General features: G+C 50.0%; 80 protein-coding genes and 1 tRNA gene (1 of these 81 running past the window's edge). 13 read left to right on the forward strand and 68 right to left on the reverse strand.

Annotated features, from left to right (window positions below; all coding sequences use genetic code 11):
• On the reverse strand, positions 1–1,089 hold the 5' portion of the coding sequence (locus tag GX364_08170; GenBank protein NLI70821.1) for a response regulator. 549 nt of this gene lie to the left of the window's left edge; the window shows 1,089 of its 1,638 coding nt (coding positions 1–1,089); it begins with the start codon at positions 1,087–1,089; the stop codon falls past the left edge of the window.
• A gap of 356 nt (positions 1,090–1,445) precedes the next feature.
• Here GX364_08170 and GX364_08175 point away from each other — a divergent pair, with 356 nt between their 5' ends.
• Together GX364_08175 and GX364_08180 are read left to right on the forward strand one after the other, a co-directional pair.
• Positions 1,446–2,060, forward strand: a complete 615-nt coding sequence (locus GX364_08175) for an accessory gene regulator B family protein (GenBank protein ID NLI70822.1) — start codon at positions 1,446–1,448, stop codon at positions 2,058–2,060.
• Complete coding sequence (locus GX364_08180; GenBank protein ID NLI70823.1) at positions 2,044–2,193, forward strand: cyclic lactone autoinducer peptide; 150 nt, start codon at positions 2,044–2,046, stop codon at positions 2,191–2,193. The genes GX364_08175 and GX364_08180 overlap by 17 nt, the downstream gene beginning before the upstream one ends.
• 71 nt (positions 2,194–2,264) lie before the next feature.
• Here GX364_08180 and GX364_08185 read toward each other — a convergent pair whose 3' ends face one another.
• The 30 genes from GX364_08185 to GX364_08330 all read right to left on the reverse strand — a co-directional run bounded on the left by GX364_08185 (position 2,265) and on the right by GX364_08330 (position 32,585).
• A complete protein-coding gene (locus GX364_08185) occupies positions 2,265–3,485 on the reverse strand; it encodes a GHKL domain-containing protein (GenBank protein ID NLI70824.1) in 1,221 nt (406 codons plus the stop codon).
• A gap of 76 nt (positions 3,486–3,561) precedes the next feature.
• Positions 3,562–4,287 carry a response regulator transcription factor gene (locus GX364_08190; GenBank protein ID NLI70825.1) on the reverse strand — a complete coding sequence of 242 codons (726 nt, stop codon included), beginning with the start codon at positions 4,285–4,287 and terminating at the stop codon, positions 3,562–3,564.
• A gap of 237 nt (positions 4,288–4,524) precedes the next feature.
• Positions 4,525–5,190, reverse strand: a complete 666-nt coding sequence (locus GX364_08195) for a glycosyltransferase family 2 protein (GenBank protein NLI70826.1) — start codon at positions 5,188–5,190, stop codon at positions 4,525–4,527.
• The gene (ispG, locus tag GX364_08200; GenBank protein NLI70827.1) at positions 5,141–6,259 is read right to left on the reverse strand and encodes a flavodoxin-dependent (E)-4-hydroxy-3-methylbut-2-enyl-diphosphate synthase; all 1,119 of its coding nucleotides are present in this window, start codon (positions 6,257–6,259) and stop codon (positions 5,141–5,143) included. The genes GX364_08195 and ispG overlap by 50 nt, the downstream gene beginning before the upstream one ends.
• Positions 6,260–6,276: 17 nt before the next feature.
• Complete coding sequence (gene rseP / locus GX364_08205; GenBank protein NLI70828.1) at positions 6,277–7,296, reverse strand: RIP metalloprotease RseP; 1,020 nt, start codon at positions 7,294–7,296, stop codon at positions 6,277–6,279.
• Position 7,297: 1 nt separating this feature from the next.
• Entirely contained in the window at positions 7,298–8,458 is a 1,161-nt protein-coding gene (locus GX364_08210; GenBank protein NLI70829.1) for a 1-deoxy-D-xylulose-5-phosphate reductoisomerase, read from the reverse strand.
• Between the two features lie 108 nt (positions 8,459–8,566).
• On the reverse strand, positions 8,567–9,376 hold the full coding sequence (locus GX364_08215) for a phosphatidate cytidylyltransferase (protein ID NLI70830.1): 810 nt from the start codon (positions 9,374–9,376) through the stop codon (positions 8,567–8,569).
• Positions 9,377–9,379: 3 nt separating this feature from the next.
• Positions 9,380–10,147, reverse strand: coding sequence for an isoprenyl transferase (locus GX364_08220; protein ID NLI70831.1), 768 nt, complete (start codon positions 10,145–10,147; stop codon positions 9,380–9,382).
• A gap of 92 nt (positions 10,148–10,239) precedes the next feature.
• Positions 10,240–10,413 carry a 4Fe-4S binding protein gene (locus tag GX364_08225; GenBank protein NLI70832.1) on the reverse strand — a complete coding sequence of 58 codons (174 nt, stop codon included), beginning with the start codon at positions 10,411–10,413 and terminating at the stop codon, positions 10,240–10,242.
• 5 nt (positions 10,414–10,418) lie between these two features.
• Positions 10,419–10,625 carry a hypothetical protein gene (locus tag GX364_08230; protein NLI70833.1) on the reverse strand — a complete coding sequence of 69 codons (207 nt, stop codon included), beginning with the start codon at positions 10,623–10,625 and terminating at the stop codon, positions 10,419–10,421.
• 13 nt (positions 10,626–10,638) lie between these two features.
• Positions 10,639–11,193, reverse strand: coding sequence for a ribosome recycling factor (frr, locus tag GX364_08235; protein ID NLI70834.1), 555 nt, complete (start codon positions 11,191–11,193; stop codon positions 10,639–10,641).
• A 27-nt stretch (positions 11,194–11,220) separates the two neighbouring features.
• Positions 11,221–11,931 carry a UMP kinase gene (locus tag GX364_08240; GenBank protein NLI70835.1) on the reverse strand — a complete coding sequence of 237 codons (711 nt, stop codon included), beginning with the start codon at positions 11,929–11,931 and terminating at the stop codon, positions 11,221–11,223.
• 74 nt (positions 11,932–12,005) lie between these two features.
• Complete coding sequence (gene tsf / locus GX364_08245) at positions 12,006–12,629, reverse strand: translation elongation factor Ts (protein ID NLI70836.1); 624 nt, start codon at positions 12,627–12,629, stop codon at positions 12,006–12,008.
• 100 nt (positions 12,630–12,729) lie between these two features.
• Positions 12,730–13,824: a 30S ribosomal protein S2 gene (gene rpsB / locus GX364_08250; protein NLI70837.1), complete on the reverse strand. Its 1,095-nt coding sequence runs from the start codon at positions 13,822–13,824 to the stop codon at positions 12,730–12,732.
• Between the two features lie 412 nt (positions 13,825–14,236).
• Entirely contained in the window at positions 14,237–15,034 is a 798-nt protein-coding gene (gene codY, locus GX364_08255; protein NLI70838.1) for a GTP-sensing pleiotropic transcriptional regulator CodY, read from the reverse strand.
• A 28-nt stretch (positions 15,035–15,062) separates the two neighbouring features.
• Positions 15,063–16,475 (reverse strand): ATP-dependent protease ATPase subunit HslU, encoded by a 1,413-nt coding sequence (gene hslU, locus GX364_08260; GenBank protein NLI70839.1) that lies wholly within the window; start codon positions 16,473–16,475, stop codon positions 15,063–15,065.
• Positions 16,476–16,518: 43 nt separating this feature from the next.
• The gene (gene hslV, locus GX364_08265) at positions 16,519–17,052 is read right to left on the reverse strand and encodes an ATP-dependent protease subunit HslV (GenBank protein NLI70840.1); all 534 of its coding nucleotides are present in this window, start codon (positions 17,050–17,052) and stop codon (positions 16,519–16,521) included.
• A gap of 28 nt (positions 17,053–17,080) precedes the next feature.
• Positions 17,081–17,992, reverse strand: coding sequence for a tyrosine recombinase XerC (locus GX364_08270; protein NLI70841.1), 912 nt, complete (start codon positions 17,990–17,992; stop codon positions 17,081–17,083).
• Between the two features lie 223 nt (positions 17,993–18,215).
• Positions 18,216–20,297, reverse strand: coding sequence for a type I DNA topoisomerase (topA, locus tag GX364_08275; protein ID NLI70842.1), 2,082 nt, complete (start codon positions 20,295–20,297; stop codon positions 18,216–18,218).
• Between the two features lie 77 nt (positions 20,298–20,374).
• Positions 20,375–21,460: a DNA-protecting protein DprA gene (dprA, locus tag GX364_08280; protein NLI70843.1), complete on the reverse strand. Its 1,086-nt coding sequence runs from the start codon at positions 21,458–21,460 to the stop codon at positions 20,375–20,377.
• Between the two features lie 265 nt (positions 21,461–21,725).
• Positions 21,726–22,112 (reverse strand): aspartate 1-decarboxylase, encoded by a 387-nt coding sequence (locus GX364_08285; protein ID NLI70844.1) that lies wholly within the window; start codon positions 22,110–22,112, stop codon positions 21,726–21,728.
• Positions 22,113–22,114: 2 nt separating this feature from the next.
• Entirely contained in the window at positions 22,115–22,960 is an 846-nt protein-coding gene (locus GX364_08290; protein NLI70845.1) for a pantoate--beta-alanine ligase, read from the reverse strand.
• A 27-nt stretch (positions 22,961–22,987) separates the two neighbouring features.
• Positions 22,988–23,845 (reverse strand): 3-methyl-2-oxobutanoate hydroxymethyltransferase, encoded by an 858-nt coding sequence (panB, locus tag GX364_08295; protein ID NLI70846.1) that lies wholly within the window; start codon positions 23,843–23,845, stop codon positions 22,988–22,990.
• Between the two features lie 38 nt (positions 23,846–23,883).
• On the reverse strand, positions 23,884–24,753 hold the full coding sequence (locus GX364_08300) for a DUF2520 domain-containing protein (protein NLI70847.1): 870 nt from the start codon (positions 24,751–24,753) through the stop codon (positions 23,884–23,886).
• Between the two features lie 284 nt (positions 24,754–25,037).
• Complete coding sequence (locus GX364_08305) at positions 25,038–26,033, reverse strand: M42 family metallopeptidase (protein NLI70848.1); 996 nt, start codon at positions 26,031–26,033, stop codon at positions 25,038–25,040.
• Between the two features lie 22 nt (positions 26,034–26,055).
• Positions 26,056–27,087 (reverse strand): M42 family metallopeptidase, encoded by a 1,032-nt coding sequence (locus GX364_08310; GenBank protein ID NLI70849.1) that lies wholly within the window; start codon positions 27,085–27,087, stop codon positions 26,056–26,058.
• A gap of 118 nt (positions 27,088–27,205) precedes the next feature.
• A complete protein-coding gene (locus GX364_08315) occupies positions 27,206–28,285 on the reverse strand; it encodes a M42 family metallopeptidase (protein NLI70850.1) in 1,080 nt (359 codons plus the stop codon).
• Positions 28,286–28,305: 20 nt separating this feature from the next.
• Positions 28,306–29,460, reverse strand: coding sequence for a hypothetical protein (locus tag GX364_08320; protein ID NLI70851.1), 1,155 nt, complete (start codon positions 29,458–29,460; stop codon positions 28,306–28,308).
• Between the two features lie 61 nt (positions 29,461–29,521).
• Complete coding sequence (locus GX364_08325; protein ID NLI70852.1) at positions 29,522–31,147, reverse strand: citramalate synthase; 1,626 nt, start codon at positions 31,145–31,147, stop codon at positions 29,522–29,524.
• Between the two features lie 172 nt (positions 31,148–31,319).
• On the reverse strand, positions 31,320–32,585 hold the full coding sequence (locus tag GX364_08330; protein NLI70853.1) for a DUF362 domain-containing protein: 1,266 nt from the start codon (positions 32,583–32,585) through the stop codon (positions 31,320–31,322).
• A gap of 458 nt (positions 32,586–33,043) precedes the next feature.
• Here GX364_08330 and GX364_08335 point away from each other — a divergent pair, with 458 nt between their 5' ends.
• The gene (locus tag GX364_08335) at positions 33,044–34,048 is read left to right on the forward strand and encodes a D-2-hydroxyacid dehydrogenase (protein NLI70854.1); all 1,005 of its coding nucleotides are present in this window, start codon (positions 33,044–33,046) and stop codon (positions 34,046–34,048) included.
• A gap of 48 nt (positions 34,049–34,096) precedes the next feature.
• Here GX364_08335 and GX364_08340 read toward each other — a convergent pair whose 3' ends face one another.
• From GX364_08340 to GX364_08350, 3 genes are all read right to left on the reverse strand, one after another.
• A complete protein-coding gene (locus GX364_08340) occupies positions 34,097–34,741 on the reverse strand; it encodes a LysM peptidoglycan-binding domain-containing protein (GenBank protein ID NLI70855.1) in 645 nt (214 codons plus the stop codon).
• Positions 34,742–35,088: 347 nt separating this feature from the next.
• Positions 35,089–38,406, reverse strand: coding sequence for an AAA family ATPase (locus GX364_08345; GenBank protein ID NLI70856.1), 3,318 nt, complete (start codon positions 38,404–38,406; stop codon positions 35,089–35,091).
• Positions 38,403–39,533 carry a DNA repair exonuclease gene (locus tag GX364_08350; GenBank protein NLI70857.1) on the reverse strand — a complete coding sequence of 377 codons (1,131 nt, stop codon included), beginning with the start codon at positions 39,531–39,533 and terminating at the stop codon, positions 38,403–38,405. Before GX364_08350 ends, GX364_08345 begins: the two co-directional genes overlap by 4 nt.
• Positions 39,534–39,851: 318 nt before the next feature.
• On the opposite strand from GX364_08350, the gene GX364_08355 reads away from it, so the two are divergent.
• On the forward strand, positions 39,852–40,475 hold the full coding sequence (locus GX364_08355; protein ID NLI70858.1) for a sugar O-acetyltransferase: 624 nt from the start codon (positions 39,852–39,854) through the stop codon (positions 40,473–40,475).
• A 188-nt stretch (positions 40,476–40,663) separates the two neighbouring features.
• Here the strand turns inward: GX364_08355 and GX364_08360 are convergent.
• The 4 genes from GX364_08360 to GX364_08375 form a co-directional block, all read right to left on the reverse strand.
• Positions 40,664–40,750: transfer RNA gene (locus tag GX364_08360), tRNA-Leu, on the reverse strand.
• Positions 40,751–40,939: 189 nt separating this feature from the next.
• Positions 40,940–41,914, reverse strand: a complete 975-nt coding sequence (locus tag GX364_08365) for a diacylglycerol kinase family lipid kinase (GenBank protein ID NLI70859.1) — start codon at positions 41,912–41,914, stop codon at positions 40,940–40,942.
• A gap of 99 nt (positions 41,915–42,013) precedes the next feature.
• Positions 42,014–42,793, reverse strand: a complete 780-nt coding sequence (locus tag GX364_08370) for a slipin family protein (GenBank protein NLI70860.1) — start codon at positions 42,791–42,793, stop codon at positions 42,014–42,016.
• Positions 42,793–44,136, reverse strand: a complete 1,344-nt coding sequence (locus GX364_08375; GenBank protein NLI70861.1) for a nodulation protein NfeD — start codon at positions 44,134–44,136, stop codon at positions 42,793–42,795. The genes GX364_08370 and GX364_08375 overlap by 1 nt, the downstream gene beginning before the upstream one ends.
• A 409-nt stretch (positions 44,137–44,545) precedes the next feature.
• Between GX364_08375 and GX364_08380 the strand changes: the two genes are divergently transcribed.
• Entirely contained in the window at positions 44,546–44,944 is a 399-nt protein-coding gene (locus GX364_08380; protein ID NLI70862.1) for an Rrf2 family transcriptional regulator, read from the forward strand.
• A gap of 379 nt (positions 44,945–45,323) precedes the next feature.
• Here GX364_08380 and GX364_08385 read toward each other — a convergent pair whose 3' ends face one another.
• From GX364_08385 to GX364_08415, 7 genes are all read right to left on the reverse strand, one after another.
• Positions 45,324–45,845: a hypothetical protein gene (locus tag GX364_08385; GenBank protein ID NLI70863.1), complete on the reverse strand. Its 522-nt coding sequence runs from the start codon at positions 45,843–45,845 to the stop codon at positions 45,324–45,326.
• A gap of 153 nt (positions 45,846–45,998) precedes the next feature.
• Positions 45,999–46,457, reverse strand: coding sequence for a nucleoside-diphosphate kinase (gene ndk, locus GX364_08390; protein NLI70864.1), 459 nt, complete (start codon positions 46,455–46,457; stop codon positions 45,999–46,001).
• Positions 46,458–46,540: 83 nt separating this feature from the next.
• Positions 46,541–47,398, reverse strand: a complete 858-nt coding sequence (gene speE / locus GX364_08395) for a polyamine aminopropyltransferase (GenBank protein NLI70865.1) — start codon at positions 47,396–47,398, stop codon at positions 46,541–46,543.
• A gap of 117 nt (positions 47,399–47,515) precedes the next feature.
• Positions 47,516–47,899, reverse strand: coding sequence for an S-adenosylmethionine decarboxylase proenzyme (locus tag GX364_08400; protein ID NLI70866.1), 384 nt, complete (start codon positions 47,897–47,899; stop codon positions 47,516–47,518).
• Positions 47,900–48,063: 164 nt separating this feature from the next.
• Positions 48,064–49,287: a hypothetical protein gene (locus tag GX364_08405; GenBank protein ID NLI70867.1), complete on the reverse strand. Its 1,224-nt coding sequence runs from the start codon at positions 49,285–49,287 to the stop codon at positions 48,064–48,066.
• 80 nt (positions 49,288–49,367) lie between these two features.
• A complete protein-coding gene (locus GX364_08410; protein ID NLI70868.1) occupies positions 49,368–50,126 on the reverse strand; it encodes a PAS domain S-box protein in 759 nt (252 codons plus the stop codon).
• A 161-nt stretch (positions 50,127–50,287) separates the two neighbouring features.
• A complete protein-coding gene (locus GX364_08415; protein ID NLI70869.1) occupies positions 50,288–51,370 on the reverse strand; it encodes an HD-GYP domain-containing protein in 1,083 nt (360 codons plus the stop codon).
• A 426-nt stretch (positions 51,371–51,796) separates the two neighbouring features.
• On the opposite strand from GX364_08415, the gene GX364_08420 reads away from it, so the two are divergent.
• Positions 51,797–53,830, forward strand: a complete 2,034-nt coding sequence (locus GX364_08420) for a hypothetical protein (GenBank protein ID NLI70870.1) — start codon at positions 51,797–51,799, stop codon at positions 53,828–53,830.
• Positions 53,831–53,913: 83 nt separating this feature from the next.
• On the opposite strand, the gene GX364_08425 is transcribed toward GX364_08420, so the two are convergent.
• From GX364_08425 to GX364_08455, 7 genes are all read right to left on the reverse strand, one after another.
• Positions 53,914–54,516 (reverse strand): hypothetical protein, encoded by a 603-nt coding sequence (locus GX364_08425; protein NLI70871.1) that lies wholly within the window; start codon positions 54,514–54,516, stop codon positions 53,914–53,916.
• A gap of 1,626 nt (positions 54,517–56,142) precedes the next feature.
• A complete protein-coding gene (locus tag GX364_08430) occupies positions 56,143–57,000 on the reverse strand; it encodes an NAD(P)-dependent oxidoreductase (protein NLI70872.1) in 858 nt (285 codons plus the stop codon).
• A gap of 166 nt (positions 57,001–57,166) precedes the next feature.
• Positions 57,167–57,928 (reverse strand): N-acetylmuramoyl-L-alanine amidase, encoded by a 762-nt coding sequence (locus tag GX364_08435; GenBank protein NLI70873.1) that lies wholly within the window; start codon positions 57,926–57,928, stop codon positions 57,167–57,169.
• 85 nt (positions 57,929–58,013) lie between these two features.
• Entirely contained in the window at positions 58,014–58,157 is a 144-nt protein-coding gene (locus GX364_08440) for a YvrJ family protein (GenBank protein ID NLI70874.1), read from the reverse strand.
• Positions 58,158–58,303: 146 nt separating this feature from the next.
• Positions 58,304–58,504 carry a DUF2922 domain-containing protein gene (locus GX364_08445; protein ID NLI70875.1) on the reverse strand — a complete coding sequence of 67 codons (201 nt, stop codon included), beginning with the start codon at positions 58,502–58,504 and terminating at the stop codon, positions 58,304–58,306.
• Between the two features lie 84 nt (positions 58,505–58,588).
• A complete protein-coding gene (locus GX364_08450) occupies positions 58,589–58,813 on the reverse strand; it encodes a DUF1659 domain-containing protein (GenBank protein NLI70876.1) in 225 nt (74 codons plus the stop codon).
• Between the two features lie 320 nt (positions 58,814–59,133).
• Positions 59,134–59,736: a hypothetical protein gene (locus GX364_08455; GenBank protein NLI70877.1), complete on the reverse strand. Its 603-nt coding sequence runs from the start codon at positions 59,734–59,736 to the stop codon at positions 59,134–59,136.
• Here GX364_08455 and GX364_08460 point away from each other — a divergent pair.
• Positions 59,651–60,064 (forward strand): hypothetical protein, encoded by a 414-nt coding sequence (locus GX364_08460; GenBank protein NLI70878.1) that lies wholly within the window; start codon positions 59,651–59,653, stop codon positions 60,062–60,064. The genes GX364_08455 and GX364_08460 overlap by 86 nt on opposite strands.
• A gap of 350 nt (positions 60,065–60,414) precedes the next feature.
• Here GX364_08460 and GX364_08465 read toward each other — a convergent pair whose 3' ends face one another.
• Complete coding sequence (locus GX364_08465; protein ID NLI70879.1) at positions 60,415–60,708, reverse strand: hypothetical protein; 294 nt, start codon at positions 60,706–60,708, stop codon at positions 60,415–60,417.
• Positions 60,709–60,999: 291 nt separating this feature from the next.
• Between GX364_08465 and GX364_08470 the strand changes: the two genes are divergently transcribed.
• On the forward strand, positions 61,000–62,058 hold the full coding sequence (locus GX364_08470; GenBank protein ID NLI70880.1) for a hypothetical protein: 1,059 nt from the start codon (positions 61,000–61,002) through the stop codon (positions 62,056–62,058).
• Between the two features lie 300 nt (positions 62,059–62,358).
• The gene (locus GX364_08475; GenBank protein NLI70881.1) at positions 62,359–62,829 is read left to right on the forward strand and encodes a spore coat protein; all 471 of its coding nucleotides are present in this window, start codon (positions 62,359–62,361) and stop codon (positions 62,827–62,829) included.
• A 190-nt stretch (positions 62,830–63,019) separates the two neighbouring features.
• Here GX364_08475 and GX364_08480 read toward each other — a convergent pair whose 3' ends face one another.
• From GX364_08480 to GX364_08495, 4 genes are all read right to left on the reverse strand, one after another.
• Complete coding sequence (locus GX364_08480; protein NLI70882.1) at positions 63,020–64,348, reverse strand: 4Fe-4S binding protein; 1,329 nt, start codon at positions 64,346–64,348, stop codon at positions 63,020–63,022.
• A 23-nt stretch (positions 64,349–64,371) separates the two neighbouring features.
• On the reverse strand, positions 64,372–65,568 hold the full coding sequence (locus GX364_08485; protein ID NLI70883.1) for a hypothetical protein: 1,197 nt from the start codon (positions 65,566–65,568) through the stop codon (positions 64,372–64,374).
• A gap of 452 nt (positions 65,569–66,020) precedes the next feature.
• Positions 66,021–66,491 (reverse strand): GtrA family protein, encoded by a 471-nt coding sequence (locus GX364_08490; GenBank protein NLI70884.1) that lies wholly within the window; start codon positions 66,489–66,491, stop codon positions 66,021–66,023.
• A 44-nt stretch (positions 66,492–66,535) separates the two neighbouring features.
• Positions 66,536–67,072: a nitroreductase gene (locus GX364_08495; GenBank protein ID NLI70885.1), complete on the reverse strand. Its 537-nt coding sequence runs from the start codon at positions 67,070–67,072 to the stop codon at positions 66,536–66,538.
• A gap of 774 nt (positions 67,073–67,846) precedes the next feature.
• On the opposite strand from GX364_08495, the gene GX364_08500 reads away from it, so the two are divergent.
• The gene (locus GX364_08500; protein ID NLI70886.1) at positions 67,847–71,554 is read left to right on the forward strand and encodes a S8 family serine peptidase; all 3,708 of its coding nucleotides are present in this window, start codon (positions 67,847–67,849) and stop codon (positions 71,552–71,554) included.
• A gap of 174 nt (positions 71,555–71,728) precedes the next feature.
• On the opposite strand, the gene GX364_08505 is transcribed toward GX364_08500, so the two are convergent.
• From GX364_08505 to GX364_08555, 11 genes are all read right to left on the reverse strand, one after another.
• Positions 71,729–73,207 (reverse strand): SH3 domain-containing protein, encoded by a 1,479-nt coding sequence (locus tag GX364_08505; protein ID NLI70887.1) that lies wholly within the window; start codon positions 73,205–73,207, stop codon positions 71,729–71,731.
• Positions 73,208–73,411: 204 nt separating this feature from the next.
• Positions 73,412–74,770: an LCP family protein gene (locus tag GX364_08510; protein NLI70888.1), complete on the reverse strand. Its 1,359-nt coding sequence runs from the start codon at positions 74,768–74,770 to the stop codon at positions 73,412–73,414.
• Positions 74,771–74,900: 130 nt separating this feature from the next.
• A complete protein-coding gene (locus tag GX364_08515) occupies positions 74,901–76,259 on the reverse strand; it encodes a UDP-glucose/GDP-mannose dehydrogenase family protein (GenBank protein NLI70889.1) in 1,359 nt (452 codons plus the stop codon).
• A gap of 73 nt (positions 76,260–76,332) precedes the next feature.
• The gene (locus GX364_08520; protein ID NLI70890.1) at positions 76,333–77,256 is read right to left on the reverse strand and encodes an NAD-dependent epimerase/dehydratase family protein; all 924 of its coding nucleotides are present in this window, start codon (positions 77,254–77,256) and stop codon (positions 76,333–76,335) included.
• A gap of 165 nt (positions 77,257–77,421) precedes the next feature.
• Positions 77,422–78,774 carry a sugar transferase gene (locus GX364_08525; GenBank protein NLI70891.1) on the reverse strand — a complete coding sequence of 451 codons (1,353 nt, stop codon included), beginning with the start codon at positions 78,772–78,774 and terminating at the stop codon, positions 77,422–77,424.
• Between the two features lie 276 nt (positions 78,775–79,050).
• Positions 79,051–80,181, reverse strand: coding sequence for a glycosyltransferase family 4 protein (locus GX364_08530; protein NLI70892.1), 1,131 nt, complete (start codon positions 80,179–80,181; stop codon positions 79,051–79,053).
• The gene (locus tag GX364_08535) at positions 80,178–81,368 is read right to left on the reverse strand and encodes a glycosyltransferase family 4 protein (GenBank protein NLI70893.1); all 1,191 of its coding nucleotides are present in this window, start codon (positions 81,366–81,368) and stop codon (positions 80,178–80,180) included. Before GX364_08535 ends, GX364_08530 begins: the two co-directional genes overlap by 4 nt.
• A gap of 5 nt (positions 81,369–81,373) precedes the next feature.
• Positions 81,374–82,834 carry an O-antigen ligase family protein gene (locus tag GX364_08540; protein NLI70894.1) on the reverse strand — a complete coding sequence of 487 codons (1,461 nt, stop codon included), beginning with the start codon at positions 82,832–82,834 and terminating at the stop codon, positions 81,374–81,376.
• 18 nt (positions 82,835–82,852) lie between these two features.
• On the reverse strand, positions 82,853–83,887 hold the full coding sequence (locus GX364_08545) for a glycosyltransferase family 4 protein (GenBank protein NLI70895.1): 1,035 nt from the start codon (positions 83,885–83,887) through the stop codon (positions 82,853–82,855).
• A gap of 28 nt (positions 83,888–83,915) precedes the next feature.
• Complete coding sequence (gene wecB / locus GX364_08550; GenBank protein NLI70896.1) at positions 83,916–85,007, reverse strand: UDP-N-acetylglucosamine 2-epimerase (non-hydrolyzing); 1,092 nt, start codon at positions 85,005–85,007, stop codon at positions 83,916–83,918.
• A gap of 43 nt (positions 85,008–85,050) precedes the next feature.
• Positions 85,051–85,833 (reverse strand): hypothetical protein, encoded by a 783-nt coding sequence (locus tag GX364_08555; protein NLI70897.1) that lies wholly within the window; start codon positions 85,831–85,833, stop codon positions 85,051–85,053.
• Positions 85,834–86,065: 232 nt separating this feature from the next.
• On the opposite strand from GX364_08555, the gene GX364_08560 reads away from it, so the two are divergent.
• From GX364_08560 to GX364_08570, 3 genes are all read left to right on the forward strand, one after another.
• Complete coding sequence (locus GX364_08560) at positions 86,066–86,737, forward strand: DUF421 domain-containing protein (GenBank protein NLI70898.1); 672 nt, start codon at positions 86,066–86,068, stop codon at positions 86,735–86,737.
• A 10-nt stretch (positions 86,738–86,747) separates the two neighbouring features.
• Positions 86,748–87,128, forward strand: a complete 381-nt coding sequence (locus tag GX364_08565; protein ID NLI70899.1) for a DUF4363 family protein — start codon at positions 86,748–86,750, stop codon at positions 87,126–87,128.
• A 101-nt stretch (positions 87,129–87,229) separates the two neighbouring features.
• Positions 87,230–87,439 (forward strand): hypothetical protein, encoded by a 210-nt coding sequence (locus GX364_08570; GenBank protein NLI70900.1) that lies wholly within the window; start codon positions 87,230–87,232, stop codon positions 87,437–87,439.
• Positions 87,440–88,177: the final 738 nt, after the last annotated feature.

Below are 88,177 nucleotides of genomic sequence, written 5' to 3' on the forward strand. Positions count from 1 at the left end.
TGGCAAACCCAGGCCGGTCCCGCCCGGTTTGGTGGTTACGAACCGATCAAATATTTTTTCCTGTATCTCTTCCGGAATGCCCACCCCTTCGTCAATAACCGATATCTTCACCAGTTCTTTCCCGGCAAGATGGGAAGGAACCGTTCCATCTGCCTGTCCGGAAGGCAGGTTTTTACCCTGAATATAGATCTTGCCTCCGTAAGGCATGGCCTGCACCGCATTGATTATCAGATTGTTCATCGCCTCGGCAATCTGGTCCGGTTTTATCCTTACCGGTCCAATTCCTTCGGGTATATCTACTTCCCCGCAAACACTCGTCCCTCTCAAGGCAAAGCTAACGATATCCTTCAGCAGCCTGTCCATCGGAACGATTTCATCGGAGGGTGTCCCATCCTTGGCATAAAAAAGAAGTTGATTGGATAACTCCTTTGCACGCATGATCGAATTTTCGATATTGTTCAAGATAGAGTTGGCCTCGGCATTACCGGCAAACTTTTTGCGGCATAAAGAAATATTGCCAAACATTATGGCCAGGAAATTGTTGAAATCATGTGCCACCCCTCCTGCAATAGTGCTCAACAGGTTGAGCCTGCTTGCTTTTTCCAGTTCCGTTCTGATTTTCTTTTTCCGGCTAACATTGCCGATGACGGTCTGCACCAGGTTCCGGGAGTAAATATCGGGGCCGGGAAACGGGCAAGAGATCATTTCCCCCTCGATCAGCCCTTCTTTTTCCTTCTCCACCCATACCTTGAGTATTTCCTCCTCACCCTCCATGTAAAATGGCATCGGCTCTTTCACACTGCTCTCGTTATCAAAAATAAACAATGATTCGATATCAAGCCCAATCAACTCCTGGGGATCTGCCGCACCGAAAAGTTTCAATGCTTCCTCATTGGCATATCTGATCACACCGTCATCGTGAATCAGTACGGCTTCATCATGCAGGTTTATCATCAAGTTTATATATTTTTCAATTTTATTTTCGATTGTTTTGCTGCTATCTATTATTCCGCCTTTTAGAAACCCCCGAACCTCGCATTTGACACAATACTTATCTTCATCCTTCAAGCATCGGTCTTCCTCGTTCATCCATACGGTCCCCCTTTATCATTTTTTGCGGAAACTTTAAGACAGCTTAACACCGTTTAAAGTATCTTTACATTATTCTGACAAATTTTCAATGAACACAAACAGATATTTATTGAAAAAGTCTTCATTGATACGCGAATGGACATATACCGTTAATCTTCGAATAACTACCGTTTTGGTATTAAGCCAGGGGTACAAAAATCATTTCAAACGGTGCATTGGCCGCTTTACGGTCAATATTGACGTATTGCAGAAGTTATTCTTCCAACAACTTGATTTGCAGTTTCAATTAAATTAACCTTGCATCACGAACTTACATTATTTTACTTATCAACTTTCCGGGAGGAGTTCTGGAGATGAACTTCAACTTTGTAGAAAACGCCAGCAGATCATTGGCCACCGCTATTGCCGACAGCAATGGACAGCTTTCTTCGCCGGACAGGGTGGCTGAACTGGAATATGGTATCTACATGATAATCTCCACGGTTCTCAAAACAGCTCTCATCCTGGCCGCCGCTTATTTTCTGGGCATTTTTAAATTTGTACTCCTATCCTATGTCAGCTTCGGGGCCTTGAGAACATTTGCAGGGGGCGCTCATGCTCGCACTTCCTGGGGGTGTTTCGTATATGCACTCCTGATCTATTTTCCCATCGTCTATGTGGCCATCCACTATCCTTTCCCGGCCATCCTCAACTATCTTCTTTTTTTCGCTGCCCTGGCCATCACTTTCATCCACGCTCCTGCCGATGTAAAGGAAAATCCGATCTCCTGCCCTGAACGCCGCCGCAAATTGAAAACTTTCGCACTTCTCACCCTGCTTGCCTTTCTGGTCATGGCCGCCTTCTTGCAGCCGATCTGCTCCTCGATAATGGCGCTTTCGGTCTTCATGGAATCCTTGACTCTTACTCCTGTATTTTATGCGCTGACGAAATCGAAACGGGGAGGTGAATTTGATGAAGATGATCGATAAGATCGGCCTGAAGGCGGCATTGATGTTGCTTGCCGGAACGGTAGCCCTCTTTGTGGCTGAAAAATCAGTGGGCGCCAGCTTTTTCTGGTTCATGCACCAGCCGTCCGTACCCAAATCATTGTTGAAAAAATAAATAGCATTTTGCAAACTGACTGAACCTTTGCAGGGATGGATATAAATATCATGTCATCCCTGCCTTCTTTTTTATCCACGTTCTTTATCTTTCAAAGGAACAACAATCCCCTGCGTGAAATAACCATCTTCAAACATGGTATTGTGGAATACCCCTTTGTAACGGCCAAGTATTTTTTGTGCCCACCAGAGACCGCTTCCCCGCCCGTCCCCCTTGGTGGAGTACCCCTTCCTGTAGAGCCCGGCGACAGGGATGGGGATATCATCAATGCTGTTGACAATGTTGATTTTTACATGCCCATCATCCCGTTCCAATTCGATGTCGATTTGCTTTTGTTCCAGATCCTCCACTGCTTCGATGGCATTATCCATGAAGATTCCCAGTACTTCGTATAGCTCATGGCTCTTTATTATCGTCTCCCCGATCTCGCCGTCAATATTCAAATTCACCTCGATACCGGTAGATTCCGCCACGCCTATCTTGGCAGAAAGCAGCCCGTACAGACCGGGGTCTGCAATTCCCTGTAACATGCCGGTACCATGTGTCCTGAACCTCCTGCTTCCTGCAACCAGATCGTCGATATATTCCCTCAGCTGCCCCCACTCCTCCAGCTCTGCATATCCGGAGAGGCCGTGCAGGATGTTCAGATAATTATGCTTGAACCTTCGCAATTCCTCGGAGAGTTCGTCAATGGTTTTTATATACAGCTCCAGTTGCTGGCTCCTTCTTTGTTCCTGTTTCAGTCGATTGCTGACCAGCACAAAGATCAGCGTCAATATCAGGAATGAAAACAGAAGGGTAACATAGATTACGTTGGCCCTTGAAGCCATGCCGCCGACATTGACGATGAAGATGAAATTTGCAAATATAATGGTCAAGGCCGCAACGATATAAAGAACTGTATTCAGATCCAGGGGGAGCTGGCGAAGAGTCTTGAAACCATACTGAAAATATTTCCTTTTCAATACAAACAAAAATAGAAATACAAAAGCATACCCGGCCAGGTGACAACCCAGCGTAAGGATGATGCTGGATTGCACATAAGCAATATCATAATGAAGCAACCGGGTAAAAACGAGAAAAGAAACAAAATCCCCCAGGCCCATCAAAATGAAAAAAATGCCCGTGACAACAAAACTCTGGCCAATTTTCAATCTCAGGACCAGATACAGCATGGCCGTACAGAACAGGATAAGATACAGTGTCATGTCATTGTTGTTGGGGCCGATGAACGAAATTGCAGACCCCAGGTACAGCGACCCGGCAACGACAAAAATTGCCGCATTTTTCACCGTCGAGGAACCGGATCCGTATAGCCCCCGGGACAACCTGTATATGACCCAGAAAGAAAAAGCCGAGACAAGATAGTTAAATAATATCCGGGAAATGCTTCAGTACCTCCTTCCGGCATCTTCTGGAAATATAGCATTTTTCTCCGTTGCTCATCAGTATGCTTCGTTCCTTCAAGCAGATCTTCCGAACATGTTCAGCGTTGACCAGGTATGACCGATGGCAGGAGATAAAGCCGTAGCCTTCCAACGCTTTGACCATGGACTTCAATGATTCATAGCTCCTTATCATCCCGTTGACAAGATGAACTTCTACCTGCTGTCCGCATTTTTCCAGATAGATTATATCTTTGACCTTGACCATATGAATACTGCTGCCCGACTTTATTGGAACCTTGACCGCAAATGATTTCAGTTCACGGTAATCCTCGTGTAGAGAAAGGATGCAGCGCTTCATTCTTCTGAAAGAAACAGGCTTGACCAGATAATCAAATATTTTCATCTGCAAGCTTGACGCCAGATATTCCTGATGCGCCGTCAGGAAAACAATGTAGGACTGACGATCAACCTCCCTGATTCTCCGGGCCAGTTCCAGGCCGCATCTGTTTCCTTCAAAATCTATGTCAAGGATATAGGCATTGACACGGTCAAAATGTTGCCCCGCATAGAGAAGGAGATCATCAACATTGTCAATTACCGCGGAAATTTCAGCCCCGACCCCGTTCTTGACGAAAATCCTCTCCATCCATTTCTCCAGAAAATGGTTGTGTTTTCTGTTGTCATCGCAGATAACAAAATGCAACATCAATTTACCCCGATATATCAATATAGGCTTTTTTTTGTGAATGACGTAACTTGTTTTGCCAGTCTTTAATAAATTCAACGCATTGATTCAAACTCCTTCAATTGATCGAATTTTCTGTTATATCCGCCAACAAATGATTCATTTCGAGCAAAATAAAAGGAGTATCGGATCAAAACATCCTGAATCCGATTTTCATGAAAATTTTGTCTACATGCGGCGACTCCAGATTTTTTTAAATCAATTCAGTGGATTGTTATCATTGATCTTCATGGCGCTGAGCAAGATCTCCCAGTACATTTTCAGGCGAGCTGCGCCTCCTTTCAGGAGGCCCATCTTCTCCTCCTTCATGACATGTGAGAGATCTTTGAGGGTCACTTCTTCAACACGAAGATTTGTTTCCTCCGCATAACGATGCAAAGCCACTTCAATACCAAAACGGCTGATGTCCAGTCCAGAAATGTCCTCGAAAATTTTTCTCTTGAGAGCTCTCTGACCGGAAAGGAAAGGAGCCACTTTCTGAGCCAGATCGGTGGCCGCACGCCCTTTCCCGAATAACCCGATACTCATATCCGCCCGTCCGGAAAAAACAGGTTCAAGCAGAAGTACAATATGCTCGGGTTGAAGCCCGATGAGATCGGCATCAAGAAGCAGAATTACTTCCGTATTGGCAATGTCGAGGCCGGCTTTGACCGCCCCGCCCTTCCCCCGATTTTCGTGCAGGTCGATAACATCCACTTCTTGACGGTACGCTATCTCCACGGTCCTGTCCGTCGAACCGTCGCTGACTACAATGATGCGATCCACCTCGGGACTTTGTTTCAAAGCCCGGATCACATTTGTAATTGTTTTTTCTTCATTGAAAGCCGGAATTATGGCCGTTACGTTGATTTTTTTCACCTCCAATGCCAGTTTCCGCGCAAAGTTTCTGCAGTTCTTCCCTGAAAGCCTCGATAAGCTGCTCACCGGGAACCCGGCGGATAATCTGGCCATGACGGAAAATGACACCTTTCCGGGCACTGCCGCTAACGCCCAGATCTGCATCCCGGGCCTCCCCGGGACCGTTCACAATACAGCCCATCACTGCCACCTTGATCGGTTTTTCCACGTTTTCAATAATATTTTCGACCTCGGCGGCCAATTTTATTACGTCAATTTCGCAACGCCCGCAAGTCGGGCATGCAACAAGTTCTGCCCCGAACCGACGTCGACCCGCAAATTGCAGGATAAGCCGGGCCGCATTGATCTCCTCAACCGGATCGGAAGTCAGGGAAACCCTTACCGTGTCCCCGATCCCTTCCATCAACAAAGCCCCTATACCCACAGCCGATTTGATCGTTCCACGCTGCGGCGGGCCAGCTTCGGTGATGCCCAGATGAAACGGGTAATCCACTTTCCCGGCCATGAACCGGTAAGCCCGGTACGTCGTTGGCACATCGGATGCTTTCAGCGAAATAACGACATCGAAATAATCCATCCTCTCGAGAACTCGAATATGATTCAAAGCTGATTCTACCAGAGCTTCCGGCGTGGCTCCCCCGTATTTTTCCCGGATCCCTTTTTCCAGGGATGCGGCATTGACACCGATGCGCAGGGGAATACTGTTTTCCCGGGCACGGGCAACAATCTGCATCAGTCGATCGATCCCCCCGATATTTCCCGGGTTGATGCGCAACTTGGCAATATTCTGTTCCAGCGCATCCAATGCCAGTTCATATCGATAATGGACATCGGCAACAACGGGTATGGGGCTATCGGCGGTAATTCTGGTCAAAGCCGAAACTGCCCCCCTGTCAGGTACCGCTACCCGGACCAGTTCACCGCCGGCATTGTGAATCTCCCTGATCTGCCGCAGCGTGGAAGACACATCATCGGTGCGCGTGTTGGTCATGGATTGAACTGAAATGGGTGCATCCCCACCGATGACCACTCCGCCGACATTCACCGTTCTGGCCGACCTACGTTCACCTTCCATCTCGACATCACGCTTTCTCAACGAAATAAATTCAACCTGATCAGGTCATTGTAGGTTATCAGAAGGATGAGGGCAATAAGTATCACGAACCCGATCATATGAATCAAACCCTCTTTTTCCGGGTCCAGAGGCCGCCTTCTGATACCCTCTACAAGAAGAAAGAGAAGGCGTCCCCCATCGAGAGCCGGAATGGGCAGTAGATTCATGATGCACAAACTGAAACTTATCAGTGCCGTCAGCAACATGAGGCTGACAATGCCGCTGCTGGCAGCCTGACCCACAAAACTAATTATGCCCACCGGGCCTACCACTTCCAGTGGAACCTTGCCGGTGATGGTCCGGTAGGTTGCCACCAGGACAAATGATATATATTGAAAAGTGCTTGTAACCGCCCCCGTGAAGACAAACTTTTCCATGCGGGGTGTTATGCCGATTACCCCCCTCGACCCCTCCGGAGTCTCCTCCGCAACAGGAATAACGGAAACAGCCTCCTGTTTCCCGTTACGGAGAAAATCAAGTTCAACCTTCTGCCCCTCCTTGCCCTCGATCAGAGCTACCACATCATCCCACTCCCTGACGTTTTCCCCGTCAATAGCTGTCAACTGATCACCAGGCCGCAGCCCTGCCTCGGCAGCCGGATGTCCAGGAACCACGCTTCCTATCGCCGTGGAGTCAGTGGCAGGGACCCCCACAAAAAAGAAATACACGCTGAAGAGCAGCAACAGGGCAAGAAGTAAATTCATGATCGGCCCTGCAATTACCACGAATATACGGTTGATGAGCGGTTTCTCCGCGAAGCTACCGGGGTCATCCCTTTCATCCGGATCCTCGCCCAACATGCGGCAAAAGCCTCCGAAAGGTATGATTCTCAACGAATAATCCGTTCCACCCCGCGACCACCCCACAAGCCGCGGCCCGAAACCGAGCGCCAATTCAAGAACCTTGATGCCGCTCATCCTGGCCGCTATATAGTGGCCCAGCTCATGCACAAATATGATCAGACCAAAAACAATGATCGAGGCAATGATAGTCTGCAACTCACCGATCACCTGCTTTACAGATATTTAACGCGATTTTCCGGGCCCACCGGTCGGCTTCGACTATATCTTCCCCCGACGGGCTTCTTATTATCTTGTGCTCATCCATGATATTTCTGGCAATGCCCGTTATTTCGGGGAACTTTATTCTGCCCTTCAAAAACTGATCCACTGCAATTTCATTGGCAGCGTTCAATACCGCAGGCATCGTTCCTCCAGATTTTCCGGCCATGTAGGCAATCTCAAGAGCAGGGAATCTTTCCATGTCAGGGGGTTCAAAGTTCCATGATTGTTCTACCAGATCGACCCTGGGAAAAGAAGATTCTTTCCGCGCGGGATATGTAAGTGCATATTGAATGGGAATGCGCATATCCGGAGGTGCAATCTGCGCTTTTACCGAACCGTCTACAAACTCCACCAAAGAATGAACCATGCTCTGGGGGTGGACAACCACCTTGATCCGATCCAGGTCGATACCAAATAACCATCGCGCTTCCAGCACCTCAAAACCTTTGTTCATCAGGGTAGCAGAATCTATGGTAATCTTGGGCCCCATCCGCCACCGGGGGTGCTTCAACGCCTCTTCCGGATTCACCCTCTCCAGTCGAAGAGGATCCATTTCCCGGAAAGGACCGCCCGATGCCGTAAGAATCAGGCGGGCGACATTTGCCATTTTTTCTCCTCGCAGGCATTGAAAAATCGCGGAATGTTCACTGTCCACGGGAACAATCAATTCCCGGAAGCCCGGCACCTCGCGGGAAAGTAGCTCCCCACCGACGACGAGCGATTCTTTGTTGGCCAGGGCGATGCGCTTCCCCGCTTTCAAGGCAGCAACGGTAGGCGCGAACCCACCGAATCCCACCACGGCGATAAGGGCGATATCTGCAGAGGGTTCGAGAGCTGCATGGATGAGCGCTTCCCTCCCCGCTTCCACCCTGATGCGGCGATCCCCGATTTCTCCGATCAAAAGATCAATGTTATCTTCCCCGCCGGCAAGAACCACCAGCTCGGGGTTGAAACGACGGGCCTGTTCTGCCAACAACCTGTAGTTTGTATTGGCAGAAAGAGCAACAACCTTGTAATCACGCCCCAGCGCACCGATAACTTCCAATGCCTGCCTGCCCACGGAACCGGTTGAACCCAGGATACTTATATTCGGCAGTTTTTTACCTCCTTAATTTTAAACGGCTACTTCGATTATACACCTTTGCTCCCATCCTTGTAACACCGGTCGCCGCCTTGTTACGAACCTGCAGCCAGATTTTCCCCTTTATTTCAGGAATGCGATGAACCTTTGGGCAATCATCAGAAAATAATGAGCGAAAGGTGCAGCAAAGATAATGCCGTCAAAACGATCCAGAACACCCCCGTGCCCTGGAATTATACCCCCCGATTCCTTGACCTTCAACTTTCTTTTCATGGCCGATTCGACCAGATCCCCTACCTGGGCCATGGCCACTATTGACACGGTGAAGATGATGGACCACCCCAGGGTGAGAGGATAATGTTGACCGATGAGTGGATGCAAAATCGCTACCAGTGCCAGTGGGACGACCAACCCGCCGATCGCCCCCTCGATGGTTTTGTTGGGGCTGACAAGCGGTGAAAGCTTGTTCCTTCCCCACTTCCTTCCCACGAAATAGGCGGCCGTATCATTTGCCCAGATGACAGCAAAAAACATGACCGTGAAATGCAAAGCAAACATACTTCGCATCGATACCAGAAAAGCCAACAGCCCGCCAACGTACATGATCCCCCAGAACAGGGAGGCCATTTCCGCCACGTCAGTATCCTTGAAATCAAGGAGCAGGTTCAAGGCCGTAATAACAAAAATGGCGCAAATAACAGCCAGAGTTATGAACACATACCCGAAATGCACGGACACGACGATGGCAACGACTGAAATATAGCTGTATATTTGAGGAATCAAAGACTTCAGATCCAGCATTTTCATGTACTCATGAATGCCAACCACGGCAGCTATACAGATCAAAGCGGTATACCAGTAACCGCCCAACCAGATCAAATAAAACACTATTGGAAGCGCAACGATAGCCGATAGAATTCTTTTGCTCAGCATCTTTCAACACTCCAGTCCCCCGAATCGGCGGTGCCTTTTTTGAAAATCATGAATAGCCTCCAGAAGATGAATCCGTCTGAAATCAGGCCAGTAGACAGGGAGAAAAAACAATTCCGCATAGGCTGCCTGCCAGAGGAGAAAATTGCTCAGGCGCATTTCTCCGCCGGTACGAATGATCAGATCCGGATCGGGCAGATCGAAGGTAAACAGATTTGCACTTATCAAACTTTCATCTATTTCTTCCTCCCTGATCTGGCCCTTCAGAACTTTGGCAGCAACCGTTCTGGCCGCCCGGACAATTTCCGAGCGCCCCCCGTAATTTATGGCCATGTTGAAGATCATCCCCGTATTGGCCGCAGTTCTGTCCAGCGTTTCATGAATGGCTCGCTGTGCTCTGTCAGGAAAGCCTTCCAGGCATCCCGTGATCTTGAATTTGATATTTTTCTCCATGAGCAAGCCGATATCCCGGTTCAGAAAGCGGTGAGGAAGTTCCATAAGAAATTCGACTTCCCTGTCCGGCCTCTTCCAGTTTTCCGTGGAGAAGGCATAAACGGTGAAAAAGTTGATCTTGAACTCGCAGACCACTTCCAGCAAATCCCGTAACACATCTGCCCCCTTACGATGCCCTTCCACACGGGGCAGCCCACGTTCCCGGGCCCAACGTCCGTTACCATCCATGATGATGGCGATATGTTGAGGGATTTCATCCCACCGTATCTTTTCAAAGAGTTTCTTTTCGTGCTCTCTGGTACTATCCTTTCCCATAAGCATTTACCCTTTCATCATTGGAGGCTTCAGAATATTATCCCCGGATATTGAAAAATAGCCCCCTCTGGCCAGAGGGGGCTCCCGCTATAAATCTCTTATTCCTCCACAATCGCCTCATTGGGGCATTCATCCATACATGCGCCGCATTCGTCACAGGTTTCAGGATCTATAACATAAAAATCATCGCCTTCTTGGATCGAATCTGACGGGCAGACATCGGCGCACAGTCCGCAAGCAGTACACTCATCCGGTATGATACGAAAAGCCACATTTTTCACCCCCTTTTACCAGTGTCCATTGTTATCACCAATTCTACCAATTTGTCATCGATAAGACGCTGCCTTGCAACCCTGTAATTTACACCGGAATCATCTTTTTTGCCAGGTGGCAACGTTTTGATTATTCTAACCTTGAACCCCGACCGGGCAAGTTCTTCCCTGGCCATCTCCAGGGGAAAAGCAATAACTTGCGGCATTTTCATTTTTCAGGTTATTTCAAACCTCCATTATTTCTTTTTCTTTTTCCTCCAGAAGGCCGTCTATCATTTTTATATAATCATCTGTCATTTCCTGGGTCTTCTCCTGTGAAGTATAGAACTGATCCTCGGATAACTGCCCATCCTTCTGTGCAGCCTTGAGCTTCTCGTTGGCCTCACGGCGAAGGTTGCGGATAGCGATTCTTCCCTCTTCGCCTTTCTTGCGTACAAATTTCACCAGTTCAAGACGCCGTTCCTCCGTAAGCTGGGGGATCGCAAGACGGATCAAATTTCCGTCATTGTTCGGCGTAAGCCCCAGGTCAGATTTGAGGATCGCCTTCTCCACTTCCTTTATTGCCCCCTTGTCCCAGGGTTGGATAACGATAAGTCTCGGTTCCGGTACTGTTATCCCGGCCAGCTGATTCAAAGGAGTCATCGTACCGTAATAGTCAACCTCCAGGCCCTCGACCAGGGCAGGGGAAGCTCGTCCAGCACGGAGGGTCAACAATTCTCGTTTCATGTTGGACACAGATTTTTTCATGCGTTCCTCTATTTCTACGTAGATTTCATCCATACAAGGACTATCCTCCTTCCTGAACAGTTAGCTGACAGTAGTACCTATTTTTTCACCCATGATAACTTTTTTGATATTTCCAAACTCACTCAATCCAAAAACAATTATCTTGATCTTGTTGTCCATGCACAATGAAGTGGCCGTGGCATCCATGACCCCCAGCCCCTTGTTCAGAACATCAAGGTAACTCAACTCCGTGAATTTCAATGCGTCCGGATTGATGAGCGGATCCTCGTCGTAAACCGCATCCACCTTTCCCTTGGCCAGCAAGATAACCTCCGCACCTATTTCAGCGGCGCGGAGCGCAGCACAGGTATCAGTGGTAAAATAGGGGTTGCCGGTACCCCCCGCAAAGATCACCACCCGCCCTTTTTCCAGATGTCTCAAAGCCTTGCGCCGTATGTAGGGTTCAGCAACTTCTCTCATCTCGATCGCGGTTTGTACGCGGGTAACGACCTCATGACGTTCAAGCGCATCCTGCAATGCCAGGGCATTTATAACCGTGGCCAACATTCCCATGTAATCGGCAGTAGCCCGATCCATCCCCTGTTCATGTGCGTATGAACCACGCCACAGATTACCGCCGCCCACGACAATAGCCAGTTCCACCTTGCATTGGATAACCTCTTTCAACTGTACGGCAATTTCCTCAAGAAAAAGGTGATCGATCCCGAAGCCCTTTTTTCCGGCCAGAGCCTCTCCGCTCAGTTTCAAAATCACCCGATCATATCTTGGCATCTCCCGGCTGCCCCTTCCCGGTTCCATCACCTGTTTATCAAAAAAAATAACCCTTGCATGGGGTGTAAAAAAATCTATTCTGTACCGCTATCGGCATCTTCCAATTCTTCGCCCACTTCAAAGCGGGCAAACCTGCGTATCACGATATTTTCACCCAACCTGGCAATCGTTTCAACCAGCAGGTCGTTTACCGTTTTCTCCTCATCCCTGACATAGGTCTGCTCCAGCAGACAGTTATCTTTGTAAAATTTCCCGATGCGTCCCGCAACGATCTTCTCGACAATCTTCTCCGGTTTGCCTTCATTCAGGGCCTGCTGGCGGAGTATTTCCTCTTCCTTCTCTATTGTCTCCCGGGGAACATCTTCTTTTTTCAGATAGGATGGCCCGGAGGCGGCGATCTGCAAACACAGGTTGTTTACAAAGCTCCGGAATTCCTCATTCTTGGCCACGAAATCGGTCTCGCAGTTAACCTCCAGAAGTACACCAACTTTTTCACCAAGATGTATATACGAACTGACAATCCCCTGCGAAGCCAGGCGGGAAGACTTCTTTGCCGCAGTGTCCAGGCCTTTTTCTCGCAGGAGAGTGATCGCTTTTTCTATATCGCCCCCGGTTTCAACCAGGGCTTTTTTACAATCCATCATCCCCACGCCTGTTTTTTCTCGCAATTTCTTTACAGCTTGAGCATCTATCCCCATTTCAATGTTTACCCCCATATAAAGTTTTGTTTCCATTACATGTTTTTCAGGCAGGTCGAGTGTGGCCCCGGTTTTTCGGACCACCCCCGCGATGGCAAAATCATTTCTCTTCTTCAGCCATGTCGTCCCCTGTTTTTTGATTTTCTGCTTTATCTTCTTCCGGCAGCGCCCCGGCCACCGTTTCGTCCTTCGGCACCTCTTCGGGAGCATCGTCCTTCACCGTTGCTGCCGCGGCCCCGTCCTGCGATTTTTCTTCCAACGGGAGGTTCTCATCTTTTTCAGGAACTTCGTTTTCCCCGGGCTTTACCGGGGCTCCCTCTTCCGTCAGAGTCGCATCCCCTGCATCTGCAGATCTGGCGGCCGTCTCTCCCGATTCAACTTCTTCCGGAACCGATTCTTCTTCTGCCGCTCCCTCTTCCTTGCTCATCATATCTTCCAACTGTTCATCGAAGAAGACCGGTTTTTCTTCATCCGGATCATCACCTTCTTCAACTTCTTCATGAAGAGATTCCCATATCTGCCGCCCCTCCAGAACAGCATTGGCGATGATGGAGGAAATCAATTTTATCGCTCTTATGGCATCATCATTCCCCGGAATTATATGGTCTATCTCATCCGGATCACAGTTGGTATCAACGATAGCAATGATCGGAATCCCCAGGCGGCGGGCTTCCGCCACGGCAATCCTTTCTTTCCTGGAATCAACTATATATACCGCATCGGGTAAGCCATCCATGTCCCTGATGCCACCAAGGTATTTCAACAACTTTTCTTTTTCCCTTTGCAGAAATATAACTTCTTTCTTGGTCAGAAGTTCGAAATGACCGTCCTCTTCCATTTGTTCCAGTTCATTCAACCGGTTGATTCGCGTACTGATGGTCTTGTAGTTTGTCAGCATACCGCCGAGCCATCTTTGATTTACATAAAACATACCGCATCGTTCAGCCTCAACCCGGATGGATTCCTGAGCCTGTTTCTTTGTACCGACAAAGAGAATTTTTCCTCCTTCGGCAACCATATCGCGTACTATACGGTAGGTTTGATCCAACATCCTGATTGTTTTTTGCAGATCGATAATGTAGATGCCGTTCCGATCGGTAAAGATATACTTCTTCATTTTGGGGTTCCATCTGCGGGTCTGGTGTCCAAAGTGAACACCCGATTCCAGAAGCTGTTTCATGGTTACTACGGCCATGGATAATTGATCTCCCTTCAAATTGGTTTTTACCTCCGCCCCCTCATTTTCCGGCCCTACCATTTTTGCATGCAAAATTGGCACCGAGGCCTGAATTGGCAGGCGTGTGTAATAAAAACAACATCGGTAGTATAGCACAGTTTATTTCAAATAGCAAGAATATGTTACCATCGCCGGAGCCTGTTGCCGACGATCATTCCCCTGCCCGGGAACGCCCCAATATCAACATGATTCTCCACTCATTCGATCCGGTTGAAAGGAGCATCAATGAAGGAATTGATAACGTCATGAACCCGACGCATATTATTGACAGGACCGACCGAAAAACAGAAATCTTTAAAAAAAAAGAGTAATTGATGAATTACTCTTTTAATGGTCCTGACTACGAATTATTTCTTTTAACAGCATCGATCTATATAGCTTTCCCATCTTTCCCCAGGAGATGATCCAGCAGAAAAGGATTGAGCACCTTGATGTATGTGCCTTTCATACCAAGTGAGCGTGATTCGATTACACCGGCGCTTTCAAACTTGCGAAGCGCATTCACGATCACCGAACGTGTGATCCCGAGTTGATCGGCTATCTTGCTCGCTACCAGAAGGCCTTCCTCGCCTCCAAGTTCCTCAAAAATATGCTCCACTGCCTCCAGTTCCGAGTAAGACAGGGTAGCAACTGCCAGCTGAACCACGGCTTTGTTGCGTGCTTCTTCCTCGATCTTCTCCGCTTTGGAACGAAGAATCTGCATCCCCACCACGGTTGCTCCCGTTTCGGCCAGAATCAGATCATCAGCAGCAAACATCTCGCTGAAACGCGCCAGTATCAGCGTTCCCAGGCGTCTTCCGCCACCGATGATCGGTATGATCGTCGTGATCTTGTCTTCATAGTGGCAAACTTCCTCGTCGGCAAAGACGCAATCATCCGATTTCTGCCTCAGGTTGACCCTTGATTCCTCGCTCTTCAGCAAGAATTCATTGTAACTTTCAGGAAACAACCCATTCTCGATCACCTGATCCATCATGATATCACATTCAAAATCCCCTACCAGAGAATACCCCAGTATCAATCCATTGTGGTCTGCAATGTAGACATTGCAATCAATTACTTTTTTCAAAGCATCGGCCACCTCGGTAAAATCAACATGCTGACCAGCTGTTTTCTGCAAAATCTTGTTGATCCCCCTGGTCTTTTCTAGCAATGGAGAAGTAAACATGATAGATCCCTTCTTTCTTCTTTTTTATTTATAGAATATATTTGCTTAAATCTCTATCTTTTACAATATTTTTTAATTTATTCATGACGTAATCCCTATCTATCAAGATTTCCGCTCCTTTGCGTTCCGGAGCTTCAAATGAGATCTCGTCAAGAAGCTTCTCCATGATGGTGTGCAAACGTCTGGCACCGATATCTTCCGTGTCGCTATTTACCTGGTTGGCAATTTCCGATATTTCTTCTATAGCCTCATCCGCAATTTTCAAAGATATACCCTCGGTTTCCAGAAGGGCCGTGTATTGCTTGATAAGTGCATTTTGCGGTTCGGTAAGAATGCGTACAAAATCCTCGGAAGTAAGGCTCTTGAGTTCCACCCGGATCGGAAACCTCCCTTGCAGTTCAGGGATAAGATCTGATGGCTTGGCCACATTGAAAGCGCCGGCAGCAATGAACAGAATATGGTCGGTTTTTACCGGGCCGTACTTGGTCACCACCGTGGACCCCTCCACGATGGGCAATATATCCCTCTGCACCCCCTCCCGGGAAACATCCGGACCTGTTCCCCCGTATTCTTTGCTGGCAATTTTGTCGATTTCATCAAAAAAGATTATTCCCACCTGTTCTGCTTTCTCAATCGCTTCGCTGATCACCGCATCCATATCGATCATTTTTTGCGCTTCCTCGGCCTGGATAATTTGCCGGGCTTCACTTACCGATACCTTTCTCTTCTTTTTCCTGGTCGGCAATATCCCGCCAAATATATCCTGCAGGTTGATTCCCATTTCATCCATGCCGTAGCCCGAAAATACCTCGATCATCTGCGGGCGCTGATCATCAACCTCGATCTCGACAATATCTTCCTCCAACTCCCCCCTTTTCAGTTTCTCCTTGTAGATCAACTGTTCTTCCCTTGCAGCCCGAAGTCTGGTTTGAAAGTTTACATCCTCGGTCTCTGTTTCAGAAGTGGCTGAACCGGAAAACAAAAAAGAAAGAGGATTTGCAGATTTTGCCTTTCTCTTCGGAAGTGGAACCAGAATTTCAAGCAATCTCTCTTCCGCGCTGGCTGCTGCTTTGTCCTCCACCTGTTTCGTTTTTTCCTGTTGCACGATACGAATAGATGTTTCCACCAGATCACGAATCATCGATTCCACATCACGCCCCACATACCCTACCTCGGTGAACTTGGTAGCCTCCACCTTGACAAAAGGAGCATTCACCAATCTGGAAAGCCTGCGCGCAATCTCGGTCTTGCCAACACCGGTGGGCCCGATCATGATGATATTCTTGGGTGTCACCTCATCCTGCAAGTTTGAAGGCAGCTTCTGACGTCGATAGCGATTGCGGAGAGCCACGGCAACACACCTTTTTGCTTCCGCCTGGCCAATTATATATTTATCCAGTTCCCTTACTATTTCCCTGGGTGTAAGTTCATTTTTGAACAAGCGTTAACACACCTCCACGCAATAATACTTGAAACGATACCCCTCAGGGTAGCTCCTCCACGGCAATTCTATCATTGGTGAACACACAAATTTCAGCTGCTATCTGAAGGGATTCCCGTACAATATCGGCCGGAACCAGGTCAGTATGTTTGACCAATGCCCGTGCCGCTGCCGTTGCATAGGAAGCCCCCGAGCCCACGGCAGCTATATTGTCGTCCGGTTCGATTACCTCCCCGGTACCTGATATGATCACCAGGTCTTCACAACTGGCGGCAACCAGAAGTGCTTCCAGTTTTCGCAAGATCTTGTCCGTACGCCATTCCTTGGCCAGTTCAACAGCCGCCCTCTTGATATTCCCGTTGTATTTTTCAAGCTTGCTTTCAAATTTATCAAAAAGAGCAAATGCGTCGGCCACCGTCCCTGCAAAACCAGCCAGTATCTTTCCCTCGTAAAGCCTCCTCACCTTGTGAGCATTTTTCTTGATGATAGTGCTATTGCCAAAGGTAACCTGGCCATCGCCTCCAATGGCAACATGATTCCCTTTTTTTACTGCTATGATCGTCGTCGCTTTGAACAATGCCGATCCTTTCCTCTCAATCACTGTTTCAAGCACGTGGGTGAGCCATGCCGTAAACCTCTTTCAACCTCTCCCTGGTAACATGCGTGTATATCTGGGTGGTGGAAACGTTGACATGGCCGAGCAACTCCTGCACCGCCCTCAGATCCGCCCCCCGTTCCAGCAGATGGGTGGCAAAAGAGTGACGCAACGTGTGGGGGCTGATGCCCTCCTTGCTGCTGGCTTGTCCGATATATTTATCAAATATATAACGGACCCCCCTGTCAGACAAAGGTTTTCCAAAACGGTTCAAAAACAGTGTTCTTTCTTTTCTCCCCGCGCCGGATCTGTATTCATCATTTCTGCCAAGAAGCTCTTCCCGCGCGTGAGTCATATACGTCATGCAAGCATCGATTGCTTTTCTGCCCACCGGCAGGATCCGTTCCCTTGATCCTTTACCGACCACCCTGATCAACCGTTGATCCACGGATATGGAATCCACCGTAGTATTCACCAGTTCGCCAACTCTCATACCGGTGCCGTAAATAAGCTCCAGTATAGCCCGATCCCTGCATCCCAGCACGGTATCTCGATCCGGAAGTGACAGTAGCACATCCACTTCATGGTAGTACAGAAAATTGGGCAGATTGCGAGGCAATCTGGGTGTCATCACAGTAGCCCAGTATCCCTCCTCAACGATTCCCTCCTTGAGGAGGTATTTGAAGAAAGAGCGAACTGCTGACAGCTTCCGGGCGATGGTCTTCCTTTCATAATCACGATCCATCAAACTTGCCAAAAACTTCCGCAACACCCATTTCTGGTTAGCCTCGTCCTGGCCACACTCTTTTTCGACAAAGTTCAGAAACTGCTTCAAGTCAGTCCGGTAACTTCTGATTGTAAGTGGCGAGTAGTTTTTTTCATTACCCAGATAACTCAGATATTCTTCCAGATCGTTGTACATATCCTTCCCTCGCCGCAAATATATTAGCATATTTTGAAAAGACATGCAAGCATACCTAGGTAAATATTAATAAACATTCATAACATTCACTGTTGAAAAATTGTTGATGGGCAGCGGCAATATCGCGGAAAATACCGGCCACCGGATCTCGACATCCTGCCGGGTTGTTTTCATTACCCGAGCGCCTCACGGCCATAGCCTAGGGGGAAGATGTTTCCAATATCTATAATTTATTTTCCCTCGCGGCCTTCTCCGGACATTCAGGGTTCCCGCAAGCGATGATCTTCCGGTTACGATCCTTTTCGATCATGAAATAACCGCAGTCGGGGCACTTTTCCGGCAACGGTTTTTTCCAGAGGGAAAATGTACACTTTGGATAATTGCTGCAGCCGTAGAAAATGCGCCCCTTGCGTGTCCGTTTCTCCAGCATTTCCCCGCCGCATGCCGGGCATTTGACCCCCAGTTCCGTCTTTATATTCCGCGTATAACGACATTCCGGAAAGCCGGAACAGGCCAGAAAACGTCCAAAACGCCCGGTACGGTAAACAAGGGGTTTTTCACACTGGGGGCATTGCTGGCCGCTATATTCGGGTTCCATCTCCACCTTCTGCATCTGCTCCCCGGCCACCTTCAGACGATTGGAAAACGGCCCGTAAAATTCCTCCAGAACCTGGATGCTGTTCAACTTCCCTTCCTCGATATCATCCAGCTTATCCTCCAGCCTGGCGGTAAATTCAACATCTATGATCTCCGGAAAAAATTCCTTCAACAGGTCCACGATGATCGTACCCAGTTCCGTGGGCTTGAAAACCTTTTTTTCCAGACTTACATAACCACGGCTGCGGATTGTCTCGATGATTGGCGAATAGGTACTGGGGCGCCCTATTCCTTTGACTTCCAGTGTTCTTACCAATGACGCCTCGTTGTACCTCGGCGGGGGCGCGGTAAAATGCTGCTCCGGTAAAAGGGATTTCAATTTCAGCTCTTCTCCTTCTGCAAGGGGCGGAAGCCAATTGTCTGCTTTTGAATCCTTCTCATCTTTACGGTAAACACTCAAATGCCCATCGAACACCACACGGATTCCGGTGGCGCGAAGGGAATAATCTCCCCCGATGATATCCACCTTGAGCGTGTCCACTACCGCCGCAGCCACCTGACTGGCCACAAATCGCGACCATATAAGCTTGTAGAGTCTCCACTGGTCCCTGTTCAGGAATGCTTTTACCTGTTCAGGTTCCCGGTATACATCCGATGGCCGTATCGCTTCGTGAGCCTCCTGGGCCCTTCTGGGGGATTTGAAAGCGTGTGGAGTCGGTGGAAGATACTGTGGACCAAGTTTTTCCCCGATGTATTCACGCACCCGTTTGCATGCCTCGTTGGAAATCCTGGTCGAGTCGGTACGTATATAGGTTACCAATCCGGTAGCCCTGCCATCACCCAACTTGATCCCCTCGTAAAGCTGCTGCGCCAGTTGCATGGTTTTCCTGGTATTGAACCCCAGCTTCTGCGCCGCCACCTGCTGCAAACTGCTCGTTATGAATGGAGGCGCCGGCCGCCTGTTCACCTTTTTGGCCGTTACTTTCTCCACGACAAAAGAACTGCCCTCCAGTTCCTTCACGATCCTGTCAGCCGTTTCCCTGTTGCCGATCTTGATTTTTTTGCCTTTAGCTTTGAGAAGCTGGGCACTGAAAGGTTGCCTGCTCTGGCCGGTCAGGACCGCTTCGACAGACCAGTATTCATCCGCTACAAAAGCTTCTATCTCCTTCTCGCGATCACAAATCAGCGCAACGGCGACCGATTGCACCCTTCCCGCACTCAAGCCCTTCCTTACCTTTTGCCAGAGAAGTGGGCTGATCTGGTAGCCAACGAGGCGATCAAGTATCCTTCTGGCCTGCTGGGCTTCCACACGATTTTCATCGATAAGCTTGGGTTCCTTGAGAGCCTTTTTTATCGCTGCCCCCGTGATCTCGTTGAATTCTATTCTGATCAGATCACGATCATCAAGACCAAGCGCCCGACTGAGATGCCAGCAGATAGCCTCGCCTTCACGATCCGGGTCAGCAGCAAGCAACACCCTGTCCACCTTCTTCCCCGCAGATTTCAGTTTGTTCAGTATTTCACCGCGTCCGCGGATAGTGATATAAGTTGGTTTGAAATCCTTTTCAATATCGATACCCAATTTGCTCTTGGGAAGATCGATCAGATGGCCATTGGAAGCAAGAACCTGGTAACCGCTGCCCAGGAATCTCTTTATTGTATTGGCCTTGGTTGAAGATTCAACAATCAAAAGAGTCTTTTTAGCCAAATATAGCAACCTCCTGTTAATTATTTATTTTACAAGCTACTTTTGTTATTAATAAATAATTTCCCGAACCAGCACTGTCAATGCATCCGTACAAAATATTTTCCCGGTAGCTGATTCAAAAAACCCTTCAACTCCAGGTTCAACAATATACCGTTCAATCTGGACGAAGGGAGCCCGCTGAGGCGGACAATCTCATCGAAATGGATGGGCTGAAAGGGGATCAGTGTCAACATTTTTTCCTCCTCCGCATCGTCCAGTGTCATCTGCCTCACTCCACCCGTCGTTTCTTTTTTCTGGACAAGATGATCCAGCTCCTCAAGAATATCATCGACCGATTCAACCAGTTTGGCCCCCTGTTTTATCAGGCGATTGCACCCCCGGCTGTAGGGGCTGTTTATATTACCGGGTACGGCAAAAACTTCCCGCCCCTGCTCCAGTGCAAAATCAGCCGTTATCAATGCGCCGCTTCTTTCCATCGCCTCCACCACGACCACACCCAGGGAGATGCCGCTGATGATCCGGTTTCTCTGGGGAAAATTCCGGGGTAAAGGAGTCGTGCCTGGAGGGAATTCGCTGATCACGGCCCCCCGGCGGCTGATATCAGCCTTCAAGCGGCGATTGCGAGCGGGGTAGCATACATCCACCCCCGAACCTAGCACCGCGATTGTCCTTCCCCCCACATCGAGCGCACCTCGGTGCGACCATGTATCGATACCCATGGCCATACCGCTGACGACAGCTATTCCCATGGCGGCCAATTCGCCGGACAATTTCAGGGCGACCTCCCGTCCATAAAGGGTTGATTTGCGGCTACCGACCATGGCCACCCTCGCTTCCCCTTCCCCGAGCTCGCCGTCCACATAGATAACAGGTGGCGGCGAATGAATCTCCTTGAGCAGCAGCGGATAGCGGGGATCATCCATGGACAGTACAACGATACCACTGTTCTCGATCTTCTTCCATTCCTCTTCAACGCTGATTTCAGCACGATCGGCTACAAATTTTGCCGCCAACTTGCCCCAACCGGGAATATTCCTCAATGCTCCTGGCGGCGCACGCCAGGCTTCTTCCGGGTCGGGAAAATACTCCCTCAATGCTTCAATGCTCTTCGGCCCCAGACAGGGGATCATGTTCAGGGCGTGAAGATAAGGCAATTTGACCATTATGCGCTTCCCATCCATTTTCCCATGTTATGACAATTGGCAATATATACATATCATAAAATAAAAATAGAGGACAGGCAACTTTTCATCTGTACCTCTATTTTTGCATATCTATCTTCTATCATCAATGGTCGGGGGAAGCCGCACCACCTTCTCCCCGCGGCGGCACATAAAAATAAAGAGTAAATCGTGAAGATCTTTCACAACATCGGCCGGCCCGAACCACCGATGAACGTATGTCCCCCGGGCATCGAAAAGGGGAACTCTAAAACGCTGTCTCTGTGAAAGGCCTCTCTTCCCGAACACCCTGGATGCGATTCTTCTCGTTGACAAATATCACCCGTGGTTTGAACCCTTCCAGTTCCTTCTCGCTGAAAACCCCGTAACCTATGATGATGACCTTGTCGCCGGGATCAACCAGGCGGGCTGCGGCGCCATTCAGGCAGATGTCCCCGTCCCCGCGGGGGCCAGCAATAACATAAGTCTCCAACCGGGCACCGTTGCTGCAGTTCAATACATGGACCTTTTCATAGGCCAGAAGATCAGCCGCCTCCATGAGAGCAGAGTCAATAGTTATGCTTCCCATGTAGTTTAGATTGGCCTCCGTCACCGTGGCCATATGAATTTTGGATTTGCACATGAACCTCAACAAGGTTACACCTCCACCAAGATATTATCGATCAATCTTGTCTCCCCGAACTTCACAGCCAGGGCCAACAAGGCAGACGTCTCTATTTCTTCCAGCGGTTGAAGGGTTTCGCTGTCAACAACCTCGATATATTGAATATTCGCCCGGGGTTCTTTACCGATGGAATCGACCATGAAATCCCGCACCACCCGTGCATCCTTCTCCCCCGACAACACCATATCGCGTGCCTTTTTCAAGGTACGGTAAAGGATGGCAGCCGCTTTTCTTTCGCCAGGCTCGAGGTAAGCATTGCGAGAACTCATGGCCAGGCCATCATCTTCCCTGATCGTGGGACAGACCACTATCTCCAGATTCATGTTCAGATCGGCCACCATCTTGCGTATGATCAACGCCTGCTGTGCATCTTTCTGCCCGAAAAAAGCTTTGTCCGGAGTAACGAGGTTGAACAACTTGGTAACAACCGTGGTAACCCCTCGAAAATGGCCGGGCCTGGAACCGCCGCAGAGCGGCTCTGAAATGCCTTCCGTATTCACATAGGTAAGATACCCCCGGGGGTACATGGATTTTACCTCCGGGTAAAAGATAAGGTCGCACCCGGCCTCCTCCGCCTTCTTTCGATCCTGCTCCAGGTCACGCGGGTATTCTTCGTAATCTTCACCCACCCCGAACTGTAAAGGATTGACAAAGATGCTCAGTACCACATATTCGGTCTGCCGGACCGCCTCCCTCAGCAGTGAGAGATGGCCTTCATGCAAGAAGCCCATGGTCGGCACGAAGCCCACACTCTTGCCGTCGCGCCTGGCCCCGGCTATTTCACTTTTCAAAGTTTTGAAATCTCTGATCACCTGCATATCATTTCCTCAAATGTCCCTGCCGGATCACTTCAGCCGGTCCAGAGTTCTGGCCAGCTTCTCGAACACTTCTTCGGACATGCCAAAACGGTGTTCATCCGCCGGGAAGGTACCATTCTTTACCTCTTCAATATAGCTCTTGACTCCCTTTTCCATTTCCTCGCGTGCCCGGGCGTATTGCTTGACAAATTTCGGCCTTTTCCCCGTGTACAGCCCCATAACGTCGTGATAGACCAGGACTTGACCGTCACAATGTTCCCCTGCCCCGATGCCAATCGTGGGTATAGAAAGCTGCTCCGTGATCAGGCGCGCCAACAGCCAGGGAACACATTCAAGCACGATACCAAAAGCACCGGCTTCCTCGAGCATCCTGGCATCGTTGACCATCTTCAAAGCAGTCTGCATATCCTTGCCCTGTACCTTGAACCCGCCCATCTGACCGACCGATTGGGGCGTCAGACCCAGATGCCCGATAACGGGTATCCCGGCACCGGTAATCCCTTTTACCGCTTCAATAATTTCCTCCCCGCCTTCCAACTTGACCGCGTCAGCACCACTTTCCTGTATGGCTCTGGCAGCATTGGACATCGCCTGCTCCCTGCCGATCTGGTAAGTCATGAAAGGCATATCGATGATTACCATGGCCCTCTTTGCTCCGCGGACCACTGCACGGGCATGATGGATCATTTCATCCAAAGTTACTGCCAGCGTATCCTTGTATCCTAGCACCACCATACCCAGGGAATCTCCCACCAGGATGGTGTCCACCCCGGCTTCGTCAACCAGCTCGGAAGTGGGGTAATCGTAAGCGGTGAGCATGGTAATTTTCTCTTTGGCCTTCTTCTTCTCTTTCAGATCGATGATGGTAATCTTGCCTTCGGGCATTGCGGAAAACCTCCTTGTAATAGCATTATTTCTTGAATCTATGATAAAGCCCCGATTATGTTTTTCTTGCCTTCCCCTGACAGCGTGCCTTTGTCCTCGGCTACTTCGGCCGTGAAACGGCCAAGCAGGCGGTATATTTCCATGACCTGGGGCATAACCTCCTTCATCTTTTCTATATGGCGGCCGATCGTCGAGGCATCGCCGCGATCGATAGGCCCGGTAAGTGCCCGGGGAACGCCCACCTTCTTCATGTTGGCAAGTGTCCCTTCAATCAAGGGCATCATGGCAGGTAAAGCTTTCTGGCGATCTACCCCTGCAATTTCCATCATCTTCAGCCCCAGATCGATCAGGGCCACGAAATAATTGCAGACTACACAGGCGGAAGCATGATAAAGAGGCTTCATTTCCGTGGGAATCGTCAGTGCCACCCCCTCGAACGCGGCAACCAATTCTTCTCCCACTTCAAGAGCCCGTTCATCACCTTCCAGGGTAAAATATGATCCGGGCAAATTTTGAAAACCCGTCTCCGAGCTGGGGAATGTCTGCAAGGGATGCATGGAAAGGATATCGGCTCCTGCTTTTTTCGCCGGTTCAAGGAGCGTGGAATCGTGAGCCCCACTCGTATGCAAGACTACTTGTCCATCCCGGAAACCACCGTTCCGGGCAATTTCCCTGCAGATTTCCCCGATAACCCGATCGGGGGTGGTGATAAAGACTATATCCGCTCGCCTGGAGACCTCCTCCGGATCCATGGAATGATCCACGCCCAATTTCTCCGAAGCACGACGGGCAGAATCCTCGGTACGACAACAGATCCCGTTCAGTTTGAAGCCCTTTTCTTTCAGAGCCATGGCCAGCGCCACTCCCACGTTGCCGGCCCCGACAATACCAATGTTCATGTCTTCCATTCCTGCCACTACCTCCTCCTTGGCTCGGATAAATTGAAAATACCTTACCGCAACGCGATAAGGTACTCACAGGCAAACGACGATGAAGCACCTCCGTCCCGGTCCCAGTTTGGCTCCAAGCAGAGATTCCGTATCATTTTTACACGGTGTAGCGCCCGAAAGCTGCCACCCAAAATATATTAACCCAAATAAGATTTATCGTCAAGATATTTTTAATTTTGTGTCTTCTCCAACAATTTGAACAGACTGTAATCGCCAAAACGTGACAAAATAATAGCCATTTTTTATCCGGGCCAATCGGGGGATAGGCATAGCTTTTCAAGGAGAATCACAGCGTTTTCAACATCATGCCGATCCACCATCTCCGAAGCAGTATGCACGTAACGGCAAGGAATGGAGACAACCCCTGCCGGCACTCCCTCACGGCTCAGGTGTATTGCCCCCGCATCGGTACCTCCCTTTTCCAGAACCTCAAGCTGGTAGGGTATCCCGTTTTTTTCCGCAGTTTCGACCATCAAGCGGCGGACGAGGGGATGGCTTATCAGTGAAGAATCCTTGACCTTCACAGCCGGTCCCTTTCCGAGAGCTACATCCATCAAAGGAGCTTCCGGTGTATCCCCGACCATGGTGACATCCACAGCAATGCCATAGCTCGGGTCGACACTGAACGATGAACTTCTTGCCCCCCGCAATCCAACTTCCTCCTGGGTGGTAAAAACAAAGACCAGTTCCCGGGGGACCTTTGCCGGCAGGCGCCGCAGAACCTCGATCATTATTGCACAGCCAACCCGATCATCCATCGCTTTGGCCATGTAACGCCCCCCCAGGTCAACAAAACGATGATCGAATACAGCCATATCTCCAACGGATACCCTGGCCCTCGCTTCTTCATCATTTGTTGCACCTATATCAAGGTAGAGTTTGGGCCAATCGAGTTCATTCAATTTCTTGATCTTTTCATGGTGGACGGTCCCCTTCACACCCCGTTCAAACATGAAACGTTGACCAACAAGTTGGGCAGGCTTTATACCGCCCACGCCGGCGATTCTAAGAAACCCCTTCGCATCTATGTGGGTAACGATAATGCCGATCTCATCCATGTGTGCAGCCAGCATCAGGCGTCCCCCACGCCCTTTCCTGGTAACAGCCAGGTTGCCCAGCGGATCGACGGCGATCTCCACGGGAAGATCTTTGATCTCTTCCACGATGGCTTTGCGAACGTGAGACTCCATCCCCGAAGGACCGAAGATTTCCGTAAGTTTTGCGATCAATTTATCCATAGTCTGGCAAACATCCTTTCCCCTAGGTATTGTACCAAGCGGCGGCAGAATCCAGAAATGCACGAGCCAGGTCCGCGGTAGAGCGATAATCGCCCCCGTTCAAAATGGAAGAAGGCGCATGAATGTAGCGGCAGGGAACCGATATAACCGCGGTTTTTACCCCCCCACGGCCGGTTGAGATGGAACCGGCATCGGTTCCGCCGCCGGTAAAACGGCGCAGCTGATAGGGTATTTTCTTTTCTTCCGCCAGTTTGATCATCCCCTCCAGCAACCCACGCTCAACGATCACCGACCCATCCATGAAACTTATCGCCGTACCCCCGCCCAGCGAAGTCAGATGCCTGTGTTCCTTGATTTCGGGCAGATCCACAGCGGCAGTACTTTCCAGCACCAGGGCCAGGTCCGGTTCAAGGGTATAGGAAGCCACCGCCGCCCCCCTCAATCCCACTTCCTCCTGAACAGTGAATGCCGCCATGAAAGGAGGCGTATCCTTGCACCTGAGAAGTTCCAGAAGGATCGAACAACCAGCCCGATCATCAAACGCTTTGCCCATGTAACAATCTTCTCCCAGGCGCACGCAAGATGTATCAAAAGAAACATAATCGCCAATTTTAACTGCTTTTTCAGCCTCTTCCCTGTTAACGGCGCCGATATCGATAAACAATTGTTCCACTTCCAGTGTTTTTTTGCGTTCTTCCGGCTTCTGAAGATGAATGGCCTTGGCTCCGATCACCCCCGGCAATTTGTCCCGCCCGACGATCACGGGCTTGGAAACCAGGACACGATCATCGATGCCACCAACCTTCTTGAAGCGAAGATGACCCGTTTTTTCTATCGAGCTGACCATGAGGCCGACCTCATCCATGTGTGCGGAGAGCATGATCCGGGGCGCACGCGTAAGCCGGCGGCGGGATCCCTTCCGGACCAGAAGGTTGCCCATCGCATCAGTCTGCAAGGTGATCCCCCTGCGGGGAAGGGCTTCGCGGATGAAGCGCCTTACCTCCCCCTCGTCCCCGGAAACACCGGGTATATTGGAGAGTTTTTCCAGATACATGATCATTTACCTCCGAAAATACCGCTGGCAAGTTTCAAACCCGCATGCGCAAAACAACATGGCTGCAATCCGGGATGCCCTGCCATCGGCGAAATTACCCGTGTAACATAAATGGGCCTCAATCATAATTTTTGATCGCGTTCACAAAATCATCGTCTATCTTCAGCATCAGATAGGCTATCAGGCGCCCCGCCTGAACGATATCCCGGGCATGAACAAGCTCAACCGAGGTGTGCATGTATCTCAAAGGAACAGAAATCAGTGCAGAAGGTACACCCTCCCGTGCGAGCTGTATTGAACGTGCATCGGTAGGCGTGGGGCCCGGGGTAGGATCCAGATTGACCGCAATACCCTGTTCTTCAGCCACCTTCTGTATTTCTTCCGCCAACAGGGGATGAACGTTGGGCCCCACAGCGATGGCCGGGCCCTTTCCCAGTTCGAAAGTATCCTCGTCACTGACACCGGGCATATCCCCATGGCAGACATCGACTGCCACCCCGATATCCGGATTTACAGAGTAAGCGGAAGTAACTGCTCCGCGGGTACCAACTTCTTCCTGGGCTGTGCCTACAAAATACACATCCGCGCCATGTTTCAACTTCCCCAGAATGGAAGCGGAATGAATGATTGTCGCTACACCGGCCCGGTTATCAAGCGCCTTTCCGGACATGTAGTGCGAATCCTTCATGGGTGTAAAACGTCTGTAAATCGTGATTATATCTCCGGTAGAAACGAGGTCTGCAGTTATTCCGGCAGGAAGCCCCACATCGATGAACATCTTCTCCACTTTGACCGCCTTCCTCGCATCACCGGGTTTGATCACATGCGGAGGCAAGGTTCCGATCACACCGCGCAAAGGTTCCTTTCCGTGCACCGTCACGGACTGCCCCCAGAGAGTGCGCGGATCAAATCCACCGACAGTGGTAAATCGGATGAACCCGCATTTATCAACTCCGGTCACCATCAGGCCGATTTCATCTATATGGGCAGCAATGAACACCGCATGGCGCCGCCGGGAATCTGCCGCCCCCCTCTTGAAGGCGATGATGTTGCCGAAGGCATCTTTTTCGAGACGGTCAACATGGGGCCGTATGTATCTTTCCATCACGGAGGCAGCTTCATTTTCAGCACCCGAAACACCTGAAGCCTCGGACAATGCCCCGAGCATCTCCTGCAAATCCAAACTTTCATTCCCCATGTTTACCATCACCCCAGTTATTATGAATTCCCCAAAGATGATGGATCATCCATCACCATTTTTTCCAGCTGGGCCAACACCCGGTAGACCCTTTCCGCCTGTTCTTCCGAAAGGGTGCCCGCACCGCAGGAAGGGGTCAGCAACAATTGTTTTTGCAGTTTTTCCCTATCCACCCCATGGGAAACAAGTATTTCAATTTTATTTTGCAGATTCGTGTACAGGGAATCGGCATCCTCGCCATCAATCTTTTCAGAAGTCGGAACGATTCCCCAGGCCAGCCCGCCTCCACGATCCAGGTATGCGGATAGTTCCCCCGCATAGACGAGAAGTGATGGAAAATAATCGTAGGCATCAAAGCTGATCAGATCAAAAGGCAATTCCAGCATCAAGGACCAATCTGCCCCGGCGCAGCAGTGGATGCCTGCCACCCCCCCGTCCCCCTTGATACCATTGATAACCTCTCTCAAGCTGCCCTGTATATCTTCCCTTCCCAGGGCAACATAACCGGAAGTGCCGTAACCGTAAACCCCCGGATCATCGATAAACAGAAGCACCGGCCGGCTGAAACGGCTCAGCTGCTTGACTTGCCAGCGAGCATGAAAAGTCAGGGTTTTGACCAGCAGCTCCCGCAGCTGATCATTGTAAAAAGCCGGGCTGCCTCCCTGATCCGTAACCTGCAAACCCACCGTGACCGGACTGCTCAACTGCCCCTTGACCATTCCCGTCCGGGGCAGATCCCAGTCCTCGTTCAGAAAACGAAAGAAACCTTCCGCCGCCCCCCTTGCAAAAGCAAAGGGACTTTCTTCGCCGAGCAATTGTTCTTCCCCGATCCCGACCAGCATCTCGTAATAGCGCAGGACACGCTCATCCCAGCGGTGGTTGTCTTCCTCGAAAAAAGGAGTCCGGGTCAGCCCGGGCTTCAATGAGACCAACCCCGCGTCCATGAGCGGGGTCAGATACTGCAATATCAGCCCCTCGGCGGGGTCCCTTCGCGGCAATTGAGGCCAGTGCGGTATATGGTGCAGATTCTTCCTGATGATCTTTATGGCCCCGTCTGCAGAAAGGTGTGGCATACTTCCGATTCCCGTTGCTCTATGGTACACTTTTTTGATCGGCCCCTTTCTTTCCCGGAAACATTGCCAGTTCAATACAAGAAATTCATTTCGTGTTGCCATCCGGCAAAACTTCCGCCGACATCCGGTTCGGGACAAAACCGGGGTAAACAGTTGAACAGGATCAATCCTTTTTGAGCAGGGTCAACAGCTTGCGATCTTCCAGTATTGAAGGCATCTTCTTGTGAAGCAATCCGTACTCCAGGCTATCAACAAGGGCTGTCCAGCTGGCCTCGATGATATTGGTTGAAACTCCGACAGTGCTCCATGTTTTTTCATCATCCTTCGATTCAAGAAGAACCCTCACCTTGGCACCGGTTCCATCCTGCTCCTCCAGGACACGCACCTTGTAGTCAACCAACTTCATTTTTTTGAGCGAGGGGTAAACTTCTTCCAGTGCCTTGCGCAATGCATTGTCCAGGGCGTTTACCGGGCCATTGCCATCGGCTGCCGTATGAATTTCCCGGTCACCCACGACCACCTTGATGGTCGCCTCACATTGCGATTCGCCATCGCCGTGTTTTTCCACGATTACCCGGAACCCCTCCAGCCGGAAAAGACTCCGATAGGCGTTCATCACCTTCCAGACCATGAGTTCGAAAGAACCTTCCGCGATTTCAAACTGGTATCCCTCGTACTCCATCTTTTTCAAAGTCTCCACGATCCTCTTTGTTTCCGGATTTTCCTTCAGAAGCTTGATATTATTTTGTCTAACCTTGTAGAGTATATTGCCCTTTCCGGAAAGTTCCGAAACAAGAATTCGCCTGCGGTTTCCTATGGATTCAGGTTTTACGTGTTCATATGTGTCCGGGGTAATATTCACGGCATCCACATGGACTCCTGCCTTGTGTGTGAAAGCATTCCTTCCCACATAAGGTTGCTGCTCCGCCGGCACGATATTGCAGAGCTCGGCAATGTAATGGGAATAATCCGTGAGCTTCTTCAACCTGCTCTTGGAAAGGACGGGCAGCTTGAGTTTGAATTGCAAGGTTGGTATTATGGTGCACAGGTTGGCGTTGCCGCATCTCTCGCCGTAACCGTTTATTGTACCATGTACATGTCTGACTCCCTCACGTACGGCTATGACGCTATTGGCAACAGCCATGCCACCGTCATCATGCGCATGGATACCGATCGTTACCGGGGTCGCCTTCTTTACTTCCCTGAGGATGCTCTTGACTTCCCAGGGCATTACTCCCCCGTTGGTGTCGCAAAGAACAATAACATCGGCACCGCCGTCCCCGGCTGCCTTGATCGTTTCCAGAGCATATCCGGCGTTGTTCTTGTAACCATCAAAAAAATGTTCGGCATCAAAGATCACATGTTTGCCATGATCCTTCAGGTAACGTATGGTATCGGAGATCATGGCTGTATTTTCTTCAAGGCTGGCCTTCAGGACATCGGTGACGTGAAAGTCCCAACACTTCCCGAATATCGTCACCACCTCGGTCCCCGACTCGATCAAGGCCTGTACATTTTTATCCGCATCCACGGCTATCCCCGGCCTCCTGGTAGAACCGAAAGCACATATACGGGCATGTTGCAACTTGACTTCCTTGATACGCCTGAAAAACTCCATATCCTTGGGATTGGAACCCGGCCATCCCCCTTCGATATAGTCCAACCCCAGCTCGTCCAGTTTTCTGGCAATCTTCAGCTTGTCATTCACAGACAGGGAGATTCCTTCTCTCTGTGTCCCGTCCCGCAAAGTGGTGTCATACAATTCGACCTTGTTCTTCAACGCGGCCATGGTTCGATCCCCTCTCCTTTGAAACTGATTCACGCGCAGCTACAGCCAGATGAATTGTTCCGGTTGATACACCCTGAACCCCTTGCTGCTGCGACAAATTTTCTTTGTGATACATATAGACAGTAGTATAGCGTACCGCCAGTTTTCAGACAAGTTCTTGCAACGCAAAGAGTCAGATCCTGTCGATTCCGGAAGATGGCGTTTTTCTCCTTTTCAAACTGACCGCCCCTTCCGGGCATATCTCCAGACAACAATAACAGCGCAGGCAGGCATCGTACATGATCGACGCCCTCCTTCGTTTCTTGCCGTTTTCCACCTCACTCATGAACATGGCCTCCACGGGGCAGTACTCCAGGCAGCGGCCACAACCGGTACACTTCTCATTTATGCAGGGCCACGGTCTCCTTCCCTCCTGTATATTCCTGATCCAGGCCGGAGCATAACGCAACAGAAAAGACCAGCCCTTCCCCGCGGCCCCCCTGTCAAAATCGAGGTGCCGCAACTCCTCGAAAGGCCCCAGGACATTGATATCAGCCAAATTGCCCCCGATCATCTGTCGTCTGATAGCCGCATCCAGCGTGGATACTTCAGCAGGAACAAAACCCACCAGTTGCGCACTCACGGCATCCAGGGCAACGGCATCCGTCGAGGCAAGTATCGCCCCGACCGGTTCGGGCCGCCCGTGGCGAGGGCCCAGCCCCTCCATGGCCACCACCGCATCGACAATCGATATGGCCGGCCGCGTGGCCAGGTAAAGATCGAGTAGAAAATTTGCAAAATCATCTACCATGGGATAGCGCAGATGATAAAGCTTCTTCTGCCTTCCGCCTATAAAACCATAGCAATTCTTCACGGCGGCAGTTAAACCGGTCAGGGTGTGGGTTTTCAGTTTGGCCACGTTGATGACCATATCCATCTCCATTGCCGCAGCCGACAACTTGATGAACCTGCAAAGCCGGGCGCCTGGAACTTCCACCTCGATATTCTCTTCCAATTCCAGCAGGGAGGCACCCGTCTCCCTGACCACATCCATGATACCACTGATCTCGGCCACCCTCATGAGAGGCCCCTCCATGGGGCTGTCGCCCACGAAGGCGGTCCCGCCCACTTCCTGCACCGCCTTCACCACCGCTCTGACCACCGCGGGGTGCGTGGTTACAACCCTTTCCGCCGGTTCCGGAGCAAGCATATTGGGCTTGATCAGAACTCGTGCGTCCCTGGCAAGGGCCGCCCCCAGGCCTCCGCAATCTTCAAGAACCTTGCGCACGGCCCGTTCAACCGTTTCTTGCTCGTAACTGCGGCAGGGGAAGATACTGACAGTTTGCGCGGACAATTTCAACACTCCATTTTCACTACCGGCGTTCTCTTTCAGTTCTTGCGGATAGCAAGATAACTCATCCTGCGTTCTGCATCGCCATTCTCCACCATTATAACGCATAAAAAAATATTTTTGAGAATACTTGAAATAAAGCTTTACATTTCATAAAACCAGGTTTATACTGACAATAGTGTTACTTTTCTGATTATCGTGTTACATGGGGATACCGGGAACTTGTTCGTTCCTGTTACCGGGCCCCGAAAGGAGAGAGGCCCATTTCACAGCCAATCTTGACCACTTGCCGCAGTAACGGCGCGGCATCCAGGGTCTATTTCTAACCTCATAACATAGCTCTTGCCCGGAAAGAACCGTCAAGTAAAACTGCTCATTTTCTCTCCGGGCCATTTTTTTCCCCGTTCTTCCGCAAAAGTTGGACATTTCATTGGAATTCCACGGAATATGATTGTAAAATAACAGGAGGGCTCATGGAGATGCTATATTTGAAAAATGTATTACTCTATTCTTGTCGATATATCATATGAGATAATTCTTCAAGATTGATCGATCATAAAAAGTCCATGACGGGGAGCCACCTCCCTTGCAATGGAACGAGGTGTAAAATCTTGAACAAGATAGTGGTGCTTGACGGTTATACCTTGAACCCCGGTGATCTATCCTGGGATGAATGGAAACAGTTCGGTGAAATAACCGTGTATGACCGCACTCCAGAGGACCTTGTCCTGAAAAGAATAGATGATGCCGGGATCATCCTGACCAACAAAACCGTACTGACCGGGGAAATATTTGATCGGGCACCCCATATCAGGTATGTAGGCGTGCTGGCGACCGGCTACAACGTGGTAGATATTGCCGCCGCCAGAGAAAAAGGGATCACGGTGACCAATATACCCGCTTACGGAACGGCCGCCGTGGCGCAGATGACCTTCGCACTGCTCCTGGAGATGTGCCATCATGTCGGGGCACATAGTGAAGCGGTAAAAAAAGGAGCCTGGACAGATTCTGCCGATTTCTGCTTCTGGAATTATCCACTCATCGAGCTGGCAGGGAAAAACCTGGGCATCATCGGATTCGGCCGCATCGGGCAGGCGGTGGGCAAGATCGCCCGGGCCATGGGCATGAACGTCCTGGTCCATGACCCCCATCCGGAAAAAATACCGGAGAGCGGAAGCTTGAAATATGTGAAGCTTGGACAGCTGTTCGCCGATGCGGACATTATCTCCCTGCACTGCCCCCTGCAAGACAGTACTGAAGGCATGATCAACAGAAAGACCATCGCCATGATGAAAGACGGCGTGATGATCATCAACACCGCGCGGGGCCCCCTGATCAACGAGGAAGATCTGGCAACTGCGCTTGACAGCAAAAAAGTTGCCGGGGCTGCGCTTGATGTCCTCTCCCGGGAGCCACCCGGAAATGACAATCCCCTGCTATCGGCAAAAAACTGTATCATCACCCCGCATATTTCGTGGGCACCGAAGGAATCCAGAGAGCGCTTGATGGACATCGCCATGAATAATGTAAAACAGTTTCTGGCCGGGAAAACGGTAAATGACGTGACCTGATTTCCATGTGGCGCCCTCTCTCCCCCGGTACAGAAAGCTGAATTCCTCCTACCTGTAAAGAATGACCAGTTCTGAATGCCGCAATGTGTTGGCAGGCAGTGCTTCATTGGAAGAAGTGAGCCCGTAAACTGATGCCATTATCTTGGCATTTTTGGGCACTTCTATCGTGACCTCGTAGATCTTGAGTGTCACCTGAGAAAGATTTACCTGTTTCATAACTGTACACCCCGGAGACACGCTGCCACAAAAATCCTTGTAAACTATTTTTGGGCATTTATCCTTGTTGTAGAACTTGATCTCGTAGTTGATGGCCTTCCCCGAATTGTTTTCAACAAACACATTGACAAATTTCTGCGCCGTAGAATACCAATACAAAGGGCCGGTAGAATAGATCTGCTGTTTGCCCGGAATGCAGATTACCTGGCCAGGGTAGAGCACATTCGGGTTGTGAATCTGGGGATTGGCATCGATAAGATCGGCCAGAGGGACACCAAAGCGGTTCGAAAGCAGGTAGAGCGTATCCCCCTTGATGACCGTGTACAATTGCCCCGAACATGTGGCAGGTGGCGGCGGAATACCCTTGACCCCAACTTTCCCCTTGTCATCTTCTTTTTTCATCTTCCACACCTTCCTTTTATTTAATTTCAATTCATTATATGGCAGCTCGTAGACTGTGTGAAAACAAACAATCATGGATGGGAAGGCATTTGTTTCCGCTCATACTGGCATAACAACTGCTTTGAATGGAAAATAAATATTACTGCCCCCGCATCCTGATTTCCAAACCTGTCATTTGGCCGTGGGAATGCTGCGGTTGGGGCTTTTACATGCGGATCTGGCAATCAGCCACGCACGGGCCGTGGGGAAAAAGGCCCGGAAACAAAACCCCCGGTATGATCCTCAACATATCCGGGAATCTTTACCGATGTGGATGGTATCCGAGTCCTACAACTGTTTTTTAAAATTGGTGCCGGGGGTACATTCCTGCCATCGTCCCATTATTCACCCTGCAATAGCTCCGGTTCAACCGAAAACGAAAGTCAGGAGAAAGGTCCCCTGTTTATCTTGATGGGGGTGCCCCATCGTTTGAAGGTTTCGGCATGTGAAAGAATGATAAACTGGCGTTTATCCTTCTGGCGATGCAATATTTCGCGGATTTTTTGCAGACGCCCGGCATCGGTGCCAGTAAAAGGGTCATCAAGGATGAGGGGCAACCTTATATTCTCGGCCAGAAGATCCGCCAGTGCGAAGCGCAACGACAGATAAAGCTGATCCCGGGCCCCCTTGCTCAACTGTGCCACACTGCATTCACGGCCATCCTCGAGAACACCGATGTTGAAGCCCTCATCCATACTGATCTTTCTGTTGGCCCTTCCCGTAATATCGAAGCAATATTCCGAAGCCTGATTCTCGAGACGCTCCTTGTGAGTGGAACGATAATCATCTATCGCCCCTTTCAATTCCTTGTAAGCAAGCGTCAGCGCATCGGCGTTCATTTCCATCTTTTCTTTTTCCATTGTCATTTCCCCGAGTTCAAGTTCCGCGGCGGCAATATTGAGGGGCTTTTCTCCTTCAAGTGAGGCCTGCTGCCTGAAAAGGTCGTTGCGCTTTTCCTCCAGCCCGCTTTTCTTTTCCCCTAACTTGGCGATCTCCGCCTCCAGTTTCTCCCGGGCATCGGTCACATATTTAAGATCATCGACCCGATCGGTCCCCGGCAGGCCCGGGTTCTGTTCAATGAAGCTCTGCCAATCCCTCAACAATGCAATGGCTTGATCCTGAGCCCGATTGTAAACGCCCTGTAGATCCGAAACCCCCTCTGCATCATTTCTGTCCAGAATTGTTTTCAGTTTGATATCGGCATCACTTTTCTCACGTGAAAGCTGTTGCCACTCCTTCCAGCGTGACAGGGCCACGGCGGTGTCGCCTTCGTAAGCCTCCAGAATTCCCGGCAACAATTCAAGCAAATCCGCTTTTTTTTCTTGCAAAACCGCCAGGTTGTTTTTCTCCTCCTCCAGCCTTTCCCCTTGCCCTTCAACCATGTTCTTTTTCTCTTCAATCTCTGCCATCAGTCGGGACAGCTCCGCCGCCTCTTCAGCCTGCTCCGCCCACCAGGTATCGGCAAGGTCCTGCAACCGTCCGGTCATGTTGGCAGCCTTCTGTACCGCTGTATCACCAAACTTCATACCCAGAAAACGTGCTGTTTCCTTCCATTCCCCGGAAACTTCATCTGACCGTAGATCGGCAGCCTCCGCTTCTTCCGGGCTGCATCCAAGTTTCTGTTCTGCAAAAAGATATGATTTTTCCAACAAGGTTTGTTTCTGATCAAGTAGATTCTGCCATCGGGCATAAGCTACGGGGATATCTTCCGGATTGGCCGCAAATACAGCCATTTTATGCTCATAGTCTCTCATTTCCTCCGCCGCTTTTTCAGCTTTTTTCCGCAATCCATCCATTTCATCTTCCGATGGCAATTCCCCGGCCAGCGCCGCCAGGCGTTGCCGTTCATATTCGCTGCGCTGCAGGCGCTCGGCAAGCCTTCCCAGTTCCGCATCCCCCCATGCAGCATACGGCCCAAGCTTGCGGTCATAGTCGGCCAGTTCGGCCATGAGCATCTGCATTTCCCCCGCAGCATGGATACCCTTGCCTTTCCTGCGCCAGCCGGCTATCCGGCGATAAACGAGGCCACCCAACCAGTAACCGACCCCCCCGGCGATGATCGCCGCCACGGCCATAAGAAAGATGTTGCCCATTCCGACGATCACGCCAGCCGCGGCTGCAAGGACCAATGCCCCGCACAACCCGGGAAGCAGGGATGGCGGTGCTGCCACCTCCCCCCCCGCCCCGGTTTCCAGTTCTCGTTTTCTTTTCAGTGTCCCCAGCTTTCCCTCCACGAGGGCGGCAGCGTCTTCCGGAAGCCCCTTCAAATCGGCATATTGTTCCTCGTACCCCGACCTGGCTTCCAGGTAATCATCTACCGTGGCAAGCTCCCGCTGTGTCTTTTCTGCCGTATCCTTCAGCCGCGTGTATTGTTGATTGTATGCCCGGACCATCTCCAGTTCATCCCGTGACGCTTCTTCAAAGGGTGCAAATTCGTCCCCAAGCTGTCGGTCGATGTCATTGATTTTTCCAAGCACCGCTTTGAAATCATCCCACTGTTGCCGGCAATTTTCGGCGAGGCTTTTCAGATGTTTCAGTTTCTCCACCGGATCGGTGCCCAGCAGTTCACGGGCCGCAAAATTACCATATGCTTCCATCTGTTCTTGCAGTGATCTTCTCCCTTCATTCAGGGATTCTTCAATTTCTCTTATCTTCTCCTCCACCTCGCGCAGCCGCCTTTCATTGTTATCCAGCTCGACGAGACGGTCGCCCGTCTCCGGAGGAACGTCAACAAATGCGGGAAAATCACGCCCATACTTCAGCTGCCACCGTGTTATCTCTTCTTGAAGTTTCTCCGCGTCCTCACTGTCCCGCTGCAGCTTGTCACGTTCCCGGGTGGCATGGCGGTATTTTTCGGCCCGGAAATTCCAACCGGACCAGGCCTCGTTGGCTTTTTTCCTGTCTTCAAGTTCCTTTCCCGTCTGCTGAAGCTCCTCCTGTGTTTTCGACAACTGCTCCCGCACGGCCAGAAAGGAATCTGCCTTCTGCCGCCCGTCTTCAATCTGCCGTTCCAGATCCTCGATTCTTTCAGCAAGGAGTTCCAGCTTCCTGTCCTTGCTCTGATTTCTCGCCGTGATCCCGCGTTCGTTGGGTCCCGTGTATTTGGTCAGCGATTTCAGGTTTTCGACAAGATTCTCCAACGCTCGGTTGAATGAAGTCCCCTTCCCGCCGGCAAGCAGGCCCTGAAGTTCGGAACTGATGTTCTCCGGTTCCGGCAACGGCTGCCCGACACAGAAAGTATCCCCGAAAAGTTCAACGCTGTTCAAACCCAACAGTTCCAGCAACTTTTTTTCATACTCCTCCAATTTTTTTATGGCTTCCGGATTGTGTTCTCCTTCAACGAGCAATTTTCCGCCATCAGCTCCCAGGGATCGGAGTTCCACACGATGCGTATCAAAATCCCTCTTGACAAGATAATCTTCTTCCCCGACGGAAAAATACACTTCGCCCAGGCATCTTCGGGGATTATCCCAGTTGCGTAAACGTTCAAGGGTAAAAGGCGAGGTACTCCTGCTGCGGTGGCTCAGTCCAAACAATGTGGTGATCAGGCCCGCTACCATGGTGGTCTTGCCCGTTTCATTTTCCGCCACGTAATAATTTATCCCCGGCGAGAAATCAAACTCCGTCCTCTCCGGATAGCAGCCAAACCCTTCAAGAACGAGACGGTTGAACGTTACGTTGTGGTCATGCTTTCCGGTCATACCTGATCCACCCCCTGCAGCGCGGCCAGTCCCTTGCGCATGGCCTGTCCCAGCAGTTTCCGCTCCTGCTCGTTTTCCGCTGTTGCCTGCTTCTTCCGGAGCCGTCGCACGAAATTCCCTCTCACCGTGGGTTCCTGTGCAAGACTCTCGAGGAAGGTATCCGAGAAATATTCGGTCTCATTTTTTATTTCGATATAAAAGAAATAAGGTTCCAGTGCATCCAGTAACTGTTCTTCCCCGAAATGGAAGGGTGGCGTACCTTTGAATGTCAACTGCACCATGGCTTCGGGATCGGCAAAACTTTTGCAGGTTTCAAGCAGATCGTCCGCCCCCTCCAGACCGGAAAGTTCCAAATTGCGAATCTGATGCCGGCGTATATCAAGTTCTGCCTTCTCAATTTTTATACGGCCCCCGCTGTATTCGGCGACGACAAGGCCGCCGGTTCCCGGGTCGTTGAAACTCTTGAACTCGGCCGCTCCCGGATAAACCGCCATCCCCTTCCCCACTGTTTTCTCGGTATAGCGGTGTATGTGCCCTAGGGCAATATAGTCGTAACCGGCCTCTTTCAGCAGCCCGGATTTGAGAGGAAGGCTTCTGTCGGCGACCCCTTCCCAATCCAGCGAACCGTGAAAAGCCCCGATATGAAGCCCGGGCAAGTCTTTCCGGGGAAACTTTTCGATGGAAGAAACAATTGTGAGCCCGCCCGTAAAGGCCAGAGCATAAACATGCAACCCGGTACCGTTCACTTCGACGGAAACTGACAGTTCAGGCATGGGATTCACCACGAGCTCACCCGGCCAATTGGCGCCATGCTGCCGGTAAACCGAATCCCGGTAGGTAATCTCATCGTGATTCCCCGGTACGGTAATGACACGGAGCCCCGCTGTGGTCAGGCGCCCCAGATTATCAAGAACCTGGCGGACGAGGGATTCATCGGGGCGGTAATCCTCAAATAAATCACCGACGATGAACACGGCATGAATATCGTTACCGGGGGAAAGTGCAAAATCAACCGCTTTCGCTAGCAGTTGATTGCGTTCCCGCAGACGGACTTTCTTTTTTTCGCCGCCCAAATAAGATGGAGCCCAGCCCAGATGCAGGTCAGCCAGATGCAAGATGCGCAACATGATTCACCTCTGGTAATGATTGGATTCTCCATTCATGATATACGAGCCGGAAAGTTCTGGCAACCTTTTTGCACCCGATCGATACCCCGGAAATCGGCGGCAGTATTGCGCCCACACCCTCACCCATTATCATCTTGAACCACTTTCAAATCCTTGCCTTGCAGGATATCGATATATCTTTACAGAATCATTACTTGTTACCATAATTGACCTTCCGTGCTGTATGATCCGCCAAGCCTGATCAGACAAGTTTCATTTCCGAGGTCCGCAGGCAAAGGCCCCAAAATGATTTCAAGAAAGGAATACAGGTGAACCCGGATGACCGAAGAGAAAATATTTGAAAGGTTGCACAGCGGGGAACTCTACCCCACCGATGATGACAGACTGATGAAAGTTCAGCTTGCCTGCCTCGAACGATTGTACGAATTCAACATGACCAGGCCATCGGAACTGAAAAAAAGGGAGAAAATGCTGAAAGAATTGTTTGCCGAAATCGGGGAAAGCTGCTATATCGAACCTCCGCTTCATGCCAACTGGGGCGGAAAACATGTCCATTTCGGCCATCATATCTATGCCAATTTCAACCTTACCCTGGTGGACGACACGCATATCCATGTCGGTGACTATACCATGTTCGGGCCAAATGTCATCGTTGCCACGGCGGGACACCCGCTCCTGCCGGAGTTGCGGGAGCAACTGTACCAGTTCAACATGCCCATACATATAGGCAGGAATTGCTGGATCGGGGCCGGCGCCATCATCATGCCGGGTGTTTCCATTGGTGATAACACCGTCATCGGTGCGGGGAGCGTCGTTACGAAAGATATCCCGGCCAACGTCATCGCCGTCGGCAACCCTTGCAAGGTCATGCGCGAAATAGGCGAGAAGGACAAAAAATATTATTACAGGGACAGGATGATTGGCGAACCGGGCCGCGATTGAAACACTCCCGCTTTCGCCCGAAATCATGTCTTCATGTTGCATGCCCGCCAAAAATATGTTGGCATGTGCATATAATGTCAGCGAACTATGTGCAAGGGGTTTCCTCCGTCATTCCGTCCCCATGCCGTGGCAATGTCAAAAAAAAAAGAAGCCGATCAGAAACAATCGGCCTCTTCAGGTATTATCAATGGTGCGAGCGAAGGGATTTGAACCCCCACGGGCTTGCGCCCACTAGGTCCTGAACCTAGCGCGTCTGCCGATTCCGCCACGCTCGCAGAATAGATCACTTTTTGTCGTCCTGCCACGTTACCGGCTACCTATCATTATACCCATAAACAAAGTGAAAGGCAAGCAGCAGCCCACCCCGGTTGCCGGCAATCTTTGGAAACCAAAGCCCATGCGAATGGGCATACCTCGAACGAACAATACCCCGGCGATGCAGAACCCCCGGCTGCAAGATCAAACTACACCCCAAAAAATTCCCGGGACAGTCTCTGGCGTCTCTCCGCCTCCGACTGTTTTTCAACATGCAGGTTCAAGGGGGATATGATCTTCAGGGCCTTTTCCAGCACGGTGAATTTGAGGGGAAATTGTATATTATCCCGGGTCTCCCCATCGACCTGGACGAGCATGGTGTCATCGTCGCAGTTGATCACGGCTTCCTTGACCCTCGTTTTGTGAAATCCCTTGATGCCGGTATGCGCCTTGAAGAAAGCCAGCAGCCCCATGCTGATCATCCTGAATTTATCGATATCCTCGACCAGCTGAAAATCCAGGAACCCGTCATCGACTATGGCCTGGGGAGCGATACATAGCTGCCCGCCGTAGAACTTCCCGTTGGCGACCACGATAAGTATTGTTTCCCGCGTTATGATCTGACCGTTGTCCAGCTGGAACGTAACTACACGCGGCTTGATGTAAAGGTGCTGCAAGCAGGCGGAAACATAGGCCGGATAGCCCTCCAGCCAGTAATTGTCATCGGTGGCCGTCTTTGATACGGCAGCATCATAACCCATCCCCACCGAATTGAGGAAGATCTTGTCGTTGACCATCCCCAGATCCATCTCCAGCACCGGCCATTCAAAAAGGCCTTTCAGGGATTGCATGGGGTTGTGGGGTACGGCCACGGAACGGCGAAACCCATTGGCTGTCCCGGCCCCGATAACACCAAAGATATTCTTTTCCCGGTCGATGCCGTTGGCCACTTCCTGAAGTGTCCCGTCCCCGCCGACCGCAACGATCAACTCGGCTCCATCCCGGCTGGCACGTTCGGCCATCTTCCGTCCATCTCCGCCATCCCCGGTAAAATACACCTCGTGTGCGATCCTGTTTTTTTCAAGATAGGATCCGATCTTCTTCCACGTTTTGGCACCCCGCCCTTTTCCCGCATAGGGATTGACCACAAAGGCAGTATTGTAAGGAAAACTGGTCGGTTTCATCCCTCTCTCTCCTTAACCCAGATAATGACATGCTGCGCTATCAGTCTATTATTTTATATTCGCCAACTTTCCTTTTTTACCCTTCAATCTTTCTTTTCCTTAATCATTTTCGGATGGTTTCCCGGACGCAGCGGTCCCTGTCAACCGCCCCAGCAGATGTTTGAATTCCATCGGCAGCGGGAAAGCAATCAGAGACCCTTGCTGCGCCGCTATTTCCGGCAGTGACCGCAGGAGACGCACAAACATCCCCCCGTCCTGGTGTGCCAGGATGGCAGCTGCCTCGGCCAACCTCTCTGCCGCCTGTTTCTCGCCCTCGGCCTGGATAACGATGGCGCGCCGTTCTCTCTCTGCCGCCGCCTGCCTGGAGATAGCCTTCTGGAGGCCTTCGGGAATCACCACGTCCTTGATCTCCACCGATGTGACTTTGATCCCCCAGGGATCGGTAGCTTCGTCAAGGATCTTCTGAATCAGCTGGTTCAATTTGTCCCTCTCCGCCAGCAGGCCATCGAGTTCCGCCTGGCCGGCAACACTCCTGAGCGTGGTCTGCGCCATCTGCGAGGTGGCAAACATGTAATCCTCCACGTTGACCACCGCGCGGTTCGGATCGACCACACGATAGTAGACAACCGCATTGACGCTGACAGTAACGTTGTCACGGGTTATCACGTCCTGTGTGGGAACATCGAGAGTGATGGTCCGCAGTGAAATGCGCACCGCCTTGTCCAGCAGGGGGATGATAAAGATTACCCCCGGCCCTTTGGCCGCGATCAGATGGCCGAGGCGGAAAACCACCATCCTCTCGTACTCCTTCACCACCTTCAGTGAAGAAGCAATAAAAGCAATCAGAATCGCTACTACAACAACCCAGAATGTCTCCATCAGAAAATACCTCCTTCATTTTCATCCATGGCTTTCACCAGGAGCAACAACCCTTCCTGGTTGACAACCTGAACCTCCCTGCCAACTTCCACAACCCCTTTTTCCAGATTCCTGGCCTTCCATATCTCGCCCTGGAAACTGACCAGCCCTCCGGGTGAAAGTTCCTCCACGACCACAGCCTTCTCCGGCATGTGAAAAAATCTGGGTTCCTTTTTGCGCCGCCTCCACGATCCGATCACGGCCTGGACAACGATGAGCAGCAGGATGCCGACACCGACGACAACACCGATGACCGTGGCCCGAAAAGCGTGGTACCAGTCCGGTGCCATCAATGGCTCGATGGGCAGCAATATCGAACCGAAAAGCAAACTGATGATGCCTCCTATACCCAGAATCCCGAAACCCGGTGTAAATATCTCTGCAATGATCAGGGCCACCCCCACTACCAGCAATATTATTCCCGTGGTGCTGATATCGAAAAGCCCCATTCCGTAAATACCCATCACCAGGATTATACCACCGAGTACCTCCGGGACGAAGGTGCCGGGCATATTCAACCCCAGATAGATTCCGGCCAGGCCCAGCATCAGCAGAAGAAATGCTACCTGCGGATTGCTCAATGTGTTCTGGAGCCTTTCGCCGATATTCATGCGCACATCCACAAGACGGGCACCGGCCGTCTGCATGATCAGCGCCTCCCCCTCCTTCTCCACCTCGTAACCATCGAGTTCCAGCAGAAGTTCATTCAGGTTCGCCGCCGTAATATCGGACACCCCCAGCTCCATGGCATCCTCGTAATTCAGAACCAGGTTCTCGGTAATGAATTTTTCCGCGATCTCCTCCGGGCGCCCGGTTTCCTTGGCCATGCTGCGAATATGACCGGCCAGGAAACGTTCTGTCTTCTCCTCCGCAGGGGCGGTGCCCCCTTCGGGGGAAAGAGTGATGGGCTGTGCCGCCCCGACGGTGGTACCCGGGGCCATGGCCGCCACATCAGCACTGATGAGGATGAATGCACCCGCCGAAGCCGCTATTGCCCCCGAGGGGGCCACGAAGACGACCACCGGCAGATACGTACCCCTGAATATTCTATTTATATCCAGGGTCGCATCGACCAGCCCCCCGGGGGTATTCATCATCACGATAACAGCTTGCGCACCGGCCTCCTCGGCCTTCAGTACATGGCGCTCCAGAAATCCGGCGGTGCCGACCGTGATCATATCCTCAATCGGGATGACATAGACCACGTTCCTGCCGTCAGCAGAAACCTCACTTGCCGGCAGCAAAAACATGACCAGCAGGGCCGCTCCAAGTAAAATAAAGACCAAACCTCTTTTAATAATCACCGGCCTGCCCCTTTCATCTGCTACAATCGGATTCGCCAATTACTTTATTATAATATAATATTATCCTCCTGGCTGTAAAACAAATACGACATGATCAAAATCGGGGCAAGCCGGGAATGCATATGAAAGATCACGAAGGAAAAAATGTTAATGCATTCCGGGCGGGAAACAGCCCGCCGAGAGGCAAAGGGATAAACAAAAGACCAGAGAATGGCTGCAATGCCCGCCCCACCGCATACAATAACCTTTCGTCTGTATAGAATATGGTTTAGGCTTCAAGCAGCATATTTCAGAATATATCATCCTAACGAAGACAAAAATATGAGAAAGTGTTATCATATAAATATAACCAACTTATTTATATATATTTTTAAGGAAAAATCTGCTGGCAGCAATGGGGTAACAAAAAATGACCGTGATCACCAAGAAAACCGAATATGCCATCATCTCCCTGATGGAGTTGGCCATGCTCGATGAGGGAAAAACGATGACGACTAGAAGTATCGCCGAACGACAGGAAATACCGGTAAACCTTGTTACCCAGATTCTGGCCGAACTCCACAGGGCAGGATTGACCGGAAGTGTCCGCGGTGCCGGCGGTGGAATCTTCCTGAAAAGAGATCCATCCACGATCAACCTGCGCGAAGTTGCCGAACTGATCGACGGGCCGCTGAGTATTACCCGTTGCACAACTCCGGAAAACCAATGTAAAAATATAAAAAGCTGTGATCTCCGAAAAATCTGGTTGGAATCACAGCAGGCATTGCTGAATGTACTGGAGCAGACGACCATAAAGGACCTTCTCTGATTTTTTTAAAAAAACCGATCCCCCACCCCCATTTTCATGATGTCATGATCGTTTTTGCTTCGGCAGGTGAGAGAACGGTTTTTATGACCGGCTCCCCACCAACATTTTCATGAAGGCCGTACCGTTTTTGCTTGCAAGCGGAAAACCGGTTTTTAAAACCGATCCCCCGCCCCCATTTTCATGGAGAAGAATTTTTTCCTGTTTCGGCAGGCGGGAGAACGGATTTTATGTTCCAGCTCCCCACCGACATTTTCTAGAGACAGTACCGTTTCATGCTTGGGAGGAAAACGGTTTCAAGGCCGTTTCCCCACCCCATTTTCATGATGTCATGATCGTTTTCTGCTTCGTCAGTTGGGGGCTGGAAGATTATTTACAGGATTCAACCCCGCATCATTTCTTTCATCTTTCTTGATTTGCGGATTCTCTGCACTATCTCGGGCGCCATCTCTCCTTTTTCCATCATCTCATCAAGTAACTCCGTCACCTTATCTTCACCGTGCCTCTTTCCTATCGCATCAAAAACAGCTTCGGCAATCTTCTCCACGGCCTCTCCCTCTTTCAGGGGGCCTTTCTCATATTCCCTGATTTTCTCGCCCAGCTGCTCCCGTTCTTCTTTCTGCAACAAACGGAAAGCCATCTCTTCCAGTTTCTTTTTGACGGAAAGTCCTGTTCTGCTGCCCCTGGCAATATCCCCGATGCAGTACTTTGCGTAGGCACACCATTCGGCACACCCCAGATCGAACTTCCTGTTGATGACCATTTTTCCACATTTCTTGCAACGAAGTCGCACATCCGTTTTCCAGAATTCTATGCTCTCTCCGCACTGTGGACAGGTCTCCGTGGAGATGTCATCATAAGACCAGTACCTCATATCCTGTCCCGGGCATTTGGAACTTAACATTATGATCACACTCCTTTCAATAAAATCGATAAAATATATTACTAATTAACTTAGTTATATTATAAAACTGCTTTTAACATTTGTCAACAGGTTCTGGAAAATTTTTTGGAATATCTTTAAAAATATCTAAAATATCTCTCTACATATTTTCAATCACTGCTTGTAGCCAATCCATCTCGAAATATCACGCTCGTAATTTACTATTTCTTCGGGGTCAAAAAATATTTTCAATTCTCGCCTGGCACTCTCTGCCCCGTCTGAAGCATGAACAATATTGTTGCTCATGAACAGCGCCAGATCACCGCGGATGGTGCCCGGTAACGCCTCGAGGGGATCGGTGGCTCCCAGCATCTTCCTGATCTCGGCGATGGCATTTCTGCCCTCCCAGGCCATGGCCAGCACCGGCCCCGATGTAATAAAGGCAACCAGTTCACCATAAAATTTTTTCTCCCGGTGTTCCTCGTAGTGACGGGATGCCCGTTCCTCGTCCATCCATAACATCTTTGACCCTACCAGTTTGAGGCCTTTTCTTTCCAACCTGGAGATCACCTCGCCGATCAACCCCCGTTGAACACCATCGGGCTTGACCAGCACCAGAGAAGTTTCCACCATCTTTCCAACCCCTTTCTCCCCCCGATCCAGGAGGCAACATATTGCAGCAACAATGATTGTTGGATTCTATTATTGACATGATTTCAATAAATGATAAGCGGCTTCTGATCTTCGATAATCGTACTATCCTCGGCCAGAGCCCTTCGTATATCCCTGGGAATGGAAAACATGTGAACGTGTGTCCGCCCATCATAAAATTTCAGATCCGTGATGCCGAGACGACCGAGCCCGGAGTCAACTTCCTCCGGTGATATCTTCAGGGGATCATCTTTCCGGGAAGCAATATTGAAGCCCCAGGGGCTGTCAAATGAGGGAACATAAGCCTGGTAGGAACGAACGATTTCAAAACAGGTTTGAAGTGTATTCCTGATCGCCGCGTGTGCCTCTATATACTGAAGGCTGAAGGAACCCGACTGCATGGCAAGAAGCCCTCCCGGGGCAAGCTTCCGTACGAGTATACCGTAAAATTCGCGGGTAAACAGAAGATAAGAAGGCCCGTCATCCACCGGCTCGGTCAGATCGCTGATGATCAGATCAAACTGGCGATCTGTCTCTGCCAGATAGCGGCGGGCATCCATATGTAACAATTCCACCTTTTCCTCATCAAAGGCACCCTTGTGCCATGAAGGAAGATGTTTTCGGCAGAGGTCAACCACTTCACGGTCCAGGTCAACCATGGTGATCCTTTCCACCATGGGATATTTCAGGACTTCCCGGATCACGGCACCTTCCCCGCCCCCGATGATGAGAACCCTGCGCGGCGCGGGATGCAGGATCATGGCCGGATGGACCAATGCTTCGTGATAGATATACTCATCCATCTCCGTGGATTGTATCTTCCCATCAAGAATCAAGCACCGTCCAAAATTGAAGGTATCCACGATTTCAATCTTTTGAAATTCGGTATTGCCGCAATAAACCTCGTTTTTTATGGCAACCATGAAAGCCTGATATGGGTTGTCATAATCTATATGCCAACCGCATTCCGGCCTGGTCAATGGTTATAACCCCCTCATGATTGTTATATAACGGCCATAACTGACCGTTCAGGCAACCAATCAAAGATTGGCCACGGATTTGTGTTCCACCTTGCGATCAAAGATGCCGCGCTTTATCTCCCTGGCCATCATATTTTCAGCTTCTAGCTTCTGTTTGAGGTACTCGCAGGAAACCCAGGGATCCACGGCCTGCCCGCAGGTAAAAACATCAACAGCGGCATAACCAAGTTCGGGCCAGGTATGAATCGTCAAATGTGATTCTGATATCACCACTACGCCACTCAATCCCTGTGGCAGATACTGGTGAAAGGCCACTTCACGAACTTCAGCGCCGGCAACCTTGGCAGCTGAAACCATCTCTTGCTCAATAAATTCCCGATCATCAAGCAGTTCCGTGGGACATCCATAGAACTCGGCTAACACATGACGGCCCAAAGCGTTCATCTTTATACCTCCTTGCAACAATGATTATAGCAGGGCAAAACGACAAATTAAATTGTAACAAAATACATGGAAATGTCAATTAAATTTGAAATTATCATCGGGCTGGCCAGGAAGTTTCCTTGCTCTTCGTGGAGGCTCCCATCGTTGCAATGCGCCTGCCATGTTCAATTATCGACATCGGGCTCGTCATCGGGCTCACCCGGAATAATTTCCAGCCCGACAACATGACGCAAGATGCGGATAGCATCACGTATATTCACGTGCCTGTCTCCATCCAGATCACCGGCATACAGCTGGGATGGGCTTAAATTGACCAGTTTCACGGTATGACGAAGCAGTAGAATGGCATCGTACACATCAATCTCTCCGTCCCTGTTCAGATCCCCCCGTTTGACTTGCAGCCCGACGACCACTCCGCAGGCACCCGTTGCCTTATCACCGTCAACGGCCACGCGGACAAACGTCTCCCCCGGGCCTGCAGCCTTGACTCGCCCCTTCTCATCAACCGCCGCGATCTCGGGATGGTCCGAACTCCAGGCAAGTTCCCGGTAGAAAGCATTGGAGGGATATACAGTGGCCTTCAGATCGATAGCTTCGCCTTCGGAAAGATAGAATATATCTCCTTCAATGGAGACGTTTTTTATCATCACTGCAGTGGGCAGATCCAGTGCCATACCAATGCCGTTGGCCATGGCTTCCACCAATTTATTGCGGAATGATGGGCTTTGCAACAGGATGGCGTCGCCCTCGTTATCGATGAAACCATTCTCCACCAACAAAGCCGGCATCACCGTCTCCCGCAGGACATGGAAATCTGCCCTTTTCATCCCGCGGTTTATACTTCCGGCCTCCCGCCAGACCTTGCTGACAGAGGAATGAATAACCTGGCGGATCTCTTCCTCTCTAGCCGAGGCGCCGCCTTTATAGATGTAATCCTCGTAACCCCGTACTTTACCCTTGTTCTCTCCCACCGGAGAGGCATTGGAATGCAATGAAAAATAAAAATCTGCTCCCCAGGCATTGGCCATCGCTGTTCGGTCTGCCAGGGAAACATACACATCATCCCTCCGGGTCAGCATGATCTCGCATTCAAAAATACTTCTCAGCCTCTCCTCCAGTGCCAGTGCCAGGATTAGATTGATCTCCTTCTCCTTCATCTCCATGTGGCCGACCGCCCCGAAATCCCGGCCCCCATGTCCCGGATCGAGAACAATTTTTTTGATGGTGGCTGCCGCCAGTACCTGATCGGCGGGCAGACCAACCTCCAACGCGGCCCCATCCCCAACATCGGCCATCTCTTCGGCAAAGCAAGGAAAGGGAATGAGGGCAGCCATGATAAAAAAGAAAAAAAATGCTATGTATGAAGGTATCCTGCTCTGCAAGTTCATCTCCGTGTCTCCTTCCTGGGCTCTGTTTCTGCGATTAGCCACATAAAGTCGGCACCTTGAGGAGATTGAATTCTGTCATCTCAGCTGTTCTGGCAATCCACAAGCGTCAACACTACCCCGATGATGCCCCCATCCATATCTCTCCAGGGTGAAAAATAAAGATGGAAGTCAGCCATCCGGCCATCCTTCATTCTTGCACATGTCTTCACTGCCGCCAACAGTTTCCCTCCGAGAGCCTCCCCGAAGGCTTTCTCAAATTCATTTTCCTCTATATGGGGAAAACTTTGTCTGAAAATTTCCGGGGCCAGGTCCGGTTCCCATCCAAAGGCACGTTCAGCACGGTCATTGCTGCTCTTGATCTTGCCTTCCCGGTCAAGGGAAATCACTGCTATCGGAAGCGCATTGATGACCCCATCGGCATTTTCACTCCGCTTGCGCAGGGCTTCCTCCTTGAAACCTCTCTCCGTGATATCCAGGCCAATCAAGAATACGCTGTCAATCCGATCGTCGGTGTATTTATCGATATTGTAAGACCAGAGTACAAGTCGGCTCTCTCCCTGTTTCGTGAGCATGGTGCTTTCATGGTAAAAAGGGAAATCGGTCACCTGCAGATTTTCCAGGAAAGCCTTGAAGAGTTCCAGTTCATCCACATTCAAAAATATTTCCCCAAAATTCTTTCCAACCATCTCCGATGCCGGATAACCTGAAATCCGTTCACATTGTTGATTGATGAACATGATCTTGCCCTGACGATCGAGGATAACAATTATACCGGCAAAATCATGGATGATCGAACTGTACAACTCCTGCTGATTCCGGGGGAAACCAGGTTTGGACATGCAAACATCTCCCTTGTATTGATTTGCCTCATGCCGCATCATTCCCACGCCGGCCCGGGCCCGAGAAGATCATTCTATCTTCATGTAATGTCAGTACTTCCAACCTGTTTCAAGGCATGCCCTGATGGGCGGCGCTATTTTCCACTACTTTCTTGGTTCTCTCACTCCCTGTTCACCACACCGCGGACCACCACATCCAGCTTCTGGGTCAGGTCTATTTCATAGGGATTGGGATGAGGGTGTTTCTCCCCCTCGTAGAGCACTCTCACCACCGGACGGTAAGGGTAACCTTCTCTGTTGGCGATGACCAGACCGCTTTCACCCGTGCTGAGTTTGACATGGGTTCCCGTCGGATAAGCTGCGATAAACGAGAAGAACGCGGTCAGCATATCATGATTGTATTTGGTGCCACCTTCCACGGACAGAATATTCAAGGCTTCATCCGGCCGGTAATATTTACGGTAGGGGCGCTGCGAGGTCAGAGCGTCGTATGTATCGGCAATGGCTGCAATCTGAGCCAACCAGTGGATATTTTCCTTTTTCAACCCCCGCGGATATCCTTGCCCTTCCAGGCGCTCATGGTGCTGATAAATTATCTTTGCCGCACTGTCAGAATAGAGCGAACTTTTCTTGAAAAGCTCGTAACCGTACTGGGGATGTTTCTTGATCAGCGCATACTCCTCCCTGGTCAGTGGCCCCTGTTTTCTCAAAATCCTCTCCGGAACCTTAACATAGCCCAGATCATGGAGCAGAAAACCGATGGTATTCCTTTTGATAAGACTCAGGGGGTAATTGAGTTTCATGGCCAGGATCAAGGAAAGCAGGGTCACGGTTAGGCTGTGGTCAAATGTGTAACTGTCCGCCGACCTGATATCTGCCAGGCTGATGATAAGATTCTCGTTGTCCAGCAATTCTTCAATCAAAATGTTTATACCCTCGGATATCTTGTCTTCAATGATACAGAATTTCCGCGCCGAGGTTCTCCCCCTCGATTCCTGCATCATCTCCTTGATCAGCGCCCGAACTTCCAATCTCGTTCTTTCCGCGATGATATCTTCCTCATTGACACCCTCCAGGCGCTCATCTTTCACATAAATCTGGCCGATTCCCAGCTGCTGCAGGTATTTTATGTAGTGTGTTTTCATCACTGTTCCGGCGTTCAGGAGTTTCTGCCCCGAAGACCCGTAGATAGCGCGAGCCACGACCATGCCCGAACGAACTTTGGTCAAATGTACCAGACGCACAGGTGATCAATCCCCCCTCGATTTCCCGGAAAATTTTCAACCTGCCCTGTAACCATTCAAATCAAGCCACATCCATATCCAATGAATTACAGACAAAACACAGTTTACCTTCAAACAATGTTTGATTGACCTGAAATAAAAAAGAAAAGCCTGTATTCATTATTTATGATAATATTAAATTATCATAAAATGTTAGTCAAATGTAAGTTTATGCCTGCCCTGGCCGGTGCACTTCAATCTGTTGAAAGGCCTGGAGCATTTGTACACGGATATCCGGCAGTGATGAAAATTCCCGAACCCGCAGCCGGCTCGGGGATTTCATCTCCAGGCTTCACTCGCCGTGCAGTTGACAGGGCCTGCTAACAGATGGGTAAAACACGAAAGGATACGAAGGGATCCTGCGCAACAATTTATGGGGGGATTGCGATGTTTAAAAACAAGATATGGACTGTCCTGCTGGCCGTGGCCGTTCTTGTATGCCCGGTTTTGATCAAAACCGACAGCCCTCTCGGTGCCGAGGGTATTTCCGAAGAATTATTCTTTACTATCTTGCATACCAACGATGAACACTCTGCCCTTTTTCCCGCACCGGCAGTCGATTTCCACCCGCAAGAAGATAATACTGCACTGGGTGGAATCGCACGCCTGGCGAATATTATCAACCGGATCCGGGAAGAAAAAAAAGCCGACCGTGAACCGGTGCTACTCCTCAGCGGGGGCGACTTTACAGCGGGGACCGTTTACAACTGGCTAACTTTTGAAGGGTATGCGCCCGAACTCTCCCTCATGCAACAGATCGGGTACGACATGGTGACCATCGGGAACCACGAGTTCGATAACGGCCCCGAAGTGCTTGCCGATTATTTCAAAACCGCCGGTTATCCGGAAGCAGCAGAAAAAACCTCACTTGTCGCCACCAATATCATCATTCCCGACCATCACCCCCTCAACGGGGTTGGAATCAAAAAGACCGAGATCAAGAAACTCGATAACGGCCTGCGCCTGGGTTTCTTCAGCATCATCGGCGACGATGCCATCAATGTGATAGCCGACCGGGGCACCCTGACCTTCGAGGATCGGTTCGATTCAGCCCGTGAAGCGGTGGGCCTTCTCGAAGACAGGGTTGACATCATCGTGGCCCTCAATCATGCCGGCCTGGACGAAGACAGGGAGCTGGCCTCGACGGTTCCCGGTATCGATATAATCGTCGGCGGGCATAGCCATACACGGATGGAAGAACCTGAAATCGTCGGGGATACGATCATCGTTCAGGCCGGTGATCTTTTCAAATATCTGGGTGTTCTGGAGCTGGCCTACAACCCGGAGACGGGTAAAATTCGTCTTCGCAATGATGATTCTGCAAACCCCTATCTTCTCCCCGTGGATAGCAGCGTACCCCAGGACCCGACTATCTCCGCCGCTTTGGAGGAATATACACAGCTGGCCGGAGAAATGCTGGGACGACTCACCGGTGGCAAGTTCAATGATATTTTCATGCCCGTGGCCATCTCGGATTTTCCACTGTCCAACAGGCCCGATGACGAAGAAAATCCGATGGGCAACCTGGTGACCGATGCCATGCGCCTCGTTACCGAACAAAAAACGGGGCGCAAAGTTGATTTTGCTACCCAGGGAAGCGGCATCATCCGCAACGCGATAAAACCGGGAACGATGGATTTTTCACGGGGGAAGATCTTGCTTTACGATCTCATCGACACCGTCGCACTGGGCAGCGGCCCTGACGGGCGTCCGGGATTTCCTCTCGCCTCCGCTTATTTCACGGGGGAAGAACTGTTCCGGGTCATGGAAATTTCGGCATTGGCCTCGGCCTTCTACGGGGACGATTATTTTCTCCAGGCCTCGGGATGGCGGCACACTTACGATCCGGGCCGTGCCATCCTGTTCATGATACCCGGCCTCGACTTTCCATTTCCCTCCGCCCGTTCGGTCTTGAAGGCTGAAAGATATATTGGAGAGGGAAGGCAGACCACACAGGATCATGATTACCTGCCAATGGAACGTTACGACCAGGAACTGTACCATGCCGTAACCGACTACGTCCTTATCGCAACGGCAGTCCCCGAGGTAGCCCGGCTACTGCCACAGCTGGCGGTCGAGCCCAAGGATGCCTCCGGGAACATCGTCGACAACCCGGAGGATCTGATCGTGCGTGTCGATGGGGAGGAACTTAAATTGTGGCAGGCGGTTCTGGAATACATTGATGCCCAACCAATCGGCATGGAAGGACTTCCGGAAATTGATGATTACTACAAGGATGTCCACGACAGAATCGTTACTGTCTCCGAAACTACCCTGCTGACCAAAATTTTACTCTTCTTGAATGCCCTGTATATATTCCTTCCGGCAGCATATTACGTGCTGGCTCTTCTTGTCATAGTTGTAACCGTCATCATTATATGGCGGCGCAGAAGAAGGGTCTCGGACCGTGCCGTTGTGTAGAATGGCAATCTGGCCCCACTCTTCCCCCATGTTTCCGGTCGGATTGCCTTATTTCGCAAAAAGAAAGAGAAGCTGTAACCTGGTCAACGTTTCAAGGTTTTCCACAGCAATTTCCCGATGGCGATCAGCAGTTCGGGAGGCATCTCCGTATCCCCTCCCCCATCTTGCTGACCCGAAATATTTTCCTTTAACAAAAAAGAAGCCCTTCCATGGTTTCTGATATAACGTTCACGTGCGATCTCACCCGAACAGAATCGCCGTTCCACCGTCCTGCAATTGAACACACAGGGAAGATAATTCCCTCCGGTCAGGTGGATCCTGCTCTTGAAAACTCCTTTGTCGGGGTATTCCTCCACCTTCTGGACGGCGCAAATATTTACATAGCCTCCGGCCCCATCATTCTTGCCGATTACCTGTCTCAGTTTCAGAGGAACCATGACCAAGTCCTCGCTGATCGGTAGAGGAACCCCCTGGGATATACCCAGGTATTGGCCGTAATCCTTGCGCAAAGCCTCCAGATCGATGGAAAAGACCCTGGCCATTCTTCTGATAACCCATCGCGTGGTGCGCCTGTCGGCAAAGTTTTCACCGTCAATGGTATAGATGCGGGTTGCATTGCCGCCTTCTTCATCATAATAGGGAACGATGGCGGCAATCCGTTCCCGGTATTTCTCGATCAATTTCATCTTATTCACTCCTTCACTATCTGATATTTTACCCGAACATATGTTCGGGGTAAAGAAGATATTGTCTCAATCATGACATCCCCCTGTCAGCAAGTTTTCTATTATTTGGCAAGCGGTATATTCCTGTCATTTGCGTTCATAGGCTCCAACACCGCTGTCATTACGAACCGGGAAAATCCCTTTCCGCTTCCTCGCCTTCACCGGCTATGGCTGCCCTTCACTCCATGTCGCTGTCGCCAACAAATCCGTACGGGGAAAAGCAGGAACCAGTTTATACCGGTACCAAAGTGTGAACGAGGAGGGGATTCTTCGGTCGCGACAAACTACAGCCGCTCTCTCAGAATGACAGGTTGTACCTTTTCTTTCTCTGGCAGTAGGGTAAGGGGTGCTTGAGGAGGGGATTCTTCAGGAACTGAAGCTCTCTTTTGTGGGTATGCGAAAATATAAAACCCAGGAAATAGCTTCTACCCTGAGTAAGTGGTATTGATGTGGGCTTCCTCGGCCGCCTACGTTTTCTTTTTCTTTTTTTATATGTTAGCTTGGCGACTTGGCCGTTCATGGGCCATAGCAAAAGAACGGTTCAGGGAGTTAGTGTGGTCAACCAGGGGATTCTTCGGTCGCCCCAAAAGCAGGGCTCCCTCAGAATGACAGGTAATACACTGTCACATCACGTCGGCAGTCCCGTTTCGCTTCCTCGCCTTCACCGGCTATGGCTGCCATTCACTCCATGTCGCTGTCGCCAACAAATCCGTACGGGGAAAAGCGGGAACCAGTTTATACCGGTACTAAAGTGTGACCGAGGAGGGGATTCTTCGGTCGCCCTTGAAAAACGGGGCTCCCTCCCCTCCCCTGTCATTCCGAGCAAGCGTTGTTTAACAGGAACACTAACATAAAGCTATAGAAAAAATGATGTAGAAACGGTAACACCGGGGTAAAAGAATAGCGCAGCGAGGAATCTGACAGGTTGTACCTTTTCTTTCTCTGGCAGTAGGGTAAGGGGTGCTTGAGGAGGGGATTCTTCAGGAACTGAAGCTCTCTTTTGAGGGTATGCGAAAATATAAAACCCAGGAAATAGCTTCTACCCTGAGTAAGTGGTATTGATGTGGGCTTCCTCGGCCGCCTACGTTTTCTTTTTCTTTTTTTATATGTTGGCTTGGCGACTTGGCCGTTCATGGGCCATAGCAAAAGAACGGTTCAGGGAGTTAGTGTGGTCAACCAGGGGATTCTTCGGTCGCCCCAAAAGCAGGGCTCCCTCAGAATGACAGGCAATACACTGTCACATCACGTCGGCAGTCCCGTTTCGCTTCCTCGCCTTCACCGGCTATGGTAACCACTCACTCTATGTCGCTGACGCCAACATATCCGTACGGAAAAAAACAGAAGCCTAGGAACCAGTGTATAGCGATGGTAGGCTGTGTACGAGAAGGGGATTCTTCGGCCGCCTGCGGCTCCCTCCCCTCCCTTGTCATTCCGAGCAAGCATTGTTTAACAGGAACACTAACATGAAGCTACAGAGATAAATATGATATAGAAATGGTAACACCAGAGTGAAAAAATAGCGCAGCGCGGAATCTCGGGTAATAACAGGCGTTACTGATGCCTTTTTCCTTTAAACAACCAAGAATCTCAACCGGCCAACCCGGTATCATGAATCAGGCATTCTTTCAGTGCATCCCTCCAGCAAGGAATACTTTTGACGCCCATCATGTAGGGCAGGATGGCACTTCTGATCACATTGTTCGGAGGGAGGGATTGCCGTTTTCCAGTCGTCTCATGAAGAAGCCCTGTATCCAGTCCACCTGCCTCCAGCACGGCAGCGGCAAACTGGTAGCGTGATGCATAACCGGTACTGCCGACATGATATGTTCCATAGTTGTCGGTCCCAATCAGAAAATTTACAATTTCAGAAACATGGATGGACCAGGTCGGATTGGTAAACCTCCCCGGGCTCACATAGATCTGTTCGCCCCGGGCTGCCATTCTCCATATCGGGGTTAAAATATTTTCCCGGGCAGATTCGTTGTGGCCAAAAAGAGGGGGAACCCTCAGTATGTAATACTCTTCCAGATTGTTCCTTATGTAATGTTCCCCCCAATATTTGGTCCAACCGTATGCACAGTTTGGTTTGGGAAAGTCAAATTCGTAATACCCTTCCCTTTTGGTGCCGCTGAAGACCAGATCGGTACTTATGTACACCAATCTTGCACCGTTCCGTGCTGCAGCCATTGCAACATTACGCGTCCCAAGCGCATTCACCTTGAAGGCCTCCCGTGGGTTCTCCTCACAAAACTTCTCATCCCTGTATCCGGCAAGGTGGATAATTACCTGCGGCTTCATATCCCCGATAATTTCCGCCACCTTCTCCTGCGAAGTGACCGGAAAATCGAATCGCCCCCCCAACCCCCGGCAGTTGTTGTTGGCAGAAAGCACCTTCATCATCTCGGATCCCAGAAAACCACTACTCCCCGTTACCAGAACTTCCAACTTCCGCCCTCCTTCCTCACCTGACAAAAAAACATTGTTTGATCCCTGGAGGGAAATTAAACATATGTTGTTCATTCTGTTTTGATGCCGCCCAATCCTTCAGGCAGGCCATTCCTTTTGCTGGTCGGCCTGCCTTTCTATTCCTTCAAACACTGTCCGGGACATTTCATGATATCTTTTTTGTATGGATGAAAGCATCCGTGAACCCTGCATGGCGTGCCCTATCGAGGCACCGCTGTGCATTTTCAAGGTAAGCGTAAGCACCGACCTGGACCGTGTAAAGCTGACCATCCCCCGCAGACTTGCTTTCCACCGCGCCGCCACCATTCACGTTTCGGGGCTGCTGCGGTCCGGCTGTATCTGCTTTCTTTCCTTCAGTTATCGTGGCTATTCCCGTCAGATATTCACGGATACCTGCCACCACCCCGCCGGCCAGGGCTTCGACAAAGGGCGGCTCCCTCCACAGACGCGCCTCCCTTTCGCAATCGATGAACAAAGACTCGATCAACACCGCCGATGTCCTGTTGTGCCTTAACACATAGAAAGCCGAATGTTTCCGCCCCCGATCACGAATTTCCCATCTTGAAAGAACAGCCATCACATTCTCGTGGAGAGCATCGCGCAGCTTGACTGAAGGATCCCTGGCCCCCAGCCCCTGGTAGATGTATGACTCGAATCCATGGCCCCCGCCGGCATTGACATGCAACGAAACAAAAAGGTCGGCCTCGGCACGGCTGCAGATCGACACCCTGTCTTTCAAGGAAACGAAGATGTCACTTTCCCTGGTCAGCAAAACCTTGGCTCCCTCCAATTTCTCGGCCACTCTCAGCGCCAGTTTCAAATTAAGGTCCTTCTCTCTCAGCCCGTTGGCCACCGCGCCGGGGTCGCGTCCCCCATGCCCGGGATCCAGTACTACTGTAGGTTTCATTTTCTTCCTCCTGTCTACTTGTATTTGATGCCCGGCAACACCCTGCCAGTATCATTTGTTGTCTGCGCGGAACATTGCCGCGCGCTCACAATTGCGAACGTATCGCCTCGGATAAAGATCTGATACTTTCGGTCAACGTTTCCAGTTTCCCTTCCAACCGCACGAGCAGATAGATACTTATGGCTACGGGAAAACCTACATTGCCGATCAATACCAGTACGTCCTCCATTCATTTTCTCCCCTTTCCTCTTTGTTTCTGTCTGAAAACAACAACGATGATTGGCCTCCCATCTTTTTTGAAGCCCGGGGAAAGTGCCCCGTTGGAAGCCTCTGAATCGGCAACCCGGTAACACTTTCCCCCGGGCAATGGCATGATTAGAACTCGACAAGCGTTTCAACTTGACGGTCCACTATCTGCGCCCTTACCTTGCTGATAATATCGCCCCCGGTGGTATTGAAAATATTGGCATCCAACACCTCATCCATGGCCGCCGAAACCTCGGCAGCTTCCAGATCTGTCTGGGGGTCAGCAACAGACAGAGTCGTGTTCCGACCCTGGGCATTGCGAAAAACCATCTGCAGCGTTCTGCTCAACCTGCACACCTCCTTCCTCCCTCGGGGAAATTCTACGGTCTTCCTCCACAGAGGAAAAACCTGCTACTACTCCTCGAACAACTTGCTCTCATCAACACGAATCACCTTGTCCAGGTCATGTATCTGCAGAGCAGAGAAGTTCTGCGCAACGTTGTAAATATCTTCGTTGTCAGCATCGGTCTTGACATTCGAGTAGGTGCGGGTTCTCAAGATAGGTTTTCCGCCATCGTCATACCCGTGGATCAAAACCATCTGCAGGCGAGTTGATGCCAATTCGGTATTAACCGCCATTTCTTCACCTCCTTTCAGGGGTCATAAGGTGCACCTTCATCCATGGACACCCACATCTTAGCCCCGCCCACCGATGACAGCAAAAGACCGCTCCCTGCGATCCAGGTGGCCACTGGCCAACGGCTATCTTGCAAGCAAGCAAGAGCCATCATTTTTTGCTGTAGAAAAACTGAAAGTCGGCATTCCATTGAAGGTAAATACCAATGTTTCGCGGAATGCTTCTCGCCGCAATTTATCGTAAAAAAATAGCCGGGAATCGGAGATCCCGGCATTTCATGAGGATTTTTTATTTGGAGGTTTTTACAAGAAAATGCCCGTTTCTAGATGGCAAAATTGTGGCGCCCGATCTTTTTGATCACCTTGCGGGTAAAGATCCATTCTGATGTCGCCCGATGCGGATTGTAGTAGTAAAGAGCCCCGCCGGTAGGATCGACACCTTTCACAGCCTCTTCCACTGCCCGGTAAGAAGTCTCGTCCGGTTCCAGCCAGAACTGCCCGTCTTTCACCGCTGTGAAAGCTTTCGGTTGAAAGATTATCCCCACTATATCATCGGGGAAATCTTTGCTCTTCAAGCGGTTAAGAACCACAGCTGCTATGGCTACCTGACCATCGAAGCTCTCTCCGCGGGCCTCGCTGTAAACTGTTCGGGCCAACAGAACGCGTTCTTCTTGATCCAGTATGTAAACTGCATTTCCCAATTCGATTTCCTCCCGAGTTTCCTCCGGAGGAACCGTTTTGCCGATAGCGCTCTCTCCCTCCAATAGCACCCCTACATCTTCCCCCATCTTCAAGTCGACCGGAGATGCATACAGATAAATAAGGGGTAAAAAGGGGGCAATGGAAAGCGTCATCAGAGCAATCATTTTATGCAGAAACCCATGCAAAAAAAAACGCTTTTTACAGCTCACCGAATCTTCCTGCATTGTTTCTTCTACTCCCTTTTTTTATTTCTCCGGTCATGGAGATTATTTTAACCACTTTTTTTTTATTTATAAATTTATTATTGGTATATTTTGGTTAATTTTGGCCCTGGCAGGCAGTATCGGCGGCCCTGTTTCCACCGTATTTCCATTTCTGGTTTTTTTATCAGTCATTCAGGGCTGTGGGGATCTGGGGTACGGAAAAAGACAAAAGCAGGAACCAGTTTATGGCAATGGCAAGGTGTGTACGAGGAGGGGATTCTTCGGTCGCGGCAAACTACAGCCGCTCTCTCAGAATGACAGGTTGTACCTTTTCTTTCTCTGGCAGTAGGGTAAGGGGTGCTTGAGTAGGGGATTCTTCGGTCGCCCCAAAAGCAGGGCTCCCTCAGAATGGCAGTACTGGAAAAACAGTCGTGCGGAATGACACAATAGCGGGAAAGGAGTGCGGCGACCTCCCCCCCTGTCATTCCGAGCAAGCGGTCTTTAACAAAAACACCAACATGAAGCTATGGAGAATAATGATGTAGAAACGGTAACACCGGAGTGAAAGAATAGCGCCGCGAGGAATCTGACAGGTTGTACACCCCCCTTCCTCGGTAGTCAGGTAAGTGGTCTATACGTGGGGGTTCTTCGGTCGCCTGCGGTCCCCTGAGGAATGACAGTATAATTGAGGGCGGTTTTTTATTTCTTTTTCTTTCTGAACAGGGAAAGCCCGCCGAACCCGCTGATAATGGCGATATAAAATCCAAAATCATACCACCAACCGGTATTGATCGCTTCATAGACCCTGATATCCCGATTGAACAAAGAGATAATCAAGGAAACAGGGGCGATCCAACCATGCCAGACCCCCCAAAAAAATCCCGCCGGTTTCATAACACTGCTGCTCCCATCCCCGGGTATGCAGCCCCCGCATACCAGGAAAATCAGGATCAATGCGGCAACGAACGAAAACACGCCTATTTTCCTGCCCATCCTCTTTTCCCTCCCTGTTCCGCTTATGTCCCTAGTATAAAATTATTGATCGTCATGGTCAACCTGGTCGGTCAAGGAAGGTTGGAAGTCAGGCTACCCATGTTCAAACCGGAAACGCCGCGGCCCCTGCCAAAAAGCAGAACAATCAGTAGACAGGGTTCGGGATATTGAGTATAATTCGCTTTGAAATAGATTTGAATCCCATAAATTCAAATCCGCCATCAATCAGGGAGATATTCAGCAAATGGTTCCCCGGAATAAACCTGGAAAACGAAAAGTGGCTGGTAAGTTATGAAAATTGGCGCCAGAACAATCAAAACGGGCCTGGCAGTTGCCCTTACCTTTTTTCTGACAAACCTTCTGGAGTCCAAACTCGGTACCCCGCAATATGATATATCGGGGATAGCGGCCATTACTGCCGTGATCGGCATGCAGCCCTCCATCAGAGGCACCCTTGATACTTTCAAAAACAGGATCATCGCCACCATCATCGGTACCCTGATGGCTTTTCTGATCGGCCTGTCCCTGGGTATGAATCCCCTGTGGATCGGCCTGGGCAGTATCATCATCGTTCTGGTCTGCTTGAAACTGGGGCTGCATGGTAGTATCCGTTTCGCCCTGGTTACATTATGTGCCATCGGCGCTTATGATGATTTTCTGGTCGAAGGTGCACTCTATCGGGTTCTGGGCATGTTTATTGGTATCATCATCTCCACTGCTCTGAATATCTTTATCATGCCCCCGGATTACACCGATAGCTTGAAAGACAAAATCGGTATTTTGAGTGAGAAATTCGGAAAGTTGTACCGCACCGCTATCGAGGACCTGTTGCACGAGGAAAAAACAGAAAAAGAAATGATCAAAAGAAAGAGGCAGATCATCAGGGATGAACTGGATGAAACCCGGGAATTGTACAACCTTCTCAACGAGGATATTTCCTCCAGGGACAAGCCCGCCCTGCAAGGGTTCAAACGATCCATAAACGCCATCCAATCAAACCTGGATCGGCTGATGGCCATACACAGAAGTATCGTCTTCATGCCGGACAGTGAGGCTTACCTGGGGATCAGGAAGGAATTGTACGAATACCTGGATGACCTGTTAACACTGCATCGCAAAATATATGACCGGATCATATCAGGCGGGGAATTCTGTTATCCGGAAAATAATGATTTCACTGCCTCTTCTGAAAACTTGAGAAAAAATATCGTCTGGTTGATAAAAGAAACCGATGATGAAGCAGTTTTTGAATTTTACAATATTTTTTTTGAAGGCATGCGCATCCATGAAAAGTTGAATCAGCTGCTGGAAGAATTCGATCTGCCGGGAGAAACCGTACGGGCATCATGATCAATCAGGTATGATCAAAAAGTTGGGAGGAATTCACCCGGGTCTTCCCGTTTATTGCATTTGTAGAAACCCATGCACTTGATGCTTGAAATCAACAAGCCTTCTTCTCTCTCCCACACGAAAAACTCCCGTAGCCACGAATATTACTACGATCCTTTTATTCTGCATGGCAAACCCCGTTTATTGATTTGCCATCCATCAATTCGTAAATAGCAACACAAAGTTAAAAACAATTTGATATCATGCAAACTTGAATATTTAAAGATAGATAATGGCAAGATTATATTGGAGGTGATCATCTTGGCACTACAATTAACTGCCAAAGAAAAAATGTTACTGGAAGATCAGAAAGCACATGAAGAACTGTGTATCCAGAAATACCAGAATTACTCAATGCAGGCCAGTGATCCGGAGTTGAGACAGCTCTTTGCCTCTCTGGAGCAGAAGGAACAGGAACATCTCAATTCCATCAACCAGATACTGGCCGGTCAGATCCCCGATCTCCAGCAGAGCCAATCGCCCGGACAACAGATGCCACCCGCCCAGCAGGAGGCAATGCAGGGAGCGATGTCCAGTCAGAAAGACAGTGCCCTGTGCACAGATATGCTGTCCACGGAAAAATATGTTTCCGGAACCTACGACACCACGATCTTTGAATGTACCGACACCAATGTTCGCCAGGTATTGAACCATATCCAGAAAGAAGAACAGGAGCATGGAGAACAGATCTACAACTACATGCACAGTAGAGGGATGTACAATCCCCGGTGAGAATATTTTCCCGGATCCGGTCTTGAAGAAGTTTCCGGGCAGGAACAGCAACACTATTTCCCATCACGAAATGCTCTCATCCACACTATTTCGGGTGAGAGCATTTTTATCCCCAACGGCAAGACAACCCGAGGCTGCCGAAACAGGTGAAACCACCGCACTGCGGCCGCCACCAGGTCCAGGCATTTGTTCAGTTCAGCATCTTTTTTATTCTCCTGAAAACAAAAGAAAACCCTCTTCTTGTAAACGTGAACGGCCAGACAAGCATACGATTCCATTTCATCTTCCGTTTCCGGTCTTTGATCATGGCTGAAACTTCATGCCGATCTTCCAGAAGATAAAATGATCTGGCTTTCCTCAATCTTGTTTCAATATTGTTTTGCGTCCTGAGATCCGGAAATTGATAATCATGATCGTTGAAATTCTGTTCATCATAGGGCCACATCCACCCGCTATTCTTGCAAAAATTCAAGCCAGTATAAAACTTTGTCTTATGCCTGCAGTCAACAGTCTGCCCCTCCATGATCCTTCTCACGGGCAACCGTTCCATTTCGATAACACCATCCCCGGACGCATCACTTATCAGTTGGTCGCCTCTCTCCGTGCGTGTGATCACCACCGAGTAGCCTCGCCAGAGGTCATCCCCGGTTATCCCCCAGGGGTCGCCCACCACCAGATCGCTGCATATATTCATCTGGTCATAGCAGAGGATACAACGGTAGGATTCATAAATCATTTTCAAGTCATGGCGTCTCTGCTTGTTCAGTTTGTACACCCCGCGGTCTGTATATACACCGACATTGCCGGGCCAATTCCCCACTGTTTTATCTCTAAAACGGAAACCGATGATCGGTTCGTCTTCACCACATCTTGACTGTTCGATCAGGTCATCGATCATGTACCCGCTATTCTGTCCGGCACAGACCAGCCCGATTGTGTACAGGGGCAGTTTCAGATGCGAGTGGTTCTTCCTGATTTTCAAGATGCTCTCCGCCTGGCATCCCAGAACAACCGCCGCCATATCTTTGCCATGAGCTTGCCCCAGAACCGTTTCAATTACCGGGGATTGCGCATAGTAGGAACCGGATCCGGCGATGATCTCCGCTCTGGATGTGGCAAAGAATGCCTCCGGCCTCCGGGCCTCGCTGTTGAAGCGGTTGACCACCGCGCCATCGATGGTACCTTTATCCAATAGATAGCATAACAGGGCCGTGACCACCCCCCCGCTCTGAGATGACTGCCTGATATTCTTGTCCACCGCATACCCCATGTACCCACCCAAGCATTCACCATGAAATGGATCGATCCCTTCGGCAACAGGAAGCTCCTCCCTGCCATTGCTGGGGCATATATCAACGCAGACACCGCAGTTCCGGCAACGGTGGTCATCAACAACAGCACACAGGTATCCGGAAGCATTCTCTTTCATCGAGATCGCATCGGTGGGGCAGATGGCTGCGCAGGCACCGCAGGCTGTACAGAGCGCCTGTTCAACAATAAAACTGATATTTTGCTTCATTTCTATTCCCCTGAAATAAGGATTTATTTCTGAAACATGATTCCGCCAATTTTCATCAATTGATCGTGGATTCCCCGCTGCCTGGATCTGATTGTTTCACGTTCTGCGGGAGCTGCTTCCCAGAATTCTTTGAACAAGTTCAGAAGTTTTTGAGAACTGCAATCATGATTGGAGATCAACCACCGATCCTGCCCATACAGACGCAGCAATTCTTCATACTTGTAATGCCACCCCAAAACCAATGTTGGCACACCGCATGACAATCCCGCCACACAGGAATGATAGCGGCTGGCAACCAGCACTTCGCTACCGGCAATCAGCGATTTGATTTCCGTACTGCACATCTCCTTTACATCCGGAACAACGACATTCGCGGGACTGTCCACCAGGCGACAGATTTCGGCAGCCATGTCGATGTCATTGCATTGCTGGCTTTCCGGGTATTCATTTGGAATCAGATAGACTTTTTTCTGCAGGACATCAACCATGTAATTGATCAATCTGACCATACAATCAATGTAAGGTTCTTTCGCTCTCCACTGCCTCTCGATCTGAAAACTGACCGATATGCCGATATATTTATCATCTTCGGCAACGGGGACGGGGCAGGACATCAGATTGGCAAGATCGGGGGAAACCGGGATATCTTTCTTGATCCCGGCACGATCTACCATCTGCCCGCGGCTCTCCACTTCCCGGGCAATGATGACATCAAAAATCCATCTGGCGGCAAATCGAGCCTGCAAACGGTTGGAGCGGGATTCAATCGGGCCGTAACTGGCCGGGCATTTCACGGTCCTGGTTCCATACATTCTGGCAATGAAACTTACTGAAAATCTGCCTATGACACCTTTTATCGCTTTCAGCAGCCCGGTTTTTCCGGTGTCCAGATTGTCACAAAAACAGATACCCAATAAATCAGCAACCACATCAGCTGTGCGGATATCTTCCAGAAAGCGTAGTCTTGCTTCATCGTGCGGCTTGAAACCCATTTTATATTTGAATGCATCGATCAGGATGCGCGGCGTGTTGGAGAGATAGGGGATCTGATGGATGGTAAAGTTCATATCCCGCGTGGCTGTTTCCCTGAGCTTTGTAAACTGATAGTAGATAATTTCCGCTTTGTCATCGATCTTGTGGATCAGTTGTTCCACCCCATGTAACAATGAGGGGCCACCAAAATTATCCCCGGCTATTACTCCACATAGCAAGACTTTCATGGGACCAGTATTGCCTCCTTCATCTCAACAATACTATTGTATTATCTTCCTTAGTACAGAATATCTTATACCACCTGGCGCCAGCTAGGCAATACTGCACTTGACTTCCATTGCAATAATGCCGTAACATATGTTAAAAATATACAATCTTTATACATGACCATATATGTTCGGTTCAGCATTTCTTTCTTATTCAAACACGAATTTTCAGGCGCGAAGGATTAAAAAAACTTGTTCAAATTATCCATCTCTTGAATGAAAATTCCGATTGAATCAACGAACAAGTTCCTATGTAGATGAAAGAACAATGTAGGAGGCCTTTCTTCTTTTTTGTTGTTTATTTTTTTTGGCCGCAAAAATATTGTATTATTTAAAATATCAACCATTGTTACCCTGTATCTTGGGAATATTCCCCCCCACCCGAGCAGAAGAACCTAAATTCACGGCGTAAACTAACCGCAATGCCGCTTCTTCAGTTTTTCCATCTCCTTCTGGCCTAGGATATTGGTGTTCATCGTCTTCCTGTAAACCACGAAACGGCAAAAAAGGTATTCCGTGGTCAGGTTGACCAACATGGTGCCCAGCAGGACAACATATTCATTCCAGCCCAGTTTGGTCAGGGCATCACCCCACCATGTTGACAGCGGGGTGAAAACCAAATAAAACCCGGCCACCTTGAGCATGGCTATCGGCACATTTGCCGCAGATTTGAAGGTGAAATGACGGTTCAGGGTAAAATTGTAGAGTACCGAAAGAACAAGAGCAACAAGATAACTGGGCCAGTAAACCAGGCGGACAACGCTGAAGAGTATCGTAAATGTTGTGAATTCAATGATTCCCGCAGAAGCAGAAAAAAGTGTGAATTTGATGATCTGGATTACATTCTGCCTGGCACTTAGCTTGACCGGCAATTCATCTTTCATCGATTGTTCTTTCATGATCGAGTTGAACCTTTCTCCGTTGAATTTCAATAAAGCGGTGCCCCCCACTTTTCTTTGAAGACGATCTCTTCCAGTTTCTTGCGGGGCCGCGCCGGGGGTTCACGATCGCCAACACCTAGTGGGGTCATGGCCACCACCTTGTAGGGTAGGGGAACACTGCAAACAGCACGCGCCTTTTCTTCATCGAACCAGGCCACCCAGCAGGTACCCAACCCTTGCGCATGAGCGGCCAGCATCAACTGCTGCATGGCAATCCCCGCGTCAAGCAGGTAGTATTCCTTCCCGTCTATCTGTCCCGAAGCCGCGGGATCGGCACACAGGACAATGACTACCGGGGCTTCAGCGATGGCCCTCACTGCCGGGTTACTATCGTGAAGGGATTCTGACAGTGCCTTTTTTTTAACCTCATCACGCACGACGATGAAACGCCAACACTGCATATTCTTCCAGGAGGGAGCCACCCGGGCGGCATCAAGAACAAGGCCCAGTATCTCCTCCTTTACCTCGTCTTTACGGAAACGGCGTATGCTGCGTCTACTTTGCAACGCTTTTAGGACATCCATGGAAAATCCTCCTCATGATTCAGGGCCTGTATCCCCTGTTATTTATCTATCAATTATAACATACTTGCCAAATCGGAGACTGCCCGGGGCATCGCCGATAGGTTGCCAATAAAAGATCTCGTATTCTGATTCCTGATTTTTGTCTTTTCCAATATCTCATATGCGGCGTAGGCAATAGCGAAATAAAAGAGTATAGTACTGTCATTTCGAGTGAGCGGCTGTTTTTCTACTCCCTGTCAGATTCCACGCTGCGCTATTCTTGCCAGCCAGGGGCAGGCGTTCTTTCAAGCATTATATAACAGCGTAACGCCTGCGTAGTGCAAAAGACCGCTTGCTCTGAATGACAGCGTAAAAGCCCTGACGGCTGGAGTAAAGTATTGCGACATCAACACCGCATTCATCAAGCACAACGCCTCCCCCTTGCCCGAGATTCCACGCTGCGCTATGCTTACCGGCAAAGGCCGGTGTTCCTGCATTTCTTTACCCCAAAAGCATAACGATTGTATACCAAGGAAAAACCGCTTGCTCTGAATGACAACATTAAAGCATGCTTCCAGCCTAATGGAGAAAAACCGCCCTACCTGTCATTCTGAGGGAGCCGCAGGCGGCCGAAGAATCCCATAGTTGATTATAGGCGATAGGTTGCCAATAAAAGGTCTCGTGTTATTCGTGCACAGGTGCTATAATTCAAGTAAGAACATTTGTACTCAAAACTACAATTATTCTACTGTTGAAAATTTTTAAAACTGCCATGTGAAAGGGGGAAGCGAACAGATGAAGAGAGCGCACCAAAGATTCAAAGCAGTTTTGCTGCTTTGTATGTTTCTACTCTTGCCTTCCCCTGGTGTAATAGCAGAAGGAACCGAGCATGCCAGGATCATATTGAATGATACGGCGTACATAAGTCCCGAGATAGCCGCATCAGTTGTCAATGAACCGGGCAAGCCCGTGGAGGCATTGATTCTCCTGAAAGAACAGGCCGATACGCATGGCACTGCCAAAATGGCCAGGAACCTCATGGAAAGAACTTTGCGCATTCCTGCCGACCGGCAGCAGATCAAATCTTTCTGCCGCAAGGCCGTGGTGAGATCATTGCAGGATGTTGCCGAAAGCACTCAAGGGCCACTGCTCGGCCACCTGAATCTGGAAAAATTACTGGGCCGTGTCATAAACCTGAAAAGTTTTTACATCGTCAACATGATCTACATCGAGGCGCACCCTGCGGTGATAGTGGCCCTCTCCAAAAATCCTGCCGTCAAATCCATACTGCCGAACACATCCTTTGAATTGCAGGAATCGGAAATTGCCGGGAAGGCCATCCCCGCGGAAGAGATTGCGCCATCAGCCCAAACCGTCGAATGGAACATCAGAAGAATCAGGGCTGACGAGGTCTGGGAACAATTCGAGGTGACCGGTGAAGGCGTTGTCGTGGGCGTCATCGATTCCGGCGCTTACTGGCAGCACCCGGCTCTCAAAACAAAATATCGCGGTTACAATCCAGACAATCCCTCCAAGCCCGATAACGAATACAACTGGTATGATGCGGTATACGGTACCTCCGCCCCAAACGATTGCTTGAATTCTTCACATGGCACGCATGTTACCGGGATAATCGTTGCCTCGACGGCAACAAATATATACGGGGCAGCCCCGGGAGCCCGCTGGATAGCCGCCAATGCCTTCAAAACCGACGGAAGTTCCAGCCCATTATATTGTATCGATGCCGCTCAGTACATGCTGGCTCCTAGAAGCGAGGGAGGTCTACCCGATCCGAGCATGGCTCCGGATATTCTCAACTGTTCGTGGGGCATGGTTCCCGATGGCGAGCAAACACTTGATGAATGGTTCAGGCCCATGGTGCTGAATTTACGTTCGGCGGGCATCCTGCCCGTATTTGCCGCAGGAAATGCCAAAAACCCACCCGCAAGGGCCTCCTCCATTCATTCACCGGCGATGTACCCTGAAAGCCTCTCCGTCGCCGCTGTCAACAACCAGAATGTGAGAGCAAGTTTTTCCAACCGGGGCCCGGCAATCCATTATCCGGGGGTAATCAAACCCGACATTTCCGCCCCCGGGGTGGGGATCTATTCCACATTCAAGAATGGCAACTATGGATCAAAAGATGGAACATCCATGGCGACTCCACATATAGCAGGTACCGCAGCATTGATACTGTCTTACAGACCCACGCTTGCTGTAGATGAACTGGAGGATATGATCAGAGAAACGGCCATTCCTCTGACCGGCGGTGCCGACACCGATTCACCCAACCATGGCTACGGGTATGGCCTGGTCGATGCCTATGCAGCCATCAAAGCATTGGGCTGGATAAAAGACCCCAACCTTGAAGCTGCCATCCGTGAGGAATTGGGTATTCCGGAATCAAAGGATATAACCATTGAGGACCTGGAAGAGCTGTCAATGCTGATTGCTACCGGAAAAGGCATCAAAAACCTGGACGGCTTGCAATATGCCATCAATCTGGAGCAGATAGATCTTTCCGGTAATGAAATTACCGATATTGCACCGCTGGTAAGCAACAGCAACAGCGGGGGGCTTGGCCATGGTGATGAAGTTGACCTCCGTAACAATTACCTGGATCTGAGTGAAGGAAGCAGAGCCAGGGAAGATATTGACGCGCTGGAAGCCAACGGGGTTGACGTCATGTATGATCCGCAAAAACAGCCGATCCTTGGGAAGATGTCCCCCCCCGAGTGGGATGGACGCAAAATAAAGTGGAACAAAATCAACTTTGCCGATCACTACAGGTTGAAATTGTACAAAGACAATATCGAGGTTTTTTCAAAAATCTTGAACAACGAATCTCCGGCTGAATATGATATGGCAGGAAAAATAGATGATTCCGGCCACGGGCATTATACCGCCACCATACAGGCCGGGGGAGATGGCAATCCGTGGATAACGGGCGAACCTTCGGACCATTCGGCCAAATTGAAGATCATCGCTGTGCCCGATGCAAACCTTGAAAATCTGCTGAAAATTATCACAGGAATCGATAAAGGCGGTATCAGCGACACCGACATGGCCGGACTGACACAGATCAATTACACCGACAAAAACAAAAAAATCAGCGACCTCACCGGTATTGAATATGCCGTAAATCTTGTTTACATCAAGCTGACCGATCAGAATATCGGCAATATCAGCCCGCTCGCCAGTCTGACCAACCTTCTCTATCTCAACCTTGACAACAACAACATCTCCGACATTTTTCCGCTGGTTATAAACAGCGACGCGGGAGGGTTCAAAACAGGGGGCGACAAGCCGAAAATTTCCCTGAAAAACAACTGCCTGTCACTAGATTCCAGCGGACAGACGATGAACTACATCAACCTGCTCGTTGAACGCGGCATAGAGGTCGATTACATTCCCCAGAGGAAAATAGCTGTTGACTCTGTCACCCTTGACCGCGAAACCCTGGAATTGATGCAGGGCGATACAGCGGTACTGCTTGCAACCATTCATCCCCAAAACGCCAGCAACAAAGAGGTTACCTGGTCCACCAAAAATTCTGCCGTGGCCAGAGTTGACCAATTCGGAAAGGTCGAGGCCATTGGCAGCGGCACGACGAAGATAACGGTTAAATCCGAGGATGGCGGTCATGAAGCAATTTGCACCGTGGATGTGAGTCCCGTGGCCAATAATGGCGATCCTTTGAAGGTCACTTTCCATGACCCTGCTGACAATGAAAGAGATGTCCCGATCAACAAGATAGTGACCGTCGTCTTCAACAAGGATATCAAGCAAGGCGGGAATTATGACGGGATCATGTTGAAGGAAATCAACCAACCCGATCAGGCGATCGCGTTGACCAAAGAAATAGAAGGCCGGAAGATCTTCCTCACCCCTGTTGAAAAATTGAAGTATGGCAATACAATTTATGAACTATCTTTCCCCGTCGGGGCTGTTGAAGATAGCACCGGGAAGAAAAACCCCGCTTTCGAGATTTCTTTCGAGACTCCGCGGTGGCCAATCCGGGTGGAAAGTGTCTCCCTGAACGCCTCACATCTGAAACTATTTTGCGGAGGCGCCACCGCCACCCTGGTCCCCATCGTAAAACCTGACCATGCCTCCGATTGGGAATGCCGGTGGGAGTCAAGCAATCCGGAAACGGCGACGGTGACCAGCGATCGCGCCAGAAACGGGATCATCACCCCCCTGGGTACCGGTTCGACATACATCACGGCCATAATTTCCGATCAGGGGGATGAGCATAGAGCCACCTGTATCGTGGATGCAATCAAATTCGGGGATGTCAACGGTGATGGCAAGGTAGAGGTCGGCGATGCCATAATCCTTCTGCGACATATAGTGGGGCTGAACACCCTCACCGGCCCCTACGAACTGGCAGGGAAAGTAAACGGAGAACCGGAAATTTCCGTCAGCGATGCTATCAGCGTCCTGCGCTACATCGTGCAGCTAATTTCGCAATTTCCGGCCGAGGTTGAAATGTGCAATTGATAGAAATTTGCAACCTCTCGCCTCATCTGCACCCCTTGCAAACACACGGCCCGAAAATTGCCCGTAACAGAAACTGAAATTTTTGCTACCCGGGTTCCATCATTGAAAAATTTGCCGATAAAAATGGTCCGCTTCGTTCCACAGGCCATCCGGTTCAACCGTCTCCCGCCAACACTACCAATCAATGATGGCATACTTGCCCAGGATCCAGCAGTCTCCGCTGCCTCCCTCGTAGTTTATCTTGTACCAGAGATCATTATTCCCCGTCTGGATCTTCTCGATGATAATCCTGGTGCCAAAGTCCAGGCTGTCCTTGACCTGGCTGGCGGTCGAGGGTGCAGAACAGACATTGAGCGTTGATGGGGGTCTGTCGGTACGGTACCACTCATCAAGAAAGACAGCTCCCCGGGGTTGGGTAGTCAGCTCTACATAATATCCGTGAGCCCACCCTTCATGGCCCGGTACTTTGAGCTTGTACCAGTTCTGGCCATTGGACAGGCGCACCATTCCCAGGATCGTAACTTCCGTACCATTTTCCAGGGTAGTCACCACATCATGGCCGGTCCCCGCGCCGCTGCGTACATTCAGGTGAGATCGAGCATCGACGTTGCAAACACGCCCACCATTGTATGTTTTCTGTAGCATATGGTACTGGCTATGGGGCAGCAACGACTCCATGATATTGGCGATCTTGACCCTCCACATCGGATCCGTGGCATATCTGGTGTTCATGCCGTCGAGGTTGGGCCCATGAAAATACTGTCCGCCTTCACTGAGGTAGGCACTGCGAATATATCCGCTGACGTAGATGATACAGTCCGGAACACTGCGGAAAGTCCCTGCATAATTGTACGGGTCGGAATCATAGGCCTTGTAGCCGTAGATATTGTTCTTGTCCCTGGCAATCCTGGATGTACCCCAGGCACTTTCCAGCGCCGCATGAGCCATCAGATAAAGGGCGTTTACCCCCCATGTTTCCTGCGCCCTGATGAAGTCCGAACCCAGATATCTGAAGGGTGAATCAGCCCTCCTTGAGGCAGCCCTGTTCTGCAAAAAGGTAGCGGTTACCTGCGGGTCAGCGGGCACGTCAAGACGCATTATGGCATAGGGCAGCCGTTCCATATAGTAGAAACGGCCCTTGTTGATCAATCGGGAACCGTCTATCAGATAAAAAGTATAATCGTCTTTAACGATGTAATCCCCCACCGGCAAGCTATCAGGTGCAGCAATGATCGGTACCTCAGCCTTCGCGTAGTCAAGGCCGTAAAGATATCCGTTACTTTTTACCCGATGATCGGGCACATGAGCAGGCTCAGGATCAGGACCCGGCGGTGGAGGAGGAGGTGGATCAACTGGTAGCTCTTCGACAATCTGTACAACGTGCCGCAGTATGGTGATGACATCGTTAACATCAACCGCTCCATCCCGGTAAACATCGGCCAGCGCTCTTTGCTCTTCGTCCAGATCGGTTATACCCACGATACTTTGTAGCAGCAGGATAGCATCGCTAACATCGATGCTGCCGTCCCTGTTGACATCACCACAGGCATATTCGCCGGGTGCATCGGCCGACAAGGTTGCCAGCGGCAGGAACGCAAGACAGAATATTGACAATATGGCGAATGCATTGCGGAAAACATGGAATGATTTCAAGAATATGTACCCCTTTCACCTGCAAGCCCTTTTTCTATTCAACTGCATCAAATTGGACAATTGGTTTACATAATACTACCGGTTCTATCTCAATTTCGACATTATTTTCATCAATCCTTTATTTTTCACGTCCGCTCTTTCTGCGTTATGAACTTAATATCATCTGCTTCAGTGTTCAGGAATGTAAAAAGGCCGGGGAAACGGTCAATTGTCATCTTGCGGCTCTTCCCCACCTGGTTCACCCTCGCCGTCTTCCGGCGGGGGCTCATCAATCGGCGGTTGGTCCGGGGATGGTTCATCGGCAGGATCATCCAGTGGTGGGTCATCGGCCGGCGGTGGTTCTTCACGTCCGTTGCCCGGATAATCCGTGTCAAGGCTTTCTTCCGTTTGTTCCGGTTCCTGGGGCTGGGGTTCAAATACCTCCACCGGATCGGGTTCACTTGGCGCAGGTCGGCGTCCCGGCAGGCGTATCTGTGCACGCGCCGGAACGTCAACATTGAAGATCTCTTTTATCAACTTCACTCTCTGCTGCTCGTCGGGCACCATATAATAAACATCGAGTTCCCCGAGAGGTGCAAACTGGCCAATCCCTTCAAAAATATAGCTTTTGATTTTGTCCATATCTATTTCCATGCCGTAGAGTGCCAGCGCCCCTATCTGTGAAACAGTCAGGTTGGTGTCAATATTTGCATTCAGGGATTTGTAGATCTTGGGAATCTGGGTTAGCTTTCCTTTCGCTTTGAGCTGTTTGAAAGCAGCTATCAGAGCATCCTGCTGCCTGTTGGCCCTGCCCACGTCGCCTCCGATAGCCCTGAACCTGACCAGCTCCAGAAATTTCCGGCCATCCAGCAACTGGTACCCCTCGCTGACAACCAATTTGCCTTTCCCGGCCAGGTCCCTGACCGGAACATCAACATCATAGTAAACGCCCCCGATGGCATCAACGATCTCCACCAGGGCATCCATGTCCATGGCGATGTAATAATGAAGAGGAACACCACCCAGAAAATCCTGGATCGTTCTGACCGTGGTTTTGATGCCGGCCAGATGTGGCTCATCTTTACCCGGTTTCTGGTAGCCGTACATGTAAGAATGGTTGATCTTGTCATGGATGTTGCGGCCATGGACCTTCACATAGGTATCCCGGGGTATGCTGGCCATGGAAACGCCTTTGGTCTTGAAATTTATGGAGACGATCATGATCGAATCGGGACGGTAGATGGAGTAGATCCTGTCCCGCGCCTTGTTCCGGTCAAAACCAAGCAGAGCAAAATTGATGATATCCTTGTCGAAATTCTTGGCCACGGCGTTTTCCCAGTCAATGGACCCATTCTGGCCCGATGGCCTGAGAACCTTGGCCGTATCCTGAAAATAGCTGAAGAGAGCCTTTCCGCCAAAAGCTATGGCAGCAACGCAGACCAACACGATGACAATAATATTGAGCGCTTTCCTGTATTTTGCACGCAATTGTCGTCGTTGTTTGATCTTTTTCGGCGTTTTGGCATCGACAAGTTCACTTTGAATGTCTCTTTTTTGCCGATACATTCCACTGTTAACGTTCATGATCTTTCACTTTCTTTCTTTTTTCCGCTTTTTCCTGCAAAAAAAACGGTCGTGAACAAAGTTTAACAGTATTGCATTTTTGAAGGCTATTTCTTAATTTAACTTAAATAATACCGGTTACCCGATGTTATCAACGCCCCATACCCAGGTAAACAAAACCGTGTTCACTCATTTTCGTGGCAGATAGAAAATTACGCCCGTCAACAAAGACCGGGGAACGCATGCTGACACTTATCCGGGACCAGGAAACATGAAGATAAGCGTCCCAATCGGTCAAGAGAAGAAGTGCATCGCTGCCATGCGCCGCCTCCTCCACCGAGGGTACATAAATTATTTCTTGATCCGGAAAACAACGATGGTAATTGCCCATGGCTACAGGGTCATGAGCTTTCACGGTGGCACCCAGGCCAAGTAGCATCTCGATTATTTCTGCGGATGGAGACCCACGCACATCATCGGTGCCGGGCTTGAAGGCCAGGCCCAGTATCCCGACGGTGCTTCCACGCATCGTCGGCAATGTCTGTACCAGTTTTTCCACGATTCTTTCACGCTGTCGGCGGTTTACCTTTACGGCGGAAGAGACCAGAGGCATGGGAAGACTATGTTTCTTTCCGGTGTTGAGGATGGAACAAACATCCTTGGGAAAGCAACTCCCCCCCCAACCCACCCCCGCCTTCAAGAATCCGGGGGCAATTCTTCTGTCCAGACCGATTGCCCCGGCCACCTCATTGATATCCGCCCCGACTTGCTCGGCAAGCTCTGCAAACTCGTTGATAAATGAAATTTTTGTGGCCAGAAAAGCATTGGCGGCGTACTTTGACAGCTCGGCACTCGTTGCAGAGGTTGCCAGAAACGGGGGCAGTGAATAGCCTTCGGGCCGGGGAACAGCACCGGGAGGATCAAATGACTGTTCGATAATCGGGGTATAGAGACTCTGCAGCACATCCACTGCCCTGAAGTCATCGGAACCGACGACAATGCGATCCGGATAGAATGTATCTTGCAAGGCTGACCCTTCCCGCAAAAATTCCGGGTTGGACACAACGATAAAATCTGCCGAAACGCCCCTTTTATCGAGCTCCTCCCCGATAATCGCCTCCACCTTGCGGGTTGTACCGACCGGCACGGTTGATTTGTTCACCACCACCTTCAATCCGGAAGAAGGCAGCAATTTCCCGACATCATGTGCCACCTCCTCCACATACCGCAGATCCGTGCCACCAGCCGGCAGGGGTGGAGTGCCTACAGCAATGATGAACACATCGGGGGGGGCATCAATCTGCTGCAAATCCTCTGTAAAATTCATCCTCGAAGAAGTCTCCCGCAACAATTCTTCCAACCCTGCTTCGAAGATGGTGGCTTCATTGTTCCGGAGCCGATCAATTATCTGCGTGTTTTTATCAACACAGCTTACCTCGTGTCCCAGATATGCCAGGGCCAGCCCGGTGGTAAGCCCCACATAACCGGTGCCGACAATCGCCACTTTCATTTCCCATTCTCTCATTTCATCCGCACCCTTCTTCTACCCAACGACTTTCCGCCTTCCCTTTCCTGCTGCCCTTTCAGCTTCTGTCAGTTGCCTCGACCATCTTTTCCAGGCCTTCCGCAAAATCAACAACGGGGTGGTAATCGATCAATTCCCGGGCGCGCTTGATATCTGCCCGGGAATGTCTGATGTCGCCCTCCCTGGAATCTTCAAAAATCGGTTCCAGTTCCGTACCCAGGGCCACGTTCATTTTTTCAACCAGCTCCAGCAGGCTCACGCTCCTGCCGCCGGCAATGTTGATTTTTTCTCCGCCACCAACCCCGGAGGAAGCTGCCAGCAAGTTTGCACGGGCCACATCCTCGACATAAACAAAATCACGGGTCTGCTCCCCATCGCCGTACACAACGGGACGCAGACCTGCTTTCATCCTTTGCAAAAAAATGGTGATGACCCCGGAATACTCGGAATCGGGATCCTGATTGGGGCCGAAAACATTGAAATATCTCAAAATTACCGTTTCAAGGCCGCGTACATCGGAAAAATACTTGCAGTAATACTCGCAGGCATGCTTGGAAAAAGCATAGGGGCTGAGCGGTTGCGCGGGCAATGCCTCCGATAGCGGCCCATCCCCGGCATCCCCGTAAACGGATGCCGAACTGGCCATGATAACCTTTTCGACCCCCGCTTCCAGGGCGCAATTCAGAACGTTGATGGTTCCGATCACATTGTTGTATTCTGTTTCCTCCGGGGCCTCCATCGAGCGGACAACCGAAGAGAGGGCAGCCTGGTGAAAAACTATTTTCACATCTTCGAAATGCTTCCGGATTTCCGGCGCATTGATGTCAGCCCTGACAAAATCCAGGTCGCCGAAATAACCTTCAAGATTGGACCTTCTGCCCGTGGAAAGGTTATCCAGAACTCTAACCTTTTCGCCTTTTCCTACCAATTTTTTGGCTATATCGCTGCCGATAAAACCTGCCCCGCCTGTGATCAGATACATTCTTTCACCCCCGTTTGAATGAAGTAGAAAACATTTTTCAAATCCATGTGATATTTATTTGTATGCAATTTTGTGTCGACAAATAAGGGATGAGGGTTGTCGATCAACCTGTCAATATTCTCCGATCATTCGCTTCTGCACCTGTTTTTCTCCTTGAATTTCTGATCATGAAGCACGGTCGCGCATCAAAATCACTTTTATGGTCTGGAGAATTATCTTGATATCAAAAAGAGGCGAATAATTCTTGGCATAGAGAAGATCGTAGCGCAGCTTGTCTTCTATGGAAGTGCTGTAGTTGCTCATCACCTGGGCCAGCCCGGTGATCCCGGCGTTGGTGATATGGCGGTATGTGTACCCCTGTATTTCTTTTTCATATCGCTCCACAAAATAGGGCCTTTCCGGCCGCGGGCCGACCATGCTCATATCGCCCTTCAGGACATTGATCAATTGCGGCAACTCATCCATACGGGTAGGCCTCAAAAGACGCCCCATACGGGTTACACGCGGATCGTCCTTGTAGGACTGTATTGGCCCGGTGGACGCCTCTGCATTGTGCTTCATGGTCCTGAATTTGTATATTTTGAATTGCCTGCCCTTTCTGCCGATCCTTTTCTGCGTGTAAAAGACCGGGCCGGGCGAATCGATTTTGATGGCCAGGGAAATAAGAAGGAAAAAGGGGAAAAACAACACCAATCCCAAACAGCTGGCAGCAATATCCATAAGGCGCTTGATTTGCTTTCGACCGGGGTTGTTGATCGTGTCGATTTTCAGAACGGGAATATCGTCGATCTGGTCAAGCGCGGCCTGTGAAAGCATGATCTCGTAGATGCTGGGAATGATAAGAGATTCCCATCCACGTGAAAGGCCACCCCGCACAACGGACTCCCGCACCGGGTCGGGAACCTCTCCGGAAACAATCACGGTGTCTGGCCGGTACCTGTTGCATATCTCCTTGACCTCATCAAAAGCACCCAGGTGGGGGAAATTGCCACGGGGTTTATCTTCCCTGTTCCTGGTAACAATTCCTATAACTATTTCATGGTCTCCCGTCAATTTTTCAAGCAAAAAGTCCGCCTCTTCCCCGGGGGCAACACAGATAATCTTCCTTGGCGGACATCTTGAAATCTCGATCTTCAGCATTATCCAGCGCCAGGTGCCAAGTGTGATCACCTGCACGATGGCGGCAATAAAAAAAACACTGCGGGGGAAACTGAATCCCTGGATCATGTAGGAAATGGAAATGGTAAAAAGCATCAGGATACCGATGGAAACAACAAGAGAAGCCAGCACCTCGCTCCATTTCTGTTTCAACGTGTGGTAGAGGCCATAAAAATTGAAAAGTAGAACCGCCAGCACCGAAACAAAAGGAATCATGATCAGGTACGGATGAAAATTGAACTGTGGCAGCCCCCCCTGAAAACGAATCAGAAAAGCGATGACAATGCTTGCATTGACCAGCACAATATCGCCTATCAGTTGCAGCAAATTGAATGCTGTTTTGGGACCGTTGTTACCCACGACATCCTCCCTTTAACCTGCCTGGTTAACCAGGACAATATTGCGTCAAATTTTGCAGCGAATTATTACTTTAATATTAGAGATAAGCCACCTTTATCCCTTTTTTTTACCTGCAATATTAACCATATTTATTGGTTGTTAACTGCCGTTATCAACTCGAGAAAAATACCCTTGAAAAAAGTCCAATTTCGGCGGGGGTCGCCTCTGATCATTTCAAGATCCCGGGGGAAAAAGACTCGCCTCCACGAATTAAATGCGCTGAACAGGACCATGCCGTCATGTCTGCAAAATCTTGTTGTAAAAATCCAACAATTTTCTGCTTTCCCTTGCCCAGGTGTAACGCAGGAAAACCATCCTTCTCCCATTTTCCCCCATCTCCTTCCGCCGATCGGGGTTGGCCAGAAGATATTCAACCGCGGCAGCGATTTCCCCGGGAACCATGGGGTTCACCATCAGTCCACAACGGCTTGCGCCAATGATCTCTTTCCAGAGAGCAAAATCGGAAGCGATCACCGGAAGCCCCGCGGACATATATTCAAAGAGCTTGTTGGGTAAAGCAACCGTGAGATGTTTCAAAGGATGAATACATACCAACCCGATATCTGCTTCCATATAGTTCGCCCATACCTCTTCCTGTTCAAGCCACCCGCGGTAATCGACTCTTTCATACCCCCGGAGCTGTTCAACCTTTCTTTGAAAATCGATGCTGTCAAACCTGCCCAGCAGCCTCAAGGTGATTTCCCTGCGGGCATCGATCAACTCCATGGCCTGCACCAATTGATAGATCCCCCGCTCCTCGTTCAGGAGCCCGGCATAGATGAGAACAGCCCCTTCCCCTCCCCGCGGCACCCTTTCCCTGGACGGCAAAGCTTTCAATTCGGGATAATTCCTTACCTGGACCACCCTGGCCCGGCTCGTGGAAAACTTTTTCTCGATATCGTCGGTGACAGTGACGATACCATCCAGCAGGTGGGCAGCCACCCGTTCCGCGGCCGCCGCCAGAGTGGACATCACCCGTCGCAGAAAAGGGGGAAGCCAGAATTTTGTAAGGATCTTCTCCGGATAATCCTCATGGACATCATAAATAACCTTTTTGCGGGTAACCAGTTTGAGTACGATGCCCACGGGTATCAACTCCGGATCATGGAAATGGTACAAATCCGGTTTTATCTTGATTGCCCGGGTTAATAATTTCAATGTCAAGCCGAACATTCTCTGCAGACGGTTTTTCGGGGCAGGGAGGGCAATGATCCGGATCCCGTCGATGGTACAATCCTTCTCATGTTGAGCAATCAAAGAAACGTCATAACCGGCCCCGGACAACGCGCGAAGCTGTTTGTGAAAGATGCGGATGTCAAAAACATAGTGAACAGAAGTCAGATGGCAGATCATGGCCTTTGCTTTCACCCTGGCAGCACCTCTTTGTAAACCTCAATATTTTTACGGGCATTTTCCTCCCAGGTCAGTTTCTCAAGCACCAGCTCACGTGCCCGCGCACCCATCGCCTGCGCCTCCCGGGGAGAAGCAAGGAGATGGTCGAGGGCTGCGGTCAAATCAGCCAGGTTACGGGGCTCCACCAGCATCCCTGTCGCCCGATCTTCGATTATATCCTCGATACCTGCCCCGCGGCAGGCCACGGCCGGCTTACCGGCAGCCATGGCCTCGATATACACCACCCCGAATGCCTCATTCCAACTCGGCAGGGCAAAAATATCACACTCGTTCATCAATTCCATAACCTGATCATGGGGAAGTTCCCCCTTGAAACAGACGTGTTCTTCTATCTTCAAAGATGCGGCCAGACGTTCCAGATTGTTTCGTTCCACACCATCACCAACTACAATGTAGCGTAAATGGGCATATTTTTCTATCAACGCGGCCACTGCATGAAGATTGTAATCGATCCCCTTCAGTTTGATCAGGTTGGAGACGCTGAGGATGGTCCCTCCTTCCCCCGATGTTTTCTTCTTCCCGGAGGCACCAGTTAGCTTTGAAACCGTAACCCCGTTATGGATTGTCCGCACTTTTTCATGATGAGCCATATTCTCCCGGGCAACCTTTTTCAATCTCTCGCTTACAGTGATCACCCTGTCAGCACCGGCCAGAACATTCTTCACAACCCCGTTGCATTTCTTGTTCCTGTGAAGGGTATAGGCAAAATCAGCGCCGTGCACGGTGACCACCAGCGGCCTTTTGTATTCTTCCTTAAGCTTCAGGGCAGCGTCTCCGTCGGGTACCGCTACGTGAGCATGGATAATATCAAAAGGGAAACGGGAATGGATTTTTTCAATCAGGGGTCTTATTCCCCGATGCATGAGCAGCCCCGCATGTTCAAAAAAGATATTTGCAGGAAACGAAAGATAGCGCGGGTAATGAATTTCAACCCCGTCCAGCACATCCCGTGAAGGAATCAGAGAATAATCACGCCATTTTTTGCGCAACCGATTCAGTGGAAATGGCGCCACGGGAACGGCGGAAACCACCATTACCTCGCATCCCTGTTCCACCAGCGCCTGTACCTGTTCATGAACGAAAATACCGGCAATCGGCCGGGACAGGGAGGGGTACATATGCGATATAACCAGTACTTTTATATCCATCAGTAGAACACCTTTTTCCTGTTATTCAACGATGCGAGGATCAGTCCCAGATAGATCATCAAAATGGGCATCAGTTGCAATGAATGATACACTGCGGAAGGCATCATGTAAACAGCATAGGAAACCAAGGTTGCTTGCATGGCGACAACCAGTACCTTCAGGTATCTGTCTTCATCACCTGCCCTCCTGTTCAGAGAACGTGCCAATTTCACCAGGGTCACGAGGTACCCACCGAACCAGAGTACAAAAACACTGACCCCCAGTATGCCGTAACGCCTCAGCAGCAGAATCCATTCATTGTCAACGATGGTCGTCATCGTCTTCTTCCCCGGCCCCCAACCGAAAAATGGTGATTGCCGCCAGAGATTCAAGGCCTCGCCCCAGCGCCCCATCCTCAGCTGCCAGCTGTTGTCATCGATTATGTTCAGACCGCTCGTCATGCGGATATAAAACTTTTCCGGTGCAAGCCATACGATCAAAGAGATGATGAGAAGCAAAACAACAATTACAACGATGAACACCCTGATCTTTTTCAAGCGGGCCAGATGAAAGAGGTAGTGGCCGAAAAGGATGAATGCACAGGCAACGATCTGGATTACCAGCCCGGTTCGGGAAAGGGTAAGCGCCGTGGCCAGGGCAAATAGGACAAAACAGATGATACTCGTATAGCGCAAAAATTTCTCCTTCAGATAGAGGAATCCGCTCAGTGCCAGTGAACTGCCTATCACCAGAAGGGCAGCAAAATCGTTGGGGTTGGCCGTCGTGCCGATAATCCTTTTGTGCACCAGGAGTCCCTTTAGCTGGGTCGTGGTATAGTAAGGCACAATTATCCGGTTGACGTCAAATAGGTTGAAATACTGGGCAAAACCAAAGAAAACGGCCAGAGCAAAGATCGCCAGTGACCAGAGATAGATCTTTTTGTAGTCCCCGTCCCGGATATCCATGCCAACTACGAGGGCGAAGATCAAAAAATACTGGACAATTTTCAACAGTTCAAACCAATCCCGCAGTAACGGCTGATAATCAAGTACGAGGGCTGAAAAAGTGATCGAGACACAGATAGAAATCCCGAACAGAACAAACCAGATCATGGAACGGTCCCATACAAACAAGGCACGGCGTCTGCCGGTTCGGTGCCCCAGAAAATACAACAACCATAGCAACAGCACAAAAATGAAGCCGAAACGAAGGTCGGGGATGCTGCTTGACAGGCTCAAAGGCGGCAACAAAATATAGATGGCCAGCAAGGGAATGATTGTACGGGACAGAACAATCTTCTTCTTCAATCCATAAAGAATCAAGAAGCAGGCAAGCACAATCAGGAACAATGCGGCAAACATGTATTTTTTGAACGATGGGCCGTGAAACAAAACTCCCCACAGGATGGCCATAATCAGGCCCGCCGCTACAATCAGCGGAAAAATTTCGTGGTTAACTTTCACATCGATCTTCTTCTCCATGAACAGACAACTCCGTTATCATTCATCAAGGGTTTCAACGATGGTTTCTACACGGTGGGTCCACATATTTGAGCAGGTGACAGCTTCTTTGACATTGGCCCTGAATTTATCGTCTTTTTCAAGCGCCCTGTTCATCTCCCGCACCCCCCGAACAAAACCTTCCATGTGGTCAGCAGTCACGATGCCCACCCCGTTTTTACGAATAAAAGCGGCCATCTCGGTACAATCCGTTGATACGATCGGCAGACCGTAGGAAAGATATTCAAAGAGCTTGACCGGCATGGCAAGATCATTGTAGGTATCTCTTTTTCTGGGGATAACAGCGAAATCGCTTTGCGCGTATATTTTTTTCAATTCCGTTCCGGTTGCATGGTGGATATTCAACCACCGGTCGGCAGCCGAATATTTCAAAAATGCCGCATCCTCACGCCGGCAAACCAGATTCAGATTGAGCGTCTGTTCCCTGTTGACGGCCCGGAAAGACTCCAGGAGCAGATCCGCGCCATATTTTTCATTTATCCCCCCGACATGAATGGCGTTGTTGAAACGGGATGGCCTATCAACAAATTTTTCTTCCGCACCGGGGGGCAGGGGAACCTTGCGGTTAAAATCAAACATTGCCCCCATGGAAGCCGAAGGGAAAAAGATCACGCTGGCCACCTTCTTGAACAACATCCAATCCATCCTGTACCTCAGCAGCAGTTCGTATTTTTTTGGGCCGGCAACTTTCCACCAATGGGGAAATTTGTAATATGCGTCTCGATAAAATATCCCGATCGGTATCTTCTGCCGGAATACACCCAGATAGATATGATAATCCAGTGGATGGATCGGGTAAGTGCTCGGTTCAATATAGCAAAATCGGCAATCGGCAATCCGTCTTCTGATTCTTCGATATGCTGCCAACCGCGAATCTATATCCCCGTTGATCAACAGAACATCGTAACCTTTATCCAGAAAAGCTCTGTACATCTTGTAAGGCCTTACTTTTGATCCGCTGGAAAGATCCCGGAAATCCGTATGACAGATATATAAAATCAGGTTGTTTTTCATCGATGCCTCCGATTCTTGTACCACCTATCTATCTGCCAAACTTTAAAAGGTGTTCGGCAATTTTTGGGGAGGCACGGCCATCGCCATAAAATTCCAGGTCAACCCTTCCGGAAGAGCCGTGCGCCGATAGAATGCTGTCGGCAACCATCTCATGACCTTCGGGGACAACCACCCTGTTCCAGCCGGCATCGACCAGTTCGCCCCATTCAGTTTCATCCCGCAATGTGACGCAAGGCACCCTGTAGAAATAAGCTTCTTTCTGTACACCCCCGGAGTCGGTAACGATCAGGGATGACTTTTTTTCCAGAAGAAGCATATCGAGGTAACCGACTGGATCGATGATATGCAACTTTTTCTCTATTTCCCCGATCAATCCCTCCCGGGATAATATTTTTCGGGTGCGGGGATGCAGCGGCATGACAACCGGAAACCGATCTGCCACCCGGGAAAGCCCGTAAAAGATAGCTCTGATCCGAGCAGGGTTATCAGTGTTTTCCGCTCTATGAACGGTAGCCAGGATATATTGCCGGTTTTCCACCCCAAGTTGCTGTAAAATGCGGCTTTTATTCTCCGCTTCCCGGCCAAAAAAGATGGAGGCATCATACATCACGTCTCCGCTAAGATAAACCTTCTCGCCATGAATTCCTTCAAGCTTGAGGTTTTCTACAGCCTGCGCAGTGGGAACGTATAACAAATCAGCAAGATGATCGGTAAGCAGACGGTTTATTTCTTCGGGCATCAGCCGATTGTAGGACCGCAATCCTGCTTCGACATGGGCTACAGGCAGGTGCATCTTGGCCGCGGCAAGGGCACCGGCAAGTGTAGAATTTGTATCACCATAAACCAGAACCAGGTCGGGTTTTTCCTGCATGAGATATTTTTCCACGGCAGCCATCATCAATCCGGTCTGCTCCCCGTGAGGGCCCGAACCGACGCCCAGATAACAATCCACGGCAGGCATCCCCAGCTCCTGAAAAAAAACAGCAGACATATTATGATCGTAATGCTGCCCGGTATGCACGATTTTTTCTTCTATCCTGCCTGTTTCACGCAAGGCCCTGGAAACCATGGCAGCCTTGACAAACTGTGGACGGGCACCTATAACCGTCATTATTTTCAAACCAGTCGGCTCCTTTTGCGGTATTATTATTTTTTCATTCTCGTTACAAGTCGGATTTTTCATGGGCATTGGTTGGAGGCATGAGATATATGTGGCGCAGGAAAACCAGACCCGTGGCCAGTACAAAACCCAGAAATGCAATGATGGCAGCATTGTACAATTTCTTCCGGAATATCCGGGATGAGGAGTCGGCATTCGTCATGACAATCAACAGGTCTTCTTCGAAGAAAGTGCCTTCCTCCAACTCTTTCAGGCGGAAAGAAACCTCTTCCATCTGCACCAGAAGGTTGCCCTTCTCTTCCATGAATACTCTATAAACCGGATTTTCTTCAGCATTGCCATCCATTATTTCAGTGCCATATTTATCAACAAATTCGGCATCGATATATTCAAGATTGCGGGCCAGCCGCTCCTTCTCCTTCACAAGAAATTCTTTCTGATTCTGCAGTATGGCTTTGAACAACAAAGCCGCCGCGGTTTCAGCCGCCTCCTTGCTTTTTTCGCCCTGCTCATGCCCCGCCCTGATCCCCAGGAATTTCTGTGTCGAACGGCTACCGATCACGGTTAAATCCTCCCACGCAAGGTCCAGTTTCTCTGCCCCTGTCCGCGCGGAAGTTTCCATCGTAATTTCCGAGAAATCGATCATTTTCATGTAATCGTCAACCGTATTCTCGAAAGGAGTCAGGTTGATAAGTATCTCCGTACAGTAACGAGGGGTGAATAGAAAAAAACCGACAAGGATACAGGCCACCGTGATGGCAGCAATAAAATATTTACCCCTCCACATAACCTTGACAAATTCCCGCAAATCTATTTCATTGTCCATTGTACCTTCTCACCCTTGCTTTTTTTGATCAGGTCAATTATATCAGATAGTGATTTTCTTCAACAAATGCAGGCATAATCCTTTCCCCGGCGCCCCCTTAAAACTTAAATATAATTAACAGCTTTTATTCCGGGAGGCCGATGAAAAATGAATTATATCTGCTTTTTGTTTCATCCTAATAGGTGAACTCATTATCGTGATGTAACAAAGGCGCAACAGGAGAGAGCTGTTCATGATAATTGTTTTTATCCGCACCCTGATCCTCTTCACCCTGGTTATTGTAGTTATCAGGGTCATGGGTAAAAGGCAGGTTGGCGAATTTCAACCCTACGAGCTGGCTATTCTCATCATGATTTCGGCATTGGCTGCCATCCCCATGGAAGATATCGCCATTCCTCTTTCCAACACGATCATTCCCATCCTGTTGCTGTTCTCGATACAGATCATCCTTTCCTTGATCGCGTTGAAGAACGAGAAAATAAGAGCCTTGCTTGATGGGCGGCCAAGTATTGTCATCGAGAATGGAAGGATCGTCGAAGCGGAATTGAAAAAGTTGAGAGTGAACATCAACGACATGTTGGAACTCATCCGCCTGTCGGGTTACCCGAGCCTGAATGATATCGAATTCGCCATTCTGGAGACCAACGGGAAATTGAGTGTTCTCCCCAAATCGCAACATCGTCCCGTCACTCCTGAAGATCTGAATATCGAAACGCAGTACGAGGGGCTGCCCTATCCCCTGGTTGCCGATGGAAATATCAATTACGAGATGCTGACCAAAGTCAAGTTGAACGAGACATGGCTGAAAGAGGAACTGTCCAAACTGGGCTACCTGAATATCAATGATGTTTTTCTGGCCAGCCTGGGCACCAACGGCGAACTGGTTGTTCAAAGAAAGGAATAGGGAACATGTCATGAAAGCTGCCGTAGGCATTTCAATCTTGCTCGTTGTCCTTGTTGGTACCTCACTGCTAATCTATTCCCTCACCGGCTCTCTGTACCTGGAGATGAAAGACTGCCTGGATACCATGGAAAAAGCCGTGGAAAACGGCCAGTGGGGAGAAGTCGAAAAGGAAGCCAGCCTGCTGCAAGAACTTTGGCACCGGGGAGATTGTTTGTGGAGCCCGGTTATGGATCATCGACAAATTGATAGGGTCGATGAATCAATCACGTTGATCATGGCCCTGGTCAAAATGAAATCAAAGGAAAACCTTGTTCTGGAGATAAATGCAGCCAGGAGGATGTTGAAGAGGATCAAAGATAAGGAAAGCCCCCTGTTCAAAACAATTTTTTGAACTCGGGAAAAGCAGACCCTGAAACCGTACGGGGTGAAAATAAATACAGGTTTTGAGGAAGGTGAAGGTCAATCATATCGGCAGAAATATCACTATATCCCATGGAAACAGCGGATTCGGATCATATCATCAATGAGTCGCTCGGAATTCTGAATGATAGTGGGTTGAGTTACCAGGTAGGGCCTTTGAGTACAAAAATATCCGGTCCCCCGGAAATAATTTGGGATGGACTGAGAAAAGTTTTTGAACATGCCCGGAATAAACAAACCGAAGTAGCCATGGTAGTAACAATTGCCAACTCACGGATATAAAACTTGCCTTTACCGAACTGTGGCAACCATTCGCTCCATGTCGCTGACGCCAACATATCTGTACGGGGAAAAGATAGAAGCCTAGGAACCAGTTTATGGCGGTGGTAAGGTGTGTACGAGGAGGGGATTCTTCGGTCGCCCCAAAAGCAGGGCTCCCTCAGAATGACAGGTTGTATTTCCTTTTTCCCTTACAGCGGGGGATGTGAGAAGGGAATTCTTCGGTCGCCTGCGGCGCCCTCCCCACCCCTGTCATTCCGAGCAAGCGTTGTTTAACAAGAACACCAACATATAGCCACAGAGATAAATATGATATAGAAATGGTAACACCAGAGTGAAAAAATAGCGCAGCGAGGAATCTCGGGCAATGGAGAAACGATTGTCGTTAAAGCCAATATGTGGGGGCGAAAAGATAATAGCCAGGAACCAGTTTGGGTCAGTGGCAAGGTGTGTACGAGAAGGGGATTCTTCAGGCGACTGAGGCTCTCTTTTTGTGGGTATGCGAAAATATAAAACCCAAGAAATAGCTTCTACCCTGAGTAAGTGGTATTGATGTGGGTTTCATTGACTGCCTACGTTTTCTTTTTCTTTTTTATATGTTGGCTTGGCGACTTGGCCGTTCATGGGCCATAGCAAAAGAACGGTTCAGGCTCGGGCTCAACGGGAACACCTCCAATCTTCACGTCCTGTGAAGTATCCGGCTGCCGACATCACGTCGGCAGTCCCGTTTCGCTTCCTCGC

Source organism: Bacillota bacterium, assembly GCA_012518215.1.
Lineage (GTDB): Bacteria > Bacillota > Dethiobacteria > DTU022 > PWGO01 > JAAYSV01.

Bases quoted from the DNA above. Each gene is read 5' to 3' on its own strand.
- GX364_08175 (NLI70822.1), top strand. From the start codon at position 1,446: ATGAACTTCAACTTTGTAGAAAACGCCAGCAGATCATTGGCCACCGCT.
- GX364_08180 (NLI70823.1), top strand. From the start codon at position 2,044: ATGAAGATGATCGATAAGATCGGCCTGAAGGCGGCATTGATGTTGCTT.
- GX364_08190 (NLI70825.1), bottom strand. From the start codon at position 4,287: ATGTTGCATTTTGTTATCTGCGATGACAACAGAAAACACAACCATTTT.
- ispG (NLI70827.1), bottom strand. From the start codon at position 6,259: ATGGAAGGTGAACGTAGGTCGGCCAGAACGGTGAATGTCGGCGGAGTG.
- GX364_08215 (NLI70830.1), bottom strand. From the start codon at position 9,376: ATGCTGAGCAAAAGAATTCTATCGGCTATCGTTGCGCTTCCAATAGTG.
- GX364_08220 (NLI70831.1), bottom strand. From the start codon at position 10,147: ATGCTTATGGGAAAGGATAGTACCAGAGAGCACGAAAAGAAACTCTTT.
- GX364_08230 (NLI70833.1), bottom strand. From the start codon at position 10,625: ATGAAAATGCCGCAAGTTATTGCTTTTCCCCTGGAGATGGCCAGGGAA.
- frr (NLI70834.1), bottom strand. From the start codon at position 11,193: ATGGATGAAATCTACGTAGAAATAGAGGAACGCATGAAAAAATCTGTG.
- GX364_08240 (NLI70835.1), bottom strand. From the start codon at position 11,931: ATGCCAAGATATGATCGGGTGATTTTGAAACTGAGCGGAGAGGCTCTG.
- tsf (NLI70836.1), bottom strand. From the start codon at position 12,629: ATGGGGATAGATGCTCAAGCTGTAAAGAAATTGCGAGAAAAAACAGGC.
- rpsB (NLI70837.1), bottom strand. From the start codon at position 13,824: ATGGCCGTAGTAACCATGAAACAGCTTCTGGAATCGGGTGTTCACTTT.
- codY (NLI70838.1), bottom strand. From the start codon at position 15,034: ATGTTTACTTCTCCATTGCTAGAAAAGACCAGGGGGATCAACAAGATT.
- GX364_08270 (NLI70841.1), bottom strand. From the start codon at position 17,992: ATGTACAACGATCTGGAAGAATATCTGAGTTATCTGGGTAATGAAAAA.
- dprA (NLI70843.1), bottom strand. From the start codon at position 21,460: ATGGTCAAATTGCCTTATCTTCACGCCCTGAACATGATCCCCTGTCTG.
- GX364_08290 (NLI70845.1), bottom strand. From the start codon at position 22,960: ATGCAGGTGATCAGAGATTTCAAAACTTTGAAAAGTGAAATAGCCGGG.
- panB (NLI70846.1), bottom strand. From the start codon at position 23,845: ATGCCCGAAGGCAAGATTACCATCATCGATCTGAAAGAGAAGAAGAAG.
- GX364_08300 (NLI70847.1), bottom strand. From the start codon at position 24,753: ATGGAAGACATGAACATTGGTATTGTCGGGGCCGGCAACGTGGGAGTG.
- GX364_08305 (NLI70848.1), bottom strand. From the start codon at position 26,033: ATGGATAAATTGATCGCAAAACTTACGGAAATCTTCGGTCCTTCGGGG.
- GX364_08310 (NLI70849.1), bottom strand. From the start codon at position 27,087: ATGTATCTGGAAAAACTCTCCAATATACCCGGTGTTTCCGGGGACGAG.
- GX364_08315 (NLI70850.1), bottom strand. From the start codon at position 28,285: ATGGGGAATGAAAGTTTGGATTTGCAGGAGATGCTCGGGGCATTGTCC.
- GX364_08320 (NLI70851.1), bottom strand. From the start codon at position 29,460: ATGGCAACACGAAATGAATTTCTTGTATTGAACTGGCAATGTTTCCGG.
- GX364_08325 (NLI70852.1), bottom strand. From the start codon at position 31,147: ATGGCCGCGTTGAAGAACAAGGTCGAATTGTATGACACCACTTTGCGG.
- GX364_08330 (NLI70853.1), bottom strand. From the start codon at position 32,585: ATGCGTTATAATGGTGGAGAATGGCGATGCAGAACGCAGGATGAGTTA.
- GX364_08335 (NLI70854.1), top strand. From the start codon at position 33,044: ATGACGGGGAGCCACCTCCCTTGCAATGGAACGAGGTGTAAAATCTTG.
- GX364_08340 (NLI70855.1), bottom strand. From the start codon at position 34,741: ATGATTGTTTGTTTTCACACAGTCTACGAGCTGCCATATAATGAATTG.
- GX364_08345 (NLI70856.1), bottom strand. From the start codon at position 38,406: ATGACCGGAAAGCATGACCACAACGTAACGTTCAACCGTCTCGTTCTT.
- GX364_08350 (NLI70857.1), bottom strand. From the start codon at position 39,533: ATGTTGCGCATCTTGCATCTGGCTGACCTGCATCTGGGCTGGGCTCCA.
- GX364_08355 (NLI70858.1), top strand. From the start codon at position 39,852: ATGACCGAAGAGAAAATATTTGAAAGGTTGCACAGCGGGGAACTCTAC.
- GX364_08365 (NLI70859.1), bottom strand. From the start codon at position 41,914: ATGAAACCGACCAGTTTTCCTTACAATACTGCCTTTGTGGTCAATCCC.
- GX364_08370 (NLI70860.1), bottom strand. From the start codon at position 42,793: ATGGAGACATTCTGGGTTGTTGTAGTAGCGATTCTGATTGCTTTTATT.
- GX364_08380 (NLI70862.1), top strand. From the start codon at position 44,546: ATGACCGTGATCACCAAGAAAACCGAATATGCCATCATCTCCCTGATG.
- GX364_08385 (NLI70863.1), bottom strand. From the start codon at position 45,845: ATGTTAAGTTCCAAATGCCCGGGACAGGATATGAGGTACTGGTCTTAT.
- ndk (NLI70864.1), bottom strand. From the start codon at position 46,457: ATGGTGGAAACTTCTCTGGTGCTGGTCAAGCCCGATGGTGTTCAACGG.
- speE (NLI70865.1), bottom strand. From the start codon at position 47,398: ATGGTTGCCATAAAAAACGAGGTTTATTGCGGCAATACCGAATTTCAA.
- GX364_08400 (NLI70866.1), bottom strand. From the start codon at position 47,899: ATGAACGCTTTGGGCCGTCATGTGTTAGCCGAGTTCTATGGATGTCCC.
- GX364_08405 (NLI70867.1), bottom strand. From the start codon at position 49,287: ATGAACTTGCAGAGCAGGATACCTTCATACATAGCATTTTTTTTCTTT.
- GX364_08410 (NLI70868.1), bottom strand. From the start codon at position 50,126: ATGTCCAAACCTGGTTTCCCCCGGAATCAGCAGGAGTTGTACAGTTCG.
- GX364_08420 (NLI70870.1), top strand. From the start codon at position 51,797: ATGTTTAAAAACAAGATATGGACTGTCCTGCTGGCCGTGGCCGTTCTT.
- GX364_08425 (NLI70871.1), bottom strand. From the start codon at position 54,516: ATGAAATTGATCGAGAAATACCGGGAACGGATTGCCGCCATCGTTCCC.
- GX364_08435 (NLI70873.1), bottom strand. From the start codon at position 57,928: ATGAAACCTACAGTAGTACTGGATCCCGGGCATGGGGGACGCGACCCC.
- GX364_08440 (NLI70874.1), bottom strand. From the start codon at position 58,157: ATGGAGGACGTACTGGTATTGATCGGCAATGTAGGTTTTCCCGTAGCC.
- GX364_08445 (NLI70875.1), bottom strand. From the start codon at position 58,504: ATGGTTTTTCGCAATGCCCAGGGTCGGAACACGACTCTGTCTGTTGCT.
- GX364_08450 (NLI70876.1), bottom strand. From the start codon at position 58,813: ATGGCGGTTAATACCGAATTGGCATCAACTCGCCTGCAGATGGTTTTG.
- GX364_08460 (NLI70878.1), top strand. From the start codon at position 59,651: ATGGAAAGCGTCATCAGAGCAATCATTTTATGCAGAAACCCATGCAAA.
- GX364_08455 (NLI70877.1), bottom strand. From the start codon at position 59,736: ATGCAGGAAGATTCGGTGAGCTGTAAAAAGCGTTTTTTTTTGCATGGG.
- GX364_08465 (NLI70879.1), bottom strand. From the start codon at position 60,708: ATGGGCAGGAAAATAGGCGTGTTTTCGTTCGTTGCCGCATTGATCCTG.
- GX364_08470 (NLI70880.1), top strand. From the start codon at position 61,000: ATGAAAATTGGCGCCAGAACAATCAAAACGGGCCTGGCAGTTGCCCTT.
- GX364_08480 (NLI70882.1), bottom strand. From the start codon at position 64,348: ATGAAGCAAAATATCAGTTTTATTGTTGAACAGGCGCTCTGTACAGCC.
- GX364_08485 (NLI70883.1), bottom strand. From the start codon at position 65,568: ATGAAAGTCTTGCTATGTGGAGTAATAGCCGGGGATAATTTTGGTGGC.
- GX364_08490 (NLI70884.1), bottom strand. From the start codon at position 66,491: ATGAAAGATGAATTGCCGGTCAAGCTAAGTGCCAGGCAGAATGTAATC.
- GX364_08495 (NLI70885.1), bottom strand. From the start codon at position 67,072: ATGGATGTCCTAAAAGCGTTGCAAAGTAGACGCAGCATACGCCGTTTC.
- GX364_08500 (NLI70886.1), top strand. From the start codon at position 67,847: ATGAAGAGAGCGCACCAAAGATTCAAAGCAGTTTTGCTGCTTTGTATG.
- GX364_08510 (NLI70888.1), bottom strand. From the start codon at position 74,770: ATGAACGTTAACAGTGGAATGTATCGGCAAAAAAGAGACATTCAAAGT.
- GX364_08515 (NLI70889.1), bottom strand. From the start codon at position 76,259: ATGAAAGTGGCGATTGTCGGCACCGGTTATGTGGGGCTTACCACCGGG.
- GX364_08520 (NLI70890.1), bottom strand. From the start codon at position 77,256: ATGTATCTGATCACAGGCGGGGCAGGTTTTATCGGCAGCGATATAGCC.
- GX364_08540 (NLI70894.1), bottom strand. From the start codon at position 82,834: ATGGAGAAGAAGATCGATGTGAAAGTTAACCACGAAATTTTTCCGCTG.
- GX364_08545 (NLI70895.1), bottom strand. From the start codon at position 83,887: ATGAAAAACAACCTGATTTTATATATCTGTCATACGGATTTCCGGGAT.
- GX364_08555 (NLI70897.1), bottom strand. From the start codon at position 85,833: ATGGACAATGAAATAGATTTGCGGGAATTTGTCAAGGTTATGTGGAGG.
- GX364_08560 (NLI70898.1), top strand. From the start codon at position 86,066: ATGATAATTGTTTTTATCCGCACCCTGATCCTCTTCACCCTGGTTATT.
- GX364_08565 (NLI70899.1), top strand. From the start codon at position 86,748: ATGAAAGCTGCCGTAGGCATTTCAATCTTGCTCGTTGTCCTTGTTGGT.
- GX364_08570 (NLI70900.1), top strand. From the start codon at position 87,230: ATGGAAACAGCGGATTCGGATCATATCATCAATGAGTCGCTCGGAATT.